The 113816-nt window shown below is 63.4% G+C and carries 93 protein-coding genes and 13 pseudogenes; 38 read left to right on the top strand and 68 right to left on the bottom strand.

Features of this window, described 5'->3' with window-relative positions; genetic code table 11:
- Window positions 1-203: 203 nt before the first annotated feature.
- Window positions 204-2624 carry an endopeptidase La gene (lon, locus tag BTN82_RS23480; protein WP_075121473.1) on the bottom strand — a complete coding sequence of 807 codons (2421 nt, stop codon included), beginning with the start codon at window positions 2622-2624 and terminating at the stop codon, window positions 204-206.
- Between the two features lie 403 nt (window positions 2625-3027).
- On the opposite strand from lon, the gene BTN82_RS23475 reads away from it, so the two are divergent.
- Window positions 3028-5370, top strand: coding sequence for a putative bifunctional diguanylate cyclase/phosphodiesterase (locus BTN82_RS23475; protein ID WP_075121472.1), 2343 nt, complete (start codon window positions 3028-3030; stop codon window positions 5368-5370).
- A 69-nt stretch (window positions 5371-5439) separates the two neighbouring features.
- Here BTN82_RS23475 and BTN82_RS23470 read toward each other — a convergent pair whose 3' ends face one another.
- From BTN82_RS23470 to BTN82_RS23445, 6 genes and pseudogenes are all read right to left on the bottom strand, one after another.
- Window positions 5440-5742 (bottom strand): hypothetical protein, encoded by a 303-nt coding sequence (locus BTN82_RS23470; RefSeq protein ID WP_075121471.1) that lies wholly within the window; start codon window positions 5740-5742, stop codon window positions 5440-5442.
- Between the two features lie 119 nt (window positions 5743-5861).
- Window positions 5862-6155: a hypothetical protein gene (locus BTN82_RS23465; RefSeq protein ID WP_075121470.1), complete on the bottom strand. Its 294-nt coding sequence runs from the start codon at window positions 6153-6155 to the stop codon at window positions 5862-5864.
- A gap of 229 nt (window positions 6156-6384) precedes the next feature.
- Entirely contained in the window at window positions 6385-6705 is a 321-nt protein-coding gene (locus BTN82_RS23460) for a hypothetical protein (protein WP_075121469.1), read from the bottom strand.
- Between the two features lie 642 nt (window positions 6706-7347).
- Window positions 7348-9768: a glucose/quinate/shikimate family membrane-bound PQQ-dependent dehydrogenase gene (locus BTN82_RS23455; RefSeq protein ID WP_075121468.1), complete on the bottom strand. Its 2421-nt coding sequence runs from the start codon at window positions 9766-9768 to the stop codon at window positions 7348-7350.
- A 140-nt stretch (window positions 9769-9908) separates the two neighbouring features.
- On the bottom strand, window positions 9909-11282 hold the full coding sequence (locus tag BTN82_RS23450; protein WP_075121467.1) for a carbohydrate porin: 1374 nt from the start codon (window positions 11280-11282) through the stop codon (window positions 9909-9911).
- Window positions 11283-11566: 284 nt separating this feature from the next.
- A pseudogene (locus BTN82_RS23445) lies at window positions 11567-13605 on the bottom strand (TonB-dependent receptor).
- 327 nt (window positions 13606-13932) lie between these two features.
- Between BTN82_RS23445 and BTN82_RS23440 the strand changes: the two are divergent.
- Both BTN82_RS23440 and BTN82_RS23435 read left to right on the top strand, forming a co-directional pair.
- Window positions 13933-14163: a VF530 family DNA-binding protein gene (locus BTN82_RS23440; RefSeq protein WP_053280713.1), complete on the top strand. Its 231-nt coding sequence runs from the start codon at window positions 13933-13935 to the stop codon at window positions 14161-14163.
- A gap of 9 nt (window positions 14164-14172) precedes the next feature.
- Window positions 14173-14841, top strand: a complete 669-nt coding sequence (locus BTN82_RS23435; RefSeq protein ID WP_075121466.1) for a Pr6Pr family membrane protein — start codon at window positions 14173-14175, stop codon at window positions 14839-14841.
- Window positions 14842-14914: 73 nt separating this feature from the next.
- On the opposite strand, the gene BTN82_RS23430 is transcribed toward BTN82_RS23435, so the two are convergent.
- The 3 genes and pseudogenes from BTN82_RS23430 to BTN82_RS23420 form a co-directional block, all read right to left on the bottom strand.
- Complete coding sequence (locus BTN82_RS23430) at window positions 14915-15697, bottom strand: siderophore-interacting protein (RefSeq protein WP_075121465.1); 783 nt, start codon at window positions 15695-15697, stop codon at window positions 14915-14917.
- A pseudogene (locus BTN82_RS23425) lies at window positions 15694-16268 on the bottom strand (PadR family transcriptional regulator). The gene BTN82_RS23430 and the pseudogene BTN82_RS23425 overlap by 4 nt, the downstream one beginning before the upstream one ends.
- A 255-nt stretch (window positions 16269-16523) precedes the next feature.
- Window positions 16524-19631 (bottom strand): transglycosylase domain-containing protein, encoded by a 3108-nt coding sequence (locus BTN82_RS23420; RefSeq protein WP_075121464.1) that lies wholly within the window; start codon window positions 19629-19631, stop codon window positions 16524-16526.
- Window positions 19632-20212: 581 nt separating this feature from the next.
- On the opposite strand from BTN82_RS23420, the pseudogene BTN82_RS23415 reads away from it, so the two are divergent.
- Window positions 20213-21621: pseudogene (locus tag BTN82_RS23415) on the top strand (amino acid permease); the annotation flags it as partial.
- Between the two features lie 94 nt (window positions 21622-21715).
- Here BTN82_RS23415 and BTN82_RS23410 read toward each other — a convergent pair.
- Entirely contained in the window at window positions 21716-22315 is a 600-nt protein-coding gene (locus BTN82_RS23410; protein ID WP_075121462.1) for a hypothetical protein, read from the bottom strand.
- 8 nt (window positions 22316-22323) lie between these two features.
- Window positions 22324-22806, bottom strand: a complete 483-nt coding sequence (locus BTN82_RS23405; protein ID WP_261793015.1) for a papain-like cysteine protease family protein — start codon at window positions 22804-22806, stop codon at window positions 22324-22326.
- Here BTN82_RS23405 and BTN82_RS31650 point away from each other — a divergent pair.
- On the top strand, window positions 22795-22932 hold the full coding sequence (locus BTN82_RS31650) for a hypothetical protein (RefSeq protein ID WP_261793014.1): 138 nt from the start codon (window positions 22795-22797) through the stop codon (window positions 22930-22932). The two genes, BTN82_RS23405 and BTN82_RS31650, sit on opposite strands and share 12 nt — an antisense overlap.
- A gap of 232 nt (window positions 22933-23164) precedes the next feature.
- Here the strand turns inward: BTN82_RS31650 and BTN82_RS23400 are convergent, their stop codons facing one another.
- From BTN82_RS23400 to BTN82_RS23380, 5 genes and pseudogenes are all read right to left on the bottom strand, one after another.
- The gene (locus BTN82_RS23400) at window positions 23165-24007 is read right to left on the bottom strand and encodes an alpha/beta fold hydrolase (protein WP_075121460.1); all 843 of its coding nucleotides are present in this window, start codon (window positions 24005-24007) and stop codon (window positions 23165-23167) included.
- Between the two features lie 69 nt (window positions 24008-24076).
- Entirely contained in the window at window positions 24077-24385 is a 309-nt protein-coding gene (locus BTN82_RS23395) for a cupin domain-containing protein (RefSeq protein WP_075121459.1), read from the bottom strand.
- A gap of 76 nt (window positions 24386-24461) precedes the next feature.
- Complete coding sequence (locus BTN82_RS23390; RefSeq protein WP_075121458.1) at window positions 24462-24746, bottom strand: putative quinol monooxygenase; 285 nt, start codon at window positions 24744-24746, stop codon at window positions 24462-24464.
- A 67-nt stretch (window positions 24747-24813) separates the two neighbouring features.
- Window positions 24814-26433 carry an FMN-binding glutamate synthase family protein gene (locus BTN82_RS23385; protein ID WP_075121457.1) on the bottom strand — a complete coding sequence of 540 codons (1620 nt, stop codon included), beginning with the start codon at window positions 26431-26433 and terminating at the stop codon, window positions 24814-24816.
- Window positions 26434-26563: 130 nt separating this feature from the next.
- A pseudogene (locus BTN82_RS23380) lies at window positions 26564-27360 on the bottom strand (response regulator transcription factor).
- A 226-nt stretch (window positions 27361-27586) separates the two neighbouring features.
- On the opposite strand from BTN82_RS23380, the gene BTN82_RS23375 reads away from it, so the two are divergent.
- The 6 genes and pseudogenes from BTN82_RS23375 (at window position 27587) to BTN82_RS23350 (ending at window position 31469) form a co-directional block, all read left to right on the top strand.
- The gene (locus BTN82_RS23375) at window positions 27587-27847 is read left to right on the top strand and encodes a type B 50S ribosomal protein L31 (protein WP_075121456.1); all 261 of its coding nucleotides are present in this window, start codon (window positions 27587-27589) and stop codon (window positions 27845-27847) included.
- A 199-nt stretch (window positions 27848-28046) separates the two neighbouring features.
- Entirely contained in the window at window positions 28047-29414 is a 1368-nt protein-coding gene (locus BTN82_RS23370; protein WP_075121455.1) for an HD domain-containing phosphohydrolase, read from the top strand.
- Window positions 29415-29472: 58 nt separating this feature from the next.
- A complete protein-coding gene (locus BTN82_RS23365; RefSeq protein ID WP_075121454.1) occupies window positions 29473-29907 on the top strand; it encodes an NUDIX hydrolase in 435 nt (144 codons plus the stop codon).
- Window positions 29908-29929: 22 nt separating this feature from the next.
- Window positions 29930-30567: pseudogene (locus BTN82_RS23360) on the top strand (LysE family translocator).
- A 15-nt stretch (window positions 30568-30582) separates the two neighbouring features.
- A complete protein-coding gene (locus BTN82_RS23355; protein WP_075121453.1) occupies window positions 30583-30948 on the top strand; it encodes a nuclear transport factor 2 family protein in 366 nt (121 codons plus the stop codon).
- A gap of 2 nt (window positions 30949-30950) precedes the next feature.
- The gene (locus BTN82_RS23350; RefSeq protein ID WP_075121452.1) at window positions 30951-31469 is read left to right on the top strand and encodes a GNAT family N-acetyltransferase; all 519 of its coding nucleotides are present in this window, start codon (window positions 30951-30953) and stop codon (window positions 31467-31469) included.
- Between the two features lie 20 nt (window positions 31470-31489).
- On the opposite strand, the gene metR is transcribed toward BTN82_RS23350, so the two are convergent.
- A complete protein-coding gene (metR, locus tag BTN82_RS23345) occupies window positions 31490-32407 on the bottom strand; it encodes a transcriptional regulator MetR (protein ID WP_075122007.1) in 918 nt (305 codons plus the stop codon).
- Between the two features lie 108 nt (window positions 32408-32515).
- Between metR and metE the strand changes: the two genes are divergently transcribed.
- Window positions 32516-34828, top strand: coding sequence for a 5-methyltetrahydropteroyltriglutamate--homocysteine S-methyltransferase (gene metE, locus BTN82_RS23340; protein ID WP_075121451.1), 2313 nt, complete (start codon window positions 32516-32518; stop codon window positions 34826-34828).
- Window positions 34829-35066: 238 nt separating this feature from the next.
- Window positions 35067-36101, top strand: coding sequence for an alpha/beta fold hydrolase (locus BTN82_RS23335; protein ID WP_075121450.1), 1035 nt, complete (start codon window positions 35067-35069; stop codon window positions 36099-36101).
- A 33-nt stretch (window positions 36102-36134) separates the two neighbouring features.
- Here the strand turns inward: BTN82_RS23335 and BTN82_RS23330 are convergent.
- The 6 genes and pseudogenes from BTN82_RS23330 to BTN82_RS23305 form a co-directional block, all read right to left on the bottom strand.
- Window positions 36135-37528, bottom strand: a pseudogene (locus BTN82_RS23330) (sigma-54-dependent transcriptional regulator).
- Complete coding sequence (locus BTN82_RS23325) at window positions 37518-39299, bottom strand: sensor histidine kinase (RefSeq protein ID WP_075121449.1); 1782 nt, start codon at window positions 39297-39299, stop codon at window positions 37518-37520. Before BTN82_RS23325 ends, BTN82_RS23330 begins: the two are co-directional and overlap by 11 nt.
- The gene (locus BTN82_RS23320; protein WP_075121448.1) at window positions 39296-40423 is read right to left on the bottom strand and encodes a GNAT family N-acetyltransferase; all 1128 of its coding nucleotides are present in this window, start codon (window positions 40421-40423) and stop codon (window positions 39296-39298) included. Before BTN82_RS23320 ends, BTN82_RS23325 begins: the two co-directional genes overlap by 4 nt.
- Before the next feature lie 14 nt (window positions 40424-40437).
- On the bottom strand, window positions 40438-41322 hold the full coding sequence (locus BTN82_RS23315) for an alpha/beta hydrolase (RefSeq protein ID WP_075121447.1): 885 nt from the start codon (window positions 41320-41322) through the stop codon (window positions 40438-40440).
- Window positions 41319-42713, bottom strand: coding sequence for an aspartate aminotransferase family protein (locus tag BTN82_RS23310; protein WP_075121446.1), 1395 nt, complete (start codon window positions 42711-42713; stop codon window positions 41319-41321). The genes BTN82_RS23315 and BTN82_RS23310 overlap by 4 nt, the downstream gene beginning before the upstream one ends.
- Window positions 42706-43399 (bottom strand): annotated as a pseudogene (locus BTN82_RS23305) (MtnX-like HAD-IB family phosphatase). The gene BTN82_RS23310 and the pseudogene BTN82_RS23305 overlap by 8 nt, the downstream one beginning before the upstream one ends.
- 213 nt (window positions 43400-43612) lie before the next feature.
- Between BTN82_RS23305 and BTN82_RS23300 the strand changes: the two are divergent.
- Together BTN82_RS23300 and BTN82_RS23295 are read left to right on the top strand one after the other, a co-directional pair.
- Complete coding sequence (locus BTN82_RS23300; protein ID WP_075121445.1) at window positions 43613-44395, top strand: MipA/OmpV family protein; 783 nt, start codon at window positions 43613-43615, stop codon at window positions 44393-44395.
- 167 nt (window positions 44396-44562) lie between these two features.
- Window positions 44563-45429: a fatty acid desaturase family protein gene (locus BTN82_RS23295; RefSeq protein WP_075121444.1), complete on the top strand. Its 867-nt coding sequence runs from the start codon at window positions 44563-44565 to the stop codon at window positions 45427-45429.
- A gap of 145 nt (window positions 45430-45574) precedes the next feature.
- On the opposite strand, the gene BTN82_RS23290 is transcribed toward BTN82_RS23295, so the two are convergent.
- The 14 genes from BTN82_RS23290 to BTN82_RS23225 all read right to left on the bottom strand — a co-directional run bounded on the left by BTN82_RS23290 (window position 45575) and on the right by BTN82_RS23225 (window position 60098).
- A complete protein-coding gene (locus tag BTN82_RS23290) occupies window positions 45575-45973 on the bottom strand; it encodes an EamA family transporter (RefSeq protein ID WP_075121443.1) in 399 nt (132 codons plus the stop codon).
- Window positions 45974-46004: 31 nt separating this feature from the next.
- Window positions 46005-46379, bottom strand: a complete 375-nt coding sequence (locus BTN82_RS23285) for an EamA family transporter (RefSeq protein ID WP_075121442.1) — start codon at window positions 46377-46379, stop codon at window positions 46005-46007.
- A complete protein-coding gene (locus tag BTN82_RS23280; RefSeq protein WP_075121441.1) occupies window positions 46376-47296 on the bottom strand; it encodes an arginase in 921 nt (306 codons plus the stop codon). Before BTN82_RS23280 ends, BTN82_RS23285 begins: the two co-directional genes overlap by 4 nt.
- 234 nt (window positions 47297-47530) lie before the next feature.
- A complete protein-coding gene (locus BTN82_RS23275) occupies window positions 47531-47860 on the bottom strand; it encodes a GlpM family protein (RefSeq protein ID WP_186828450.1) in 330 nt (109 codons plus the stop codon).
- Window positions 47861-47892: 32 nt separating this feature from the next.
- Window positions 47893-49218, bottom strand: coding sequence for a sigma-54-dependent transcriptional regulator (locus tag BTN82_RS23270; RefSeq protein ID WP_075121439.1), 1326 nt, complete (start codon window positions 49216-49218; stop codon window positions 47893-47895).
- The gene (locus tag BTN82_RS23265; protein ID WP_075121438.1) at window positions 49215-51116 is read right to left on the bottom strand and encodes a sensor histidine kinase; all 1902 of its coding nucleotides are present in this window, start codon (window positions 51114-51116) and stop codon (window positions 49215-49217) included. Before BTN82_RS23265 ends, BTN82_RS23270 begins: the two co-directional genes overlap by 4 nt.
- Window positions 51117-51273: 157 nt before the next feature.
- Window positions 51274-52008 (bottom strand): amino acid ABC transporter ATP-binding protein, encoded by a 735-nt coding sequence (locus BTN82_RS23260; RefSeq protein WP_075121437.1) that lies wholly within the window; start codon window positions 52006-52008, stop codon window positions 51274-51276.
- Window positions 52005-52676 carry an amino acid ABC transporter permease gene (locus BTN82_RS23255; protein WP_075121436.1) on the bottom strand — a complete coding sequence of 224 codons (672 nt, stop codon included), beginning with the start codon at window positions 52674-52676 and terminating at the stop codon, window positions 52005-52007. The genes BTN82_RS23260 and BTN82_RS23255 overlap by 4 nt, the downstream gene beginning before the upstream one ends.
- The gene (locus BTN82_RS23250) at window positions 52676-53422 is read right to left on the bottom strand and encodes an amino acid ABC transporter permease (protein ID WP_075121435.1); all 747 of its coding nucleotides are present in this window, start codon (window positions 53420-53422) and stop codon (window positions 52676-52678) included. The genes BTN82_RS23255 and BTN82_RS23250 overlap by 1 nt, the downstream gene beginning before the upstream one ends.
- A gap of 188 nt (window positions 53423-53610) precedes the next feature.
- Window positions 53611-54525, bottom strand: a complete 915-nt coding sequence (locus BTN82_RS23245; protein WP_075121434.1) for a glutamate/aspartate ABC transporter substrate-binding protein — start codon at window positions 54523-54525, stop codon at window positions 53611-53613.
- Window positions 54526-54963: 438 nt separating this feature from the next.
- Window positions 54964-56502 (bottom strand): glycerol-3-phosphate dehydrogenase, encoded by a 1539-nt coding sequence (gene glpD, locus BTN82_RS23240; RefSeq protein ID WP_075121433.1) that lies wholly within the window; start codon window positions 56500-56502, stop codon window positions 54964-54966.
- Between the two features lie 309 nt (window positions 56503-56811).
- Entirely contained in the window at window positions 56812-57567 is a 756-nt protein-coding gene (locus tag BTN82_RS23235; protein WP_075121432.1) for a DeoR/GlpR family transcriptional regulator, read from the bottom strand.
- Window positions 57568-57662: 95 nt separating this feature from the next.
- A complete protein-coding gene (glpK, locus tag BTN82_RS23230; RefSeq protein WP_075121431.1) occupies window positions 57663-59168 on the bottom strand; it encodes a glycerol kinase GlpK in 1506 nt (501 codons plus the stop codon).
- A 78-nt stretch (window positions 59169-59246) separates the two neighbouring features.
- The gene (locus BTN82_RS23225; protein WP_075121430.1) at window positions 59247-60098 is read right to left on the bottom strand and encodes an MIP/aquaporin family protein; all 852 of its coding nucleotides are present in this window, start codon (window positions 60096-60098) and stop codon (window positions 59247-59249) included.
- A 381-nt stretch (window positions 60099-60479) separates the two neighbouring features.
- On the opposite strand from BTN82_RS23225, the gene ybaK reads away from it, so the two are divergent.
- Window positions 60480-60950 (top strand): Cys-tRNA(Pro) deacylase, encoded by a 471-nt coding sequence (ybaK, locus tag BTN82_RS23220; protein ID WP_075121429.1) that lies wholly within the window; start codon window positions 60480-60482, stop codon window positions 60948-60950.
- Window positions 60951-61014: 64 nt separating this feature from the next.
- Here ybaK and BTN82_RS23215 read toward each other — a convergent pair whose 3' ends face one another.
- Complete coding sequence (locus BTN82_RS23215; protein WP_075121428.1) at window positions 61015-62124, bottom strand: ABC transporter ATP-binding protein; 1110 nt, start codon at window positions 62122-62124, stop codon at window positions 61015-61017.
- A complete protein-coding gene (argF, locus tag BTN82_RS23210) occupies window positions 62121-63041 on the bottom strand; it encodes an ornithine carbamoyltransferase (RefSeq protein WP_075121427.1) in 921 nt (306 codons plus the stop codon). Before argF ends, BTN82_RS23215 begins: the two co-directional genes overlap by 4 nt.
- A gap of 477 nt (window positions 63042-63518) precedes the next feature.
- Between argF and BTN82_RS23205 the strand changes: the two genes are divergently transcribed.
- The 3 genes and pseudogenes from BTN82_RS23205 (at window position 63519) to grxD (ending at window position 66481) form a co-directional block, all read left to right on the top strand.
- Window positions 63519-63812 (top strand): hypothetical protein, encoded by a 294-nt coding sequence (locus BTN82_RS23205; RefSeq protein ID WP_075121426.1) that lies wholly within the window; start codon window positions 63519-63521, stop codon window positions 63810-63812.
- Between the two features lie 126 nt (window positions 63813-63938).
- A pseudogene (locus tag BTN82_RS23200) lies at window positions 63939-66046 on the top strand (molybdopterin oxidoreductase family protein).
- Between the two features lie 96 nt (window positions 66047-66142).
- Entirely contained in the window at window positions 66143-66481 is a 339-nt protein-coding gene (gene grxD / locus BTN82_RS23195) for a Grx4 family monothiol glutaredoxin (protein ID WP_075121425.1), read from the top strand.
- Between the two features lie 187 nt (window positions 66482-66668).
- Here the strand turns inward: grxD and bfr are convergent, their stop codons facing one another.
- A complete protein-coding gene (gene bfr / locus BTN82_RS23190) occupies window positions 66669-67142 on the bottom strand; it encodes a bacterioferritin (RefSeq protein WP_009050554.1) in 474 nt (157 codons plus the stop codon).
- Window positions 67143-67343: 201 nt separating this feature from the next.
- Window positions 67344-67562, bottom strand: a complete 219-nt coding sequence (locus BTN82_RS23185; protein ID WP_075121424.1) for a bacterioferritin-associated ferredoxin — start codon at window positions 67560-67562, stop codon at window positions 67344-67346.
- A 327-nt stretch (window positions 67563-67889) separates the two neighbouring features.
- Between BTN82_RS23185 and BTN82_RS23180 the strand changes: the two genes are divergently transcribed.
- Window positions 67890-68492, top strand: coding sequence for a peroxiredoxin (locus tag BTN82_RS23180; protein WP_007922432.1), 603 nt, complete (start codon window positions 67890-67892; stop codon window positions 68490-68492).
- A 70-nt stretch (window positions 68493-68562) separates the two neighbouring features.
- Here the strand turns inward: BTN82_RS23180 and rnt are convergent, their stop codons facing one another.
- Together rnt and pyrC are read right to left on the bottom strand one after the other, a co-directional pair.
- Window positions 68563-69234, bottom strand: coding sequence for a ribonuclease T (gene rnt / locus BTN82_RS23175; protein ID WP_075121423.1), 672 nt, complete (start codon window positions 69232-69234; stop codon window positions 68563-68565).
- A pseudogene (gene pyrC, locus BTN82_RS23170) lies at window positions 69231-70275 on the bottom strand (dihydroorotase). The gene rnt and the pseudogene pyrC overlap by 4 nt, the downstream one beginning before the upstream one ends.
- 156 nt (window positions 70276-70431) lie before the next feature.
- Between pyrC and BTN82_RS23165 the strand changes: the two are divergent.
- The 3 genes from BTN82_RS23165 (at window position 70432) to BTN82_RS23155 (ending at window position 73660) form a co-directional block, all read left to right on the top strand.
- Window positions 70432-71340 carry a flagellar protein MotY gene (locus BTN82_RS23165; protein WP_075122006.1) on the top strand — a complete coding sequence of 303 codons (909 nt, stop codon included), beginning with the start codon at window positions 70432-70434 and terminating at the stop codon, window positions 71338-71340.
- Window positions 71341-71466: 126 nt separating this feature from the next.
- Complete coding sequence (locus tag BTN82_RS23160) at window positions 71467-72684, top strand: argininosuccinate synthase (protein WP_075121422.1); 1218 nt, start codon at window positions 71467-71469, stop codon at window positions 72682-72684.
- A gap of 349 nt (window positions 72685-73033) precedes the next feature.
- Window positions 73034-73660 carry a response regulator transcription factor gene (locus BTN82_RS23155; protein ID WP_075121421.1) on the top strand — a complete coding sequence of 209 codons (627 nt, stop codon included), beginning with the start codon at window positions 73034-73036 and terminating at the stop codon, window positions 73658-73660.
- Window positions 73661-73823: 163 nt separating this feature from the next.
- Here BTN82_RS23155 and BTN82_RS23150 read toward each other — a convergent pair whose 3' ends face one another.
- The 8 genes from BTN82_RS23150 to metG all read right to left on the bottom strand — a co-directional run bounded on the left by BTN82_RS23150 (window position 73824) and on the right by metG (window position 80893).
- Window positions 73824-74003, bottom strand: coding sequence for a PA3496 family putative envelope integrity protein (locus BTN82_RS23150; protein WP_075121420.1), 180 nt, complete (start codon window positions 74001-74003; stop codon window positions 73824-73826).
- A gap of 107 nt (window positions 74004-74110) precedes the next feature.
- Complete coding sequence (gene nth / locus BTN82_RS23145) at window positions 74111-74749, bottom strand: endonuclease III (RefSeq protein WP_075121419.1); 639 nt, start codon at window positions 74747-74749, stop codon at window positions 74111-74113.
- Window positions 74750-74756: 7 nt separating this feature from the next.
- On the bottom strand, window positions 74757-75356 hold the full coding sequence (locus BTN82_RS23140) for an Rnf-Nqr domain containing protein (RefSeq protein ID WP_075121418.1): 600 nt from the start codon (window positions 75354-75356) through the stop codon (window positions 74757-74759).
- Window positions 75349-75960, bottom strand: a complete 612-nt coding sequence (locus BTN82_RS23135; RefSeq protein ID WP_075121417.1) for an RnfABCDGE type electron transport complex subunit G — start codon at window positions 75958-75960, stop codon at window positions 75349-75351. The genes BTN82_RS23140 and BTN82_RS23135 overlap by 8 nt, the downstream gene beginning before the upstream one ends.
- On the bottom strand, window positions 75957-76940 hold the full coding sequence (locus BTN82_RS23130) for an RnfABCDGE type electron transport complex subunit D (protein ID WP_075121416.1): 984 nt from the start codon (window positions 76938-76940) through the stop codon (window positions 75957-75959). The genes BTN82_RS23135 and BTN82_RS23130 overlap by 4 nt, the downstream gene beginning before the upstream one ends.
- The gene (rsxB, locus tag BTN82_RS23125) at window positions 76927-78135 is read right to left on the bottom strand and encodes an electron transport complex subunit RsxB (RefSeq protein WP_075121415.1); all 1209 of its coding nucleotides are present in this window, start codon (window positions 78133-78135) and stop codon (window positions 76927-76929) included. Before rsxB ends, BTN82_RS23130 begins: the two co-directional genes overlap by 14 nt.
- Window positions 78132-78716 carry an Rnf-Nqr domain containing protein gene (locus BTN82_RS23120; protein WP_075121414.1) on the bottom strand — a complete coding sequence of 195 codons (585 nt, stop codon included), beginning with the start codon at window positions 78714-78716 and terminating at the stop codon, window positions 78132-78134. The genes rsxB and BTN82_RS23120 overlap by 4 nt, the downstream gene beginning before the upstream one ends.
- A gap of 131 nt (window positions 78717-78847) precedes the next feature.
- A complete protein-coding gene (metG, locus tag BTN82_RS23115; RefSeq protein WP_075121413.1) occupies window positions 78848-80893 on the bottom strand; it encodes a methionine--tRNA ligase in 2046 nt (681 codons plus the stop codon).
- A gap of 190 nt (window positions 80894-81083) precedes the next feature.
- Here metG and apbC point away from each other — a divergent pair, with 190 nt between their 5' ends.
- Window positions 81084-82178: an iron-sulfur cluster carrier protein ApbC gene (apbC, locus tag BTN82_RS23110; protein ID WP_075121412.1), complete on the top strand. Its 1095-nt coding sequence runs from the start codon at window positions 81084-81086 to the stop codon at window positions 82176-82178.
- Window positions 82179-82250: 72 nt separating this feature from the next.
- Here the strand turns inward: apbC and BTN82_RS23105 are convergent, their stop codons facing one another.
- Window positions 82251-83009, bottom strand: a complete 759-nt coding sequence (locus BTN82_RS23105) for an SDR family oxidoreductase (RefSeq protein WP_075121411.1) — start codon at window positions 83007-83009, stop codon at window positions 82251-82253.
- A gap of 159 nt (window positions 83010-83168) precedes the next feature.
- Between BTN82_RS23105 and BTN82_RS23100 the strand changes: the two genes are divergently transcribed.
- The 4 genes from BTN82_RS23100 to groL all read left to right on the top strand — a co-directional run bounded on the left by BTN82_RS23100 (window position 83169) and on the right by groL (window position 86686).
- Window positions 83169-83900 carry a HugZ family protein gene (locus BTN82_RS23100; RefSeq protein WP_075121410.1) on the top strand — a complete coding sequence of 244 codons (732 nt, stop codon included), beginning with the start codon at window positions 83169-83171 and terminating at the stop codon, window positions 83898-83900.
- A 66-nt stretch (window positions 83901-83966) separates the two neighbouring features.
- Window positions 83967-84443 (top strand): FxsA family protein, encoded by a 477-nt coding sequence (locus tag BTN82_RS23095; RefSeq protein ID WP_075121409.1) that lies wholly within the window; start codon window positions 83967-83969, stop codon window positions 84441-84443.
- Window positions 84444-84696: 253 nt separating this feature from the next.
- Window positions 84697-84990: a co-chaperone GroES gene (locus tag BTN82_RS23090; RefSeq protein ID WP_007932704.1), complete on the top strand. Its 294-nt coding sequence runs from the start codon at window positions 84697-84699 to the stop codon at window positions 84988-84990.
- Between the two features lie 49 nt (window positions 84991-85039).
- Window positions 85040-86686, top strand: a complete 1647-nt coding sequence (gene groL / locus BTN82_RS23085; protein ID WP_075121408.1) for a chaperonin GroEL — start codon at window positions 85040-85042, stop codon at window positions 86684-86686.
- 156 nt (window positions 86687-86842) lie between these two features.
- Here the strand turns inward: groL and BTN82_RS23080 are convergent, their stop codons facing one another.
- Complete coding sequence (locus BTN82_RS23080; protein ID WP_075121407.1) at window positions 86843-87586, bottom strand: phosphatase PAP2 family protein; 744 nt, start codon at window positions 87584-87586, stop codon at window positions 86843-86845.
- Window positions 87587-87804: 218 nt separating this feature from the next.
- Between BTN82_RS23080 and colR the strand changes: the two genes are divergently transcribed.
- The 5 genes from colR to BTN82_RS23055 all read left to right on the top strand — a co-directional run bounded on the left by colR (window position 87805) and on the right by BTN82_RS23055 (window position 91588).
- Window positions 87805-88488 carry a two-component system response regulator ColR gene (gene colR, locus BTN82_RS23075; protein WP_075121406.1) on the top strand — a complete coding sequence of 228 codons (684 nt, stop codon included), beginning with the start codon at window positions 87805-87807 and terminating at the stop codon, window positions 88486-88488.
- On the top strand, window positions 88478-89758 hold the full coding sequence (locus BTN82_RS23070) for a sensor histidine kinase (RefSeq protein ID WP_075121405.1): 1281 nt from the start codon (window positions 88478-88480) through the stop codon (window positions 89756-89758). The genes colR and BTN82_RS23070 overlap by 11 nt, the downstream gene beginning before the upstream one ends.
- A gap of 192 nt (window positions 89759-89950) precedes the next feature.
- On the top strand, window positions 89951-90631 hold the full coding sequence (locus BTN82_RS23065; RefSeq protein WP_075121404.1) for a class I SAM-dependent methyltransferase: 681 nt from the start codon (window positions 89951-89953) through the stop codon (window positions 90629-90631).
- A 4-nt stretch (window positions 90632-90635) separates the two neighbouring features.
- Window positions 90636-91349 (top strand): lipopolysaccharide kinase InaA family protein, encoded by a 714-nt coding sequence (locus BTN82_RS23060; RefSeq protein ID WP_075121403.1) that lies wholly within the window; start codon window positions 90636-90638, stop codon window positions 91347-91349.
- 2 nt (window positions 91350-91351) lie between these two features.
- A complete protein-coding gene (locus BTN82_RS23055) occupies window positions 91352-91588 on the top strand; it encodes a hypothetical protein (protein WP_075121402.1) in 237 nt (78 codons plus the stop codon).
- Between the two features lie 57 nt (window positions 91589-91645).
- Here BTN82_RS23055 and BTN82_RS31645 read toward each other — a convergent pair whose 3' ends face one another.
- From BTN82_RS31645 to BTN82_RS23005, 11 genes and pseudogenes are all read right to left on the bottom strand, one after another.
- On the bottom strand, window positions 91646-92737 hold the full coding sequence (locus BTN82_RS31645) for an efflux RND transporter permease subunit (RefSeq protein WP_261793024.1): 1092 nt from the start codon (window positions 92735-92737) through the stop codon (window positions 91646-91648).
- A 35-nt stretch (window positions 92738-92772) separates the two neighbouring features.
- Window positions 92773-94667 (bottom strand): annotated as a pseudogene (locus tag BTN82_RS31640) (efflux RND transporter permease subunit).
- A 13-nt stretch (window positions 94668-94680) separates the two neighbouring features.
- Entirely contained in the window at window positions 94681-95832 is a 1152-nt protein-coding gene (locus tag BTN82_RS23045; protein WP_075121401.1) for an efflux RND transporter periplasmic adaptor subunit, read from the bottom strand.
- Window positions 95833-95967: 135 nt separating this feature from the next.
- The gene (locus BTN82_RS23040; RefSeq protein ID WP_075121400.1) at window positions 95968-97065 is read right to left on the bottom strand and encodes a DUF1513 domain-containing protein; all 1098 of its coding nucleotides are present in this window, start codon (window positions 97063-97065) and stop codon (window positions 95968-95970) included.
- Between the two features lie 2 nt (window positions 97066-97067).
- Complete coding sequence (locus BTN82_RS23035; protein ID WP_075121399.1) at window positions 97068-98132, bottom strand: imelysin family protein; 1065 nt, start codon at window positions 98130-98132, stop codon at window positions 97068-97070.
- A 30-nt stretch (window positions 98133-98162) separates the two neighbouring features.
- Entirely contained in the window at window positions 98163-99590 is a 1428-nt protein-coding gene (locus BTN82_RS23030) for a di-heme oxidoredictase family protein (protein ID WP_075121398.1), read from the bottom strand.
- A gap of 175 nt (window positions 99591-99765) precedes the next feature.
- Window positions 99766-101106, bottom strand: a complete 1341-nt coding sequence (locus tag BTN82_RS23025) for an imelysin family protein (protein ID WP_075121397.1) — start codon at window positions 101104-101106, stop codon at window positions 99766-99768.
- A gap of 162 nt (window positions 101107-101268) precedes the next feature.
- The gene (locus BTN82_RS23020; RefSeq protein ID WP_075121396.1) at window positions 101269-103320 is read right to left on the bottom strand and encodes a putative bifunctional diguanylate cyclase/phosphodiesterase; all 2052 of its coding nucleotides are present in this window, start codon (window positions 103318-103320) and stop codon (window positions 101269-101271) included.
- A 302-nt stretch (window positions 103321-103622) separates the two neighbouring features.
- The gene (locus tag BTN82_RS23015; RefSeq protein WP_075121395.1) at window positions 103623-104219 is read right to left on the bottom strand and encodes a superoxide dismutase; all 597 of its coding nucleotides are present in this window, start codon (window positions 104217-104219) and stop codon (window positions 103623-103625) included.
- Between the two features lie 176 nt (window positions 104220-104395).
- A complete protein-coding gene (locus BTN82_RS23010; RefSeq protein ID WP_075121394.1) occupies window positions 104396-105001 on the bottom strand; it encodes a LysE/ArgO family amino acid transporter in 606 nt (201 codons plus the stop codon).
- 5 nt (window positions 105002-105006) lie between these two features.
- Window positions 105007-105408 carry an ACT domain-containing protein gene (locus BTN82_RS23005; RefSeq protein ID WP_075121393.1) on the bottom strand — a complete coding sequence of 134 codons (402 nt, stop codon included), beginning with the start codon at window positions 105406-105408 and terminating at the stop codon, window positions 105007-105009.
- Window positions 105409-105504: 96 nt separating this feature from the next.
- Here BTN82_RS23005 and BTN82_RS23000 point away from each other — a divergent pair, with 96 nt between their 5' ends.
- The 4 genes from BTN82_RS23000 to BTN82_RS22985 all read left to right on the top strand — a co-directional run bounded on the left by BTN82_RS23000 (window position 105505) and on the right by BTN82_RS22985 (window position 109400).
- Window positions 105505-106398: a LysR family transcriptional regulator ArgP gene (locus BTN82_RS23000; protein WP_075121392.1), complete on the top strand. Its 894-nt coding sequence runs from the start codon at window positions 105505-105507 to the stop codon at window positions 106396-106398.
- A 96-nt stretch (window positions 106399-106494) separates the two neighbouring features.
- Window positions 106495-107487, top strand: coding sequence for an NAD-dependent epimerase/dehydratase family protein (locus BTN82_RS22995; RefSeq protein WP_075121391.1), 993 nt, complete (start codon window positions 106495-106497; stop codon window positions 107485-107487).
- A gap of 95 nt (window positions 107488-107582) precedes the next feature.
- On the top strand, window positions 107583-108419 hold the full coding sequence (locus BTN82_RS22990) for an ATPase (RefSeq protein WP_075121390.1): 837 nt from the start codon (window positions 107583-107585) through the stop codon (window positions 108417-108419).
- Window positions 108420-108554: 135 nt separating this feature from the next.
- Complete coding sequence (locus BTN82_RS22985) at window positions 108555-109400, top strand: cache domain-containing protein (RefSeq protein WP_075121389.1); 846 nt, start codon at window positions 108555-108557, stop codon at window positions 109398-109400.
- A 72-nt stretch (window positions 109401-109472) separates the two neighbouring features.
- Here the strand turns inward: BTN82_RS22985 and BTN82_RS22980 are convergent, their stop codons facing one another.
- Together BTN82_RS22980 and pobA are read right to left on the bottom strand one after the other, a co-directional pair.
- Window positions 109473-110999, bottom strand: a complete 1527-nt coding sequence (locus tag BTN82_RS22980) for an MDR family MFS transporter (RefSeq protein WP_075121388.1) — start codon at window positions 110997-110999, stop codon at window positions 109473-109475.
- A 77-nt stretch (window positions 111000-111076) separates the two neighbouring features.
- A pseudogene (gene pobA, locus BTN82_RS22975) lies at window positions 111077-112250 on the bottom strand (4-hydroxybenzoate 3-monooxygenase).
- Window positions 112251-112436: 186 nt separating this feature from the next.
- Between pobA and BTN82_RS22970 the strand changes: the two are divergent.
- Window positions 112437-113308, top strand: a pseudogene (locus BTN82_RS22970) (helix-turn-helix domain-containing protein); the annotation flags it as partial.
- 350 nt (window positions 113309-113658) lie between these two features.
- Here BTN82_RS22970 and BTN82_RS31215 read toward each other — a convergent pair.
- Window positions 113659-113816, bottom strand: a pseudogene (locus BTN82_RS31215) (LysR family transcriptional regulator); the annotation flags it as partial.

The following is a 113816-nucleotide window of genomic DNA, read 5'->3' as shown; positions in this document are numbered from 1 at the left end:
AAGCTCCGGTCATGGCAAACGCCGAGCATAACCGAAGATGGGGGAATGTGTGGCGGGGCAGAACCCCCGAATCTTTGACCTGTAGGAGCGAAGCTTGCTCGCGATAGCCGCGAAGCGGCGGTGTATCCGTCGCACCGCGTTATCGTTGGAGGCTTATCGCGAGCAATCGAGCGTCGACCGGCTGCTCCTACAAGGGCCAGCGGTTAGAACAGCACTTTGGCCACATCGGCGAAACGCTTGGCGAAGTGCACGGTAATGCCTTCCTTGAGGTAGTCCGGCAGTTCCTCGAAATGCCCGCGGTTGGCTTCCGGCAGGATCAGCTCGAAAAGCTTCTGCCGGCGCGCCGCGATGACTTTCTCGCGGACCCCGCCGATGGGCAGGACATGCCCGGTCAGGGTCAGTTCGCCGGTCATGGCCACGCCCTTCTTCGGCGCCTGGCTACGGGCCAGGGACAGCAACGCGCTGGCCATGGTCACCCCGGCGCTCGGGCCGTCCTTCGGCGTGGCGCCTTCCGGCACGTGCAGGTGGACGAACGCCTCGTCGAAGAACTTGGGATCGCCGCCGAACTGCTTGAGGTGCGAGCTGACGTAGCTGTAGGCGATCTCCGCCGACTCCTTCATCACATCCCCCAGTTGCCCGGTGAGCTTGAAGCCACGGTTGTGGGTATGGATTCGCGTGGCTTCGATCGGCAGCGTGGCGCCGCCCATGCTGGTCCAGGCCAGGCCGGTGATCACCCCGGTGCCGCTGAGCACCTGCTCGTTGCGGAACACCGGCATGCCGAGGGAGGCTTCCAGGTCTTTCGGGCCGAGCTTGATCACCGCGTCCGGCTCTTCCAGCAGCCGCACCACGGCCTTGCGCACCAGTTTGCCCAGCTGTTTCTCCAGCTGGCGCACGCCGGCCTCGCGGGCATAACCGTCGATGACCGTGCGCAGGGCCGCATCGCTGATGCTCAGGCTGGCCTTGGACACGCCGGCCTTCTCCAGCTGCTTGGGCCACAGGTGGCGTTTGGCGATGGCCAGTTTTTCCTCGGTGATGTAGCCCGACAGGCGAATCACTTCCATGCGGTCCAGCAACGGCCCGGGGATCGAATCCAGGGTGTTGGCGGTGCAGACGAACAGCACTTTCGACAGGTCCAGGCGCAGGTCCAGGTAGTGGTCGAGGAATTCCACGTTCTGTTCCGGGTCGAGGGTTTCCAGGAGCGCCGAAGCCGGGTCGCCCTGGTAGCTCTGGCCCATCTTGTCGATCTCGTCGAGCATGATCACCGGGTTCATCACCTCGACCTCTTTCAGCGCCTGCACCAGCTTGCCCGGCAGGGCGCCGATGTAGGTGCGGCGGTGGCCCTTGATCTCGGCCTCGTCGCGCATGCCGCCGACGCTGAAGCGGTAGAACGGCCGGCCCAGGGATTCGGCGATGGATTTGCCGACGCTGGTCTTGCCCACGCCGGGCGGGCCCACCAGCAGCACGATGGAGCCGCTGATCTCGCCCTTGTAGGCGCCGACTGCGAGGAATTCGAGAATCCGGCTCTTGATGTCGTCGAGCCCGGCGTGGTGCTGGTCCAGCACCTTGCGTGCATGCTTGAGGTCGAGCTTGTCGTCGCCGTATACGCCCCAGGGCACCGCGGTGGCCCATTCCAGATAGTTGCGGGTGACCGCGTACTCCGGCGAGCCGGTTTCGAGGATCGACAGTTTGTTCATCTCCTCCTCGATGCGTTTCTGCGCCTGGGGCGGCAGGACCTTGCCTTGCAGGCGCTGCTCGAACTGCTCGACGTCGGCGCTGCGGTCGTCCTTGGTCAGGCCCAGCTCCTGCTGGATGACCTTGAGCTGTTCCTTGAGGAAGAATTCGCGCTGGTGTTCGCCGATCTTGCGGTTGACCTCGGCGGAAATCTCTTTCTGCAGGCGCGCGACCTCGACTTCCTTGCGCAGCATCGGCAGGACTTTCTCCATGCGCTTGAGCATCGGCACGCAGTCGAGCACTTCCTGCAGTTCGTTGCCGGTGGCCGAGGTCAGCGCGGCGGCGAAGTCGGTCAGCGGCGATGGGTCATTGGGGCTGAAGCGGTTGAGGTAGTTCTTCAGTTCTTCGCTGTACAGCGGGTTGAGCGGCAGCAGTTCCTTGATCGCGTTGATCAGCGCCATGCCGTAGGCCTTGACCTCGTCGGTCGGCTCGCTCGGCTGGTGCGGGTATTCGACCTCCACCAGGTACGGCGGGCGATGGTGCTTGAGCCAGGTGCGGATACGCACGCGAGTCAGGCCCTGGGCCACGAATTGCAGCTTGCCGTTCTCGCGGCTGGCGTGGTGGACCTTGACCAGGGTGCCATACAGCGGCAGGGAGGAAGTGTCGAAATGCCGGGGATCTTCCGGCGGCGTGTCCATGTAGAACAGCGCCAGGGAATGGTGTTCGGACTTGCTCACCAGCTCCAGGGTTTCGGCCCAGGGTTCTTCGTTGACGATGACCGGCAGCACTTGCGCGGGGAAGAACGGCCGATTGTGGATCGGGATGATGTAGACCTTGTCCGGCAGATTCTGCCCGGGCAGCGCCAGGCCCGTACCGGAGGAGGGGTGCAGTTCGGCGTTTTCCGGGTCGGCGTATTCACTCAGGGTGTCAGGAAGTTCTTGCTGGTCGCTCATGGGGCACCTGCGCAATGGGGTATGGAAGTTAGATGGGGCAGGTGACGGACGGTTTCAATGGGCGGTGGGGCGGATCAATTATTTCAGTCCATGTCGCCGCAACGCGGTGCCGTTTTTGAAACGCTGATGGGCAGGCTGTCATTTCTGCGTGGAAACGCTAGTAAATTGGCGGCGACAGAAAAATGACATTATGAACCCCCTGATTTTATTGCGTGATCTTCTTCTCGCGGCGGTCTAATCTGGACCGATTAAATGCCGCTAAGGAAATGGCATTTATTTGACGCATCTTCAGCCGCCCAGAGGGACGCGTAATGATCAAGGGACTTTTCAGCGGGGAGCGGCGTGTGTCGCCGTGGGTGCTCAGGGTGGACGACAGCGGGGTCGCGGTGGCGAGATCCGACTCATGAAGTGGCGCCATACATTCCAGGTGAGGATCACCGGGGTACTGGCGTTATTGCTGTTGATCGTGATCGGCGTGGTGTATTTCGCCGTCAAGGCCGCGACCAATCATGCGGTGGAAAACCAGGCGCAAGTGCAACTGCAGACCGGCACCCGGGTGTTCGAGCGTCTGCTCGAACTGCGCGGCCGGCGTTTGCGCTACGGCGTTGACTGGCTGGTGGTGGACGCCGAGTTCCGCGAGGCGGTGATCAACGGCAATTCCCGGGAGATTCTCGAGACGCTGCGCCAGCACGGTACTGGCATCCGCGGCAGCGAGCTGTTCGTGCTCGGCGCCGGTGGGGCGGTCATTACCAGTACCCTGGCGGCGATCGCCGAGGGCGAGCACTTTCCTTACGACCGGGCCTTGCGCACAGCCCTGCGACAGAACAAAAGCATGCTGATCGTCGCGCTCAAGGGCCAGCCTTACCTGCTGGTCCAGGGGCAGGTGCTGACGCCGTCGCACATGAACCGGGTGGTCATGGCGTTTCGCATGGACGATCTGTTCGCCAGCGAGCTGCGTTCCATGAGCAACCTGGAGGTGTCGTTCCTCTCCTTGCAGGACGGGCGTGCGGGCGAGCTGTTCAGCACTCAGCCGGATATCTTCTGGGCGAGCATCATCACCACCCTGCGCGATTCGTCCTGGCGTTTGCGACCGCAGTTGAGCGATGCCCACGGCAAGCGTTTCCTCAATCAGGCCCTGCAACTGGCCAACACCGACGACCCCGACGACCCCAAGGTCGTGGCGCTGCTGCAAAGCCCCCTGGATCACGCCTTGCAGGCCTTCGCGCCGCTGGACCGGGAGTTTCTGGTCATTGCCGTGGTGGCGCTGGTGGTGTCGCTGGTCGGTGCCTTGTTCATGGCGCGGCGGGTATCGCGGCCGCTGACGGTGCTGGCCGAGGCGGCCCGGCGCATCGGCGAGGGCAACTACCAGGCGCCGGTGCAGCTCAAGCGCAACGACGAGTTCGGCCTGCTGGCCGAGGCGATCAACGCCATGCAGAGCGGGATTGCCAGCCGCGAACTGCAACTGGCGCACAACGCCCTGCATGATCCCCTGACCGGCCTGCCCAACCGGGCACTGGCGATGGAGCGCCTGGGCAGCGCCATCAGCGCCGGGCGCAACGTGGTGCTGCTGTACGTGGGCATCGAGGACTATCGGGCGATCAACGAAGGCCTGGGCCCGGAGGGCGTCGAGCAAATGATGCGCGAAGTCAGCCGGCGGCTGTCGGAGACGGTGTCCGCCGGGGATACCGCCGCGCGCATCACCGCCAACGAGTTCCTGTTGCTGCTGGAAAACACCGAGATCGATGGCGCGGTGGCCATGGCCGAGCGCCTGCACGCCTTGCTGAGCCGGCCGCAAACCCTCCATGGCGATGAAGTACAGCGCCAGGTGTGCATTGGCGTGGCGGTCTACCCCACCGACGGGCAATCGGCGGAAGAACTGGTCAGCCGTGCGGCCATCGCCCGTCACGACGCGGCGGCCCAGCCTGGATTCCTGCAGATCTACCAGCAGGACCGCGACCTGGCCCACCAGCGCCAGGTCGGCCTGATCCGCGACCTGCGCCGGGCGGCGGCGGAGGGCGAGCTGTTCCTGCAATACCAGCCCAAGCTGGACCTGCGTCATGGCCATGTGCACCAGGCCGAGGCCTTGCTGCGCTGGCAGCATCCGGAGTTCGGCATGGTCTCGCCGGCGGAATTCATCCCCCTGGCCGAGCGTACCGGCAGCATGAACAGCCTGACCCTGTGGGTGATCGAGGAGGGCATGCGGCAACTGGCCGAATGGAACATGCGTGGGCTGCACCTGCAGCTGTCGTTGAATATCTCGGTGGACGATTTGCATGGCAACGACCTGGCGGCGCGGGTCAGCGTGTTGCTGCAGCGTTATCGGCTGTCCGCCGAACAACTGATTTTCGAGATCACCGAAAGCGCCATCATGCGTCATCCGGAGCAGGCGCTGGAGGTGTTGCAGAGCCTGCGCAACTGCGGCATCAGCCTGTCGGTGGATGACTTCGGCACTGGCTACTCGTCGCTGGCGCAATTGCAGCGGCTGCCGGTGCAGGAATTGAAGATCGACCAGTCGTTTATCCGCAACCTCGACGAAACCAGCGGCGACGCGGTGATCGTGCGCTCCACCATCGAGATGAGCCACAACCTGGGGCTCAAGGTGGTGGCTGAAGGGGTGGAACAGGAGCGCAGCCTGCGCCTGCTGGAGCGCTGGCATTGCGACACGGCCCAGGGCTACCTGATCAGCCGCCCGCTGGGCGCCGCCGAATTTGAACATTGGCTGCTCAAGTCGCGCATGGCGACCTGAGGGCGCACGAGTATGGCGCCGATACCGCCACCGCCCCGGCCTGGCTGGCGCGGGGCTGGGGCGCCGAGGTTATTTCGTGCAGGTAATCCGCGAATAGCTCGGAGGGTCGAGCAGAATGCCCGGGGTCATGAAGGTCGAGCAGTTGAACACGCGACCCTTGGCGGTGGTGGCTTTGTAGGTCAGTTCCGAGCCGCCCAGAAAGTCCTCTTTGCCTTTGGTGACAGGGCCCATGGTGAGTTCGTCCGTGGAGGCCAGGCCAATCGCTTCGGCGGTGACCTTGTGCATCTGCAGGACGTTGGGGTTGGTTGAGCAACCGGCCAGTGCGCTCGCGAGGAGCAGGACGGCGGGGGCCAATAGATGAGCTTTTTTCATGACGTATCTTCCTTGGTGTTTCCCAGAAGCGCTCTGCGATTGCAGCAGGAGCGCTTGAGCCGCGCTGAGTCGAGGCGTTGCAAGCCGATTCCTCGGCGCCGCGAGAGCGAGCCCGACCTTTATTGCTTGGTGCATTCGGCGGGGAGCGCTACCACTCCGCCCATGGAGGCGAAGGCGACCATGCCGCCGCTGGGCAATACACAGTTGTATTCGCCGTTGCCGGTGCTGGCGGTGAAGTAGGTCTGCGAGGCGTCGCTACGCACATTGGAGACGCTGGTCACGGGCTTGCCGAGGGTGGTCTGGGCGCGGTTCTTGAGGTCGTCGTTGCTGGGTTTGGCGATGGCGCAACCGCCCAGGGCGAGTGCCAGGATGCCGAGCAGGGTGAGGGTGCGGGTAGTGGGTTGGAGTTTCATGATGACGCTTCCTTGGTGTTGTTGTGTTTCTACGACGCAGCCGCTCCCGACACCGTGGGGCGGCGGTGTTGGGGGAGCGACTGGTTGAAGGGCACTATATCGGCGCGTCGGAGGAGGGTCGATTAGCACAAATGGGCTAGTGTCGTTTTGCGATGACGGACGCTTGCGCAGAGGCCGGGAGGTGTTCTCAGGAGCGATCGGGGCGGCCGGTCCAGGTTCTGCTCGGGGCTCAGCCCAGCAGCGGCGCTTGCAAGCGCCGGCCCAGCACATCCAGCAGGTCGCAGCCGTCGCGCAGGGGGATGACGCAGAGCTGGGCGAAATCCTGGAGCAACGCCGGATTGCCGAGGAGCTGGTCGTCGCCGGCGATGTTCTCCAGTAACTGCGCCACGGCGCGGATGCGATGGGCGGCGGCTTCGTGCAGCACATCCAGCGGCGCCTCGGTGTCGATCAGCAAGCTGGGGATGGTGCAGTCGTTGCTGGTGAGGGCCATGTAGCGGCGGGAGGCGTTGTCGTCGAGGTGGGTGGGTGGATTTGGCGTGAGTTTTTTCATTGGTCTGTTCCTAACGTATGAGTCGGAGTCGCCAGAAATCACTTCCACGTAATCAGGTGGCGGCTGTACGCGGGTGTGGAAGACCGGGACGTTAGGCACCCGGCGCACTCGAAGTGCCCCGCGCACAGCCACCATAAGTGCAGGCAAAAAAAGCCCGACCCACGTTGCTTTGCGCGCCTAACGATATAAGGGCTTCCACACCCCTGTCACTGAGTTTGCAGCGACCGACAAACCATAAAGTCCATGGCCCGTCAGGACAAGGTGATGGGGTTCGACACGTGCTGTAGGAATTTTCGCTGCTGTCCTCCCGCGCCACCAGCGCTCCTACATCGATCGTGGTTGGGTGCCACCACCGCTCCTGGATCGGCATTGGCCTGTAGCCGCTGCCGAGCCCTGGCGAGGCTGTGAACGGCCGCGAAGCGGACGCCAAACCGGGCGACCCGGTGTATCAGGCAAATGGGGATACCGCCATTGCGTCCGCTGCGCAGACGTTCGCAGCCTCGCGGGCTCGGCAGCGGCTACATGGATCGCCATGGGCCTTGAGATCGTTGTGGGCGCCAGGCCTGGCAACCCAGGATTCACAGGGACAAAAAAAGGCGGCTACCCGCAGGTAGCCGCCTTTTCATTCACCGTCGGTAAGGCTTATTCCGACAGTTTGTAGGCGATGATGTAGTCGCCCATCTTGGTGCCCAGCGAGCCGTGGCCGCCGACGACCACCAGCACGTACTGCTTGCCGTCCTTGCCGGTGTAGCTCATCGGCGTGGCTTGGCCGCCGGCGGGCAGGCGGGATTTCCACAGTTCCTTGCCGTTGTTCACGTCATAGGCGCGGATGTACTGGTCCAGGGTGCCGCTGAGGAAGCCGACGCCACCGGCGGTGACCATCGAACCGCCCATGCTCGGTACACCGATGGGCAAGCCGATCGGGACCGGCGAGCTGTCGCGGCTGGTGCCGTTCTTGTGCTTCCACACCACCTTGTTGGTGGTCAGGTCGATACCGGCCACGTAGCCCCAGGCCGGGGCCTGGCAGGGCACGCCGAACGGCGACATGAACGGATGCATGATCACCGCGTAAGGCGCGCCGGTGTTCGGCTGCACGCCGGAGGTTTCGCTTTCGCGCTTGCTGCCGGCGGCCACTTCGGCGCGCGGCACCAGCTTGGAGACGAAGGCCATGTAGTTCGGGCTGGTGAACAGCAGGTGGCGGACCGGATCGATCGACACGCTGCCCCAGTTGAACACACCGACGTTACCCGGGTAGATCAGGCTGCCCTGGACCGACGGCGGGGTGTACTGGCCTTCGTAGCGCAGTTCCTTGAACTGGATGCGGCACAGCATCTGGTCGAACGGCGTGGCGCCCCACATGCCTTTTTCTTCCAGTGGCGGCGGCAGCAGGTTCAGGTCCGAACGGGCCTGGGTCGGTGCGGTGTGGTCGCCTTCGACCGCGCCGGTCGGCGCCGGTACTTCCTGGATCGGCACGATCGGGGTGCCGTCGCGGCGGTCCAGCACATACAGGCTGCCTTGCTTGGTCGGCTGGATCAGCGCGGGCTTGATGCCGTCCGCGGTCTTCATGTCCACCAGGGTCGGCTGGCTGCCGACGTCCATGTCCCACAGGTCGTGGTGGGTGAACTGGTAGTTCCAGCGCAGCTTGCCGGTGTCGATGTCCAGGGCCACGGTGCCGGCGCTGAATTTCTCGGCGCCCGCGGTGCGGTTGCCGCCCCACTGGTCAGGCATCTGGTTGCCCAGCGGCAGGTAGACCAGGCCCAGCTTCTCGTCGACGCTGGCCAGGGACCACATGTTCGGCGAGTTGCGAGTGTAGGTCTGGCCTTCCGGTAGCGGCGCGGTTTCGTCGGGGTTGCCGGCGTCCCAGTTCCACACCAGGTGGCCGTCGTGCACGTCGAAGGCGCGGATCACGCCGGACGGCTCGTTGGTCGACTCGTTGTCGGTCACGTGGCCGCCGATGATCACCAGGTTACGGGTGATGGCGGCAGGCGATGTCGAGTAGTAGCCGCCCGGGGTGAACGGGCCGATACCGGCTTTCAGGTCCACCGCGCCTTTATTGCCGAAGTCTTCGCAGACCTTGCCGGTGTCGGCGTTGATCGCGATCAGGCGCGCGTCGGCGGTTGGCAGGAACAGGCGGCGCGGGCAACTGGCGGCAATCGCCTGGCCGGCGGCGGAAAGGCTGGCCGGGGTGCTGATGGCGTCGCTCTTGGTGAAGCTGGCTTCGTCGTAGTACGACACGCCACGGCAGGTCATGTGCGCCCAGCCGCGGAAGTCGTCACCGTTCGGACCCTGGATCTTCGGGTCGAAACGCCAGATTTCCTTGCCGGTGTCCGGGTCCAGCGCCAGCACCTGGCTGTGGGCGGTACAGGCGTAGAGCTTGCCGTTGACCTTCAGCGGGGTGTTCTGGTTGGTGATCTCCACCGGGTCCTTGGCGGTCGGCATGTCGCCGGTGCGGATGCGCCAGGCTTCCTGCAACTTGCCGATGTTGGCCGGGGTGATCTGCTTCAGCGGCGAGTAGCGGTCGCCGAATTCGGTGCGGCCATAGGCCTGCCAGTCGCCTTCGGGCATGGTCGGCGCGGCGCTGGTGGTGTCGGCGGTTTCACGGCCCAGTTCGCCCGAGATCTCGCCCGGGTTGGTGAACTGGCTGCCGATCGCGGCGCCACCGGCCAGGACCACGGCCACGCCCAGTACCGCGGTACCCAGCGGCGCCGGGCCGTTGCGCAGCAGCGGACGACGGAACCACGGCAACAGCAGAACCACACCCAGGGCGAAGAACAGCGACAGACGCGGCACCAGTTGCCACCAGTCCAGGCCGACTTCCCACAGTGCCCAGATGGAGCTTAAGAACAGCACCACCCCGTACACCAGCAATGCAGCGCTACGGCCTGCCAGCAGCAGCACGCCGCTGATGACCAGGCCGATACCGGCCAGCAGGTAGTACAGCGAGCCGCCGAGCATGCTCAGCTTGATCCCCCCGGCCAGCAAGGCCAGGCCCATTAGCAGCAGCACGATACCGAGCAGGCTCGGCAGCAGGCGGCTCGGACTTGAAGCACCCTCTGTGCTCATAGTGTGGTTCTCCGTGATGTTTAAGGTATTCCCGCGCTTGTTCACTGTAGATGACGATCAAGCGCGGGTATGGTTCAGCGGTGTTTGGGAAAACGTTTCGAGAAAACAGTTTTATTCAGATTGAACGGCTCCAGGGCCGGTCAGAACGAGCTCTGGATCTTGATCCCGCCGATCAGCGCGTCGTCGACCTGATCCACGCCGCCCGGGTGGCGGATGTATTGCAGGTTCGGGCGCACGGTCAGCCAGTTGGTCACATGCACGCCGTAGTACAGCTCGGCGCTGTATTCGGTGTCCTGGGGCGGCAGGTAGTCCGGGTTGTCGTAGTCGTAGACGACCTTGGCCTGGTTCTGCGCCTCGGCATTCTTGCGGTACGCCGGGTTGACGTGGACCCGGGCCATGGCGAAACCGATGTCGTCCTTGGCGCGCGCATCGAACAGGCCCTTGTAGACCAGACCGGCCTGGACATAGTTGTCGATGGCGTTGGTCTTCTTGTCGTGCATCGTCGCGTTGGCGAACAGGCTCAGGCCCCGCGAGTGGTCGCTGGCCAGGCTGGTGATCTGCTGTTGCGCACCGAGCCACAGGCCGTGCTTGCTCGAACTGCTGCGGTAGGCGTCGCCGCTCAGCGCGGCCGGCTGGCCGTTGCTGTCCTTGTAGACGTCGGTGGCCTTGGCGCTGCTGTAGTAGTAACCGGCGCGGTATTCGCCCGGCAGCCCGCCCGGCTTCGGCGACCACACCAGCTCCACCGGCAGCAGGGTGCCCTGGGTGCCGCTGCCGCTGAGCTTGAAGCCGTTGTTGCGCTCGAGGTTGGAGGGGTTCTGCTCGTAGGCGCCGACCTGGGCGTAGAGCTCAGGCGTCAGGTGATATTTGACCCGCAGCGCCCACTGGCTGACCGGCCAGTTGTACCAGACGCTGCCGGCCCAGTTGCCGACCTGGGAGCCGCAGAACGCCAGGTTCTGGAAGTCGCAGGGAAAGCTGTTGAAGTCTTCGCCCTGGCCGAAGCGGCCGACCTTGATGTCGAGGGCCTGGTCGAGGAATTTCTGCTGGTACCACATCTGTGTCAGGCGCCAGGTCTGGCCGCGGCCCCAGACTTCCTGGGCCGAGGTGAAGCCGCCGACCCGCGGGTCGTTGATGCGGTCGTTGCTGATGTTGTCGCCGTCACGCTTGGTGATGGTCAGTTGGAATTCGGCATCGTTCCAGCCCAGGATCTTGTCCAGGTCCAGGTGGCTGCCGAAGGCGAACTGGTCGCTGAAGCGCGCGGTGCGGTCGTGGTCGTAGCCGCCGTGCAGGTTGGAACCCATTTCGCCGACAAAGTCGACCTTGAAGTCGTAGCCTTTTTTCGCCAGTTCGCTGCGGGTGCCGTTCCAGTCGCCGAGCATCCAGGGCGACTCGCTGTCGAAGGCCGGCGCGGCCTGGGCGCAGGTGGCCAGGCCGAGGGCGCTGAGCAGGGTCAGGGTCTTGGGCAGAATTGCAGGGTGAGAGACAGCGCTGTCTTTAAAGGTTTTAGCGTCAGGCATACAGTGAAATCTTGGTCTTGTTCAAGGAAGTGGGCAGGCAAGCAAAGGCTCGCGTCACTCGGTTCGCATCGGCGCGAGCACGCAGGCATCAGCTGAGGCAAAAGGCAGGATTAAAGGTTTCAGCTTGAGCCGCGCGAAGGATAAAACAGCCCGCTAGGCCAGAGAAAGGGCTTTTGTTGACATGGATCATTTCGGATCCGGTAACAGTGCGCGCTCCCGGCGCGTTGTGCGCCGGGAAATCCTTGGCGTGCGACGGCCCGTTGCAGGCCGCCGCGGGTGTTGTCTTAGAACGTGGTCCGCAAGCCGAATTCGACGCTGCGGCCCTGGGCCGGGGCGATGTCGCGCAGGATCGAGCTGGCGTAGCGCACGGTCTGGTTGGTCAGGTTCTCGCCCTTGACGAAAGCCAGCCACTGGCTGCTGCCGATATCGAAGTGGTAGCCGGCGCTGGCGCCCAGGGTGGTGTAGCCGTCGGTGCCGCTTTCGTTGTCGGGCACGCGACCCTGGCTGGCGGCGTGTTCGACGTCGATGCGCGCCTGCCAGCGGTCCAGTTCCCACAGCAGGCCGCTGTTCAGGCGCAGCGGGGCGATGCGCGGCAGGGCCTGGCCGTTGTCCAGGTTCTTGGCGCGGGTGTAGTCGCCGGACAGTTCCAGGGCGAATTTGCCGTAGGCGCTTTCGCCGAGTTTCCAGTGGTCCTGGGCCTCGATGCCGGCAAAGCGCGCGCGCACGCCGGAGTAGCGGTATTCAGGCATGCCGCCGGCGTCTTCCTCGCCCTCGTCGTTCAGGGTGCGACCGCTGCCGAGCAGCCCGATATAGTTGGAGAAGTGGCTGTAGAACACCCCGACGCTGCCTTTGTGGGTGCCGTTGTCAAAGCGCAGGGCCAGGTCGCTGGACACGGCTTTTTCCTTCGACAGGTTGGCGTCGCCGACTTCATAGGTGCCGGTGGCCACGTGGGCGCCGTTGGCGTACAGCTCGTAGAAGGTCGGGGCGCGTTCGGTGTAGCCCAGGGTCGCGGCCAGGGACCAGATCGGCGTCAGGGTATAGACCGCGCCGGACGACAGGCTGCCGGCGGTGAAACTGCTGGAACTGTCGGCCTGGCTGAAGCGCTCGTTGCCTTTGCTGTCGGGGTCGACGCGGGTGTGTTCCAGGCGCCCGCCGAGGCTGAGTGTCAGGCGGTCGGTGGCCTGCAGCTCTTCGAGGATAAACAGCGCGGCGCTGTCGGTGTCGGTCTGCGGTACGAAGGCTTCTTCGCCGAGGGCGGAAAATTCGCTGCGGGTGACTTGTGCGCCGACCACGCCATTGAGCGGGCCCAGGGGCAGGTGACGGGCTTCGACGCGGGCTTCGTAGCCCTTGTTCTTGAAGGTGGTGCCGGTTTCCCCGCCTTCGATTTCGCGGTGCTCGTAATCGGTGTAGCCGGCGTCGAATTTCAACGAGCTGAACGGGCCGTCGAGGTTGCGCAGTTCCGAAGCGAAAGCGTAGTGGTCCTGCTTCATGCGGATGCGCACGTCGTCTTCGGCCGGCGATCCGTAGTTGGCGTCGTAGTTGCTGTAGGACAGCCCGGCGTAACCGTCGTCCCAGGTATAGGAACCGCCGACGGCGCCGCCGTCCTGGCGGCCGTCGCTGTTGCCCAGGCGGCCTTTCTTGCCGTCGCCGTCTTCACTGGCCGGGGCGTGGCGGCTGCGGGCGTAGCCGGGGATCTTCAGGTCGTTGAACTGCCGCGAGTTGGCGTCCAGGTGCAGGGCGAAGGTGCCGTTGCCGGCTTCCAGCTTGCCGGCGCTGCTGCGGGTGGTGTCGGCGCCGCCGTAACGCAGTTCGCCGGCACCGTGGATGCCTTCGATGGCCTCGGTGGGATGCGGTTGTCGAAGGTGTTGACCACGCCGCCGATGGCGTTGCCGCCGTACAGCAGGGCGGCCGGGCCGCGGACGATCTCGATGCGGTCGACGTTGACCGGGTCCAGCGGCACCGCGTGGTCGTAGGACAGCGACGAGGCGTCGAGGGCGCCGACGCCGTTGCGCAGCAGGCGGATGCGGTCGCCGTCCAGGCCGCGAATGATCGGCCGGCTGGCGCCCGGGCCGAAGTACGACGAAGACACGCCGGGCTGCTTATTCAAGGTTTCACCGAGGCTGCCTTGTTGTTGCAGGGTCAGGGCGTCGCCTTCGAGCACTGTGCTCGGCGCCGCGGTTTGCTGGCTACCCAGTGGGTTGGCGGTGATGACCTGCGGTTGCAGCTCCAGGGCGTGGGCTTGGGAGCCAAGCAGCAAGGCGGCGGACAACGGCGTCAGGCGCCAGAACAAAGAGCGAGAAGGGCGGGAGGCGGAGAGGGACATCGGTCATTCCTTGGCAAGCGTAGCGCTGGGCGCTTTGAGGCAAAAGAGAACAGGGGTGACACGGCGAGGTGTCTGGATCGGGGTTTGTTTTGTGTTGATACAATATAACATCTCTTTTTATTCAAAAAGAAAGGAACTTTTTTCAACGCGCCTGAGAGGGGCTCCAATGTCGCCGCTGCCGCAGGTTGCGAGCGCGCGGTGATCTCATGGGTATCAACGCCTGCGCCAGCGGCTACAGTTGATTCAGCGTGCGCGTTCGCCTCTTCCACCTGACCGGGTGCTCGGCTAAGGTGCGCGACTTTCCTTTCTCTCGCTCGAAGGCCCGGCATGACCGCAACCAACAACGACCCGCTGCACGGCGTCACCCTGGAACAGATCCTCAAGGCGCTGGTGGAGCATTACGAGTGGCGGGGGTTGGCCGAGCGCATCGATATCCGTTGCTTCAAGAGCGACCCGAGCATCAAGTCGAGCCTGACTTTCCTGCGCAAGACGCCTTGGGCGCGGGAGAAGGTCGAGCAGCTGTACGTGAAATTGCAGCGCACCAAACGCCCGCTCTAAGGACATCCGATGGCGGTCGAGGCGGTTTTTCCTTCAGGCGGCAAACGGTTGTTCAGCGCGCTGGCGGCGTTGCTCGGCTGGACGGGGCTGACGATCCAGTTGTACCTGATCCTCCACCTGCGCTGGACGGTGGAAGCCAGCCTGCTGGGCGGACTGATCAACTTCTTCAGCTTTTTCACCGTGCTCAGCAACACCCTGGTGGCGGTGGTGCTGACGTGCGCGCTGAACCTGCGCAGCTCGCGCGGGCAGCGGTTTTTCCTGCAACCCTGGGTCATTGGCGGTATCGCGACCAGCATCCTGGTGGTGGGGCTGGCCTACAGCCTGCTGCTGCGTCACCTGTGGCACCCGCAGGGCTGGCAGCTGGTGGCGGACGAGTTGCTGCACGACGTGATGCCGCTGCTGTTCCTGGCCTGGTGGTGGTGCTGTGTGCCCAAGGGCTGCCTGAGGGCGCGGCATGTCGCCGGGTGGGTGCTCTACCCGCTGCTGTATTTCGCTTATGTGCTGCTGCGCGGGCATGTGTTGGGGCTGTATCCCTATCCGTTCGTCGACGTGGACAAGCTGGGCTACGCGCAGGTGTTCATGAATGCGCTGGGCATTCTGGCGGGGTTCGTGCTGGTGGCGCTGTTACTGGTGGGGATTGATCGGTGGCGGGGTAGTGGTTCGGTGGCGTCTGGCTGAAGGGCATCGCGAGCAAGCTCGCTCCTACAGGTCCATGGGGTCGTGTAGGAGCGAGCTTGCTCGCGATAGGTTTCTATTCTTCCTCGCTGCCGTCCAGGCGCCAGTAACCGGCGGCCTTGACGAATTCGTCATTCAATTGGTGCTCGTCCAGCAGCACCCGGCGAACCTGCCGCGAGACTTTGCTTTCCGTGGCCACCCAGGCGTACAGCTTGCCGCCGGGGACTTGCAGCCCGCGCACGGTGTCGAGCAGGTCCTGGTTGCGGTCGCGCTCGACCCAGATCACGTCCACCTGCGCCGCGCTTTCCAGCGCTTGCCGCTCGGCTGCGTCCTGCACCTCGATCACCGCCAGCACTTGGCGTCCGGCCGGCAGTTCTTCCAGGCGGCGGGCGATGGCGGGGATCGCGGTCTCGTCGCCGATCAGCAAGTAGCTGTCGAATATATCCGGCACGATCATCGAGCCCCGCGGTCCGCCGATATGCAGGAACTGGCCGGGCGTGGCCTGTTCGGCCCAGGTGGCGGCGGGGCCGTCGCCGTGCAGGACGAAGTCGATGTCCAGCTCGCCGATATCCAGGTCGTAGCGCCGCGGGGTGTAGTCGCGCATGGCCGGCATCGCGCCGTTGTCCTTGCCCGGGCCGAGCACCAGGGTGTCTAGCGCAGCCTGCTGTTCGGCGTTCTGCGGGAACAGCAGCTTTATATGGTCGTCGCTGCCCAGGCTGATGAAGCCGGCCAGTTCCGGCCCGCCCAGGGTGATGCGGCGCATGCGCGGGGTCAGGTCGACCACTCGCAGCACCTCCAGGCGGCGGCGTTTGATCTCGTGGCTGACTCGATGAATGGTGTTCGAATTATCGGCGGTCATTCAGCTGACTCCTGTATGGAAGGGGTGGCCGGGCCGTCGACGATGGCGCGGGCGGTGTTGTTCAGCAGGTCGCGGACCCGCACGATTTCCTGTGGGTTCCAGCGGCCGTGGTGCATCTGCAGGGCATGGCGCAGGTTGTGCACGGCTTCGTGGATTTCCGCCGGCCGATCGTGGCCGCGCAGCGAGCGTTTGCTGACGTCGATACGCATGCGTACGCCGTCCAGGGCAATCGCCTGGTCTTTCAATGACAGACGACCGGCGTCGGTCGCGCTGTAGCGTTTTTTCCCGCCTTCGGCGTCGCCGCTGATCAGTTCGCTCTCTTCGAGGAAGGTCAGGGTCGGGTAGATCACGCCGGGGCTCGGGCTGTAGGCGCCGTCGAACATGCCCTCGATCTGGCGGATCAGGTCGTAGCCGTGGCACGGCTGTTCGGCGATCAGCGCCAGCAACAGCAGCTTCAGGTCGCCAGGGCGAAGACCCGCGGGCCGCGACCGCCGCGTTCGCGGCCTGGGCGTTTTTCGAAACCGTCGTGGCCGTCGCCGTATTCGCGATGGGGGTGGTGGTGCTCTCTCATTTTCTCTTTCTCCTGTGCAGTTAAGACATAACTTAAGATATATCTTAAAAACTGCGCAAGCGTTTCTACGCTTACCGGACCTGCCGTTGGTCGGAGAATGAAGATTCGCCAGGAAATGGAGGGCACCTGTAGCCGCTGCCGAAGGCTGCGATCGACTCCGCGGGAGGCGCACTCTTGAGAGAGGTCCTGCGGCCCTTGGCGCAGCCTGCGGCAGCGGCTACAGGTGGCGGCGGGCCTTGTCTACGGGGGAGGGCGTCAGCGTTGCGCCACGCCGCCCAGGCACTGGGTGCTGCTGCCTGGCTGCAAGTACGGGGTGAGGATCGGCGCCATGCCCTTGAGCACCTGGACCGGCAGGGCCGAGGTGAATTTGAAGGCCTGGGCCGAGGCGCCAGGCACGTAGGCGGTGAGGGTGCCGAAGTGGTGTTCGCCGATATAGAACACGAAGGTGGCGGTGCGGTTGATCGACTTCGAGCTGAGAATCCGTCCGCCGGAGCCGATGGCTTCGATGCGGTTGTCGCCGGTGCCGGTCTTGCCGCCCATGGCCAGCGGGGTGCCGTCGGCCAGCTTGAAACTGCCGGAGACGCGCTTGGCGGTGCCGGCGTCCACCACTTGCGACAGGGCCCCGCGCAGGGCCACGGCGACTTCCAGAGGCATCACCCGCTTGCCCTCGGCCGGGTCGTTGACCAGTTTGGTTTCGTAAGGCGTGTCGGCGGCGAAATGCAGGCTGTCGATGCGCAGGGTCGGCATGCGCACGCCGTCGTTGAGGATGGTCCCGACCAGCTCGGCCAGGGCCGCGGGGCGGTCGCCGGAACTGCCGATGGCGGTCGCCAGGGAAGGCACCAGGTGGTCGAAGGGATAGCCGACTTTCTGCCAGCGCTGGTGAATGTCGAGGAACGCCTCGATCTCCAGCATGGTGCGGATGCGGCTGTCGCGCGCGCTCTTGTGCCGGCTCTTGAACAACCAGCTGTAGACCTCCTGGCGCTCGAACTCGCTGGCCTTGACGATCTGGCTGAACTTGGCGTCGGGGTTGTTCAACAGGTAGCCCAGCAGCCACAGGTCCAGCGGGTGGACCTTGGCGATATACCCCTGGTCGGGCAGGTCGTAGGCGCCGGGGCCGTAGCTGTAATACAGCTTGTCGAGGCGTTCGTCGGTGAGCTTTTCCGGCAGCTTGGCGCCCTTGAGGTGCGAGCGCACGAAGCTGTTGAAGCTCTCCTGGCTGGCTTCCGGCAACAGGTAGCGGTGCACGGCGGCGAGGCGGATCGCCGTCGGGTGCATGCTGTCCAGGAAGGTGTCCAGGCGCTCCTGGGTGTCCTTGTTGCGGTATTTCTTCCAGAACCGCAGGAGGAACGACGTGCCCTCGCGGTCGGCGAACTTGGCCAGGTATTCCTGGCGCCGCGGGTCGCCGTCGTCCTTGAGCAGGGCGGCGCTGTTGTTGGGGCCGGCGTAGGTGCTGTAGCGCACCAGGTCGCGCATCAGGCGGATGAACGGCAGGTTGATGGACTCGCGCAGGGCATCGCGCAGGGTCGGCATGCGGCCGTTGTCTTCCTTGCGGAAGTTATGAAAGGTGTGCAGCCCGCCGCCGGTGAAAAAGCTTTCGCCGGGGCTGGCCGAGTATTTGCGGTCCAGGGCCGCCTCGAGCATTTTCGGCAGGCTGCGGTCGTTGTTCTGGATCAGGTAGTCCACGGCCCAGCGGCTCAGGCGGTCCTGTTCGGCGATCTCGACTTTCTTCAGCGCCGCCGGGGTTTCGGCGCCGTAGCGATCATGCAGTTCGGCGACGATCTGCAAGTAGGTGGTGAGCACCCGCAGCTTGGCGGTGGAGCCCAGCTCCAGCTTGCTGCCTTCGTTGATGTCGAAGGGCTGGTCGGTGCTGTCGGTCTGGACCCGCACGCGCGAGCCGTCCGGCGTCAGTTCCAGCAGGGTAAAGCTGTAGCGGACCTGGGTGGTGCTGGTGGGAGTCAGCAGGCGTTCGCCGAGCAGGCCGATCTGGCCGGCGAACACCGGGTCGGCCAGGTGCTTGAGGTAGTCGGTGGCCTGGCGTTGCAGGTCGCTTTGCAAGGTGCTGGTGGCCGACAGGTCGAGGCGGTCGAGGTCGTACAGCGGCCGGTTGAGCAGGCCGGCCAGGCGGCTGCGGGCAACGCTGATGCCCTTGTTGGTCTCGATCGGCTGGATCGTCGGTTGCTGCACCCAGTCGCGGAACGTGACCTTGCTCGCCAGGGCCGCGGCCGACAGCGGCGTATCGATCACCCCGTTCTGGGTCAGCAGGCGGATATGGCTGTCGGTGAGGTCGGCCAGCTCGTCGCGGCCCTTGGACAGATAATGCGAAGGCCGGCGCTGGGCAATCATCAGCGACAGCACCTGGCGCAGGGCCAGGCCGCGCTGCGCCAGGCTCTGCGGATCACTGGCGGTGCTGGCCAGCTGTTGGTTGACCTGGGTGAAGTCGGCGCCGTACCAGACCCGCAACCCTTCGGCCATGCCGTGCACTTCGCCGTGGCCGGGCACGGCCGACAACGGCACGCTGTTGAGGTAGTCGCGGATGATCCGCCGCCGGGCCTCGAGGGTCTGCTGGCCGCCTTGGTAAGCCCGTACGCTGGCGGAAATCATCTGCCGGATCTTTTCCGCGCCGGAGACGGTCAGGCCGTCCGGCGAGTGCCGGTATTTCTCCAGCTGGGTCGCCAGGGTGCTGCCGCCGGCTGTCTGGCCGGGCAGATGCAACAGCTTGGCCACTTGCGACCAGGCGGCCTTGGCAAAGCGCGGCCAGTCCACCGCCGGGTTGGCCAGGGGCTGTTCGGGGTCGAGCAGGTCGCGGTTCTCGATGAACAGCAGGCTGTGCACCATCACCGGCGGGATGGCGGCAAAGTTTGAATAGAGCTGTTGCGGGTACTTGAATTGATAGAGCGGCGCCGCGCGGCAATCGGTGATCGACAACCCGGCCTGGATTTTCTCGGCATAGGGCACGAAAAAACCGTTTTCGCTGTAGTCCATCAACGCAGCGGAAAAGCGCGTCTGCGCCTGCACCACATAACCGCGCTTGAGCAGGCGCGACAGGAACTCGTCGAGGGCGCTGTAGCCCAGGCGCTTGTCGAAGGGCCCGGCGCCCGGGTAGACCACCGCGTCGCTGGGGCCAGGGGCCATGGAGTAGCTCAAGTCGGCGGCGAACGAGCTGAATTCGCGGGCTTGCAGCTTGGAGGTGCGGACCTCCTTGGACACGGCGAACCCCAGGGCGATCAGCGCCATGAGCAGCAACAGCCAGAACAGCCGCCACCAATGCCGGCTCGAATGGGGTTTTTCAGGGATAGGCGCTTCTTCCACGCGATCAGTTGGCACCACGGTTTTACTCGAATCGGTCTGCCACAAAGCACCCATAGTCGACTGATCCATTCACGCAGATTGATCGGACTTGTCTGAAGCTTAGACGGTGGTGGGCGATGGTGAAAAATTTGTGATTGGCCTGAAAACATTCCGTCGCCCCCTGTAGGCGCGAGCGTGCTCGCGATGGTCGTCAACGATGACGCGGTGTATCCGAGGCATCGCCGCGCCTTCGGGTTTATCGCGAGCGAGCTCGGTCCTACAGGTCTCGGGGCGAGGCGGGAGAGGCTTGAGATAGAGCCGTATTGGCCGGTAAATACGCCCTAGGTAGGGGCATGACGCTGCCCCATGGCTGTGCAATACTCGGCGCCGCTCAAAAATGACAAAAGATCAAAATCTCAGGTCATGCTCCTCCGTAAAACCGGTCGATACCGAGATTTCTTTCTGAATTTAGCTGCTTATAGAGTGAAAAAGCCTCTCGCGAGCTTTTTATACTGCACGCCCCACTGATCTTGCAGGATTTGTCCTACAAGACGCATCGGCCCACAAGGTCGATCCGCTCTGGCTGGCACGGGCTACCCGTGCGTGCCTCGCAGACTCGGTGGCTCAATCCAATAACAAGATGAGGTTGTATCCCTATGCCAGTTGGCAACCACCTGCCCCAAGGCGAGACCGCTAACGGCGGCCCGCTGAAACGCGAACTCGGCGAACGGCATATTCGCTTGATGGCGCTTGGCGCCTGTATCGGTGTCGGCCTGTTCCTCGGTTCGGCCAAGGCCATCGAAATGGCCGGCCCGGCCATCATGCTGTCCTACATCCTCGGCGGCCTGGCGATCCTGGTGATCATGCGCGCCCTCGGCGAGATGGCGGTGCACAACCCGGTCGCGGGTTCCTTCAGCCGCTACGCGCAAGACTACCTGGGCCCGCTGGCGGGCTTTCTCACCGGCTGGAACTACTGGTTCCTGTGGCTGGTGACCTGCGTCGCGGAAATCACCGCGGTGGCGGTGTACATGGGCATCTGGTTCCCCGATGTGCCGCGCTGGATCTGGGCCCTGGCGGCCCTGGTGAGCATGGGGTCGATCAACCTGATCGCGGTCAAGGCCTTCGGTGAATTCGAGTTCTGGTTCGCCCTGATCAAGATCGTCACCATCATCGCCATGGTCATCGGCGGCGTCGGTATCATCGCCTTCGGTTTCGGCAACGACGGCGTGGCCCTGGGCATCTCCAACCTGTGGACCCACGGCGGCTTCATGCCCAACGGCGTGACCGGCGTGCTGATGTCCCTGCAGATGGTGATGTTCGCCTACCTGGGCGTGGAGATGATCGGCCTGACCGCCGGCGAAGCGCGCAACCCGCAGAAGACTATTCCCAATGCCATCGGCTCGGTGTTCTGGCGCATCCTGCTGTTCTACGTGGGCGCGCTGTTCGTGATCCTGTCGATCTACCCGTGGAACGAGATCGGCACCCAGGGCAGCCCGTTCGTGATGACCTTCGAGCGCCTGGGGATCAAGACCGCCGCCGGCATTATCAACTTCGTGGTGATCACCGCGGCGCTGTCGTCGTGCAACGGCGGCATCTTCAGCACCGGGCGCATGCTCTACAGCCTGGCGCAGAACGGCCAGGCCCCGGCCGGTTTCGCCAAGACCTCGCACAACGGCGTGCCGCGTCGCGCGCTGCTGCTGTCGATCTTCGCCTTGCTGCTGGGCGTGCTGCTGAACTACCTGGTGCCGGAAAAAGTCTTCGTCTGGGTGACCTCCATCGCCACCTTCGGCGCGATCTGGACCTGGGTGATGATCCTCCTGGCCCAGCTCAAATTCCGCAAAGGCCTGAGCGCCTCGGAACGTGCCGGCCTGAAGTACCGCATGTGGCTGTACCCGGTCAGTTCCTACCTGGCCCTGGCGTTCCTGGTGCTGGTGGTGGGGCTGATGGCCTACTTCCCGGACACCCGCGTGGCGCTGTATGTCGGCCCGGCGTTCCTGGTGCTGCTGACGGTGCTGTTCTACCTGTTCAAGCTGCAACCGAGCAATGTCCAGCAGGGTCAGGCGCGTTCGCTGTCCTGACCTGCTGCGCCATGCGGCTGTGCATGGCAGGCATGAGAAATCCGGCGCCCCGCAAGGGCCGCCGGATTTTTTTTGCCCGGGTCAGCCGCCCAGGGTGCCGCTGGTATCGGCGTCGAAAATGGCCTTGGCCGTTCGCGCCGCGGGCGCCAGCAGTGTCAGCAAGGTCGTCTCGCTGTGGAGCTGATGGGCCGCCAGGGTTTTCGGCGTGGGCTCGATGGGAATCAGTACCTCTTCATCGAGCCGATGCAGCCAGACTGCCGTCACCTGCAACGCCGGAATGAACAACAACCGCAGCTCATAGCTTTTTCCCTGCAGCCGGGGGGCCTGTTCCGCCAGGTCCAGGGCGCTGACCGCGGACGCTGCCAGGGCGCCGTGGTTCAGCGCGGAGAATCCGACCTTGCCGGCCACCTCGGTCAATTGCGCATCGGCGATCGTCACTCCCGCGTCGAATACCAGGTAATGCCAATCACCGGCCCTGGCCTGGGCCAATCCCTTGTCCTGGGCCAGGTCCTCCAGGCTGAGGGTGTAGCCACGAAATGCCTGGGACAGGCTCAGGTTGCCGGCACGGGCGTTGGCAAACCCGCGGTTGATGCCGAAGCCCTGGGTCCGCAGGGCCGCCTGGAGCGCCGAACGCAGTTGCTGGACGCCATCGACGGGCGCCTTGGGGTAAGTCAGTTGCATGACGCCTCCTAGTTTTTCCGGGTGAAGTAGGTGTGGGTCCAGTTGCCGCCGCCGTTGTAGGAACCGGGGAAGCTGTTCAGGGCGCGGGTCGAGTAACCGTAGATCGAGTCCGCCACCAGGATGTAACCGCCGTCGCTGCCGTAGATCGTCAGGAAATGCGCGCCGCCGCCGTACCAGGCACAGCGCAGGCCGACCGGCCGGCCCATGCCGAGCTGGTTCTCGATCGCCGGCATCTGCACCCGGCTCTCGCGCATGCCGCCGTAGCTGCGGGTGGTCCGCAGCGCCGAGTCCAGGTAGCCGTAGACGTTGCACGGCCCGGGTTGGCTGCAGCAGGAGTTGCGGCCCAGTTCGGCGTTGGCCACCGCGCACTGGGTCCAGGAACCGGTGCCGTAATAGTTGCCGACCGAAGCGGACAGGGCCGCCCAGCACCAGTTGCTCTGGGTTTGCTGCTGCACGCTGAAATTGAGCCGGGCGGCGGCTTGGGGAGCCATTTCGGCCTGTGGATCGACGTCGCTCAATTGCGGGTCGAGCAACGTACCGGCCAGGCACTGGGGCAGGGCCTGGGGGTGCCGCTTGGGGTTGAGTTGCTACTTAACATGTTCATCCTCCATGAATGAAAACCAGCCTCCGGCTGGGTTGTCGTTGCGTAGTGGCTATTGCGAGTAGCCGGACCCGGGGAGTGGTTGCCGCGCCGTGCCAGCCTCGATGGCCTGCGCTGACCGGGTCTGAATACAACTCTAGAATAATTATGCGTAAATGCAATTTTATTATGCGTATGTGCATATTGAGGGGTGTGGATGTCCCTGATAAGGGGGGCATCCGTGGCTGGGGCCGAGAGGGGCGCCGGGGCTATTGGTCGTCGAGGAAATGTTCCAGGGCTGCGTTGAACAAGCCCGGGTCCTGGAGGAAGGCGAAGTGGCTGACGTTTGGCAGGATCAGCAGCCCGGCGCCGGGAATCGTCGCCGCCATGTATTCGGTGTGCTCGCGCTTGATGGCTTCATCATGGTCGCCATCGACGATCAGCACCGGGGTCTTGATCTTCGCCAGGTCGGCGTCGCTCCAGTTGGGCTGGCTGGCCCACATGTGGCTGATCTGCTCGACAAAAGCCTGGTACTCCTTGGGCGTCGGCGACAGGCGGGTGTATTCCTGGCCCGCGCGTTCGATATAGGCGGCGAAGGTCGGGTTGTTCTCCACGCCTTCCTTGACCCCGGACGTCCGGGTGTTGGCGGCATAGGCGAAGACCTTGCCGACCCGTTGCGGATAGCGCATGGCCAGGTCCAGGCCAAGGATCGCGCCGTCGCTCCAGCCGACGATATCGGCGCGGGGGATCTTCAACTGGTCAAGCAGGGCGATGACGTCGTCGGCCATCAGGTCGTAGCCATAGGGCCGGGCATCCCGGGTGCTGCGCCCGTGGCCGCGGCTGTCGACGCTGATCACCGTATGCCTGGCGGCCAGGGCCCGGACCTGATGCCCCCAGTAGTCGGCATTGCCCAGGCCGCCATGCAGCAGCACCACCGGCGAGCCGTGGCCGATCTTGCTGTAGTAGAGGCGGATGCCATTGACCTCGGCGGTCCCGACTTGTGCCCCGGCCACCGGGGCCGGCGTGGGCGGCAGGGTTTGCCAGCGTTCGCTGGCAAAGGCGCTGTTGAACGACATCAGTAGGGCGATCACTGCGAATAGACGACGAGGCATGGGCTTCTCCGTGCATGGGCCCGCCGGTCGGAGCGACCTTGGGGCAGGTGGTTACCGCGGTTGAGTCAATCAGGGGGCCGGCTGCACATCGATGATCACCAGGGTCCCGTGGCTGCCGGGCAGCACGCTGTGGGCCTGGCCGGCCGGCACCAGGTACATCTGGCCGGGCAGGACTTCCACGGTGGCGCCGGCAATGCCCAGGCGCAGGCAGCCCTGGGTCACCAGCAGCCCTTCGTTGAAGTCGTGGGTTTCTTCCTGATAGGGCTGCTGGTCCATGCGCAGCACCTTGATACGGGCCGGGCCCACCTGGCCCACCAGCGAGGATTGCCAGGGGGCAGGCAACTGGCGGGACAGTTGGTCGAATGACAGCAATGGCATGGCGGATCTCCGAACGGTCAGCGAGGGTTTGTTCTGCTTTCGGTGGTCCGGTCAAGCATGGGCAGGGTCGGGTGTTCTAGAACTCGTCCATCAGCAGCACGCGGCACTCGCGGCTCTGAAAGGCGTTGATCTGCGGCACCAGGCGGGTGAAGTGCTCGGTCTGGCAGTGGGCGTCGAGGGCGGCGCGGTCCGGCCACTGCTCGATAAAGATGAAGTGCCCGGGGTCTTTTTGATCGACGAACAGATCGTAGGCGATGCACAGCGGTTCCTGGCGGGTTTTCTCCACCAGTTCGGCGTACCACGGGCGTACGGTGTCGAGGTGTTCGGGCTTGATGAAGTCTTCGGCGATGACTTTGAGCACGGGGGTTGCGTCCTTTGCGGGTCGAAAAAAGCCCCGGCGCCAAGGCCGGGGCATGGCGAGTGGCGGGTCAGGCCGCGGCTTCGCTGTTGGGCTCGAAGCTGTCGGCGCGGGCCAGTTGCCACATACGCGAGTAGAACTCGCCGCTGACTGCGCCGGTGAGCAGTTCGCCGGGTTTGAGGAACACGTGTAACTGCGAAAACAGCTTGATCTCGGTGGCCGACATGCGCCGCACCAGATGCTTGGCTTCCAGTTGCGAAGGGTGGGTCAGGCCGGCGGCGGCGAGCATTTCGGCCAGGGCCTTGAGGGTGTTGCGGTGGAAGCTGAACACTCGCTGGGCCTTGTCCGGCACCACCAGGGCGCGCTGGCGCAGGTTGTCCTGGGTGGCGACACCGGTCGGGCATTTGTTGGTGTGGCAGCTTTGCGACTGGATGCAGCCGATGGCGAACATGAAGCCACGCGCCGAGTTGGCCCAGTCGGCACCGATGGCCAATACGCTGGCGATGTCGAAGGCGCTGACGATCTTGCCGCTGGCGCCGAGCTTGATCTTGTCGCGCAGGTTCAGGCCCACCAGGGTGTTGTGCACGAACAGCAGGCCTTCGCGCATCGGCACGCCGATGTGGTCGGTGAACTCCACCGGCGCGGCGCCGGTGCCGCCTTCTTTGCCGTCGACCACGATGAAGTCGGGGAGGATGCCGGTTTCCAGCATGGCCTTGGCGATGCCCATGAACTCCCACGGATGGCCGAGGCAGAACTTGAAGCCCACGGGTTTGCCGCCCGACAGCTCACGCAGTTGCTGGATGAAATGCATCATCTCGATCGGTGTGGAAAAGGCGCTGTGGCTCGAGGGCGAGATGCAGTCCTCGCCCATGCGGATACCGCGGGTGTCAGCGATTTCCTGGGTCACCTTGTGCTTGGGCAGGATGCCGCCGTGGCCGGGCTTGGCGCCCTGGCTCATCTTGATTTCGATCATCCGCACCTGCGGGCTCTGCGCTTGTGCGGCGAAACGCTCGGGGTCGAAGCGGCCGTCGCTGGTGCGGCAGCCGAAGTAGCCGCTGCCCAGTTCCCAGGTCAGGTCGCCGCCGTTTTCCCGGTGGTAGGGGCTGATGCTGCCTTCGCCGGTGTCATGGGCGAAGTTGCCAAGCTTGGCGCCCTGGTTGAGGGCGCGGATGGCGTTGGCGCTGAGGGAGCCGAAGCTCATGGCCGAGATATTGAACACCGAGGCCGAGTAGGGCTGGGTGCATTGCGGGCCGCCGACCGTGACCCGGAAGCTGCCGGGGTCGCTCAGCGGCGCCGGGCGCATGGAGTGGCCGATGAACTCGAAGCCCGACTGGTAGACATCGACCAGGGTGCCGAACGGCTTGTCGGCGCTTTCGTTCTTGGCCCGCGAATAGACCAGCGAGCGCTGGGCCCGGGAGAAGGGCAGGGCGTCGCTGTCGGATTCCAGCAGGTACTGGCGGATCTCCGGGCGAATGCCTTCCACCAGGTAGCGGATATTGCCCAGGATCGGGTAGTTGCGGCGTACCGCGTGGGGGCTTTGCAGCAGGTCGAAAATGCCCAGCAGGCTGAGCAGGGCGGTGACCAGGGTGATTGGCCAGAGCCAGTCGTGTTCGAGGAAAGGGAGGCTGGCGAGGGTGAAAATCACGCAGGCAGCAAAGAAGGCGTAGCGGCTCAGGAGGGACAGGCTCATACGGTTTCCTTGGTTCGGACTCTATAGATTTCGTTTTTTACGACTCATTCTTCTTGTGTGGCCAACGATCTTGTTGTTGTAGGGGACGGCCGTGGCGCAGCGCAATGCGCGCTCACCGCGGCTCCAGGCATCAGGCATGCTGCGCCTGGAGAAAAATCGAAAACAGCTCGGACTGGGACTTGATGCCCAGCTTGCCGTAGATGTGCTTTTTATGGACTTTCACGGTTTCGGCAGAGATTTGCAGCTTACGAGCGATCTCCTTGCCGGAGCAACCGCTGAGCATCAGGTGGCCGATCTCCCGTTCGCGAGCGGTCAGTTGCGCGCCCTTGAACCGTTGCAGCGAGTTTTCCAGGCGGTTGCGCCAGTTGCCATCCGGGTGGGGCGCGGCCTCCGGCTGTGGGCTTCGCTCGTGGGCCAGGCGCTGGCGCAGCAGGCTCAGCACCCAGGGCTGGATCAGCGACAACAGGGCCAGTTGCTGCGGCGTGAAGCGCTGCCGGGCGCCCAATGACAGGCACAGGGTACGTTCGTCGTCGAGCTGGCAATTGAAGTGGATCTCGTCGGCCACCAGGTTCAGGCGAAAGTAACGCTGGTAGTACTCGGTGCGCTCGAAGTCCTCGGGGGCCACCTCGGCCAGGCGATAGAGGCCGCTCTGCGGTTGTTCGCGGCTGGCGAGGTAGAAGGGGTCGAGCAGGTACAGGCCGGCGAGGTAATCCTGGAACAGCGAGTCGGGGTTGCCGTCCCGCCCGGGGATTCGGCGAACACCCGCGGCGCCTGGTCGTTGCTGAAAAGCAGCGCGACCCAGCTGTCGAAGTCCAGGTACTGCTCCAGTTGGCGCACCAGGAGGGTCCAGAAGTTCACCCGGTCGAGCGCGTCGATCAGTTGGCCGACGTTGCGGTGCCAGGCGATGTCGTCCAGCGAGAGGGTCATGGATTCTGCCTTTTTCGGTTCCCCCGGCCCCCGACAAGCGGCCGATTGCTGTTGCGCATACTGGCGCCGGCCCCGCCGCGGGCAAGCCCACAGACCCGATGGCAGGCGTTTTCAGGAGGCGATAGAGGATTTGCCAAGCTTCTTATTGCAATTGGTTCTCGTTTGAATTGATTTGTGATGTTATTGTATAACTAATCAAGTCCTTACCCTTGTCCCGGAGACAGCCATGAAAGCCAATATCCACCCCGCCTACCGCACCGTGCTGTTTCACGACACCGCCGCGGACGTGTACTTCCTGATCGGTTCCACCGTGGACACCGACCGCACCCAGCGCCACAGCGATGGCAACACTTACCCTTATGTCGCCCTGGACGTCTCCAGCGCCTCGCACCCGGTCTACACCGGCCAGCAGCGCAAGACCCAGTCCGAAGGCCGGATCGCCGGCTTCAACAAGCGTTTTGCCTCGTTCGGCTCAGCCAAGGCCTGACCCGGCGGCGGGCGTTATCGCGAGCAAGTTCGCTCCTGCAGGGCCTTCGTCCTCTTCTGCGGGAGCGAGTGTGCTCGGACGAATGGCATTAAATGGCCATCATTGTTTGCGTAAAAACTTCTACGCTTGAATCAACGGACAAGGACAGCTACTGCCACCGACAAGGAGTATGTGCACCGACGTTGCCCCGAGGTTTGCCATGGGCGAGCCAAGCGTTGCCGATTCCACGCGCCTGTCCGGCGTATTACTGGTCGATGAACAACCTGGCGTGCTCGAGCGCCTGCGCCATCTGCTGCGCGACGAACCCTATGCCCTGCACCTGGCCTCCAGCGCCGCCGAGGCCTTGCAGATCATGGCCGGCGAGCCGATCGATCTGTTAATGAGCAGCGCCCACCTGCCGCAGATGGACGGGGCGACGCTGTTGGCCCGGGCCCACCGCGACTACCCGCACATCACCCGCATCCTGCTGACCGGCGAGCCCGACCTGGCGCAGATCGCCAAGGCGATCAACGAAGGCCAGGTCTACCGCTACCTGAACAAACCGTGGAACGACGACGAGATGCTGCTGACACTGCGCCAGGCGCTGGCCCATCAGCATTCCGAGCGCGAACGGCTGCGCCTGGAGGACCTTACCCGGCAGCAGAACGGCGAACTCAAGGCCCTCAACGCGGCGCTGGAAAAACGCGTCGAGGCGCGCACCGCCGAGTTGCAGCAGACCGCCGACATGCTCGACCTGGCCTATGAGGAGCTCAAGCACAGTTACGCCACCAGCACCGAGCTGTTTTCCCTGCTGGTCAATCAGCGCCTGCCGCTTTCCCGGCAGACCAACCGGCAGATCATCGAACTGGTGCGTGCCTACTGCAAGATCCATGGGGTCGACGAGGGCACCAGCCGCGACCTGGGCATGGCGGCGGCGCTCTACAACATCGGCAAGCTGGGCTGGAGCGACAGCATGATGATCGCCCCGGCGGACCTGCTGCACCATCCGGAGCGCGAGCGTTATCGCAGTTACCCGAAGCAGAGCGAGTCGCTGCTGATGACCCTGGAGCCGATGCAGGACGCCGCGCGGCTGATCCTGCACCACCAGGAGCACTGGGACGGCAGCGGGTTTCCCGACCACCTCAAGGGCGAGGCGATCCCCCTGGGATCGCGCCTGCTGAAACTGGCGGTGGACTTCATCGAACTGCAGCGCGGCCTGATCCTGGAGCGCCACATGAACAGCGACGAGGCCCTGGTGCACATCCGCAAATACGCCGGGCGCCTGTACGACCCGCAACTGGTGGAAGATTTCATCCTGGTCTGCGCGGCCTACCTGCGCGACGTGACCCTGGGCGATCCGTCGGTCACGGTCCTGGGCTCGCGCGAGTTGCAGGAAGGCATGGTACTGGCACGCAACCTCAACGCCGACAACGGCATGCTGCTGCTCAACGCCGGCAAGGTGCTGAACGGCCCGCTGGTGGACAAGCTGATTGCCTACGAAGCCATGGAGGGTGCGCGCTACAGCATCTTCGTCAAGTTGCCCGAGGCGCCAGGTGTATCGAAAAAACAGCCGCCGACTGTGTCGTGACGACGCCTTGCCAGTCGTGGGATCCTTGCCGCCCTCGCGTTCCCGATCCAGGTTTTTCATGACTTTCGCCAATACTGCATCCCCCCTTATCCGCATCGCCGCGGCCCTGTTGATGGGCCCGGACGGCCGTACCCTGCTGGTGCGCAAGCGCGGCACCCAGGCCTTCATGCAGGCGGGCGGCAAGATCGAACCCAGCGAATCGCCGGTCCAGGCCCTGGTTCGCGAACTGCAAGAGGAACTCGGGTTGCGCGTCGATCCGAGCGCCGCGCAGTACCTCGGGCAATTCTCTGCCCCGGCGGCCAACGAGCCGGGTTTCGTGGTCGAAGCCGAACTGTTTCGCATCGACCTGGACGCTTTCCAGGTACAGCCCGCCGCCGAAATCGAGGAGGTGTGCTGGGTCGATCCGGCGAGTGCCGACACGCTGACTTTGGCAGCATTGACACGCGACCTGATCTTGCCGTTCTATCGCGCCTCGCAACGGGCTTCGGCCTGATTTCCAAGGACAAGGATTGCCCATGATTCCCACTCACGACCTGTTGATCTTCATCGCCGCCGCCCTGCTGATGGTGCTGACCCCCGGGCCGAACATGATCTACCTGATCTCCCGTTCGATCTGCCAGGGCCGCGCGCGGGGCGTGACCTCGCTGGTCGGCGTGTCGCCGGTTTCTTCGTCCACCTGTTCGCCGCGGCGATCGGCCTGACCGCGGTGTTCATGGCCGTGCCGCTGGCCTACGAAGTGCTCAAATGGGTCGGCGCCCTGTACCTCATGTGGCTGGCCTGGCAGGCATTGAAGCCGGGGGCGCGTTCGCCGTTCGAGGCGCAGCAGCTGCCGCCGGACTCTTCGCGCAAGCTGATCCTGATGGGCTTTCTGACCAGCGCGCTGAACCCGAAGATCGCGGTGTTCTACCTCTCGGTCTTTCCCCAGTTCATCAACCCGGAGCACGGTTCGGTATTCACCCAGAGCCTGATCCTCGGCCTGACCCAGATCAGCGTGAGCTTCAGCGTCAACCTGCTGATCGCGCTGTTCGCCTCGGGTATCGCCGCCTGGTTCGTGCACAATCCGCTGTGGCTGGTCACCCAGCGTTATGTCATGGGCTTCGTGCTGGCCGGGCTGGCGGTGCGCTTGCTGCTGGATCAACGGCAGACGGTCTGATCAGGAGATTGCCCGATGAATGATGATTTTTCCGCGCAGGCGGTGGTCCAGCGCCAACTCGACGCCTACAACCGGCGGGACCTGGACGCCTGGCTCGCGACCTATGCCGAAGACGCCTGCCAGTACGCCCATCCGGCGACCCTGCTGGCCAGCGGTCACGCCCAGATCCGCGCCCGGGCGGCCTTGCGTTTCCAGGAACCGAACCTGCATGCGCGGCTGCTCTCGCGTGCGGTGATGGGTAATGTGGTGATCGATCATGAAATCGTCACCCGGACCTTTGCCGAAGGCACAGGAACCCTGGAGACCGTGGCGATCTATGAAGTCGAGGCGGGCCGGATCAAGAGTGCCTCGTTCACCAGCGGGCCACAGACCCTAGACTGATGATGTCGATCCAACGCCTCGATGCCGCTCACGCCAGCGCCTACCGCGCGCTGATGCTCGAGGCGTACGAGCGCCATCCCCAGGCATTCACCTCCAGCGTCGGCGAACGGGCGGCGATGCCCCTGAGTTGGTGGGAGTCGCGCCTGAGCAGCCCGCTGGATCTGCTCCTGGGCGTGTTCGTGGACGGCGAACTGGTGGGGATCGGCGGATTGGCGTTCGACCCCAGGGAAAAGGCCCGGCACAAGGCCACGCTGTTCGGCCTGTATGTCGCGGCGCCTCGGCGCAACAGCGGCCTGGGTCGGCAACTGGTCCAGGCGCTGCTCCTGGAAGCGCGCCAACGCCAGGGCGTGCGGCTGGTGCAACTGACTGTCACGGCCGGCAACGACTCCGCGCTGGCGTTGTACCAGCGCTGCGGCTTCGTCCAGTTCGGCCTGGAGCCGCTGGCGGTACGGGTCGGCGTCGAGTACTTCGACAAGCTGCACCTGTGGCGCGAAGTCACGAGCGCAGCGGATGCCCTGTAGGTTCGGGTGAGTGCCGGGTTTCAACGCACCGCGCTGACCCCGTCCAGGGTCGAGAACGAGGTGTCCTTGGCGGTCAGCAGGAAGTCGCGCATGTAGGGCGCATCCAGCATATCGGCGCGGATCGCCGCGTACAGCGTGGCGAACAGGCCTTTTTCCCCCAGGCGCTTGGCTTTCACATACCCCCGCGAGCTGTACTCATGCAGCGCCCAATGGGGCATGCCGCACACGCCGCGGCCGCTGGCCACCAGTTGCATCATCATCACCGTCAGCTCCGAGGTACGGACCTGGGCCGGCTCGACGTCGGCCGGTTCCAGGAAGCGCGTGAAGATATCCAGCCGGTCGCGTTCCACCGGGTAGGTGATCAGGGTTTCGCTGAGCAAGTCTTCCGGCAGGATGTAGGGCTTGCTCGCCAGCCGATGCTGGTTGGCCACCGCGAGCATGGCTTCGTAGGTGAACAGCGGCACGTAGGTGATGCCCACCAGTTCCAGCGGGTCGGAGGTCACCACCAGGTCCAGGTCGCCGCGGGCCAGGGCCGGCAGCGGGGCGAAGGAGAAACCCGAGGCCAGGTCCAGCTCGACTTCCGGCCAGGCGTCGCGGAACTGGTCGATGGTCGGCATCAGCCACTGGAAGCAGCTGTGGCATTCGATGGCCATGTGCAGGCGGCCCGCGGTGCCGCCGGCCAGGCGCGAGATGTCCCGTTCGGCGGCGCGCAGCAGCGGCAGGGTGGCGTCCGCCAGTTGCAGCAGGCGCAGGCCGGCGCTGGTGAAACGCACCGGCTTGGTCTTGCGCACGAACAGCGGCATGCCCATGCGCTCCTCCAGTTCCTTGAACTGGTGGGACAAGGCGGACTGGGTCAGGTGCAGGCGTTCGGCGGCTTCGACCAGGCTGTCGGCTTCGCGCAGGGCGTGCAGGGTCTTCAGGTGACGGATTTCGAGCACCAGGGTCTCCATGAGTAAATTTTATGATCAACACGAAAAGGTTGAGTTTGTCTCATGTTTGGTTGGCTGTCGACAATGGCGCCATCTTTTACAGGGAGGAACCACATCATGGCCTTGGCCCACACTCTTGGTTTTCCGCGTATCGGTGCCGACCGCGAACTGAAAAAAGCCCTCGAATCCTACTGGAAGGGCGACCTCGACCAGCCGGCGCTGGAACATGTCGGACGCCAACTGCGGGCCCGCCACTGGCAACTGCAGAAAGACGCCGGCATCGACCTGCTGCCCGTGGGCGACTTCGCCTGGTACGACCAGGTGCTGACCCACTCGCTGACCTTCGGCGTGGTTCCCGAGCGCTTCGCCGGCAGCCAGGACGCCCAGGGCCGGCCGACCCTCGACACCCTGTTCGCCATGGCCCGCGGGGCTTCGGCGGTCTGCTGCGACGGCGACCACGCCAAGACCCAGTACGCCCAGGAACTGACCAAGTGGTTCGACACCAACTACCACTACCTGGTCCCGGAGTTCACCGCCGACCAGCCGTTCCAGCTGAGCTGGGAACAGCTGTTCGACGAGGTCGACGAAGCCCAGGCCCTGGGGCACAAGGTCAAGCCGGTGCTGATCGGCCCGCTGACCTACCTGTGGCTGGGCAAGGCCAAGGGCAACGAGTTCGACAAGCTCGGCCTGCTGGAGCGCCTGCTGCCGGTCTACGGCGAGATCCTCAACCGTCTCAAGGCCCAGGGTGTGGAATGGGTGCAGATCGACGAGCCGATCCTGACCCTCGACCTGCCGCAGGCCTGGAAGAGCGCCTTCGAGCGGGCTTACCACATCCTCCAGTACTCGCCGCTGAAAAAGCTGGTGGCGACTTACTTCAGCGGCCTGCAAGACAACCTCGGGCTGGCCGTCGGCTTGCCGGTGGATGGCCTGCACATCGACGCGGTGCGCGCGCCGGAACAACTGACCCAGGTGCTCGACCGCCTGCCGACCTACAAGATTCTCTCCGTGGGCCTGGTCAACGGCCGCAACGTCTGGCGCTGCGAGCTGGAACAGGCGCTGGAGCAGTTGCAAGTGGCCCAGGAGCGCTTCGGCGACAACCTATGGGTCAGCAGTTCCTGTTCGCTGCTGCACAGCCCGGTGGACCTGTCGCGGGAAGACCAGCTGGATGCCGAACTGAAAAGCTGGTTGGCCTTCGCCGTACAGAAGTGCGGCGAGATCTCGGTGCTGCGCGATGCGCTGAACGATCCCCAGGCCCCGGCGGTGCAGGCGGCCCTGGCCGCAAGCCGCAGCGTGCAGGCCAGCCGCGCACGGTCGCCGCGGATTCACAAGGCCGAGGTCCAGGCGCGGCTCAAGGCGGTCGGCGCGGCCGACAGCCAGCGCCATGCGCCGTTCGCCAAGCGCATCGCGCTGCAACATGCGCGGTTGAAGCTGCCGGTGTTCCCGACCACCACCATCGGCTCGTTCCCGCAGACCGCGTCGATCCGCCTGGCTCGCCAGGCGTTCAAGCAGGGCAAGCTGTCGAACAACGACTACACCGATGCCATGCGCTGCGAGATCCGCCACGCGGTGCAGGTCCAGGAGCGCCTGGGGCTGGACGTGCTGGTGCACGGCGAGGCCGAGCGCAACGACATGGTCGAGTACTTCGCCGAGCAACTGGACGGCTACCTGTTCACCCGCTTCGGCTGGGTGCAGAGCTACGGTTCGCGCTGCGTGAAACCGGCGGTGATCTACGGCGACCTGAGCCGCCCGCAGGCCATGACCGTGGACTGGATCACCTACGCCCAGAGCCTGACCGACAAGGTCATGAAAGGCATGCTCACCGGGCCTGTGACCATGCTGATGTGGTCCTTCCCCCGCGAGGATGTGCCGCGCGAAGTGCAGGCCCGGCAACTGGCGTTGGCCCTGCGCGACGAGGTGGTGGACCTGGAGAAGGCCGGGATCAAGATCGTGCAGATCGACGAGGCGGCCTTTCGCGAGGGCCTGCCGCTGCGCAAGGCGGACTGGCAGGCGTACCTGGACTGGGCGGTGGAGGCGTTCCGCCTGACCGCCTGCGGAGTGCGCGACGAAACCCAGATCCATACCCACATGTGCTACAGCGAGTTCAACGACGTGATCGAGGCCATCGCGGCCATGGATGCCGACGTGATCACCATCGAGACGTCGCGTTCGGACATGGAACTGCTGGAGGCGTTCGAGGCCTTCGACTACCCGAACGATATCGGCCCGGGGGTCTACGACATCCACTCGCCGCGGGTGCCGGACACCGCCGAGATGGTCAAGCTGATGAGCAAGGCGGTCAAGCGCATCCCGGCCGAGCGGCTGTGGGTCAACCCCGACTGCGGCCTGAAGACCCGAGCCTGGCCGGAAACCGAAGCGGCCCTGGTGAACATGGTCGCCGCCGCCCGCCAGCTGCGTAACCAGCAAGCCTGAGCCTGCGCCATCCTGTAGCCGCTGCCGCAGGCTGCGATCGGCCCGCAGGGCCGCAGCGATCTTGAGTTCGCTGAAGGCCCTTCGGTCCTTAACGCAGCCTTCGGCAGCGGCTACAGGTAACCCCCACAAACGACCGCTGGGCAATCTTCATCAAACTGTCACGCAACTGTGGCAGCGCGCTCGATCAAAGTTCATCAGACTCGCGCTCTACTGGGGTTCTGCGTTTCGGTGTTTTTTCATGTGGGCAAGATTTTTCTCAACGACTGTTTTCCTGGCCGCACTGTTGTGCGGCTTGCCGTCTCAGGCGGCGTCTCGCTGCGATGTCAACGTACCGACCCAACGGGTCGAACTGGAGCAGGTCAGCCTGGCCTACCAGAGCATTGGCCGTGCCTCCGATCCGGCCCTGCTGCTGGTCATGGGCCTGGGCGGGCAACTGATCCACTGGCCCGACGAAGTGGTCGTCGCCCTGTGCCAGCAGGGGTTCCGGGTGATCCGTTATGACAACCGCGACGTTGGCCTGTCCACCTGGCGCCAGGCGCCGGCCAGCGCCAACCTGACCTTCGAGGTGCTGCGCTACAAGCTCGGCCTGCCGGTGGCCGCGCCCTACAGCCTGACCGACATGGCCGACGATGCCCTGGGCCTGATGGATGCGTTGCAGGTCGAGCAATTCCACGTCCTGGGCGCGAGCATGGGCGGCATGATCGCCCAGCACCTGGCGGCCATGGCGCCGCAACGGGTGGAAAGCCTGACGCTGATCATGACCAGTTCCGGGGCCGAAGGCCTGCCGGCGCCGAATGCGGCGCTGGTGCAATTGCTCTCGCGGCGCGGCGCGCCGAATCGCGAGGTGGCGCTGGAGCAACAGGCCGACCTGCTGGCTGCGCTGGGCAGCCCGCAGGTCACCGACGATCGCCAGGCGCTGCTGCACCAGGCGGCGGTGGCTTACGACCGCGCCTTCAACCCGGAAGGGGTGAAGCGCCAGATCATGGCGATCCTTGCCGAACCGAGCCGGGTGGCCCTGCTCAATCAGCTGCGGGTGCCGACCCTGGTGGTGCACGGCACCGCCGATCCGTTGCTGCCGGTGATGCACGGGGTGCATTTGGCCGCGCATATCCAGGGCAGCCAGCTGAAGCTGATCCCGGGCCTGGCCCATCGTTTCCAGGACGCCTTCAAGGCGCCGTTGCTGGCGGCGGTGCTGCCGTACCTGCAAAGCCATCGCGCGGACACCTCGCACTGGGCGCAGATCGATCCGATGCCCGCGCCGAATCTGCTCTGACCCTGCTCCTACACAAGCGCGCCAAAGCGCGCTTCAGCGGACGATCTTGTCGACCTGGATGCCGAGTTTCTTCAGGCGGTACCAGAAGCTGCGTTCGGAGATGCCGATCAGTTGCGCGGCCGCGGCCTGCACGCCGTTGCTCTGTTGCAGGGCGGCGAGGATGTAGGCTTTTTCCACTTCGGCCAGGGCCGCGTCCAGGTCGCTGGGCACGCTGAAGCTGTCGCCCGACAGCGGGCTGCTGCCCGCGTCCGTGGCTTGCGAGAACAGATAGCCGGGCAGGTCGGCCTCCTCGATCACCGCGCCGGCGGCGACGATGGTCGCTCGTTCGACGCAGTTCTGCAGCTCGCGGATATTGCCCGGCCAGGCGTAGTTGGCCATGGCCTGCAAGGCCTGCGGGCTGAAACCGGTGATGCGCTTGCCGGCGGTGGCGCCCAGGCTGTGGGCGAAATGCCGGGCCAGCGGCGCGATGTCCTCGACCCGCTCGCGCAGGGCGGGCAGGGGATCGGGAAAACGTTGAGGCGGTAGTACAAGTCTTCGCGAAACTCCTTGTTGGCCACCGCTTCGAGCAGGTTCTTGTTGGTGGCGGCGATCACCCGCACATCGACCTTGCGTTCGCGCGGGTCACCCACCGGCTCGATCACCCGCTCCTGCAAGGCGCGCAAAATCTTCGCCTGCAAGGCCAGGGGCATGTCGCCGACCTCGTCGAGAAACAGCGTGCCCTTGTCCGCTTGCTGAAAACGCCCGACCCGGTCCGCCACGGCGCCGGTGAAGGCGCCCTTGCGGTGGCCGAACATTTCACTTTCCAGCAGGCCTTCGGGAATCGCCGCGCAGTTGACCGCGACAAAGGGCTTGCTGGCGCGGTTGCCGTGCAGGTGGATGGCCCGGGCGACCATCTCCTTGCCGGTGCCGCTTTCGCCGGTGAGCAGGATGGTGGCGTTGCTTTCGCGCACCGAGTCCACCGCCTGCAAGACCTGGCGGAAGGCCGGGCTGTCGCCCACCAGGCTGTCGAACTGGCGCTGCTCGTCGAGCTCGGCGCGCATGCGCTGGTTGTCCTTGAGGATGTCGCGAAACTGCAGGGCCTTGCTGACGGTGATGTCCAGCTCGTCGATGTCGAAGGGCTTGGCGATGTAGTCGTAGGCGCCGTTGCGCATCGATTGCACGGCGTTCTTCACCGTGCTGTAGGCGGTCATGACGATCACCGGGACTTGCGGGTAGCGCTGCTTGATTTCGGCCAGCAGTTGCGGGCCATCCATGCCGGGCATGCGCCAGTCGCTGATCACCAGGTCGATCTCTTCCTGCTCCAGGACCTTGAGCGCGTGCAGGCCGTTGCCAGCGGTGAACACCTGGATGCCGTCCTGGCTCAGCGCCGAGGACAGCAGGTCGCAGAGCTTGGGCTCGTCGTCGACCACCAGCAGGTTATGGGTCATCGCGGGTTCCTTCATCGTCTTCGTCGTCTTCGCCTTTGGCCGGAATGTACAGGCTGAAGGTGGCGCCGGCATCTATTTCGCTGCTGCATTCGATGTGCCCGTCATGGTTTTCCATGATCGAGAACACCTTGGCCAGGCCCAAGCCGGTGCCGGAGGCCTTGGTGGTGACGAAGGGGGTGAAGATGCGTTCGAGCATGTCCGGCTCGATGCCCTGGCCGGTGTCGCCGACGCGCAGGATGGTGTGCTCGGCGTCCCGGGCGATGCCCAGGGTCAGGCGGCCGCCCTCGGGCATGGCGTCGATGGCGTTGAGGATCAGGTTCAGGCAGGCCTGCTTGAGCTGGCGCGAGTCGGCGTACAGGGTCGCGCCCGGCGCCTGGTCGTCGATCTGCGCGTCGATCTTGTGGCTGGCCAGTTCCGGTTCGCAGAAACCGATCAACTCTTCCACCAGCGGCCGCGCCGGCAGGGTCGCGCGGATCGGCGCGCTGGGCTTGGCGAAGTCGAGGAAATCGGTGATCAGGTCGTTGATCCGGCTGACCTCGCTGATCACGTATTCCAGGTGGCGCTTGTCGCCTTCGGGCAGGTTCGCCCGGCGGTGCAGCAACTGGGTGGCGGTCTTGATGATGCCCAGCGGGTTGCGGATTTCGTGGGCCAGGCCCATGGCTACTTCGCCCAGGGCGTGCAGGCGGTCGCGGCGGCGCAACTGGGCTTCCAGGTGCTGCAACTCGCCCAGGCGCTCGCTCATGTGGTTGAAGGTGTTGCTCAGTTCCGCCAGTTCGTCGCCGCCGATCACCGGTACCCGTTGCCGGTAGTCGCCGGCGGTCACCGCCTGGACCCCCTTGGACAAGCCGCGCAGGGGCATGGTCAGGCGTTTCGACACCAGCCAGCCGACGACCAGGGAGGCCGCGGAACTGAGCAGGAAGATCAGGATGAACAGGTTGCTCTGGTTGACCAGCCCCGCCAGGCTGCTATGGCGCAGCAGGCCACTGAAAATCACCCCTACCAGGTCGCCGTTGTCGTTGAAGATCGGCCGGTACAAGCCGCTGTAGCGGCTGGTGAACTGCTCCGTGGGCTGGCGGGTGTCGCGCAGGATGCTCTCGATGCGTTCCGGCACGTGGGTCGGGTGGTCCTCGAAGCGCTGGGTGGCGAAGATCTCGGCGAAGTCGTTGGCCTTGGCCAGGTACAGGCGCAGGTCGAGGGAATGCACATCGGCCACGCTGGTGAGGAAGCTGGCGTCCAGATAGGTGGCGATCAGCAGTTGGTAGTCGATGCCGTCGAGGGTGGTCTGGAAAGTCGAGACCACCGCGCCGGTGGCCACGCCTCCGACCTGCAGGGTCTGCAACACGGCGTTGTGGGCCAGGCTGATCTGCCCGACGATATCGTCGGCGGCAGTGCTGAACACCACCTTCTGGTCGCTCTTGCGGATCAGCGCCACCACATCGATGCCCATGGAATCGGCGATGTCGGCGGTGAGCTTGTCATGCTTGGCCGCGTTGCGGTCGTTGGGCGGCCGGGTATAACGCAGGAACAGCTGGGCGATACGCGCGTTGTCGCGCAGGGTCTCGGTGATTTCGTCCTCGACGATCTTGGTCGACTCCTGCAGCCAGATGCGCACGTTGCTGTCGAAGATCTGCGACAGGGTGGTGGCCGCGAGCTCCGCGGCGATCATCGTCGGAATCACACTGACCATCCAGAATGCCAGGACCAGCTTGCGCTGCAGGCTCCAACGGGAGATGGCGAACGGACGAGGGGCGCGGCGGTCTTTTCTGGTCATGAACTTTCGCTTATTGCAGCAGCCATGGCGGGGTCGGAGCGATCCGGTCGGAGGAAATATTTCAGCCCTTTGAGCAAGGTGTCCAGGAGCCGGTTGCGATGCTGGAAGAACAGGCTGTTGCCGGTGAAGGTACAGCCCAGGCGCAGCTTGCTGGCGTAACCGGCCTGGCCGCATTCGTACAGCGCGATCCGGTGCTGGATACAGTAGTCGACATTGGCCATCCAGCTACGGAAATACAGGTTGTGCTCCCGGGTGTCGTCGAGGTCATGGGCGAAGAATTTGTCGATCAGCCGGTGCTCGTCGAGCAGCACCAGGTTGAAGGCCACCAGTTGTTCGTCGACCCAGTACAGCACGCAGGCCGCGCGTTCGTGCAAGTGCTGGAGGATACCGGTGAAATAGGCGGCGGGTAAGCGCTCGAATTGCAGATCGCTGCGTTGCAGGGTGGCTTCGTACAGCCGCATGACCTGCGGCAGCACGTCGTCGATGTTGTGCCGCCATTCGATCCGTGGCCCGGGGCCGCGCAGTTTGCGGCGCAGGTCCTTGCGCGTGGATTTGCCCAGCGTGCCCAGGTAGGCATCGAGCGAACCGAAGGGCACCGGCAGCAGCGCACTGGGCAGGCTGGGCATGGTTTGCAGGCCGAAGGCCAGGCAGCTGGCGCTCCATTGCCGGTCCTGGCTGGCGGCATCCTTGACCGCCAGCAGGCCGATGCCCTGGGCGTCGGCGTCGCGCCGGGCCAGGTGCAGCAGCTGCTCCAGCAGGGCCGGGCGGCGCGTCGCGGGAATATGGCTGGCAGTGCCGGCGTGGCACTGTTCGGCCACCGGCGAGCCGAGGGCGTACAGGCGCAGTTGCAACAAGCCCGGCCACCGGCGTTGCAGGCGTTCGGTCAGGCGCTTGGCCGGGCCCGAGACGGTGGTGTCCAGGCGGTAACAGGTGGTGAAGGCCGGGGCGACGGCCACCAGCGCCCCGTCTTCGTACACCGCCAGATAGCGCCAGGCGAAGTCCTCGATGCCGGCCTGTTCCGCCGCCAGGTAGTAGTCCCAATTCTCCAGCGCGCCGGGAAAACAGTCGTTCCAGGCACTGCGCTCGATGGCCTGGATGCTCGAAAAGGCTTGGCTGGTGATCACGTAAGGTTCCTGAGTCAGGCGAGCTGGCGAAGTTCTTCGTGCACCGCGGGCCGCAGGCCGGCCTGGCGTTCGATGAAGTCCGCGCTCAACTCCACCACGCGTCGGTATTGCAGGTCGACGGTGATCATGTGGTAGCAATTGTCGAGCAGCACCTTGACCACCGGGCCGCCGAGCTTGCGCTCGACATAGTCGGCGTTCCAGCGGCTGGTGATGTCGTCCTCGATGGAATGCAGGACCAGGGCCGGGGTGGTGATCGACGGCATGCGCTTCTTCACCACCGCGTTCATCCGGTGCAGCTCGCGCACCGTCACCCCTTCCATGGTCAAGAGCCCCGCGCTGCTGCTTTCGCCGGCCTTCATCTGCCGCTCGACCACCGCCCGCAGGCGCTCGTTCTTGATGCCATACGGCGGCTTCTCCTCGAAGCTGCAGATGTGCACGCCGAACGGGATCTTCATCAGCAGCGGGGTGAGGAACGCCAGTTTGTTGATGCTCCAGCCGTCGTACTTGAGGGTGGTCGAATACATCAGCAGGCCGGCGACCTGCCCCGGGTGTTCCGAGGCCAGGTACATGGACATGACGGCGCCCATCGACAGGCCGCCGACGAACACCTGGCGGTGCCGGCGGCGAACGCCGACGAAGGTGCGGCGCACCCCCTCGTACCAGTCCTGCCAACCGGTGGCTTGCAGGTCGGCGTTGTTGCCGCAGTGCCCGGCCAGGGTCGGCACGTACACCGTGCAACCGGCCTTGGCCAGGCCGACCGCCACCCGACGCAGTTCCGTCGGGGTGCCGGTGAGACCGTGGATCAACAACACCGCGACCGGGCCGTCGCCGAGCACGAAGCCGGCGTCGCCTTCGCCCAGGTCGATGCGGTCGACCAGGCTGAGCGCTTGCCCTGTCATCGCTTCATCGCCCGGTCCAGCAGGCGGTCGAGCAGGGCGATGCCGAGGTCGATTTCCGCGTAGCTGATTTCCAGCGACGGGGCCAGGGTGATGACGTTCTTGTAGTAGCCGCCCACGTCGAGGATCAGCCCCAGGCGCTGGCCATTGATCTCGATGTCACCCTTCATGCCTTCCTCGACCATGTAGTCCAGGGTCGCCTTGTCCGGGGTGAAGCCGTCGGTGGTGCAGATCTCGCAGCGCAGGGCCAGGCCCAGGCCGTCGACGTCGCCGATGATCGGGTAGCGTTTCTGCAGGTCCTGCAAACCGGCCAGGAAGTACTTGCCCTTTTCCATGACCATCGCGCCGTAGTCGATCTCGCTGGTCATCTTGAACATTTCCAGGCCCACGGCGGTGCCCAGCGGGTTGGAGGCGAAGGTGGAGTGGGTCGAGCCTGGCGGGAACACGCCCGGGTTGATCAGCTCTTCACGGGCCCAGATGCCGCCCAGCGGGTTGAGGCCGTTGGTCAGGGCCTTGCCGAAGACGATCACGTCGGGTTTGACGTCGAAGTGCTCGATCGACCACAGCTTGCCGGTGCGGTAGAAGCCCATCTGGATTTCGTCGACCACCAGCAGGATGCCGTGCTGGTCGAGCACATGCTTGAGCTCGCTGTAGAAGTTCATCGGCGGGATCACGTAGCCGCCGGTGCCCTGGATCGGCTCGACGTAGAAGGCGGCGTATTCGCTCTGGCCGACTTTCGGGTCCCAGACGCCGTTGTATTCGGTCTCGAACAGGCGGGCGAACTGCTGCACGCAGTGGCTGCCGTATTCTTCCTTGGTCATGCCCTTGGGGCCGCGGAAGTGGTACGGGAACGGGATGAACTGCGCGCGTTCGCCGAAGTGACCGTAGCGGCGACGGTAGCGGTAGCTGGAGGTGATCGACGAGGCGCCCAGGGTACGACCGTGGTAGCCGCCCTCGAAGGCGAACATCAGGCTCTTGCCGTTGGTGGCGTTACGCACCACTTTCAACGAGTCCTCCACCGACTGCGAGCCGCCGACGTTGAAGTGCACGCGACCGTCGAGGCCGAATTTCTTCTTGGCGTCCACCGCGATCATTTCCGACAGCTCGATCTTGCCCTTGTGCAGGTACTGGCTGGCGATCTGCGGCAGGGTGTCGATCTGTTGCTTGAGGGCGTTGTTCAGGCGCGGGTTGGCGTAGCCGAAGTTCACCGCTGAGTACCACATCTGCAGGTCGAGGTAGGCCTGGTCGCTGGTGTCCCAGACGTAGGAGCCTTCGCAGCGGCTAAAAATGCGCGGCGGTTCGATGTAGTGGACGGTATCGCCGTAGGAGCAGTACTTGGCTTCTTTTTCCAGAAGGATCTGGTCTTCTGCGGTAGCGATGCGGATATCAGACATGGTGGAAGAGTTCCTGGGTTTCAAGGGAGAAGTTGGTCGCGTTGGCGGCGTTGTTCGGCAGTTTTGCCAACAGCGCCGGCAGTTCGGCGAAGGTGTCGAACCGCGCATGGGGGATCTTGTTGCGCTCGCAGTAGTCGGCCAGGCGATCCTTGGCGAAGACGAAGTCAGCGGTGGAGGCCACGCACATGTCCGACTGGCCGTCGCCGATCACCAGCACGCGCTTGCCCCGCGGGTGGATTTGCACTTGCAGTTGCCGGAGGCGGCGCGGCAGGCGTCGCTGGCGTGGGGAAAGTCGATGCGCCAGCTGTTGTGGTCGACCTGGCGCAGGCGGTTGGCGAGGATCGGCAGCAGGGTCACGTAGTGGCGTGCCAGGATGCGGGCGATGCCTTGCTCGATGCCGTCGCTGACCACTTCGATGGAAGCGCCCAGGCCGATCACGTGATCGACGAAGTCGGGGAAGTCGGGATCGATCTCGACGCTGTCGAAGTAGGCCAGCAGTTCGCTGGGCGAAGCCTTGACCAGGGCCAGTTGGCGACTGAGGCATTCCCGCGAACCGATAGCGCCGTCCAGCCATTGCTGCTCGATGCCTTCCCAGCTCGGGTCGGCGAAGCGTTGGAGAACGTTATCGATCACGTCGGCGCGGAGATGGTCCCGTCGAAGTCACATACGATATGCCAGTGCATCATCTGCAAATACCTGTTGGAGAGGAGCGCACTTTGCGCATGCCAGGCACTGGAGCAGGGACTGCAACTCGCCGAGGCCCAGGCGGGAGAAGGGTGCGATTTTCGGGGGATTGCAGCTACAAAAATTTGTAGCTCGCTACAAACAACATCAGTGCTTGCAGGGAGGGGCGGTGATGGGGATTGATGCGCGCATCTTCACTCCAGGAAACCCGCGCCATGTTCAGTTCCACACGTTCCGCCCTGCTTGCCGGCCTGCTGTCGTTGGGGGCTGCCTGCACGGCTTGCGCCGGGAATTGGCTCCCTGAAGGATTGGGCGGCGAGGTGGGCCTGGGCCTCGGTTACCAGCCCCACGACCCCAGCGGCAGCCGCCATGACACGGTGCCCTTGCCCTATGTCGACCTGGAGTGGGGCGATGTCAGCCTCGACACCGACGACGGCCTGACCTGGGACGCCTTCAAGGCCAATGGCTTCAGCGCCGGGCCCTACATCAATTACCTGCCGGGGCGTAACGCCAACGGCTCGCTGCGCGGCCTGCGGGACGTGCCGAACATGGCCGATGTCGGCGGCTACATCCAGTACGCGCCGGACGATTTCTGGCGCCTGTTCGCCTCCCTTGGCAGCGCGGTGGCCGGGGGCTCCGGCCAGGGCGGCCTGCTGGGCAAGGTCGGCGGCGAAATCGGTTATCCGCTGGGCCTGGGCATCATCGGCAGCAATAGCCTCACCGCGCATTTCGCCGACGCGCGCCAGACCCAGACGTTCTTCGGCGTCAGCGACGCGGAATCCCTGTCCTCGGGCATCGACCGCTACAACGCTGGCGGTGGCCTGCAGAACCTGACCCTGACCCAGAACCTGCAAGTGCCCCTGGGTGGCAACTGGTCGTGGATGACCAGCGCCAGCTGGATCCACCTGACCGGCTCGGCCGCCGACAGCACCCTGGTGCGCGAGCGCGGCGAGGTCAACCAGGGCCAGGTGCAGACGGCCCTCAGCTACCATTTCTGAGCCCTGTAGGAGCGAGGCTTGCCCGCGATGCAGACGACGCATGGTGTCTGAAACACCGCGTTATCGTTCATCGCGGGCAAGCCTCGCTCCTACCAAAAGCCGAAAAAGCCAGGCTGGTCCGGCCTTTGCAGTAGCCGTCCTGAATCCATTTTTTCAGGTAGTCCCGCATGGCTCGTCCCGCTTATCGCCTGCTCGCCCATTCGCTGTGGGACCTTGTCCCGATCGCGATGGCCGTGGCGCATTTATCCTTTGTCCTGTGGCTGGTGCTGGCCTTCCACAGCCTGTCCTGGTGGGTGATCCTGCCGGCCGCGACGCTGTATGCGATCAGCCTGTCGTGGAGCATCAACAGCATTTCCCACAACCAGATCCACAACGCCTATTTCAGTATTCCCAGGCTGAACCGCGGCTTCGATCTGCTGCTGTCGGTGACCATCGGCTTTTCCCAGACCCTGTACCGCGACATCCATAACCGCCATCACCGCGGCAACTCGGACCGGCCCGGGGCGGATGGCAACACGATCGACCCGCTGTCGATCTACCTGCATGGCCACGACGGCCAGCCGGACAATGTCTGGGCCTATACCTTCCTGAGTTTTTTCCGCGACGACCCCAAGGCCATCTACCAGGAAATGCAGCGCAAGCGCCCGGCGGACGCGCGTTGGGTCAAGGTGGAAATCGGCGTGACGCTGCTGGGGTATGCGGCGCTGGCGCTCTACGACTGGCACGCGGTGCTGGCGCTGCTGCCGTTCTGGTACCTGGGGCAGTGCCTGTCGTCGCTCAACGGCTACTACGAGCACCTGGGCGGCAACCCCGACCTGCCGATCGCCTGGGGCGTGAGCAGCTACAGCCCGCTCTACAACCTGATCTGGATGAACAACGGCTATCACGCCGAACACCACTACCGGCCGAAGATGCACTGGACCCGGGTCAAGGCCTTCCACCGCGAGATCCGCGAGCAGCAGCGCGCGGCAGGGGTCAAGGTGATCCCGGTGTCCCACGGCCTGGGGTTTCTGCTGAAACACTCAAAGCGCTGACGCCCGCATACCTGTAGCCGCTGCCGCAGGCTGCGATAAGGTCCGAAGGACCTTCCTAGGCCTTCAAGAGCAACGCCTGCTGCGTCGGAGTGCCGCCCAAGTCGATCGCAGCCTGCGGCAGCGGCTACATAAGGCAGCGCATTTCCTAGGCTTCCTCGCCCTCGGCCAGCAGGGCGATGCCGCCGATGATCACGAAGACCCCGACCCAGTGCAGCAGGCTGATCTGCTCGCCCAGGCCCAGCCAGGAGCCGAGCAGCACCACCACGAACACCAGCGAGCTCAGGGGGAACGCCAGGGACAGGCTGCTGCGCCGCAGGATCAGCATCCACACGAAGAACGCGCCGATGTAGCAGGCGATGGCCAGCAGCACGCCCGGGTTGGCGGCTACCGCGGCCAGCCATTGCAGGTTGAAATCCATCTGGCCCAATTGATCGCCGCCGACCTTGGTGGCGATCTGGCCGGCGCTTTCGAAGCCGATCAGCAAGGCCCAGAGCACGATCGTGCCGAAGCGCCCGTGAAGCCAGTCGTGAGTCTGTGCAGTCATGGAAAATATCCTTGTGAATCGTCGATAGGGTTCAAGCGCTGGCGACGCACACCAGCATCACGCCGAGGGTGATGACCAGGGTGCCGAGCCAGCGCCGGCGGCTGACGCTTTCGCCGAGGATCACCTTGCCGGCCAGCACCACCCCGCAATAGGCCAGGGCCGCCGCCGGGAACAGCAGGCTCAGCGGTGCGCGAGACAGGGCCTCGAGCCAGACGAAAAACTCGATCACATAGGCGCCGATCCCGCACCACAGCAACGGCGCGTTGAACACCTGGCCCCAGAAGGCATTGAGCCGGAAGCCGCCTTCGAGCTCCGGCAGGCGGTCCAGGCCGAGCTTGAAACAGAGCTGGCCGATCACGTCCAGGACGATGGAGAAAGCCACGAGCAAAATGACGGTCAGGGTCACGGGAACAGCTCCTCGAACAGCGCCATCAGGGCTTCGTTGGTGGTCGAGTTGCGCAGCAGGTCGGCTTCATTCCAGCGTTCGGCCGGCGGCTGGTCGGAGCGCGCCTCCCAGCGTTTGAAGGCGTTGCTGAAGGCCGGCGCGGCGAACTCGCCGCAGACGTCGATGCCGAGGATGCGCTTGCGCAGCGCCAGGTTGCGCAGGGCCAGCAGCAGGTGGCTCAGGCGCATGTTGCCCTGGTCCCAGTTGGTGGCGGCGTCGGCGCTGGCCAGCACGTCCTTGTCGATGGTGATCCAGACCGCCGTGGTGGGCAGGTTGTCGATCATCTGGTCGAGGAACGTCTGCCAGTCGAGTTCGGCCAGGTTGCGCCAGTACAAGTGGTTTTCCTGCTGCCGGTGCCCGGCGCCGTCGCCGACCCGGCCCCAGACCTTGGAAGGCTCGTGTTGCCAGGGGAACAGCTGCAGCTTGCCGTGGCGCAGTGCGCCGAGGTTGCCGCCGCGCAGCTGCGGATTGTGCAGGTCGTCGCTGCATGGCCCGAGGGTGATGATGCGCTGGATCTGCGGCAGTTGTAGCGCCCGGTTGACCCAGGAACCGCAGTGCCGGCGCGGCGCGAAGCGCACCCAGTCGGGGTGGTTGTCGAAGTGGATCAGGCTGACCGGCTCTTGCAGGCCGGCGAGAAAAGCCGGGGTCAGGTGGTGGTAGTCGCCGGAGCCGACGAAGAAGATTTCCGGCTGCGGGCCGCTGTGGGCGGGCCGCTGGCGCAGGCGTTCGGCGAACGTGCGGTAGGTGCGTTCCGTGCTCCAGAGGCGCAGTTTCGGGCCCAGGTCCAAAAGGTCCAGGCGGCGTGCCTGGCCACTACGCAGCCGGCGCATGACGGGCTCCTGGACGGTCAGGCTGTGGTCGAGATCGAGAATATTCAAAACAGGCTTTACCCATGGCAGCGCCCCTCGAAAAAACCGGCGTCGCAGGTCGCGAACGCAGGCAGAGCGGGCTTTACGGGGTAAATGCAAGGGCCGGGCCAGGGATGTGGCAGGCCGGTCGGACGCTATCGCGAGCAAGCTCGCTCCTACAGGTGGACAGCGTCCGGGTTAACGCACGTGCTCCCTGTGTAGGAGCGAGCTTGCTCGCGAAAGGGCGTCAAGGCGCCGCGAATCTCAGGCGTGCACCCGCACCCAGACGCTGACCAGCACGGTCGCGGCCATCAGCCAGGCCACCGCGGCCACCGCCAGCGAGGCTTCCAGGCGCAAGCGGTCGACCATTACGTAGAGGGTCGCCAGGTACACGAAATAGGGAATGATCGACCACATGCCGAAGACGATGGTGGTCTTCAGGTCGTCGACGGAGCGGCCCTTGCCGACGATGTAGTGGGCGATCAGGGCGAAGGTCGGGAACAGCGGCACCAGGCCGGCGATGTAGTAGTTCCGGGTCTTGGCCAGGGCGGCGAGGATCACCACCACGGCGGCGCCCAGGGCGGCTTTGAGCAATAGATCCACGGTCGTTTCTCTCGGGTTTCGGGTTAGTGGCTCAGGCCGTATTTCTTGACCTTGTCGAACAGCGTGGTCTTGGCCATCCCCAGTTCCTGGCTGGCCTGGGTCAGGTTGCCGCCGCTGCGCTGCAAGGCATCGCCCAGCAGGTTGCGCTCGAAGGCCTCGACCGCCTCGGCGAACCCCAGGCCCTGCGCCGCGTTGCCGCTGGACTTCTTGAACGCCGGCAGCCCCAGGGCAAAACGTTCGGCGACGTTGCGCAACTCGCGCACGTTGCCCGGCCAGTCGTGGCTCATCAGGTGCGACAGGGTCTGGTTGTCCAGCTCCGGCGCGGCGCGGTCGAAACGCAGGGACGACTGCTGCAGGAAGTGCTCGAACAGTTGCAGGATGTCTTCGCGGCGCTCGCGCAGCGGCGGCAACTCCAGGGTCACCACGTTCAGGCGGTAATACAGGTCGCTGCGAAACTGATTGGCCCGTCCCAGCTCGTCGAGGTCGGACTTGGTCGCCGCGATCACCCGGCAATCCACCGCCACGCTCTGGTTCGAACCCAGGCGCTCCAGGGTGCGCTCCTGCAACACCCGCAGCAGCTTGATCTGCAGGTTCATCGGCATGCTTTCCACTTCGTCTAGGAACAGCGTGCCTTCGTGGGCATGCTCGATCTTGCCGATGCGCCGTTTGCCGGCGCCGGTGAAGGCGTTGGCCTCGTGGCCGAAGATCTCGCTTTCGAACAGGTTCTCCGGCAGGCCGCCGCAGTTCAGGGCGACGAACTGGTGGGTGTGGCGGCGGCTGAAGTCGTGCAGGCAGCGGGCGACCAGTTCCTTGCCGGTACCGGTCTCGCCTTCGATCAGTACGTTGGCCGAGGTGTCGGCGACGTTGGCGATCAGCTCCCGCAGGTGCTGCATGGCCGGCGAGCGGCCGATAATCCGCCCTTCGAGGGAGTCGCGCTCGGCCAGCTGGCGGCGCAGCGACGACACTTCCCGGGCCAGTCCGCGCTGCTCCAGGGCGCGGCGGGCGACGTCCACCAGGCGCTCGGGGGAAAAGGGTTTTTCCATGAAGTCATAGGCGCCTTTCTGCATCGCGCCGACGGCCATGGAGATATCGCCGTGGCCGGTGATCAGCACCACCGGCAGGCTGCGGTCGCGGGCCTTGAGGCGGGTCAGCAGCTCCAGGCCGTCGATGCCCGGCAGGCGGATGTCGCTGATGACGATGCCGGCGAAGTTGTCGCCGACCCGCTCCAGGGCTTCCTCGGCGCTGCCCACGCCGAGGCAGGGAATGTCTTCCAGGGCCAGGGCCTGCTGGCAACCGAGCAGGACATGGGGGTCGTCTTCGACGATCAGGACGGTTAGCTCATTGTTCATAGCGGCTCGGCTTGTGTAGGGCTGACCAGGGGCAGGTTCAGGACGAAGACGGTACCGCCGTCGGCCGGGTCCTCGACACCCAGGTTGCCACCCGTGGCGGCGGCCAGGCTGGCGGACAGGGTCAGGCCGAGGCCCAGACCCTGCTCGCCGGGTTTGGTAGTGAAGAAGGGCTCGAACAGGTGCTTGCGCGCCTCGGCGTCGATGCCGTGGCCGTTGTCGCGGACCCGCAGGCGGTATTTGCCGTCGACGCTTTCGCCTTCCAGCCACAGCTGCGGCCGCGGCTGCGCCTGCATGGCGTCCAAAGCGTTGCCGATCAGGTTGACCAGGATCTGCTCCAGGCGGGTCTGGTCGATCTGCAACTGGACCTCGCTGAAGTCGCGGTGCAGCTGCAGCGGCAGGTTTTCCAGGCGTGCGTTGAGCACTTGCAGGGCGGCGTCCACCGCCTTGCCCAGGCTGGCCTGGCCCTGGTCTTCGCCGCGTCGGGCGAAGGAGCGCAGGCTGGCGGTGATGCGACCCATGCGGTCGATCAGTTCATTGATGGTCTTGAGGTTGGTGCTGGCGGTGTCCAGGGCGCCGCGTTCGAGGAAGCGCACGGTGTTGCCGGACAGGGTACGCAGGGCGGCCAGCGGCTGGTTCAGTTCATGGGCGATGCTGGTGGACATTTGGCCGATGGCGGCCAGCTTACCCGCCTGGACCAGTTCGTCCTGGGCGCGGCGCAGGGTTTCCTCGGCCTGGCGCCGCTCGCGGATCTGGCCCTTGAGTCGTTCGTTGCTGGCGCGCAGGTCGCTGGTGCGTTCGGCGATCTTGCGCTCCAGCTGGTTGTTGGCTTCTTGCAGGGCCTCGCGGGCAGCGAGGCGGGTGGCGAGCACCTTGCGCCGTTCGTTCCAGGCAATCAGCAGGAAGGCCACCAGGGCGAAGGCCACGGCCACCAGGATGCCCTGGTTGATAGCTTCGCGGCGCAGGTCCTTGAGCGGGGTCAGCAGGGTGAAGTTCCAGGGTGTGTCGCTCAGGGGCCGGGTTTGCGACAGGTAGCTGATTTCCTTGTCGTCGGACACCAGTTCGGTGTTGGCCGGGAAGGTCAGCTTTTCCACGCCTTCGGCCAGGCGTTCGCGGGCCAGGGGCTCCAGTTCGTTGAGGGTGAACCAGTAATATTGCAGGCTGCGTGCCAGGCGCTCCTTGGTGTCGTCGCTCAGCGGCCGTACCGACCTGAGGCGCCGGGCCGGGTCGCTGGAGAGGATGATGATGCCGTTCTCGTCGCTGACGAAGGCCTCTAGGCGGGCGCGCTGCCAGCGTTCTTCGAGGGCTTCCAGGCGCACCTTGACCACCGCCACGCCGATGATATTGCCCTGTTCTTCCAGGCCGTGGGCCAGGTAATAGCCGGGCTCGCCGCTGGTGCTGCCGATGCCGTAGAAGCGCCCGGGCTGGCCGCGCACGGCATTCTGGAAATAGGCGCGGAACGACAGGTCTTCGCCCAGGTAACTGTCGACGTCGCGCCAGTTACTGGTGGCCAGTACGCGGCCGCTGGTGTCCATGACGTAGATGGCCCGACTGCGGCTGCGCCGGTTCAGGCCTTCGAGGTAATTGTTGACCGTCTGCCGGTGCTCCGGCGTCGGTTCGTTGAGCAGCAGCGAAACGCTGGATTCGAGTTCCAGCAGGCTGGGCAGGTAGGTGTATTTGCTGATCTCGCTCTCGACGGCGCGGGCATGCAGTTCCAGCTGGCGTTCGCCGTTTTCGCTGAGGCTACGGATGCCGTAGTGCTCGCTGATCCAGAAGCCGATATAACCCAGGCCAATCATCAGCGCGATGACCAGCGGCGGCAGGAACAGATGACGGATCAGGCGGGGTTTCACGGCAAGTGATGGCGGCGCGGCGCGAAAGAGGGTGGGGTCGCATTTCATCACAGATGCCTTGGGTCAACCAGCGCTCGCCCGCTTCCTGTGGGAGCGAGCTTGCTCGCGAAGAACTCAAGGACAACGCGTTATCCAGGATGCACGCGTTATCGTTAACGACCATCGCGAGCAAGCTCGCTCCTACAGGGGGCGAGCCGCATCGTTTTTAGTGCTGCAGGATTTTCTCGAGGAAATGCTGCGCACGTTCGGAACGGGCGCTGATGTCGCCGAAGAACTCCTCTTTCGGGCAGTCTTCGATGATCTTGCCGGCGTCCATGAAGATCACGCGGTCGGCCACTTTGCGGGCGAAGCCCATTTCGTGGGTCACGCACATCATGGTCATGCCTTCGTGAGCCAGTTGCACCATCACGTCCAGCACTTCGTTGACCATTTCCGGGTCGAGGGCGGAGGTCGGTTCGTCGAACAGCATGACGATCGGGTCCATGGCCAGGGCGCGGGCAATCGCCACGCGTTGTTGCTGGCCGCCGGACAGCTGGCCCGGGTGCTTGTGGGCGTGTGCCGCCAGGCCTACACGCTCAAGCAGTTGCAGGCCCTTCTTGGTGGCTTCTTCCTTGCTACGGCCCAGCACCTTGATCTGCGCGATGGTCAGGTTTTCGGTGATGGTCAGGTGCGGGAACAGCTCGAAGTGCTGGAACACCATGCCCACGCGCGAACGCAGTTTCGGCAGGTTGGTCTTCGGGTCGGCGATGGACGTGCCGTCGACCACGATGTCGCCCTTCTGGAACGGCTCCAGCGCGTTGACGCACTTGATCAGGGTGGATTTGCCCGAGCCCGACGGCCCGCACACCACGATCACTTCGCCTTTTTTAACCTCGGTGCTGCAATCGGTCAGCACCTGGAAGTCGCCATACCACTTGTTGATGTTCTTGATAGAGATCATACGGCAAACCTTTTTTGCAGACGCTTGACCAGCAGCGAGGCGGCAAAGCTGATTGTGAAATACACCAGACCGGCAACGATCAGGAACTCATTGGAGCGGCCGATGATGTCGCCGCCGGAGCGCGAAGCATTGAGGAAGTCCACCAGGCCCACGGTGTACACCAGCGAGGTGTCCTGGAACAGGATGATGCTCTGTTGCAGCAGCAGCGGGGTCATCTTGCGGAACGCCTGGGGCAGGATGATCAGGCGCATCATCTGGCCGTAGGTCATGCCCAGCGCCTGGGCGGCGCCCATCTGGCCCTTGGGAATCGACTGCACGCCAGCGCGGACGATTTCGCAGAAGTACGCTGCCTCGAACATCATGAAGGCCACGATGCACGAGCCGAACGCGCCGATCGGCGTGTCTTCGCCGGTGATCCAGCGCAGTACGAACGGTACCGCCAGGTAGAACCAGGTGATCACCAGCAGCAGCGGGATGGAGCGGAAATAGTTGACGTAGACGCCGGCGATATTCGCCAGCAGTTTGCTGTGGGACAAGCGCATCAGCGCCAGGATGGTGCCGAGGATAATCCCGCCGACCACGCCCAGCGCCATCAGCTTGAGGGTCATCAGCATGCCGTTCCACAGGCCGGGAATGGCCGGGACGATGCCTGAGAAATCGAATTCCATTATTTGCCCCCCACGGAGATCAGGCCGGGCACTGCGACTTTCTTCTCGACCAGGCGCATCAGCAACATCAGGCTCATGTTCAGGGTGAAGTAGATCAGCGTGGCCAGGGTGAAGGCTTCAAACAGGTTGGCCGAGAACTCGGCGGTCTGCTTGGTCTGCGCCAGCAGCTCCATCAGGCCGATCAGCGAGGCCACGGAGGAGTTCTTGAAGACGTTGAGGAATTCCGAGGTCAGCGGCGGAATGATGATCCGGTAGGCCTGGGGCAGCAGCACGTTCCAGTAGATTTGCGGCAGCGAAAAGCCCATGGCGCGGGCTGCCGATTCCTGGCCGCGCGGCAGCGCCTGGATACCGGTACGCACTTGTTCGCAGACCCGGGCGGCGGTGAACAGGCCCAGGCACACGACGACGCTCAGGTAAGCCGAGGTGGTCGGGTTGAGGTCCTGCTTGTACCACTCCTGGAGGTTCTCCGGCAGCAGGTCGGGCACCAGGAAGTACCACATGAACAGCTGCACCAGCAGCGGCACGTTACGGAAGATTTCCACGTAGACCGTGGCGATGCCCGACACCAGGCGGTTCGGCACGGTACGCATGACGCCCAGGATCGAGCCGAGCGCCAGCGCGACGATCCAGGCCACCACGGCGATGGCGATGGTCCAGCCCAAGCCCGAGATGAACCAGTCGAGATAGGTCTCGCTGCCCACGCCGGTGGACTTGAAGAACACGCTCCAGTCCCAGTTGTAATTCATTAGGGTCTCCCCCTGATCGATCGATGTACAAGCACCCGCTTGGGGAAATCCATTCCCGCCCGGATGACAGCCAGGCACACGCGATCGGCTCGACAACCACCGGTTCGAGTGTTTCCAAAAAATGCCAGCAGGTAGTGACAGACTCCCGAAAGGGCCGAGCCCTTTCAGGAGATAAGGTTAGTCAGGAATCAGGACTTTTTGTCGTCAGCCGCTTTGTCGGTCGGATTGGCGATCAGGGCCTTGAGCTCGTCGCTCATCGGGAACATCAGGTTCAGGCCTTTTGGCGGAATCGGCGACTGGAACCATTTGTCGTAGATCTTGTTGATCTCGCCCGACTTGTAGGTGGCGACGATGGCGTCGTCCACGGCTTTCTTGAACGGGGCATCGTCCTTGCGCACCATGCAGCCGTAGATTTCGTAGGACTGCGGGGTACCGGTCACGGCCCAGTTGCTCGGCGTGCGAGCCTTGGCCATTTCACCGGCCAGCAGCGCGTCGTCCATCATGAAGGCAACGGCGCGGCCGCCTTCGAGCATCTGGAAGGATTCGCCGTGGTCCTTGGCCGAGATCACGTTCATGCCCATCTGCTTGTCGGCGTTCATCGCCTTGAGGATGCGCTCGGACGTGGTGCCGGCGGTGGTCACGACGTTCTTGCCCTTGAGGTCGGCGAAGTCCTTGTAGATGGAGTCTTTCTTCGACAGCAGGCGGGTGCCGATCTCGAAGATGCCCACGGAGAAGTCGACCTGTTGCTGGCGCTCGACGTTGTTGGTGGTGGAACCGCACTCGACGTCCACGGTGCCGTTCTGCACCAGCGGGATACGGGTCTGGGAGGTGACCAGGTTGTATTTGACCTTGAGGTCCGGCATGTCGAGGTCTTTTTTCAGGGCTTCGACGATTTTCAGCTGGATATCGTGGGAGTAGCCGACTGGAACGCCGGATGCATCCGCGATGTAGGAGAACGGGATGGAAGCGTCGCGATGTCCGAGGGTGATGGTGCCGGACTCTTTGATTTTCTTCAGCGTGCCGGTGAGTTCGGCGGCAACGACTGGAGTGCTAATCAGAGCAGCAGCAATGGCTGCGCCCAACAGATGGGGAACGATGCGCATCAATATTTCCTCGACATTTGTTTTTTTTATGAAGCCAGTTCGACGGCTCTTTTATACAGCGAATGCCTTGACGGCTCCTGATGGGTGTTGGCGCATCAGGCATTCGTCGAAGAGTGTAGAGCATGAGTCGTGCCAGGCCAGCTGATCCGCATCAATGCCTTGATTTGAAAGGTTATTAAATATTTATGGCGGATATTTCCGGCGCGTTTCATCCGGTTATCCGAATCGACCCGAAAGTCGCGTTCGGAAAACCGAATGCAGGCTTGGCCCCTGTAGGAGCGAGCTTGCTCGCGATGGTCGTCAACGATAACGCGGGCATCCTGGATAACGCCTTGTCCCTGGGTTCTTCGCGAGCACGCTCGCTCCTACAAGAAATGCTCCGGGCATGAAAAAGCCCCCGGGCCTTGCGGCGCGGGGGCTTCTTTATAGGAAGGGCAATCAGGCGGCTTCGATCTTCGCCCGGTTCTGCTCGACCTTGTGCAGGTAGTGCTGCAGCTTTTCCTGTTCGGCCGCGGTGGTGAACAGCCCCAGCTTGCTGCGCCGCCACAGGACGTCCTGGGCGTTGATCGCCCATTCCTCGCTGCACAGGTAATCGACTTCGCGGGTATAGAGGCCGCCACCCAGGTGTTCGCCCATGTCGTCCAGGCCCTGTACGCCTTCCAGCAGGCGCCAGGTACGGCTGCCGTAGCTGGTGGCCCAACGGCGGGCGATTTCGCTGGGCACCCAGTCGAACTTCTGGCGGATCGCCTCGGCCAGCGCCTGCGGCGTGCTCATGTCTTCGCCGCCGGGCAGGGTCGAGTGGGCGGTCCAGCTTGGCTTGATGTCCTTGAAGAACGGCGTCAGTTGGGCCATGGCCGACTCGGCCAGCTTGCGGTAGGTGGTCAACTTGCCGCCGAACACCGACAGCAGCGGCGCTTCGTCGGCGTTACCGGACAGCGCCAGGGTGTAGTCGCGGGTCACGGCCGAGGGGTTGTCGGACTCGTCGTTGCACAGCGGACGCACGCCGGAATAGGTGTGGACGATGTCCTGGCGGCTCAGCTGCTTCTTGAAGTGGGCATTGACCACTTTCAGGATGTAGTCGGTTTCGCCTTCGGTAATCGCCACTTTCGCCGGATCGCCGGTGTATTCGCGGTCGGTGGTGCCGATCAGGGTGAAATGGTTCAGGTACGGGATGGTGAAGACGATGCGCTGGTCTTCGTTCTGCAGGATGTGCGCATGTTCGCCTTCGTACAACTTCGGCACGATCAGGTGGCTGCCCTGGATCAGACGGATACCGTACGGCGAATCCAGCTTCAGATCGTCCTTGATGAATTTGGCGACCCACGGGCCGGCGGCGTTCACCAGGGCCTTGGCCTGGATCGAGAACAGGCTGCCGTCGGCGCGTTCCAGGTGCAGGTGCCACAGGCCCTTGCTGCGTCGGGCGCTGACGCAGCGGGTCTGGGTGTGCACATGGGCGCCTTTCTCCCGGGCGGCCATGGCGTTCAGTACCACCAGGCGGGCATCGTCGACCCAGCAATCGGAATACTCGAAGCCTTTGCTGATCTCGGCTTTCAACGGGCTGTCGGCGCCGAATTTAAGACTCTTGGAGCCGGCGAGTTTTTCCCGCTTGCCCAGGTGGTCGTAAAGGAACAGGCCGGCACGGATCATCCACGCCGGGCGCAGGTGCGGGCGGTGCGGCAGGACGAAACGCATGGGCTTGACGATATGCGGGGCCTTGGCCAGCAGCACTTCGCGCTCGGCCAGGGCTTCGCGTACCAGGCGGAATTCGTAATGTTCGAGGTAGCGCAGGCCGCCGTGGATCAGCTTGCTGCTGGCCGAGGACGTATGGCTGGCCAGGTCGTCTTTTTCGCAAAGGAACACCGATAGGCCACGCCCGGCTGCATCGGCGGCGATGCCGACGCCATTGATCCCACCGCCGATCACGGCAATGTCATAAATCTCGGCGAGCGGGGGCACAGGCAAGGTGGAAGTGGGCATCGGCGGGCCTCGTGTTCTTTTGATATTTGAAATCGAACATGAATGTTCATTTGCGAAAATGGTAGCGCAGAAACAAGCCGACAGCCAGTCGACTTCGATTGAAAAAACTCATTGAAGGGCGGGGAAAGGAAAATTTACGAACATTGTCGGACGTAAGGTAGCGAAGCCTTGCGCATAAGGCCTGCCGCAGGGAATACCTGTAGCCGCTGCCGAAGGCTGCGCAAGGTCCGAAGGACCTCGGCGGATTCAGAACCTATGCGCCCCTTCGGGTCGTACGCAGCCTGTGGCAGTGGCTACAGGGGGGAGGGGCTAAACGACTTCCAGGCGAATCTTGTGCTGGCTCAGCAGCTGCGTCAGTGCCGGGACCGGCTGCTGGTCGGTCACCAGGCAGTCGATCAGGCTGATGGGGCCGAGACGGATCATGGCGTTGCGCCCGAATTTGCTGGAGTCGGCGGCCAGGATCACCTGCCGGGCATTGGCGATGATCGCCTGGGAAACCCGTACTTCCTGGTAGTCGAAGTCCAGCAGGCTACCGTCTTCGTCGATGCCGCTGATGCCGACCAGGGCGAAGTCGACCTTGAACTGGTTGATGAAGTCGACGCTGGCCTGGCCGACCACGCCACCGTCGCGGCGCACGTTGCCGCCGGTCAGCAGCACGTCGAAATCGTCCTTGGCGCTGAGCATCGAGGCTACATGCAGGTTGTTGGTGATGATCTTCAGATGGCTGTGGTTGAGCAGCGCCCGCGCAATGGATTCGGTGGTGGTACCGATATTGATGAACAGCGAGGCGTGATCGGGAATCTGCGCGGCGATGGCTTCGCCGATGCGTTGTTTCTCATCGCGCATCTGGTCGGCGCGCATGGCGTAGGCGGTGTTTTCGACGCTGGAGTCGTAGGCTGCGCCGCCATGGTAGCGACGCAGCAGGTTCGCTTCCGCCAACTGGTTGATATCGCGGCGAATGGTCTGCGGGGTAACGACGAACAGCTGGGCCATTTCCTCGATGCTGACATAGCCGCGTTCACGGACCAGTTCGAGGATTTGCTGCTGACGGGGAGGCAGATTCATGGGGCTTCCTTTGGGCTGCCGTGCAAAATTTGCCCATGATGCCGTACGAATCTGCTCCCTACCAGTTACAAACCGATACGAATCCGCGACTTGGCTTATTCAGCGCCTTCGTGCGGTTCCCAGTCGCGGGTGCGGCTGACGGCTTTTTTCCAGCCGGCGTAGAGTTTTTCCTTCTCGGCTTCGCCCAGTTGCGGCTCGAACTCGCGTTCGATCAGCGCCTTGCCGCGCAGTTCCTCCAGGCTGCCCCAGAAACCGCAGGCCAGGCCGGCCAGGTAGGCCGCGCCCAGCGCCGTGGTTTCGCGCATTTGCGGGCGTTCGACCTGGGTGCCGAGGATATCGGCCTGGAACTGCATGAGGAAGTTGTTGGCGACCGCGCCGCCATCCACGCGCAGGGCCTTGAGGCGTTCGCCCGAATCCTGCTGCATGGCGTCGAGGACGTCGCGGGTCTGGTAGGCGATCGACTCCAGCGCGGCGCGGATGATGTGGTCCACGCGCACGCCGCGGGTCAGGCCGAACAGCGCGCCACGGGCGTAAGGGTCCCAGTAGGGCGCGCCCAGGCCGGTGAAGGCCGGGACCAGGTACACGCCGTTGCTGTCCTTGACCTTGCCGGCGAAGTATTCGGTGTCGTGGGCGTCGTTGATGATTTTCAGCTCGTCGCGCAGCCACTGCACGGTGGAGCCGCCGTTGAACACCGCGCCTTCCAGGGCGTAGGCCACTTCGCCGCGCGGGCCGCAGGCGATGGTGGTGAGCATGCCGTGCTTGGACTTGACCGCCTTGTCACCGGTGTTCATCAGCAGGAAGCAGCCGGTGCCGTAGGTGTTTTTCGCCTGGCCCGGCTCGACGCACATCTGGCCGAACAGCGCGGCCTGCTGGTCGCCGGCGATGCCGCCGATGGCGATACCGCTCTTGGTGCGGCCGTAGATCTCCGAGGACGACTTCACCTCCGGGAGCATTTCCCGCGGGATATCCAGCACCTCGAGCATCTTCGCGTCCCACTCCAGGGTGTGGATGTTGAAGAGCATGGTGCGCGAGGCGTTGGTGTAGTCGGTGACGTGGGTCTTGCCGCCGGTGAATTTCCAAATCAGCCAGCTGTCGACGGTGCCGAACAGCAGTTCGCCGTTGCGCGCGCGCTCGCGGCTGCCTTCGACGTTATCGAGGATCCACTTCAGCTTGGTGCCGGAGAAGTACGGGTCGGTGACCAGGCCGGTGGTGTCGCGGATGTACTCTTCCAGGCCGTCGCGCTTGAGCTGCTGGCAGATCTCGGTGCTGCGGCGGCACTGCCAGACGATGGCGTTATAGATCGGCCGGCCGGTGGTCTTGTCCCAGACCACGGTGGTTTCGCGCTGGTTGGTGATGCCGATGGCGGCGACCTGGTCATGGTGCAGGCCGGCTTGTGCCAGGGCCTCGACCATCACTGCGCTCTGGGTGGCGAAGATTTCCATCGGGTCGTGCTCGACCCAGCCGGCTTGCGGGTAATGCTGGGCGAATTCACGCTGGGCGGTGCACACGACATTGGCGTCGCGGTCGAAAATGATCGCGCGCGAGCTGGTCGTACCCTGATCGAGGGCAATGATGTAGTTCTTATTCTGAAGGTCGGTCATGTCGATTGCCTTGGACGAAAATAAGGAAGTGGGCAGGGGCGCGGGGTCGGGATTGGGCAGGACCTCGCGCCGCCGGGTTCAAGAAGTTCTTACTTTGCCGTCAATGGCTTGTTCGGTATCCGTGGTAGCAGGGGCGGCGCTGGGCAGGTGGCGGGCAATCAGCCCGCGATAGGCCACGGCGCCGAGGCAGGCACCGATGATCGGCGCAAAAATCGGCACTAGGAAGTACGGAATATCGCGGCCGCCAGTAAAGGAAATCTCGCCCCAGCCCATGAAGAATGTCATCAGTTTAGGGCCAAAATCCCGCGCCGGGTTCATCGCGAAGCCCGTCAGTGGGCCCATGGCGCTGCCGATCACGGCAATCAGCAGACCGATCAGCAGCGGCGCCATAGGGCCGCGCGGCAAACCGTTGTTGTCGTCGGTCAGCGACATGATCACGCCCATCAGGATCGCGGTGATCACTACTTCGACCAGGAACGCCTGGGCCGTGGACAGCGCCGGGTTCGGGTAAGTGGAAAACACCGACGCCAGTTCAAGGCTGGCCTGGGAGCCGCGGACCATCTGGTGGGCTTGTTCGTAATCGAAGAACAGGTTGCTGTAGAGGGTGTAGACCAGCAGCGCCGCGCAAAAGGCGCCGGCGATCTGGGCGAGGATGTAGAACGGCAGTTTGCGCTTCTCGAAGTCGGTGAAGATGCACAACGCGATGCTGACCGCGGGGTTGAGGTGCGCGCCGGAAACGCCGGCGGTGAGGTAGATCGCCATGCTCACGCCGATCCCCCAGATGATGCTGATTTCCCACAGGCCAAAGCTGGCGCCCGCGACCTTGAGCGCGGCGACGCAACCGGTGCCGAAGAAGATCAACAGGGCTGTACCCAGGAACTCGGCCATGCATTGGCCGGAAAGCGACGGTTGTTGTAACGCAGTTGTCATGGAAACCTCGGTTTTTGTTGTTGTCTGGCGCCGGCCTTGCAGGCTCTGGGCGCGAATTTCACCGGTGGCAGGATCCCCATCCTGGGTCGCGGCTTACTGCTGGGTACGGCATTGGATACGGCGCATGATATTCGCAAACGAAAAAATATAGACAAGAAAGATTGCTGTCAAAGGTCGAAAGTGAACCATTGGTCACTTTATAACTATCAGTTGTGTGAATGATCTTGCGGAGAGCCCGGCGGTTTTTCGACAAAGGCACGGCCGGCCTGGTGTTTGCCGCTATAGAGGCTGGGGCATGGGGGCTGGAATAGAGCCTTTTGCCGGTGGATATCCTAGAATCGCCGGCACGGTCCCTATTCGTTTCCTGCCTATGGAGTTGCCATGACCCCTGCACTGGATCTGCTGAAGAAAGTTCGCGCCGAACATCGGGTGCACAGTTATGAACACGACCCCAAGGCTGCTTCCTATGGTCTGGAGGCAGCGGAAAAGCTCGGCCTAGATCCTGCGCAGGTGTTCAAGACGCTGTTGGCCAGCAGTGAAAAGGGCGAGTTGCTGGTGGCGGTGGTGCCGGTCGTCGGAAGCCTCGATCTCAAGGCCCTGGCCCACGCGGCCGGGGTGAAAAAAGCCGAGATGGCCGACCCGGCCGCGGCGCAACGGGCCACCGGTTATCTGTTGGGCGGGATCAGTCCGCTGGGGCAGAAGAAGCGTTTGCGGACCTTTATCGACAACAGCGCGCAACCCTTTGCCAGCGTCTTCGTCAGTGCCGGTCGGCGGGGGCTGGAGGTCGAGCTTTCTGCTGCTGTATTGGCCGAGCACACCCAGGCGACATTCGCCGATATCGGCCGCGACTGATCAGGCCTGCGCTGGCGGGGAGACTGAGCGGGTGCGGGAGCCGGCGTGCCGGCTCCCGTGGGGGTCAAGGGGCGCTGCTGTAGCGGCGAACGCCCGATTCGGCCTGTGGCAACTGCGCGGCGGTGCTGCCGGATGCCTGGAACAAGACCAGGTGTTCGGCGGCTACGCGGATGCCCACGTCGCTGCCCACCTGATGATCGGCATGGCTCGGGAAGATCGATTCCAGCTGGCTGCCGGTTGGCAGTTGCAGGCGGTACAGGGTCGAGGCGCCCTGGAAACTCTTGCCGACGATCCGTGCCTTGAGCGCGCTGTCCGGCGCATAGACGATGTCGTCAGGCCGTAGTAGTACATCCACCGCGCCGCCAGCCGGCCAGGTGTAGGCCCGGTTGCCGCGCAATACGCCCAGTTCGGTCTGCACCGATTCCGGGGTGTCCAGTTGGCCGCGGATGAAATAGCCCTGGCCGATAAAGCTCGCCACGAACGGCGTCAACGGTTCGTGATAGAGGTTGTACGGCGTGTCCCATTGCTCCAGTCGACCTTCCTTGAACACCCCGACATGGTCGCTGACGGCGAAGGCTTCTTCCTGGTCGTGAGTCACCAGGATCGCGCTGGTGCCGCGGGCCTTGAGAATGTCGCGCACCTCGTGGCTGAGCTTGCGACGCAGCTCGCCGTCGAGGTTGGAGAACGGTTCGTCGAGCAGCAGCAACTGCGGCTCCGGCGCCAGCGCGCGGGCCAGGGCGACGCGCTGTTGCTGGCCGCCGGACAGCTCGTGGGGGAAACGCTTGCCGAGGTTCTTCAGGTTGACCAGTTCCAGCAGCTCCTCGACCACCCGGTTTTTCTGCGGATGCTTGCGGATGCCGAAGGCAATGTTGTCCGCCACGCTCAGGTGCGGGAACAGCGCGTAGTCCTGGAATACCATGCCGATCCGCCGGCGCTCGGGCGCCAGGGTGAAACCGGCGCTGGAAATGGTTTCGCCGGCTAGCTGGATTTCGCCTTCGTGCACCGGCTCGAAACCGGCGATCGCCCGCAGGGTGGTGGTCTTGCCGCAGCCGGAGGAGCCGAGCAGGCAGCCGATGTCGCCCGCGTTGAGGTGCAGGTTGAGGTTCTGCACGACGCGTTGGTCCTGGTAGCCGCAGGCGAGATTGCGCAGGTTAAGCAGTAATGGTTGGCTCATGCGTGGTGGTACGCCGGCTCGACGAGAAACTCGAGCAGGGCCTTTTGTGCGTGGAGACGGTTTTCTGCCTGGTCCCACGCCACGGAGCGCGGGTCGTCCAGCAGGTCGAGGCTGATTTCTTCGCCGCGGTGAGCGGGCAGGCAGTGCATGAACAGCACCTCCTCAGCGGCCAGATCGAGCAGCGCACGATTGACCTGGAACGGCGCGAACAGCTTCAGGCGCTCGGCGGTTTCTTCTTCCTGGCCCATGGAGGTCCAGACGTCGGTGCTCACCAGGTGGGCGCCGATGACCGCGTCTTGCGGAGTGCGCACGATGGTCACCCGATCGCCGGCCCGGGCCACGAACTCAGGGTTCGGGTCGTAGCCTTCGGGGCAGGCGATGCGCAGTTGGAAGTCGAACTGGATCGCTGCTTCTATATAGCTGTTGCACATGTTGTTGCCGTCGCCGATCCAGGCCACGGTCTTGCCCTGGATCGAACCGCGGTGTTCGAGGAAGGTTTGCATGTCGGCCAGCAATTGGCAGGGATGCAGGTCGTCGGACAGGCCGTTGATCACCGGTACGCGGGAGTTGGCCGCGAACTCGGTCAGGGTGCGGTGGGCAAAGGTACGGATCATCACCGCGTCGAGCATGCGCGACATGACGATGGCGCAGTCGCTGATCGGCTCGCCGCGACCCAGTTGGGTATCGCGCGGGGACAGGAAGATTGCCTGGCCGCCGAGCTGGATCATGCCGGCTTCGAAAGACAGGCGGGTACGGGTAGACGACTTCTCGAAAATCATCCCGAGAACGCGGTTTTTCAGGGGCTCGAAGAGTACGCCGCGGTTACGCAGGTCCTTCAGCTCGATGCCTCGACGAATCACGCTGACCAGCTCTTCGGGCGTGCAATCCATCAGGGAGAGAAAGTGCCTTGCGCTCATCATTAACTACCTTTTTGCAACAGACCGCAGATACTCAAAGCCTTGTCTTATCGAGAAACGGGCGAGACCTGCGGCGAAAGCCGCACGGGGCGACGAAATAGGGGAAGGCGCGATCTTATAATTAAATGTCGCGTCTTACCAATAGGGGGCTTGGTTTCTAGGTTTTCATCCTGTTTCGGCGATGACGATTTACGTCGGAGTTGCTCCGTCGGGAAGCGCTCGCAGAGCCTCTTTGTACACTGCGCCTCGCCCGCTTTGCAACGAACCCGGGTGGGCATGCCGTTATCAGGCATATGGCTGGCGCGAGCTGGATTTTCCCGGTGCCGGCTGTTGGTTACCTTAGGGCGATCGGCAATGTACAGGTTGCGCTGGCGCGCCTGCGGCCAGGCAGGTCGCTCGGGGGCTCGGTGGGAAATATTTCCTCGGGCAAAGGGCTGAGGTTATAAAGGGCGCACCGGCAACAGGGAAGTGCTTGGAATGGAATCGAAAGAGCAGCAACTACAGAAACTGCTGGGGTTGACGACACGAACCCTGACTGACTTGACGGCATCGATCACCTCGATGTCCTTCGAGCTGTTGCGCAGCGAAGACAGCGTCACCCGCAATGCCGCGCGCCAGATGATCGACCGCATGATGACCATCAGCGGCACGCTGGACGAACACTGGCGGTTGCTGGCCGAATTCAGCGGTGTGCAAGCCGGCGAGGCGCCGGTGGAGGGCGTGACCTCGATTGCCCGGCAGGACGATCCCCCCAGGCTGCCCTCCAACTGAGCCATCGGCAGGCCTGATGCTGGCCGATTCACAAGACGAACGTCTCTGGCGCCGGCGCCGGTCTGGCACCATAGTTTTGTTCCCGCGGCCTGACGCTGGCCGCCCAGAACAAAACAGAGACTGGCCATGACCAAGACTCTCCACCACCGTGCCTGCCACCTGTGTGAAGCCATTTGCGGCTTGACCATCGAAACCACCGAAGTCGAGGGCGCCGGCCTGCAGATCAGCTCGATCAAGGGCGATGCGCAGGACAGTTTCAGCCGCGGCCATATCTGCCCCAAGGCGGTGGCGCTGCAAGACATCCAGAACGACCCGGACCGGCTGCGCCAGCCCATGCTCAGGGTCGGCAGCGAATGGCAGGCAATCGAATGGGACGAGGCTTTCAAGCTCGTGGCCGAACGCCTGGCGGCGATCCAGGAGCGCCACGGTCACAATGCGGTGGCGGTCTATCAGGGCAACCCCAGCGTGCACAATTATGGGTTGATGACCCATAGCAACTATTTCCTCGGCCTGCTGCAGACCCGCAACCGCTTTTCCGCGACCTCGGTGGATCAGTTGCCGCAACACCTGAGCAGCTACCTGATGTACGGCCATGGGCTGCTGCTGCCGATCCCGGATATCGATCACACCGATTTCATGCTGATCCTGGGGGGCAACCCGTTGGCGTCCAACGGCAGCATCATGACGGTGCCAGACGTGGAGAAACGCCTGAAAGCCATCCAGGCCCGCGGCGGCAAAGTGGTGGTGGTCGACCCTCGGCGCAGCGAGACGGCGGCCATGGCCGACCAGCATGTGTTCGTGCGCCCGGGAGGCGATGTCGCGCTGCTGTTCGGCATGCTGCATACGATCTTCGAGGAAGGGGCGATGCGCGACAGCCATCTGCCGGTGGATGGCCTGGATGCGGTGCGTCAGGCCGTTTCCGGTTTCAGCGCCGACGCGATGAGCCCTTTGTGTTCGGTGCCGGCGTCGCAGATCCGCCAGTTGGCGCGTGACTTCGCCGCGGCGGACAAGGCTGTGTGTTATGGCCGCATGGGGTTTCCACCCAGTCGTTCGGGACCCTCTGTCACTGGCTGGTGCAACTGCTCAACCTGGTCACCGGCAACCTGGATCGGGTCGGCGGTGCGCTTTGTACCGAGCCGGCGGTGGATCTGGTGGCGGCGACGTCGGGCGGGCATTTCAATGTCTGGCAAAGCCGGGTTTCCGGACGCCCCGAATATGGCGGCGAACTGCCGGTGTCGGCCCTGGCCGAAGAGATGCTGACTGAAGGGGAGGGGCAGGTGCGGGCCTTGGTCACCGTGGCGGGCAACCCGGTGCTGTCCACGCCCAACGGGCGGCAATTGGAACAGGCGCTGGATGGCCTGGAGTTCATGGTCAGCATCGATCTGTACATCAACGAGACCACCCGCTATGCGGATCTGATCCTGCCGTCGACCTCAGCGCTGGAGAACGATCACTACGACACCACCTTCAATATGTTCGCGGTGCGCAATGTCAGCCGGTTCAACCGGGCGATCTTGCCCAAGCCGGAAGGCGCGCTGCATGACTGGGAAATTTTCGTCGGCCTGGCCAGGGCCTTCGCCGAGTGCACTGGCAAGGAACTCAAACCGACGGTAGCGCCGGCGCAGATGATCGACAGAGGGCTGCGGGCGGGGTCGTATGGCGAGGCGTCCGCGCTCAAACTGTCTGTGGCAACGTTGGCCGACCATCCTCATGGGATCGATTTGGGGCCGCTCAGGCCTAATCTGGCGGCGCGCCTGAAAACCGAGAACCGCCGGGTGCAGGCCGCTCCCGCGGCGATCATGGCTGACCTCGAGCGTTTTGCCGCGTTGCAGGCGCCAGCGGCCGGTGAGCTGGTGATGATCGGCCGGCGCCATGTACGCAGCAATAACTCCTGGATGCACAACTATCATCGGTTGGTGAAGGGCAAGCCACGGCACCAGTTGCTGATGCATCCCGATGATCTGAGCCAACGTGGGTTGAGCGACGGGCAGCGGGTGCGGGTCAGCTCGCGGGTCGGGGCGATCGAGGTGGAAGTCCTGGCCAGCAGCGAGATGATGCCCGGCGTGGTCAGCCTGCCCCATGGTTGGGGGCATGGCCGGCCAGGTGTGCAGATGAGCATCGCCACGGCGCAGCCCGGCTCGAGTGCCAACGACCTGACCGATGAGCGTCAGCTGGACGAGCTATCGGGCAATGCCGCGCTCAATGGCGTGCCGGTGAAGGTGGAAGCGGCCTGATGAGTCTGTCGGAGAGGCCGAGCATGGTGCTCGGCTTTCCGTTACAATGCGCCACCGTGTCGACAACAGAGTCGGAAAGTTCAGCCGAGGTGCTCCATGGATATCATCGAAACTATTAAAGAGCAGATTGCCAACAACACCATTCTGCTTTACATGAAAGGCTCGCCGAATGCCCCGCAGTGCGGCTTCTCCGCGAAAGCCGCTCAGGCCGTGATGGGGTGTGGTGAGAAGTTCGCTTACGTGGACATCCTGCAGAACCCGGAAATTCGCGCCAACCTGCCTAAATACGCCAACTGGCCTACTTTCCCGCAGCTGTGGGTAGCCGGTGAACTGGTCGGCGGCAGCGACATCATGGCCGAGATGTTCGCCAATGGTGAGTTGCAGACCCTGATCAAGGACGCTGCCGAAAAGGCTGCTGCCAAGACCGAAGCCTGACTCATCCCCTGTAGGAGCGAGCTTGCTCGCGATGGCGTATTTACCGTCGACGTAATCGTTGATTTTGATAACGCTGATCGCGAGCAAGTTCGCTCCTACGGATTGCGTGGATTTACCCATGCAATAAAAAGCCCCGCCCTCGTAAGAGAGGCGGGGCTTTTTTATGGGAGAGAAAACTCGTAGGGAGTTACTCGTCGCCCATCTGCGATTGCAGGTAGTTCTCGAGACCGACTTTATCGATCAGGCCCAGTTGGGTTTCCAGCCAGTCGATATGTTCTTCTTCCGACTCCAGGATGTCTTCCAGCAGTTCGCGGCTACCGAAGTCGCCGACGGATTCGCAATGGGCGATGGCGGCTTTCAGGTCGGCGTGGCCGGTGCGCTCGATACGCAGGTCGCACTCGAGCATTTCCTTGGTGTGTTCGCCGATATGCAGCTTGCCCAAGTCCTGGACGTTCGGCAGGCCTTCGAGGAAGAGGATGCGCTTGATCAGCTTGTCCGCATGCTTCATCTCGTCGATGGACTCGTGGTATTCGTGCTTGCCCAGCTTGTTCAGGCCCCAATCTTCGTACATGCGTGCATGCAGGAAGTACTGATTGATCGCGACCAGCTCATTGGCAAGGATCTTGTTGAGATGCTGGATGACTGTGATGTCGCCTTTCATGATGGGGTCCTGCCCTGTAAATAGCGGTGTATAGGGCAGAGTCTGAGCCGCGCAATGATTAGTGTCAAACCTAAGTTATTGAATAATATATGAAAATTAATCGGAATAAGAATGTTTGTGTTCCGCGTTTTGACGCTAAGCGCTTGAATTACAGACATAAAAAAGCCGGACATGAAGTCCGGCTGTTTTAAATGGCGTTAATTACGCAACATTAAATTCTACTGGGTAAGGAATTGCTGGCTGGCTGTTTTGCAGATCGGCGAGGGTTTCGCGTACCACCTGCTTGGCCAGGCAGGCACATTTTCCACATTGACTGGCAACGCCGGTGGCTTGGCGTACTTCACGATAGCTGCAGCAACCGTCATAGATTGCATCGCGGATTTGTCCGTCGGTGACGCCAGTGCAGAGGCAGACATACATAAGGTGAGAACCGTCGCTGTGGTTATGGCTCAATGCGATGGATCTTAATGTTAACGAGAATGATTGTCAAAGTGGTTTCCCGAGGCTTTATGTCGGGCTCGTGTCTGGCTGACGAACGGTTTTTCTATCCGGTTAACCGCGGCTTCGAGAGAGGCGGCTTTTTCAGGACGATGGCCGGCGGGATGGAAAAACCACTAAGGACAGCTGAAAAACACGGTGTATGATGGCCGGTCCTTATGAAGCGGGATCGAGTCATAGCGCTGTCGCTTAGCGGCGTCACACTGGGCTGGATCTCATTCTTCTTTCGATCACACCAGGAGATATCCAATGAGCGTACTCGTAGGCAAACAAGCCCCTGACTTCACCGTTCCGGCCGTTCTCGGCAATGGCGAAATCGTCGACAGCTTCACCCTGTCCTCGGCCATCAAAGGCAAATACGGCCTGGTGTTCTTCTACCCACTGGACTTCACCTTCGTGTGCCCGTCCGAGCTGATCGCTCTGGACCACCGCATGGCTGACTTCAAGGCACGTAACGTTGAAGTGATTGCTGTGTCCATCGACTCGCACTTCACTCACAACGCCTGGCGTAACACCCCGATCAATGCCGGCGGCATCGGTCAGGTCCAGTACATCATGGCTGCCGACATGAAGCACGACATCGCCAAGGCCTACGATGTTGAGTCCGAAGGCGGCGTGGCTTTCCGTGGCGCGTTCCTGATCGACGACAAAGGCGTCGTGCGTTCGCAGATCGTCAACGACCTGCCGCTGGGTCGCAACATGGAAGAGCTGATCCGTCTGGTCGACGCTCTGCAATTCCACGAAGAGCACGGCGAAGTCTGCCCAGCCAACTGGAAGAAAGGCGACAAGGGCATGACCGCTTCGCCAGAAGGCGTTGCTGCTTACCTGAGCGAGAACGCCGGCAAGCTGTAAGCCGCGCTTCACGTATAAAAAAACCGGCCTTTGGCCGGTTTTTTTATGCACGGGTCGAACGGCGACGACATCAGTCGTTGAAGTCTTCCCAGCCACCCATTTCCTTCCAGCGATTGACGATGCCGCAGAACAGGTCGGCAGTCTTCTCGGTGTCGTAGCGAGCCGAATGCGCCTCGCGGCCATCGAAGTCGATGTCGGCTGCCTGGCACGCCTTGGCCAGCACGGTTTGACCGTAAGCCAGGCCGGCGAGCGTCGCGGTGTCGAAGCTGGAGAACGGATGAAACGGGTTGCGCTTCATGTCCATCCGCGCGACGGCGGCGTTGAGGAACCCCAGGTCGAAGCTGCTGTTATGCCCGACTAGGATCGCCCGCTTGCAGCCGTTGGCCTTGAGGGCCTTGCGCACGCTGCGGAAGATATCGTTCAGGGCGGTTTCCTCGCTGACCGCCATGCGCAATGGATGGTCGAGCTTGATCCCGGTGAATTCCAGCGCCGCGGCTTCGATGTTGGCGCCCTCGAAAGGCTCCACGCGGAAGAACAGGGTGTGCTCGGGGAACACGAAACCTTTTTCGTCCATGCCAATGATGGTCGCGGCGATTTCCAGCAAAGCGTCGGTAGCCGAGTTGAAACCGCCGGTCTCAACGTCGACGACTACCGGCAGGTAACCGCGAAAGCGTGCCGCCATTGGATGACGCGAGCCGCCGCCGTGACCTTCCTGTTCGTCGTCGAAATGCTCTTCACTCACGCGTGTTCCTCCAGCAGGCGCCAGCGCAGTTTTTCACCGGCGCGCAGCGGGATAACGGTCAGCTCGCCGAACGGCAGGCTGGCAGGGGCGGTCCATTCTTCGCGGACCAGGGTGATGCGATCGGTGTTGGGGGCAAGCCATAGAAGCGCGGGCCGTTGAGGCTGGCGAAGGCTTCCAGCTTGTCCAGCGCGTTGCGCTGCTCGAAGGCTTCGGCATACAACTCGATCGCGGCATAGGCGGTGTAGCAGCCGGCGCAACCGCAGGCGGCTTCCTTGGCATGCTGGGCGTGGGGCGCGGAGTCGGTTCCGAGGAAGAACTTCTGGCTGCCGCTCGTGGCGGCATCGAGCAGGGCTTCCTGGTGCACGTTGCGCTTGAGAATCGGCAGGCAATAGAAGTGCGGACGAATCCCGCCGACCAGCATGTGGTTACGGTTGTACAGCAGGTGATGGGCGGTGATGGTCGCGCCGACGTTGGCCGAAGCCTCGTTGACGAACTGCACGGCTTCACGGGTGGTGATGTGCTCGAACACCACTTTGAGCGTTGGAAAGCGCTCGACGACGCGGCGCATGTGCTCGTCGATGAACAGTTTCTCGCGTCGAACACATCGACCTCGCCATGGGTCACTTCGCCGTGGATCAGCAGTGGCAGGCCGACTTCGGCCATGGCTTCCAGCGCCGGGAAGATCTTGTCGATGCTGGTGACGCCCGAGTCCGAGTTGGTGGTCGCGCCGGCCGGATAGAGCTTGGCGGCATGGACGAAACCACTGGCCTTGGCCGCGCGAACTTCTTCGGGCTGGGTGCGATCGGTCAGGTAGAGCACCATCAACGGTTCGAAGCGGCTGCCGGCCGGCCGTGCAGCGAGGATGCGCTGGCGATAGGCGTCGGCTTCAGCGGCGTTGCGCACCGGAGGTACCAGGTTAGGCATGATGATGGCGCGGCCAAAGGTGCGCGCGACATCCGCGACAGTATTGGTCAACACGGCACCATCGCGAAGATGAATATGCCAGTCGTCGGGACGCAGCAGGGTCAGGCGGTCGGACATTGGGGGTTCCAGGCGGGTCAAACTCCAGGGAATGCTACCGGAAAAGACTCTTCCAGGCACTCGCTATCAAGTTTTGCGTGAAGCTTCCGATATCCCGAAGGTATGCCGTAAACAGGCATGTCGATTTTCGTGATGTACAAGTCAGTGGAGCCTCCCGTGCGCCAGCGTTATCTAGCCTTGCTCAGTGTGTTTGTCAGTTTTCCTGCGATGGCGCTGACTTTCCAGACCCGTCTGGAGAGCATTGAGTGGACGGTCGAAGGCGACAAGTTCGAGTGCCGTCTGAGCCAGCCGATCACCGACTTCGGCTCCGGAGAATTCGTGCGCCGCGCCGGCGAGCAGGCGACGTTTCGCCTCAAGGCCTACAACCCGATGCTCACGGGCGGCTCGGCGACGCTGCTTGCGGCCGCCGCGCCGTGGCAGCCAGGGCGCGGCGACATCAACCTGGGGTCGGTGCGTCTCGGCAGCGGCGATGTGCTGTTCAACAGTTCGCAACTGCAGGCCGGACGGCTGATCGGTGGGTTGATGGATGGCCGCAGCCCGGTGGTTCGCCACTATTCCCGCGAGGGCGGGGTGTCCGAGGTGCGTTTGTTGCCGGTCAAGTTCAGCAAGGCGTACGGCGACTATCAAGGGTGTGTCGCCAAGCTGTTGCCGATGAATTTCGATCAGGTCAGGCAATCCGAAGTGGGTTTTCCAGGCGGCGGTATCGACCTGGATGCCAAGGCTAAGGCCAAGCTGCAAGTGATGGTCGAGTTCCTCAAGGCCGATCCGACGGTCAATCACATCCAGCTCGATGGTCACTCGGACAACAGCGGTAACCGCTTGACCAACCGTGACCTGTCACGGCGCCGGGCGCTGGCGGTGATGGAGTTCTTCAAGGCCAACGGCATTCCCGAGTCGCAGATCGAAATGCGTTTCCACGGCGAGCGCTACCCGTTGGCGGCCAATACCAATGCCGCGAACCGGGCGAAGAATCGCCGGGTCAATGTCCAGTTGGAGCGGGTTCCCGTTCCTGAAAAACCGGCCCCGCAAGCCACGACCCCCGCCAGCGCCGCAACGACTTCCTGAAACGGCTGTCGTCGCGGGCTCGACATAATCTGTCGCTTCGTCGTCATAAGCTGTCGCCCCTCTGTAAATTATCCGCGTTGATCGGTAGACTTGACGGCTTTCCGTAGAACCCCGTGGAGTGATGGCATGGCGGACGTAAACAAGGTCGTTCTGGCGTATTCCGGCGGCCTGGACACTTCGGTGATCCTCAAGTGGCTGCAGGATACTTATAACTGTGAAGTGGTGACGTTCACCGCTGACCTGGGTCAGGGCGAAGAGGTCGAACCTGCACGTGCCAAGGCGCAAGCCATGGGCGTGAAAGAGATCTATATCGACGATTTGCGCGAAGAGTTCGTTCGCGATTTCGTCTTCCCGATGTTCCGCGCCAACACCGTCTATGAAGGTGAGTACCTGCTGGGTACCTCCATCGCTCGTCCGCTGATTGCCAAGCGCCTGATCGAAATCGCCAACGAAACCGGCGCCGATGCCATTTCCCATGGCGCCACCGGCAAGGGCAACGACCAGGTTCGTTTCGAACTGGGTGCCTATGCCTTGAAGCCGGGCGTGAAAGTGATCGCCCCCTGGCGTGAGTGGGACCTGCTGTCCCGCGAGAAACTGATGGACTACGCCGAGAAGCACGCGATCCCGATCGAGCGCCACGGCAAGAAGAAATCCCCGTACTCCATGGATGCCAACCTGCTGCACATCTCCTATGAAGGCGGCGTGCTGGAGGACACCTGGACCGAGCACGAAGAAGACATGTGGCGCTGGACCGTCTCCCCGGAGAAGGCTCCCGACACCCCGACCTACCTCGAGCTGACCTACCGCAACGGCGATATCGTGGCGATCGACGGCGTCGATATGACCCCGGCCACCGTGTTGGCGACCCTGAACCGCATCGGCGGTGAAAACGGTATCGGCCGCCTGGACATCGTGGAAAACCGCTATGTCGGCATGAAATCCCGCGGCTGCTACGAAACCCCTGGCGGCACCATCATGCTGCGCGCTCACCGGGCGATCGAGTCGATCACCCTGGACCGCGAAGTGGCGCACCTGAAAGACGAGCTAATGCCCAAGTACGCCAGCCTGATCTACACCGGCTACTGGTGGAGCCCTGAGCGTCTGATGCTGCAACAGATGATCGACGCTTCCCAGGTTCACGTGAACGGCGTGGTTCGCCTGAAACTCTACAAGGGCAACGTGATCGTCACCGGTCGCAAGTCCGATGAGTCGTTGTTCGACGCCAACATCGCGACCTTTGAAGAAGACGGCGGCGCCTACAACCAGGCGGACGCGGCTGGCTTCATCAAGCTCAATGCCCTGCGCATGCGTATTGCGGCCAACAAGGGTCGGACATTGTCCTGATGCCTTGAGTCGTTTAAAAGAGCCCCGCCATGAGCGGGGCTTTTTTATGCCTGATGATTAATGAAGTCTTGGGCGTGTCCGAAAAATCGCAACTAAGGTTGTTTGCACGGAAATTTTCTTAAGCGGTCTTGAGCATCTTTCTGCCTGTTATTTTCAATACGAAGTGTAGGAGGTGCAGCGGTTTTTAATATGCCGCGATCGACTTTCAAAATTCCTTGTAGGGCAAATCCGTATTGTTTGTAAGGAACTTCTCCGGGCGCTGCTGGCTCCGGGCGGGGCCATGCCATTGGCCAAATGACTGGGTTATGGTGCTTGCTTTAAAAACCAATAGCGAACTCTGGACTTACCCATGAAGAAAGTTTTGATCGTAGATGATCATCCCGTCACGCGTCTGGCTGTGCGTATGTTGATGGAACGCCACGGCTTTGAAGTTGTTGCTGAGACGGACAATGGCATGGATGCCCTGAAACTGTCTTATGAACATGTTCCGGACATTCTTATTCTTGATATTGGTATCCCCAAACTCGATGGCCTGGAAGTTATCGCCAGACTTGCATCAAAAGCCATGTCGACCAAAGTGTTGGTATTGAGCCTGCAAGTACCGGGTCCTTTCTCCATGCGTTGCATGCAAGCCGGCGCGGCGGGTTATGTCTGCAAGGAACAGGACATTACCGAGTTGATCAGCGCTGTCAGGGCTGTCCTGGCTGGCTACAGTTATTTTCCCAACGAAGCGCTGCATACCCTTCGGTCGAGCCTGGGTATCGCCAGCGAGGAGGGGATGCTGTCTAGTTTGTCCGGTCGGGAACTGATGGTGCTCAAGCAGCTCGCCGGAGGGCAGACCAACAAGGAAATCGCCGAGGGCCTGTGCTTGAGCAGTAAAACGGTGAGCACTTACAAAAGGCGGCTGTTGGGGAAACTCAATGCGCGCTCTCTGGTGGATCTGATCGAGTTTGCCAAGCGCCATCAGCTGGCGTGAGGGGCCCGGGCGCAGGGGTAGCAGATAAGCCTTTGCAAGGCGCCATACCGCTGCGTCGTCGTTGTAGGCTGTTCGCCTGTGTATTGCCCGGTTTGAAGCCTGGCATGAGGAGTGGATTTTCGATGCAACAAAAAAGCCTCCGAGAAAGGAGGCTTTTTTGTTGCTAAAGATCAAAGTCGTAATCGGCCAATTGCTTTTGCAAGCGCCGCTCTTCCAGAAGGTTGTCAATGGTTCGACGTTTGCTCAAGTTGGTTTTGGCCACCTCGACCACAGGCTCCGTCTCTTCTGTTTCAACTGCCACGAAGTCTTCTTCCACATCCAGTTGTTCTTTGCCAGTACTCATAAGGTTAACTCCAGGCTAAGAATGCCGTTGGCGCTCCTTATATCGATATTCTCAGGATGGGTAAAAAAGATTTTTTCAATCGACCTATCATCAAAATCAATGATTGCTCAATCGTCGGAGGTCTTTTGCTTGTATTCGCACAGGTCTTCGATCCGACAGCTTCCGCAGCGCGGCTTGCGTGCCAGACACACGTAGCGGCCATGGAGGATCAGCCAGTGATGGGAGTCGAGCAGAAACTCCTTGGGGACGAATTTCATCAGTTTCTGTTCGACCTCCACCACATTTTTTCCGGGGGCCAGGCCGGTCCGGTTGCTGACCCGGAAGATATGCGTATCGACAGCCATGGTCAGTTGGCGGAAAGCCGTATTGAGAACCACGTTGGCGGTCTTGCGGCCGACACCCGGCAGGGCCTCGAGCTCCTCGCGAGTCTGCGGGACTTCGCTGTTATGTCGCTCCACCAGCAGGCGGCAGGTTTCGATGACGTTTTTTGCCTTGCTGTTGTACAGGCCGATGGTCTTGATGTACTCGGACAGGCCTTCGACGCCAAGGGCATGGATCGCGGCGGGGGTATTGGCCACCGGGAACAGCTTGGCCGTGGCCTTGTTGACCCCGACATCGGTGGACTGGGCCGAGAGAATCACCGCGATCAGTAGCTCGAAGGGCGACGAGTAGGCCAGTTCGGTTTTCGGTTCCGGATTGTCTTCGTGGAGCCTGCGGAAAATTTCCAGGCGTTTTGCGGCATTCATGGGTGAGTCATTTCCTTGAAGGCGGTCGGTGTGAAGTCGAAGAAGCAGCCCAGGCTTGCCTCGCGGCCAGCAGCAGGCCCAGCAGGATAAAACCGCCCGGTGCGAGCGTCAGCAGGTGCAAGCCGCCCGAGGCGCTCAGCACCCAGCCCGGCCAGTCGCGGTCGGTGATTCCCAGCAGCCACTGCAGATGGCTGCCGATCGAGCCGCTGCCGAGCGCTTCGCGCAAAGCCCCCAGGCTGATCAACAGCAGGCAGAACAGGCCAGTGAAGCGTAACCGCCCGGGCTGCCGGAAAAAATCCTGGTGCTCCAGTACCAGGCATTGCACGGCGATCAGGCTCAGGTAGAGCGCCAGTTGCTGGTGCAGCTCGAATGCCCAGGCCTGGGTGATCAGCATTGTGCAACTGGTGAGCGCGGCGCTGAGCAGGATACTGGCGCCCAGCCGGCCTTGACCAGCCAGCCGTGAACGCAGGGCGTTCATGCCCACGCCAAACAGGGTACTGATCCAGAGGAACGCCAGGGCCAGGCCCAGGGCCTTGACCAGGGAGTCGGTGGCGCCGATCAGCGGTGCCAGCATCAGGGCGTTCCGCAGGTTCGATGGTTTATTCATGGGCGGGGCTTCCCAGCAGTTGCTGACGATGCTCATCGAAGTAACGCAGGCTGTCGTGAATGCCCTCGATGACCGCTCGCGAGGTGATGGTGGCCCCGGCCATCTGGTCGAATTGACCGTGGTCTTTTTTCAGTCCCCAGCCGGCGTCGCCCGGGTCGCCCAGCGATTTACCGATGAAACCCTGCAACCAGGCATTGGGCCGTTCGGCGATGCGCGCGCCCAGCCCGGGCGTTTCCGCGTGCGCAAGGGCCTTGCTGCCCAGCAGCTTGCCGTTGGCGGAGATGACGATCAGCAGTTCGATCGGGCCGCCATAACCGCTGACCTCGCTGCGCAGGAGCACGGCGCTGGGCTGGCCGCCGTGGGTCGCCCGGTAGCCGCCGAGCAAGATGCTGTGGCTCAGTTGGGCGTGCTCCAGGGGCAGGGGCTGGTCCAGTGGCTGATTGTCGTAACTGGCGGCGGGCAGGATATCCAGCAGCGTGCGCGCCGCCAGGGCGCGCTGTTCGTGCTTGATGCGCGGCGCTGTCGCCTGGTGGACGAAAAACGTGGCGGCGACGCCGACAACGGCCAGCAAGGACAGCACGCCCAGACTCGTTGCCCGGTTCATGGCTGGGAGACCTCGCGCGGCGTAGCAGCCAGGCGCTCCAGGGCGGGGACGGCGAGGTTCATCAGCAACACCGCGAAGGCGACGCCGTCCGGGTAGCCGCCCCAGGTCCGGATCAGGTAAGTCAGCAGGCCGACGCCGGCACCGAACAACAAGCGGGCTTTTGCGCTCCGGGGGCCGGAGACCGGTTCGGTCACAATGAAAAACGCGCCGAGCATGGTCGCGCCCGTCAGCAGGTGGAAAAATGGCGAACCGTGGGAGTCGGACCCGGAACCGTTCCAGCACAGCAGGCTGATGATGAACAGGCTGCCGAGCATGCCCGCCGGGGCGTGCCAGCTGAATACGCGTTGTTGCAGCAGGAAGGCCCCACCAGCGAGAAAGGCCAGGTTGACCCACTCCACGCCCTTGCCGCCGAAATGGCCGAAAGCGGCATTGCCGGCGAACAGCTCGTCGACGGTCAGGCTCTTGTTGATGCGCAAGCTGTCGAGCGCCGTGGCCTGGGCCCAGGCGTCGGGCGCGGACAGGCCGAAGATCTGTTGCAGGCCGCCGAGCAGGTCCAGGCCATGGGAAGCGGGCCAGTGCGTCATCTGCTGTGGAAATGACACCAGCGCCAAGGCATAACCGAGCATCGCCGGGTTGAACGGATTCTTGCCGACGCCGCCATACAGATGCTTGCCGAACAGCAAGGCGCTGGCCGCCGCGCTGACCGTCAGCCACCACGGACAGTAGGGCGGCAAGGCCAGGGCCAGCAGGGTGGCGCTGACCAGCGCGCTGCCGTCGCCAAGGAAGGGCCGTAGCGGCCAGCGGCGCAGCGTGAGCACCGCGGCCTCGACGGCCAAGGCGGTAGCGCCGGCCAACAGCAGGTTGACCAGGACTCCCCAGCCGAACCACCAGAACAGCGCCAGCAACCCGGGAAGGGTCGCCAGCAGCACACGCTTCATGGCGTGTTGCAGGCGCTCGTCCGGTTGCTCAAGGGGCGTCATGGGCTTGTACCTGGCGCTCTGCTTCCGTCAACCGTTCGCGGGCCTCGGCGAGTAGGTGCGCCGGGGTTTCGCTGTGGCGTTCCAGCTTGCTGACTTCGGCCCGGGCGTAGGCCAGCGCGGTTTTCAACTGCCGCAGGCCGGCATCGATCGGGCGTTTCTCGACCCGCACCAGATCGGGCGCCGGTTGCCCGCTGGCGGCTTCGGCCGCGTGCAGGGCCTGCTCCGCATCCTTCAACGCCTGGGCCAGGCTGGCCAATTGCTCGGCGCAGGCCTGGCCGTCCTGGGCCTTTTTCAGCTCCGCGCGGCGCATCGCCAGCTGGATCTTGGCGCGCTTGAGGTCGGCATCCTTGGCCGGGGGCGGCGCGGCTGGCGTTTCGGCGCTGCTTTCCAGTTGCGCCAGGGCCTGCTCGGCGGTCTCGAACTGGCGCTGCAGGACGATCAATTGCGATTGCTGCTCGAAGGTCGGGGGATGACCGAAGGCTTTCAGCGATTTGTTCAGCTGGGCGCGGCTCATCGCCAGCTCGATCTTGGCTTTTTTCAGCGCGGCGTCGGCCGCGGCGGCCTTTTGCGCCCGCACCCGTTCGATCGCGGCTTGTACCGGGTTCGGGTCGCTTTCGTTGGGTTGTGCGGCGCGTTGCGCACGGGCGGCGCGTTCGGCCTGTCGTTGCTGCTCTTCGCCTTCCAACCGGGCATTGCGGCGCTCGAAGCGCTGGCGCGCGTGATCGCGCTTGGCGGTCCGCGCGCGCTGCTCTTCGAGGCTGGCGGCCAGGCCGCCGACGATCGGCAGGATGCGGTTCCGGGGCAAGGGCAGCATGTCGATGCAGTCCACCGGGCACGGTGCCACACACAGGTCGCAGCCGGTGCACTCGTCGACCAGCACGGTGTGCATCTGCTTGGCCGCGCCGACGATGGCGTCCACCGGGCAGGCCTGGATGCACTTGGTGCAGCCGATGCATTCGGCCTCGCGGATAAATGCCACCTGGGCCGGCGCCGGGCCGCGGCTGATGTCCAGCTCCATGACCGGGACATTCAGCAGCCTGGCCAGCCCGGCGATGGTTTCATCGCCACCGGGCGGGCACTTGTTGATCGCTTCGCCGTTGGCGATGCCTTCGGCGTAGGGCTTGCATCCGCAGTGGCCGCACTTGCCGCATTGGGTCTGCGGCAGCAGGGCGTCGATGCGTTGAATCAGACTCATGTCTTGAGCAATCCGTTGAAGCCGAGAAATGCCACGGCCATCAGTCCGGCGCTGATCAGGTCGATCGGCAGGCCGCGAAAGGGCAGGGGCACATCGTTGTTGAGAAGGCGTTGGCGCAGGTCGCTGAACAGGCTCAGCACCAGCCAGAAACCGAGGCCCGCACCAAGACCCAGGGCCAGGCTATGGCCCAGCCCCCGGTTGTCCTGCACCGCCAGCAGCACTGCGCCGAGCACGCCAGCGTTGCCCAGCAGCAGCGGCCAGAGACCGTCGAACGCCAGCCCGGGCAACACCCGGGCCAGCAACGTGAGCAGCGGGCCGATCGACAGCACGGCCAGCGGCAGGAACACGAACAATTGCAGCGAGGTCAGGCCCAGTGGCACCAGCAGCACCTGATAAAGCCCATGACCCAGTGCGCTGCACAGCAGCATCAGGCAAGCGGTAGCAATCCCGAGGGCATGGATACGGCGCCGGGGAAGCTGCGTGGCGTCGGCCTGCAACAACGGATCGACGCCCAGCGGCCACTGCAACACGATGTTGTTGATCAGGGCGGCGCTGATGAGCGTAAGGACAATCTCGGTCATGTTCGTGGCCGGTGAAGGCGGGCGTGTACCTGAAGACTAGGCATTATCCGGCAAGGGCGCAGGCCCATCCAGATATGAAAATCCCCCCGTCACGCACCAGCGCGACGGGGGGATCGATCCAGCCAACGGGCTTACTTGATCCGCTGGCCCGGCTTGGCGCCGCTGTCCGGGCTCAGCAGGTAGATCTCTTCGCCGCCGGGGCCGGCTGCCATCACCATGCCTTCGGAGATGCCGAATTTCATTTTCCGTGGCTTGAGGTTGGCGATCATCATGGTCAGGCGACCGTCGAGCTTGGACGGGTCCGGGTAAGCGCTCTTGATGCCGGAGAACACGTTGCGCTGCTCATCGCCGATATCCAGGGTCAGGCGCAGCAGCTTGTCGGCGCCTTCCACATGCTCGGCCTTGAGGATCAGGGCCACGCGCAGGTCGATGGCGGCGAAAGCGTCGAAGTCGATTTCCGGCGACAGCGGGTCCTTGGCCAGTTCGCCGTTACCTTTGGGGGCACCGGTGTCGGTCTGGCTGGCGGTCAGGTCTTCCTTCGAGGCGTCGGTCATGGCTTGTACTTTTACCGGGTCGATCCGCGTCATCAGCGGTTTGAATTCGTTGAGCGGGTGATTGCTCAGCACGCTCTGGTGGTCGTTCCAGGTCAACGGGGCGACGTTGAGGAACGCCTCGGCATCGGCGGCCAGCAGCGGCAGCACCGGCTTGAGGAAGATCACCAACTGGCGGAACAGGTTGACGCCGGTGGCGCAGATCGCCTGGACCTCGTCCTGCTTGCCTTCCTGCTTGTTCAGCGACCACGGCGCCTTGTCGGCGATCCAGGCGTTGGCGCGGTCGGCCAGGGCCATGATCTCGCGCATGGCGCGGGCGAAGTCGCGGGCTTCATAAGCGTCGGCGATGCTTGGCGCGGCCGCGAGGAAAGCCTCGGTCAGCTCCGGCGCGGCGTTCTTGTCCACCAGCACGCCGGCGTTGCCTTTGTGGATGAAACCGGCGCAACGGCTGGCGATGTTCACCACCTTGCCCACCAGGTCGGAGTTGACCTTCTGCACGAAGTCTTCGAGGTTCAGGTCCAGGTCGTCGACGCCGCGGCCGAGCTTGGCCGCGTAGTAGTAACGCAGGTATTCCGGCGACAGGTGGTCGAGGTAGGTCCGGGCCTTGATGAAGGTGCCGCGGGACTTGGACATTTTCTGACCGTTGACGGTCAGGTAGCCGTGCACGTTGATCCCGGTCGGCTTGCGGTAGCCGGCGCCTTCGAGCATGGCGGGCCAGAACAGCGCGTGGAAGTTGACGATGTCCTTGCCGATGAAGTGGTACAGCTCGGCGGTCGAATCCTTGCCCCAGAACGCGTCGAAGTCCAGCTCCGGGGTACGGTTGCAGAGGTTCTTGAAGCTGGCCATGTAGCCGATCGGCGCGTCCAGCCAGACGTAGAAGTACTTGCCTGGCTCGTCCGGGATCTCGAAGCCAAAATACGGCGCGTCGCGGGAGATGTCCCACTGTTGCAGGCCGACGTCCAACCATTCGGCGATCTTGTTCGCCACGGCGTCCTGCAGGGTGCCGCTGCGGGTCCATTCCTGCAGCATCTGCTGGAAGTCCGGCAGCTTGAAGAAGAAGTGCTGGGAATCCTTGAGCACCGGAGTGGCGCCGGAGATCGCCGACTTCGGATCCTTCAGGTCGGTCGGCGCGTAGGTGGCGCCGCATTTTTCGCAGTTGTCGCCGTACTGGTCTTCGGTGCCGCATTTCGGGCAGGTGCCCTTGATGAAGCGGTCGGCCAGGAACATCTGCTTTTCCGGGTCGAAATACTGGGTGATCGAGCGCGTGGCGATATGCCCGGCGTCGCGCAGCTTCAGGTAGATCTGGCTCGACAGCTCGCGGTTTTCCTCGGCGTGGGTCGAGTGGAAGTTGTCGAAGTCCACCAGGAAGTCGGCAAAGTCGGCGCTGTGTTCGGCCTGGACGTTGGCGATCAGTTGTTCCGGAGTGATGCCTTCCTTTTCCGCGCGCAGCATGATGGCCGAGCCGTGAGCGTCGTCCGCGCAGACATAGATGCATTGGTTGCCGCGATGCTTCTGGAAGCGCACCCACATGTCGGTCTGGATGTACTCGAGCATGTGGCCAAGGTGGATGGAACCATTGGCATAGGGCAGGGCGCTGGTGACGAGGATCTTGCGTGGCTCGGACATGGGGCTCGGCTACTTGATGAAACGGAGGTCGGCCACTATAAAGCGCCGGCGCATATTTTTCACCCTTCAGACCGGTTTCCGGAGCGGCCAGGCGCTGGGATTTATCGCGAGGCGGCTGCTCCCTCGCCACGAATCCGTGTCCGGCGTAGGATAGCCGCCTGATTTTCCAGTCTTGTTATCGGAGTTGCCCATGAGCGCCGTCAATCGCGCAGCGGTGGAAGCCGTTCTTCGCCAATACACCGACCCTTACCTGAACCAGGACCCGGTCAGCGCCGGTTGTGTCCGCGCCATCGAGGTCCAGGGCGATCGGGTAACGGTCCAGCTCGAGCTGGGTTATGCCGCCGGCCTGTTCAAGAGCGGCTGGGCGCAGATGCTGCAACTGGCCATCGAAGGCCTGGACTGCGTGAGTTCGGCCAAGGTCGAAGTCACCAGCCTGATCGCCGCGCACAAGGCCCAGGCGCAGGTTCCCGGCCTGGCCAATGTGAAGAACGTGGTGGCGGTGGCGTCCGGCAAGGGCGGCGTGGGCAAGTCCACCACCGCGGCCAACCTGGCCCTGGCGTTGGCCCGGGAAGGCGCCAAGGTGGGGATTCTCGACGCCGACATCTATGGCCCGAGCCAGGGCATCATGTTCGGCATTGCCGAGGGCACCCGGCCGCAGGTCAAGGACCAGAAATGGTTCGTGCCGATCAAGTCCCACGGGGTCGAGGTCATGTCCATGGCCTTCCTCACCGACGACAACACGCCGATGGTCTGGCGCGGGCCCATGGTCTCCGGCGCCCTGCTGCAACTGGTGACCCAGACCGCCTGGGGCGACCTGGACTACCTGGTGATCGACATGCCGCCAGGCACCGGCGACATCCAGCTGACCCTGGCGCAGAAGGTCCCGGTGGCCGGAGCGGTCATCGTCACCACCCCGCAGGACCTGGCGTTGCTCGATGCGCGCAAGGGCGTGGAGATGTTCCGCAAGGTCAACATCCCGGTGCTGGGCGTGGTGGAAAACATGGCGGTGCACATCTGCTCCAACTGCGGCCATGCCGAGCACCTGTTCGGTGAAGGCGGCGGCGAGAAGCTGGCGACCCAGTACGGCGTCGAGCTGCTGGCTTCGCTGCCGCTGTCGATGCTCATCCGCGAGCAGGCCGACGGCGGCAAGCCGACCGTGATCGCCGAGCCGGAAAGCCAGATCGCCATGGTCTATCAGGAGCTGGCTCGGCATGTCGGCGCGCGCATCGTGTTGCAGGAAGCCGCGGCGCCGGCGATGCCGAACATCACCGTCAGCGACGACTGAGCCGATTAGGCCAACAAAAAGCCCGGTGCAGTGCGCCGGGCTTTTTCATGGGCAGCGGTGCATGGCCGGGGCTCAGACCCGCAAGCCGCCGTCCAGCTCCAGAGTCCGCCCGGTGTAGTAGTCGTTCTCGAAAATGTAGGCGGCCGAATGGGCAATCTCTTCCGGCTTGCCCATGCGCTTGAGCGGGATGCCGGAGGTCATTTTTTCCAGGGCTTCGGGTTTCATGCCCAGGGTCATTTCCGTTTCGATAAAGCCCGGGGCGATACCGGCCACGCGGATACCGTAGCGGGCCAGTTCCTTGGCCCAGGTCACGGTCGCGGCGGCGACTCCGGCCTTGGCGGCGGAGTAGTTGGTCTGGCCGATATTGCCGGCGCGGGAGATCGAGGAGATGTTGACGATCACACCGCTGGTCTTCAGTTCGACCATCTTCGCCGCGACTTCACGGGTGCAAAGGAACACGCCGGTCAGGTTGACGTCGATCACCGATTGCCACTGGGCCAGGCTCATCTTGCTCATCTGGCCGTCCTTGACCTTGAGCAGCAGGCCGTCGCGCAGGATCCCGGCATTGTTGATCAGGCCGTGGATGGCGCCGAAGTCTTCGGCGACCTGGGCGACCATGTGCTCCACCTGTTCTTCACTGGCTACGTTGCACAGGTAGGCGCGGGCTTCGACCCCGGCGGCCTGGCAGGCGGCCACGGCCTGATCGAGCTTTTCCTGGTTCAGGTCGACCAGCGCCAGCTTGGCGCCCTTGCTGGCGAAATACTCCGCCATGGAGCGGCCCAAACCCTGGCAACCGCCGGTGATAATGATTACTTTGTCATTGAGTTGCATTCGCATGCCCCGGTAGCAGGTCTGGAGTGGTGTCCTTCAAGGCGCCTCTCTTGCGCACAGGGCGTGGCCCGATTGCAGATAAGAATTGCCCGATGGCGACTGGAACATTACTCCAGGCGCCCGTCCGTTTTCGACGGATTCTATATAAGGAGTCATAAATTGAGCGTAGAAGCTGCCAAGAATGCACGAGAATTACTGCTCAAGGAATACCGTGGCGTGCTGTCGACGCACTCCAAGGCCATGCCGGGATTTCCCTTCGGCTCGGTGGTTCCTTATTGCCTGGACGAGCAAGGCCGGCCGTTGATCCTGATCAGCCGCATCGCCCAGCACACCCATAACCTGCAGAAAGATCCCAAGTGTTCGCTGCTAGTGGGCGAGCGCGAGGCCGAGGATGTGCAGGCGGTAGGGCGCCTGACCTATCTGGCCGAAGCCGAAAAACTCGAGGACGCCGCGGCGATCGAGGCGGCCGCCGAGCGTTACTACCGCTACTTCCCGGATTCGCAGAACTACCACAAGGCCCACGATTTCGACTTCTGGCTGCTCAAGCCGGTGCGTCATCGCTACATCGGCGGCTTTGGCGCGATCCACTGGATCGAGCAGGTGACCCTGGCTAACCCGTTCGCCGGCAAGGCCGAGCTGAGCATGGTCGAGCACATGAACAGCGATCACGCCAAGGCCATCGCCCATTACGTCGACCTGGCCGGCTTGCCGAAAACCGCGGCGGCGCAACTGGCCGGCATCGATACCGAAGGCATGCACCTGCGGATCGGGCAGGGGGTGTACTGGCTGCCTTTCCCAAACCCTTGTAATACGCCGACACAAGTGCGCGAGGCCTTGGTTTTCCTGGCTCACGCCGAGCAATGGCCGAAAAAAGCCGCTGCCGAGGCTTGAATTCACGAATTGCCAACGTCATCTAAGGTCTACTGGAAGGCATTCTTCCGTAGAGGAAACCATTTGATGCGCCCTTTTCTGTTGCTCTTTCTGCTGTTCCCGGTGCTAGAGCTGTTCGTCTTCGTCAAGGTCAGCGGTGCGATCGGGTTTTTCCCGGCGCTGCTGCTGATCATCCTGGGCTCGATGCTCGGTGTGCTGGTCCTGCGCGTCGCGGGGCTGGCCACGGCATTGCGCGCCCGTGAAAGCCTGAACCGCGGCGAGCTGCCGGCCCAGACCATGCTCGAAGGCCTGATGCTGGCCCTGGCGGGCGGCCTGTTGATCCTGCCGGGTTTCATCAGCGACGTGTTCGGCCTGCTCATGCTGTTGCCGCTCACCCGTCGCCTGCTGGCCAACAAGATGCGCCAGCGCGCCGAAGAACAGGCGATCCGCCAGCGCGCCTTTGCCGACGACATGCAGGCCGCCCGCGGCGGGCCGGTGCCGCAACGCCCTGTGGGGCGCGAGCCGAATGTGATCGAAGGCGAGTTCGAGCACCGCGATTCGTAAGCCCCTCGACGATCGACACGGCACCTTAGGGTGCCGTGTTTGTTTTACCTGACTGAAAATCTGAAAAATTTCACTGGGCAGCCCTTGTAATAAGGTTATGCGCCCTCATGTATCGGTCACCGCAAGGTTTCTGGTGGCGACACCAGACAGACTTCCGCGTCTCGCTCGTCGAGCCGCAACCGGCCACGCCGGATTTGTTAACCCGCCGGTAACGACACCGGCCGCTGAAAACCATAATTAGGAGAGATCGACAATGAAGCTTCGTCCTCTGCATGACCGCGTCGTTATCCGTCGCAGCGAAGAAGAGAAGAAAACCGCTGGCGGTATCGTTCTGCCAGGTTCGGCTGCTGAAAAAGCCAACACCGGTGAAGTTCTTGCTGTAGGTCCAGGCCGCGCTCTGGAAAACGGTGAAGTACGTGCGCTGGCCGTGAAAGTGGGTGACAAGGTTGTGTTCGGCCCTTACTCCGGCAGCAACACTGTGAAGGTAGACGGCGAAGACCTGCTGGTAATGGCCGAGAACGAAATTCTCGCCGTTATCGAAGGCTGATTACCCGCTCATTTTCCCGTTACTACAAAGTATTTAAGGAATATCGATCATGGCTGCTAAAGAAGTTAAATTCGGCGACTCCGCCCGCAAGAAAATGCTCACTGGCGTCAACGTCCTGGCTGACGCGGTAAAAGCGACCCTGGGCCCGAAAGGCCGTAACGTGATCATCGAGAAGAGCTTCGGCGCTCCGACCATCACCAAGGACGGCGTTTCCGTCGCCAAGGAAATCGAACTCGAAGACCGTTTCGAAAACATGGGCGCGCAGCTGGTCAAAGACGTTGCCTCCCGTGCCAACGATGACGCAGGCGACGGTACCACCACCGCTACCGTTCTGGCTCAGTCGATCGTCAACGAAGGCCTGAAAGCCGTCGCTGCCGGCATGAACCCGATGGACCTGAAGCGCGGCATCGACAAGGCGACCATCGCCATCGTCAAGGAACTGAAAAACCTGTCCAAGCCATGCGCCGACACCAAGGCCATCGCTCAGGTAGGCACCATCTCCGCCAACTCCGACAACTCCATCGGCGACATCATTGCCGAAGCCATGGAAAAAGTCGGTAAAGAAGGCGTAATCACCGTTGAAGAAGGCTCGGGCCTGGAAAACGAACTGTCGGTTGTAGAAGGCATGCAGTTCGACCGCGGCTACCTGTCCCCGTACTTCGTCAACAAGCCGGACACCATGGTCGCCGAACTCGACGGCCCGCTGATCCTGCTGGTGGACAAGAAGATCTCCAACATCCGCGAAATGCTGCCAGTGCTGGAAGCCGTTGCCAAAGCCGGCCGCCCACTGCTGATCGTGGCTGAAGACGTTGAAGGCGAAGCCCTGGCGACCCTGGTCGTGAACAACATGCGCGGCATCGTCAAGGTTGCAGCCGTCAAGGCTCCAGGCTTCGGCGACCGTCGCAAGGCCATGCTGCAGGACATCGCCGTTCTGACCGGCGGTACCGTTATCTCCGAAGAGATCGGCCTGAGCCTGGAAAGCACCACCCTGGAGCACCTGGGTAGCGCCAAGCGCGTGACCCTGTCCAAGGAAAACACCATCATCGTCGACGGTGCTGGCGTTCAAGGCGACATCGAAGCACGCATCGCCCAGATCCGTGCCCAGGTTGCCGACACTTCCTCGGACTACGACCGTGAAAAACTGCAAGAGCGCCTGGCCAAGCTGTCTGGCGGCGTAGCAGTGATCAAGGTTGGCGCTGGCTCCGAAGTTGAAATGAAAGAGAAGAAAGCCCGCGTTGAAGACGCCCTGCACGCAACCCGCGCAGCCGTCGAAGAAGGCGTGGTACCTGGCGGCGGCGTTGCGCTGATCCGTGCTCTGGAAGCCCTGAGCGGCCTGAAAGGCGACAACTCCGATCAGGACGTTGGTATCTCTGTTCTGCGCCGCGCTGTTGAAGCACCACTGCGCCAGATCGCTGCCAACTCCGGCGACGAGCCAAGCGTTGTGGTCAACGAAGTCAAGAACGGCAAGGGTAACTACGGTTACAACGCTGCGACTGGCGTGTACGGCGACATGATCGAAATGGGCATCCTGGACCCAACCAAGGTGACTCGTTCCGCTCTGCAGGCAGCATCCTCCATCGGCGGTCTGATCCTGACCACCGAGGCTGCGATTGCCGACGCACCGAAGAAAGACGCTCCAGCTGGCGGCGGTATGCCAGACATGGGCGGTATGGGCGGCATGGGCGGCATGATGTAAGCCAGCCTTACCCCGTACGAAAAAGCCCCGCCTGCGCAAGCAGGCGGGGCTTTTTTATGGGCAGAGGTTCTTGCCTGGGCCGTCGTCATCGCGAGCAAGCTCGCTCCCGCAGAACCCTGCATTCCTTGTAGGAGCGAGCTTGCTCGCGAAAGGACCTCAGGCGTTGACCGGTTCCGCCTCCGCCAGCGGATCGACCTTGCCGGCCGGCCGATAGAGAATGAAGTAGTACGCCCCGAGGCAAATCAGCCAACAGAAAATCGCGGTCCAGACGTTGTGGGAAAAGAAGTGCGCGCCCTGCAGCATGCGGCCGACCGAGAACACCGTGCCGAGGGCAAAGGCAAAGATCAGGGCCTTGCGCGCCAGGCGCGGACGGCGGTCGCGCAGGACAAAAAACAGCGCGAACAAGGTAAAGCCGGTGGCGGCGTGGCCACCGGGCCAGCAACGGCCGGGCTTGTTGGTTTCCGGGCGCGGGCTGAGCAGTTCGCTGTAGGTTTCCTTGCCGCCAAACTCCTTCAGGCTCCACGGGCATTGCACAGCGGTAACCGCCTTGACCGGGGTGACGAATGCGGTGGCCAGGCCCAGCGACAGCACCAGGCAGCCCAGCTCGCGCTTGAAGGGTTTGAGGCGCTGGACGAAGAAGGAGCCGAGGAAACCGACAATGGCCAGCACCGAAAAGACGATGACCAGTTGCTTGGCGCGGTCGTGCAGGATGTCTTCCAGGAAATAACTGTGGCTGCCGATGAAGTCGCCAGCGATGGGGTCGTAGAAGCGCCGGGCCAGGTCCATGTCCAGGGAAGTCAGTTCGAGCAGCAGCAGAATCACGGCTGCCAGGGCGGGAATGCCCAGGCAGATCCACCCGTTCAGAGCTCTGGAGGCGGGGCGGGCAAGGGTCGAGGGCATGGAAAATCCTATGGGGCAAGCGTTGCGGTCGCGGGTTCCCGCGGAGTTTGCAGCCAGGGTTGTCGCGAGCATGTGAACCGTTGGTGAAAAACTCGTCAAGGCTTGAAACCCGCTGGCAGCCTCTGCCGGGGCCGATTGAACTACCCTAGCCGTCAGCCACGCTTGGCCTTAAGCTGCGCGAGCCTAGATGGCCGTAACCCTGTACGGAGAAAGTGCCCATGCGAATTCTACTGGTTGAAGACAACCGCGATATCCTGGCCAACCTGGCTGACTACCTGGGGCTCAAAGGCTATACCGTGGACTGTGCCCAGGACGGTTTGTCCGGCCTGCACCTGGCCGCTACCGAACATTACGACCTGATTGTGCTCGACATCATGCTGCCGGGTATCGACGGCTACACCCTGTGCAAGCGCCTGCGCGAAGATGCCCGTCGCGATACGCCGGTGATCATGCTCACCGCGCGCGATCAACTGGACGATCGCCTGCAAGGCTTCAAGTCCGGGGCCGACGATTACCTGGTCAAGCCTTTCGCCCTGTCCGAGTTGGCGGCGCGTGTCGAGGCGGTCATGCGCCGTACCCAGGGCGGCGGCCGGCGGGCCCTGCAAGTCGGCGACCTGAGTTACGACCTCGATACCCTGGAGGTCACCCGCGAAGGGCGCCTGCTCAAGCTCAACCCGGTAGGGCTGAAGCTGCTGGCGGTGCTGATGCAGAAAAGCCCCCATGTGTTGCGCCGCGAAATCCTCGAAGAAGCGCTGTGGGGCGACGATTGCCCGGACAGCGACAGCCTGCGCAGCCACGTTCATCAACTGCGCCAGGTGATCGACAAGCCGTTCGCCAAGCCGCTGCTGCAAACCGTGCACGGTGTCGGTTACCGCCTGGCCGAGGGTCGTGATGGAGTTTAAGCAAAGCCTTTCCCAGCGGATCATCATCGCCTTTGCGCTGATGAGCGCGCTGGTCGCGGGGGCCTTCGCCCTGGGGATCGTGGCGACGGTGCACCTGGTGGAGGAGAAGCTGATTTCCGCGGGCCTTGGGGGCGACCTTCAGCGCCTGTTGTTGATGGATAACGTTGCCGACTGGAGCCACCGTCCCGAGCCGGACCAGCTGTTTTACTTCAGCGGCGGGCGCGGCGACTTCGAGCTGCCCAAGGACCTGCGGCACCTGGCCCCGGGCTTTCATGAAGTCTTTCGCGAACAGCTGTCGTATCACGCCATGGTCGAGGTGGTCGACGGTCGGCGCTATGTGCTGTTGCAGGATCAGAGTGACTTCGAGGAACGCGAGCGGGTGCTCTTCGCCGTGGTCCTGGTGGGCTTCGTCCTGAGCCTGGCACTGGCGGTGTTTCTGGGCTGGGTGCTGGCGCGCCGGGTCATGGCGCCAGTGGTCCGGCTGGCGCGGCAGGTGCGTCATCGCGATCAATTGCTGGGGTTGGCGCCGCCATTGGCGCCGGACTATGCCGCCGACGAAGTGGGAGAGTTGGCGGTGGCCTTTGACGCCACCTTGGGCCGCTTGCGTCAGGCCTTGAACCGCGAGCGCCTGTTTACCAGCGATGTCAGCCACGAGCTGCGCACGCCGTTGATGGTGCTGGCCAGCTCCTGCGAGCTGCTGCTGGAAAACCCGGCGATCGATCAGCGCGGTCGGGCCCAGGTCGAGCGGATCGCTCGGGCGTGCGGCGAGATGCGCGAACTGGTGCAGACTTTCCTGATGCTCGCCCGCGCCCAGCGCGAAGACGCGAGCATGTCGCCCCGAGCGACCTTGAGCCAGGTGGCCGAGGACTTGATGGGCTTGTGGGGCGAGCCCATCAGGCAAAAGGGCCTCGAGCTGATCTTCGATCCCGGCCAGCCGCTGGATACCCGCTACAACGCCACCTTCCTGCACGCGGTGATGGGCAACCTGTTGCGCAACGCCCTGCATTACACCGAGCACGGTTTCATTCGCCTGAGCCTTGAACCCAGTGGCTTTGTGGTCGAAGACAGTGGCGTGGGCATCCCCGAGGAAAAACGCGAGGCGATGTTCGAGCCCTTCGTGCGGGGCAACGAGCAGCGTGGCGAGGGCCTGGGCCTGGGCTTGTCGCTGGTGCAGCGGATCTGCGAGGACCAGGGCTGGAACGTCACTCTCAGCACCATGGAGCCCAATGGTTGCCGCTTTCATGTCGAGTTGAACCGTCACTCGGCATGAGGTGTCTGTAATTTCTGCGCCGGGGCTGCGCTGCCGGGAATCTTCCTGGTTGATGGCCCCGGGCCACTTGTTAAAGTCTGTAAAACCCTGAAATATTTGCGCTCTGGACCGGACGAAGTTTTCACAAAGACATGACCTGACGCTGACAAGCCGCTGCCTAAGGTGGGGCCATCAGATTCAGGAGACTGTGTGATGGCGACCCCGATCAAGCTGGAATTTTCCGAGAAGTACGACGAACAACATGCGCAGGAGTATCTGCTCAAGCATCAGGACGGCGTATCCCGCCGTTTGTCCCACAAGCGTGACGAGCAATTGGCGCGTGCCGCGCTGGCCATGGCCGGCGAGCCGGGCCTGGTGCTCGACCTGCCCTGTGGGGCCGGGCGTTTCTGGCCATTGCTGGCGGAAAAACCCAACCGCGTGATTATCGGTGCGGACAACTCCGCGGCGATGTTGAAGATTGCCACGGTGGCGCAACCGGCCGAAGTGGTGAAACGGGTACAACCCTTGCAGACGTCTGCATTCGACATCGACCTGCCGGATAACGCCGTCGACAGTATTTTCTGCATGCGGCTGTTGCACCACATTGGCGAATCGGCCCATCGGCTGGCTCTGCTGCAGGAGTTTCAGCGGGTTACCCGGGACAGCGTGATCGTTTCGTTGTGGGTCGATGGCAACTTCAAGGCCTGGAAACGCAAGCGCATGGAAGCTCGGCGCACGCAGGAGTCCGGGCAGGAAGGTTACCAGAACCGTTTTGTGTTACCGGCTGCTACGGTTGAAGAAGAATTCAAGCAGGCGGGTTTTCGCGTCCAGGATCACCTGGACTTTTTTCCGCTCTACGCCATGTGGCGAGTCTACGTATTACGCAAGAGGTAACAGGATGGCCGTTGATTGTGCACCGGAAATGGAAGTCGCCGCCGCAGACCGTTTCGATCACTTCTGGAGTCGCCAGGGCGAGTGGGTCGAAGAGCCCAACCGGCGTCGTGGCGGAGAAAGTGGCGTTCAACGTATTCCGGGCACCGATGGGCGCGTGCTGTATGCCAAGCGCCAGACCGGCCATATCTATCGCAGTTGGTTGCACCCCTTCGGCCGCCCCACGGTGCTGCGCGAGCAGGATGCGCTCAAGGGCCTGAGCCGGCTCAACGTGAATGTGCCGCACCTGGTATTCTGCGGTGCCCAGCGGGATGCACAGGGCCAGTGGCGTGCCTTGCTGGTGACCGAGGCGCTGGACGGTTTCGTGGAGATCGACCACTGGTACGCCGCCGGCGAGCGTGAACGTCATGGCGAGGTGCTGCACGACCGAGTGCTCAAGGAATTGGCGGCCACCTTGGCGCGGATGCACCAGGGTCGCTGGCAGCATGGCTGCCTGTATATCAAGCACGTTTTCGTGCGGGTCAGCGGTGAAGGAGACGCAGCAGAGGTGGCTATCGCCCTGCTGGATTTCGAGAAATGCCGCCAGCGCCTGAGCGCTAAACGGGCCGCGGCCCACGACATGAAACAATTGCGTCGCCACTCGTCGTGGAACGCCACGGACTGGGACAAACTCTACTATTTTTATAAGACGGCGTTTGGCAGCGCTATCAAAGGTTTATAGCGATGAAGCTAGAAATTGCTCGAGGTATTTTTTTAGTAGGAGCCTTGGCAGTTGCCTCCTTGGCGGTGGCGGCTTGGGAGCAGCCGCGCACGGAGGTTTTAAGCAGTACGCAGGCAGGGGCGCATTGTCCTTTGCCACGGGTCGCCAAAGTGCCCAAGACAACCGCGGCGGCCAGACCCGATCAGGATCTTTTGTTGTTCATGTTCGGCCTGACTCAGGCAATGAAGCCACAGAGTTGAAGACACTCGAACCCGGATAAAAGGCCTCGCATCGCGAGGCCTTTTTGTTGGCGGCGATCATCGCTCTGTCTTGGCCAGCAGGGTGTAGATGCAGGGCAGCACGAACAGGGTGAACAGGGTGCCGATCGACATCCCCGTGGCGATCACCGTACCGATGTCGAACCGGCTGACCGCGCCGGCTCCGGTGGCGAGGATCAGCGGCACCATGCCGAAGACCATCGCCGCGGTGGTCATCAGTACCGGCCGCAGGCGAATGGCGGCCGCCGCCTCCACGGCCTCGCGCGGGGTCAGCCCCTGGTCCTTGCGCAGCTGGTTGGCGAACTCGACGATCAGGATCCCGTGCTTGCTGATCAGGCCGATCAGCGTCACCAGCCCGACCTGGGTATAGATATTCATGCTCGACCAGCCGAGAAACAGTGGGATCAAGGCGCCGCAGATCGACAGCGGCACCGTCACCAGGATCACCACCGGATCGCGGAAACTCTCGAACTGCGCCGCCAGCACCAGGAAAATGATTGCCAGCGCCAGGCCGAACGTCACCCACAGCGCGCTGCCTTCCTGGACGAATTGACGCGAAGCGCCGGCATAGTCGAAGGCGTAGCCGGGCGGCGCTTCTTCCTCGGCAATCCGGCGCACCGTCTCGATCGCCTCGCCCATGCTGACGATCGGGAAACCGGAAATGGTCGCGGCGTTGAGTTGCTGGAACTGGTTGAGTTGCCGCGGGCGGGCGCGATCGCTGACGGTGATCAGGGTCGACAGCGGCAGCGCCTCGCCCTTGGTGTTCTTCACGTAGTAGTTGCTCAGCCACTCGGGGTTGTCGCGATAGGCCCGCTCGACTTGGGCAATGACCTTGTAGCTGCGCCCGTCGATGGTGAAACGGTTGATTTCCGCCTCGCCGAGCAAGGTCGCCAGGGTGCCGCCCAGGTCCTGCATCGAGACGCCCATCTGCGCCGCCTTGGCCCGGTCGATGTCGACCACCACCTCCGGCTTGTCGAACGCCAGGTCGATATCGACGAAGGCGAATTTGCCTGACTCCATGGCGCGCTTCTTCACCCGCTCAGACAGCTCGAGCAGCGATTCGTAATCGTTGGCGCTGTTGATGATGAACGCGAACGGCAGCCCTTCGCCGGTGCCGGGCAGGGACGGCAGGTTGAAGCCGAAGACCTGCAGCCCGGCGATGCTCGTCAGCTTGCCCTGGACTTCGGGAGGATCTGCATCTGCGTGCGCTTGCGTTCGTTCCAGGGCTTGAGCAGGAAACCGCCGATACCCGATTGCACGCCGTTGAAGCCGTTGATCTGGAACGACGAGTAGTACTCGGGAAACGCCTTGAAGATTTCCAGGAACTCGTCGGTATAGGCGTTGAGGTAATCCAGGTTGGTCGGCTGGGGCGCGGTGGCCATCATGAAAATGATGCCCTGGTCTTCGTCCGGAGCCAGCTCCGACTTGGTGAATTTGAGCAAGACCGGGATCAGGCACAGCACGATCAGGGCGAACACCAGCACCACTGGCCGTGTGTCGAGGGTGCCGTGCAGCAGGCGTTGGTAGCGCCGCTTGAGGCCCTCGAAGATCAGGTCCAGGCGATAGGCCAGGCCGCTGGGGTTCTGTTCGTGGCGCAGCAGCAGGGCGCACATCATCGGCGACAGGGTCAGGGCGACGATGCCGGAAATCACCACGGCGCCGGCCAGGGTCAGGGCGAACTCCTTGAACAGCGCGCCGGTGAGCCCCTGTAAAAAACCGATCGGGGCATAGACCGCGGCCAGGGTGATGGTCATCGACACCACCGGCATGGCGATTTCCCGGGCGCCTTCCAGGGCCGCGTCCAGCGGCGTCTTGCCTTCCTCCATGTGCCGGTGGATGTTTTCCACCACCACGATCGCGTCGTCCACCACCAGGCCGATGGCGAGCACCATCGCCAGCAGGGTCAGCAGGTTGATCGAGTAGCCCATCAGTTGCATGAAGAACATCACGCCGATCATCGACAGGGGAATGGTGACCACCGGGATCACCACCGAACGCAGCGCGCCAAGGAACAGGAACACCACCACGATCACGATCAGCACGGCTTCGAACAGGGTCTTCAGCACTTCGTTGATCGAGGCCTGGATGAACAGCGTGGCGTCGTAGGCAATCTCGGACTTGAGGTTGGGCGGCAGCTGGGCCTCAAGCTCGGGCATGATCTTGCGCACTTCCTTGATCACTTCCAGCGGGTTGGCACCGGGCGTCGCCTTGATGCCGATGTACACCGAGGGGATGCCGCCGAAGGAGCTGATGGCGTTGTAGTTCTCCGCGCCCATCTCCACCCGGGCCACGTCGCTGAGCAGTACCCGGCTGTCGCCCGCGGTCCTTAAGGGATGGCGGCGAAGGCTTCGGCGGATTTCAGCTCGGTGTTGGCATTGATGCTGGTGACCACGTACTCGCCCTTGACCTCGCCGGCCGCGGACAGGAAGTTGTACTGGCGCACCGCGTTGCTCACGTCGCTGGCGCTCAGGCCGTAGCCGGCGAGCTTGACCGGGTCCAGCCACAGGCGCATGGCGAATACCTGGTTGCCGAGGATCTCGGCCTCGGCCATGCCCGGCAGGGTCGCCAGCTTCGGCTGGATCACCCGCGACAAGTAGTCGGTGATCTGCGGGTTGTTCAATTCCTGGCTGAAGAAACTGATGTACATCAGCGCCGAGGCGTCGGCGGCCTCCTTGCGCAGCACCGGGTCCTCGGCGTCCTGGGGCAGCTTGTTCTTCACCTCGTTGGCCTTGGCCAGCAGGTCGGTGGTCAGGCGGTCGCTGTTGGAGCCGATGCGGGCATAGATCGAAATCACCGAAAAGTTCTGGCGGCTGACCGAGGTCATGTAGTCGATGCCCTCGGCGCTGGCCAGGCTCTGTTGCATCGGCTGGGTGATGTAGCCCTGGATGGTCTCGGCGTTGGCCCCGGGATAGGCGGTGGTTACCGTGATCAGGGCGTTTTCCATTTGCGGGTACTGGCGCAGCGGCAGTTTGCTCCAGGCCTGCAAGCCCAGCAGCACGATCAGCAGGCTGACCACGGTGGCCAGTACCGGACGGCGGATGAACGGATCGGTAAAGGCCATGGGGGTTCCTCGATCAGTTCGCGCGTGGCGGGCGGTTCTGCTCGGCGGGCAGCATTTTGTCCGGGGTGATGGCGATGTGGACGCCATGGTCCAGCTTGATCTGCCCGGCGCTCACCACCTGTTCGCCGTCGCTCAGGCCCTTGTTGATCAGCACCAGGCCGTTGCGCCGTTCGCCGGTCTCGATGAAGCGCCGTTCGGCGATCAGTACCGGCTGACCCTTGGCGTCCTTTTCCGTGCTGCCGTCGGCGGCCTTTTTCTCGCTCACCACGTACAGCGAGTTGCCGTACAGGGTGTAGGTAATGGCGCTTTCCGGCACCACCACCCGAGGCCGCGGATCGGGCAGCAGCACCTGCAGGTTGGCGAACATCCCCGGCAGCAACTTGCCGTCGGGGTTGGCCAGGGTGGCGCGGACCTGCACATTGCGCGTGCTGTCCTCGACCTTGGGGTTGATGGCGCTGATGGTGGCGTCGAAGCGTTCCGCCGGATAGGCCGAGACCGTCACCTCGACCGGCTGGCCCAGGGCGATTTTCGGCACGGCCTGTTCCGGGACGAAGAAGTCCACGTACAGGCTGCTGAGGTCCTGCAGGGTGGCGATCACCGTGCCGCTGGCCAGGTAGTCGCCGACATCCACCTGGCGGATGCCGACGGTGCCGCTGAAGGGCGCGAGCATGCGTTTTTTCGCCAGCGCGGCCTTGAGCTGGTTGACCGTGGCCTTGTTCTTTTGCAATTGCGCCGACAAGCGATCGTATTCGCCGCGGGAAATCGCCTGGCTGCCCACCAATTGGCTACCGCGGCCGAAGTCCAGCTGGGATAGGCCCAGGTCGGCCTGGGCGGTTTCCAGCAGGGCGCTTTCCACGGCGCTGTCGAGTTGCAGCAGCGCTTGCCCGGCCTTGACCTTCTGCCCGGACTCGAATTGCAGTTCCTTGACGGTTCCGGCCACTTCCAGGCGCAGGTCGACCCCCTGCAGGGCCTTGAGGGTACCGACCGTGGGCAGGCGGTTTTGCCAGGGTTGTTCGCGAGCCGTGGCCACGGCCACGCTGATCGGCGGCTTGGGCGCCGAGAACAGCTGGATCTGCCGATAGATGGAGAGGGCCTTGTAGCCCGCCAGCAACAGCACGATCAGCAGGACGACACCCAACATGATGAGCAGGCGGCGACGCAGCATATTCCGGTTCCTTGGAAAACGACGCGGGGAAAACGAAGCAGATAGCCGGGGACATTACTCCGACTTTCCGGGGGCTTCCAGATGACAATCCGGTTATCTGGAGTCCCTTTTTCCGATCTTGTACGGGGGCGAAAACTAGACCAGGTGCAAATGGTTGTCCCAGAGCCCTGCCGGTAGATCCAGGGGTTTTGCCACCAGTTGTTTCTGCCGGCAGTCGTAGAAGCGGCAACGCCCCTGGCCCGAGGTCACGACAAAACCGTCCGCCACCGCGCCCACGCCGGCACAGTCCGGCAGGGGAGCGTCCAGGCGCACTTCGGCGCTGTCCAGGTCCCAGATGAAAAAGCGGTTGCCGCGCGGCGCGGTGAGGGCCACCAGGCGCAGGTCGCTGTGTACGGCCACGCTCGCCGTGTAGTGCCCCATCGCCTGCAACTGGTGTTCGGCCACCGGGAACGCCTGGAACGGCTGTCCCGGCCGCTTGATCGCCAGCAGTTGCGACGACTCGTGGGCATCGCCCATGAACTGTTGGCCGGTGACGATGGTGCCATCGCCGGCAATCCCCATGTGGCGCACGCTGTTCATCTGCTGGGCCAGGGTTTCCTTGCTCAGCAGGGTGCCGTCGCGCTGCATCAGTACCAGGCTCGGCTCCATGGCGTTGAGGTTCATTTCCACGCGGCTTTCGGCCTCGGTGCGAATACCGCCGTTGGCCACCACCAGGGTCTCGCCGTCCGGCAGCCACGACACCTGGTGCGGGCCGATGCCGTGGGTCGGGATCTCGCCGCTGTGCACCAGGCGCTCACCCTCGAAACGGTACACGCCGAGCAGGCCACGGCCGGGGTCGCGGGTATCGTTCTCGGTGGCGTACAGCCAGTCGCCGCTCTTGTGGATCACCGCGTGGCCGTAGAAGTGCCGGTTCGGCTGCGAGACCAGGGTTTGCAGCAAGGCGCCGTCGCGCAGGTCGATCAGGTAGCTTTCGGTGCCCGGGCGTCGGGCGACGAACAAGGCGATCGGCAATGTCGGGTGGTTGATGATGTCATGGCAGCGTTGGCCGACCTGGGTGGCGAACACTGGCTTGCCGTCCAGGCGATAGCCGACCGCGTAGTGCTTGCCGTCGCCGTCATCGCGCGCCGAGAGCAGTAGCGGGCCTTGGTCCTTGTGCTTGAACAGGGTCCAGCCACCCAGCGTGACGGCGCTCAGCAGCAGGCTGCCGAGTGCCAAAGCCTGACGTCGCAGCATGATCAGTCACCGTCGTTGGCGTTGAAGCCCAGTTGGATGCCCAGCGCCTTGGCCAGCTCGCCTTCGTGCAGGCGGTGGACGACGTTGAGGCTGTCGTAGATGTCGTTCAGTTGCTGGCGGCCGGCGTCGTCGGCCAGCAGTTCGGTCAGCGAGCGTTGGGTGCTGGCGAAGAGTTTCAGCGAGGCGGCGTAGGCGGCGTCGATCTTGTCAGCCAGCGGCTTTTGCTCGGCCGGCAGCAGGCCGCGCAGGCCCTTGTTGTCGACCCCGGCCCAGACGGTCTGGGCCGCAGCGAGGCTGGCTTCCAGGCTCTGCATGGACGACTGGCTGCGCCAGGCATCGGCCTGGAACGGCTGTGGAATGCCCTTGCTCTGACGGCCCATTGGCGTGCCGAGTTTTTTCTTCAGGGTGTCCAGCGCGGTGACCTGGACCCGCAGCAGGTCGGCGATGGCCTCATGGGAGTCGGCGTAACGCTGGTTGGGGAACTTGCTCATCTGCGCGAGCATGCCGTCGTTGCTGTTCCAGCGCGACAGGATCTCTTCGGCCAGTTGCTTCTGGCGTTCGCCGATCGCGGTCAGCAGCGGGCAGTAGCGGGCTTTCTGCTCGCTGTTGGCCATGTCGATCTTGCTGTCGAAGAGGATGTACTCGTAGGCCGACAGGCCCTGCACCACGACGCTGGACTTGGCCAGGGCGGCGGCATCGATCTGCGGCGTAGCGGTGACCAGTTGCTCGACCTGACGGCCGACCAGGTTCTTCTTGTCCGGCCAGAACTGCACCTGCCAGGAGCGGTTGCCCTCGGCCAGCGGGCCAATCAGCAGCGGTTGCAGCTCGGCCCAGGCTTTCTGCGCGTGCAGGAAGTCGGCGCGGGCGGTGTCCAGGTTTTGCTTGCCTTCACAGAAGGCCAGGGCGCTGATCGCCAGTTGGCGGTCGGCGTCGACCCAGCGGCTGTAGGTCGGCAGGATCACCTGTTTGGCGATGGCCGCCGAGGTCACGGCTTGTGGGTCCTGCGGCGAGCAGGCGCCCAGGGCGAGTGCGGCAAGGCTGGTGAACAACAGCTTGGGACGGAACATGGTCGGGCTCCCGTTTCTTGTAAGAAGGCGTTAAAGAGAATTCAGGAATGCCAGCAGCGCGGCGCGCTGCTCGGCGTTGAAGGATAGAACCTGTTGCTGCGCCGCCTGGGCTTCGCCGCCGTGCCAGAGCACGGCTTCGAGCAGGTTGCGGGCGCGACCGTCATGCAGGAACTGGGTGTGGCCGCTGACCGTCTGCGTCAGGCCGATGCCCCACAGCGGCGGCGTACGCCAGTCGCGGCCGCCGGCCTGGAATTCACTGCGGTTGTCGGCCAGGCCGTCGCCCATGTCGTGCAGCAGCAGGTCGCTGTAGGGGCGGATCACTTGATTGGCCAACTCGGGTTCCGCGGCGTCGGCGGCGGTGGTGAATTGCGGCGTATGGCAAGACTGGCAGCCCGCCTGGTGGAACAGGTTCTTGCCGGCCAGGACCTGTGGCGAGTCGACGTCGCGCCGCGCCGGCACCCCCAGGTTGCGGCTGTAGAACAGCACCAGGCGCAGGATGTTGTCGCTGACTTCCGGTTCGCCGTCCGGGCCGTTGCCGTTAGGGGCTTGCTTGCAGGCGGTCTGGGCGTCGGTGCAGTCATCGAAGGGTCTCAGGGAGGTGGTCAGGCCCATATCACCAGAGAACGCGTGAACATTTTGTTGATTGAGGTTGGGTTGCCCGGCTTTCCAGCCAAAACGTCCGAGCACGGTCTTCTGTTGCGCGTCGTCCCAGACCCGGTTCGGTCGCCCGGCGATGCCGTTGCCGGCCTTGGCCTGGGCTTGGGCATTGGCCAGGATCGCTGCCTCGGGAATGGCCTCGAGCAGGCCCAGGCCGATCATCGGCGGCGCCACGCGCGCCGAGAAGCGGGTGTCGGGATGCATCGGGCCGTAGCCGAGCTGGGTGATCTGCAACTTGGGCCTGCGCAGTTCGACTTCGCTGCCGTCCTTGAAGCGTACGGTCTGCGGTTCGTACTCGACCCGGACCTTGCCTTCCGGGGCGACGCCGGGCACCGCCATGTCCTGGAACTGTCCGCCGTACACCGGCTCGGGCACGACGCCCAGCTGCTCGATGACCTTGGCATAGGCCGGTTCATTGGGGATCGACAGGCGCACCAGCATCGACACGGCATTGTCCGAGTCGGGCGTGGGCGGGTGGCCACGGCCGTCCTTGATATGGCAGTTCTGGCAGCCGTTGGTGTTGAACAGCGGACCCAGGCCGTCGCGGGCGGTGGTGGTCGACGGCGCGATCACCCAGGGGCTGCGGAAGAAACTGTTGCCAACGCTGAAGTCCAGGCGGCGGGTCGGCGACAGGTTGGCCGACGGCATGGAAAAGGCGTTCTGGTCGCTCTTGCGCACGGTCGCCGCACCGCCGGAACGCGCTTCGCCCGGCTCGGCCTTGGTAAAGCGCGGGGCGTCGTCGCAGGCACTCAGGCTCAAGGCCATGAGCAGCACTGACCAGCGAAGCAGCGACGGGGGCATCGGATATCCTGCGAGACGGGCAAACAAAGGCGCAAAGTCTAACAGGGCGGGGGAGTTTGAATAAGAGGAATTATCGTTCCGCTTGACGTGGGACAACCTGGGCGAAAGCCACAGGGAATGTAGGCGGCACAAAAAAGGCGACCCGAAGGTCGCCTTTTCATGGGAGCAGCGGCGATCAGAATTCGTGATCGGCGTTGTCCGGGTTCAGGTCGCTGATGCCCAGCTTGCCCGCGGCCTGTTCGATCGAGCCGGTCTGCTTGACCAGCGCGGCGATGGCGTCACGCACGATCTGGTTGCCCGCGTCGTTGCCGGCGGCGATCAGCTGGTCGTAGTGCTCGCCCTTGTTGGCGTGGTCGACCATGACCTGGATCTTGGCTTCGGTAGCGGCCAGATCGTTTTTCAGCGCGGTGTCGGCGGCCGGGTCGACTTTCGCCACCAGCGACGACAGGCTGGCACCGGTCAGCTTGGTGCCGTCGACGCGGGTGTACTCGCCCAGGTAGACGTTGCGGATGCCCTTGGCGTCGTAGAAATGCGAGTTGTGGGTGTTGTCGCTGAAGCAGTCCTGCTCGTCTTCAGGGGAGTTGGCTTCCAGGGAAACCTTCATGCGCTCGCCCGCCAGTTCGCCCAGGGACAGGCTGCCCATGCCGAACAGCATCTTGCGCAGGCCGCTTTCAGCCGGTTCCGCTTCCAGGGTGGCGCGGTAGTTGTCGGCCACGTTCGGCTTCCAGTTGCCGACCATTTCTTCCAGGTCGCTGACCAGCAGTTGGGTCACGGCCTTCAGGTAGGCGCGACGACGCTCGTTGTGGCCGCCGGTGGCGCCGGCGCCTTCCAGGTAGTCGGAGGCCGGACGGTTGCCGGCGCCAGGGCCGGTGCCGTTCAGGTCCTGGCCCCAGAGCAGGAATTCGATGGCGTGGTAGCCGGTGGCGACGTTGGCCTCGGAACCGCCCAGCTCGTTGAGGCTGGCGAGTTTTTCCGGGGTGATGTCTTTCACGTCGACCTTGTCTTCGCCGACCTGGACTTCAGTGTTGGCGATGATGTTGGCGGTGGCGCCCGGGTTGCCCAGCGCATGCTCGTAGGACTTGTCGACGTAGTCGATCAGGCCTTCGTCCAGCGGCCAGGAGTTCACCTGGCCTTCCCAGTCGTCGACGATGGTGTTGCCGAAACGGAACACTTCGCTCTGCAGGTAAGGCACGCGAGCGGCAACCCAGGCAGCCTTGGCGGCTTTCAGGGTGTCGGCGTTGGGTTTGGCGAGGAACGCGTCGATCGCGGTCTGCAGGGTCTTCGCGGTGGATTCGGCATCGCTGTAGACGGCGAAGACCATGTCGGCGTAATGCGCGACGACAGCCTTGGCAGCCGCTTCATCGACCTTGCCGGCGGCAGGCGCGGCGGGGGCTGCGGTGCTGGAGGCCGGGGTAGCGGCTTGTGGCGCGGCAGCCTTGTCTTTGCCTTCGCCGCAACCGGCGAGGGAAATAGCGATGGCCAACAGACTGGCGGTAGCCAGAGGCATACGAATCATGGCGAACATCCTGCTTCGAGAGAGGGGTGGACTGGCGCGGGGGCGCGCAAAACTGCGACATAATGCGAAAGATTTGCATTATGTGTAAAGAGTTGTACCTGGAAATATTTCCCATTCAACCAGCGATTGCGCTGGATCAAGCCTATGCGCGGAATCAGTGCTTCAGAGGATGGCCGCGTTGCTGCGCTGGGCCTGTTTCAGGTAGGCGCTCAACTCCCGTGCCGGCAGGGGTTTGCTGTAGTGATAACCCTGACCTTCGTGGCAGCCCTCGGAGATGATGTAGGCCTCCTGCTCGGCGGTTTCCACGCCTTCGGCGATCACCTGCATGCCCAGGCTTTTGCCCAGCTGGATGATGGCCCGGACGATGGTCGCGTCGTCATCGTCGTCCAGCAGGTCCTGGACGAAGCTCTTGTCGATCTTGATCTTGTCCAGCGGCAGGCTCTTGAGGTAACTCAGGGACGAGTAACCGGTGCCGAAGTCGTCGATGGCGATCAGCGCGCCGGAGCGACGCAGGCTGAGCAGGTGCTGGGCGGCGGTGCTGATGTCTTCCATCAGGCCGGTTTCGGTGACTTCCAGCTCCAGGCTGCGCGGCGGCAGGCGGTAGATCTGCAGCAGGTTGTTGACCACCCGCGGCAGCTCGGCGTGGTGCAGTTGCACGGTAGACAGGTTGACCGCCATGCGCAGGTCGCTGAAGCCCAGGTCATGCCATTCGCGCAGTTGGCGGCATGCCTGGTCCAGCACCCATTCGCCGATGGCGATGATGGTGCCGTTCTGCTCGGCCAGGGGAATGAACAGGTCCGGCGGGACGAACCCGTGTTCCGGGTGCTGCCAGCGAATCAGCGCCTCGACCCCGACCACCCGATGATCGCGATAGCTGATCTGCGGCTGGTAGACCAGGTGGAACTGTTCGCGGGTCAGGGCTTCGCGCAGGTCTTTTTCCAGCTCGCGGCGCCGGCGCATCTCGCTGTCGACGCTGGCGATGTAGAACTGATAGCGGTTGCGCGACCGGCTCTTGGCCAGGGTCATGGTCTGTTCGGCTTTCTGCAGCAGTTTCTCGGTGCTGTCGCCGTCTTCCGGGAACAGGGTGATGCCGATGGTGGCGCGCAGGCGGATTTCCTGATGGTCGAGGGCGAACGGCGCTTCCAGGTCGTCGAGAATGCTCTGGGCCAGCTCCGCCGCTTCGTAGGGTTGTTCGATATCGGCCTGGACCAGGGCGAACTGGTCGCCGCCGAGACGGGCGAGGGCGCCGAGACGGCCGCTGTGGCCCCGCAGGCGATCGGCCAGGGCCAGCAGCAATTGGTCGCCGGTCTGGTAGCTGAATTGCTCGTTGATGCCCTTGAAGTCGTCGAGGCCAACGCAGAGCACCGCGACCCGGCGTTGCAAGCGGCCGGCGTCGACCAGGATCTTGTCCAGTTGCTGTTGCAACTGTTGGCGGTTGGGCAGACCGGTGAGGAAGTCGTATTGGGCCATGCGCAGCAGGCTGTTTTCCGCTTCATGGCGCAGGTGGGTGTTGCGTTCGATCGAGGCCAGCAACTGGTTGGCGGTGTTGATCCAGATCCCCAGTTCGTTTCGCTCGTGGCCCTTGAGCAAGGGAATCTGGTGCTCGCTGGGACGGTCCGGATTGATGGTGGTCAGGTGTTCGATGATGCGCGACAGCGGCTTGGTCAGCAGCCAGTGGTAAACCAGGTACAGCACCAGGCCCATGGCCAGGGCGCGTAGTACGCCGGAAACGAAAATGATCACCGAGCTGACGATGAACCCCTGGCCATAGGTGGCCGTGTCGAGGGTGATGCTCAGGTCGCCGTAGTATTCGCTGTAGGGGCCACGACCGACCAGTTGGGTGGTGAAGGTGCGCTCCTGGCCGAGGATCAGGTCGGTCAGCCAGCGGCTGGGGGATTTCTGCAGGTCGCGGGTTTTTTCCGCGAGCATGGTTTCGTTGGGGTGGCCAATAGAGGCCATACGCACGGCGTCGTCCTGGAACAGGCCTTCGATGACTTGCATGCCCATTTCCCGATCCAGGCTGTAGACCGCTTGGGTCGATGGGTCGCGAAACATGTCGAGAATGCGCTGGGCATCGTTAGCGACCGCCTGCCGAGTCTTGTAGGCATCGAAGACGATCTGTGCGCAGCTCAAGACCACGCCCACTATCAGTGCCGACAACAGCACAACCCGGAGCAACTTCACCGACAAGCTGTTTTTGAGTTCCAGCTTCAAAGGGTTATTCCTTGTTCCGTGCGTGTAGCGTCAAGTTGCCATGAGTATTGGCAATCCCGTGGTGGCAGTCAAAGGGACAATCATGCCCAGGATATTTCAGCTTCAGGCTTGGCTGGAATACCAGGATTCAGCCTATCTGCGCTTATCGGTTATATGTCGGTAGCGAGGCCTTGCAACTTGAGGGGTGGACGGTACTTTATACCTGAATACAGGTGAGCGCGCTGAGCCGATGCGGTCAGTTCGACCTTTGCCCATAACGAAAAAAACCCGGCAATGCCGGGTTTTTCTGACTGCAAACGGGCTTAGGCGACGAAGGTCTTGCCTTCGAATTGCTCGGCCACGAATTTCCAGTTGACCAGGTTCCAGAACGCTTCGACGTACTTCGGACGAACGTTGCGGTAGTCGATGTAGTAGGCGTGTTCCCAGACGTCGCAGGTCAGCAGCGGGGTGTCGCCGCTGGTCAGCGGGTTACCGGCGCCGATGGTGCTGGCCAGGGCCAGGGAACCGTCAGCCTTTTTCACCAGCCAGCCCCAACCGGAACCGAAGGTGCCGACGGAAGTCTTGGTGAACTCTTCCTTGAACTTGTCGAACGAACCGAACGCTGCGTTGATGGCTTCCGCCAGGGCGCCGGTTGGTTGGCCGCCGGCGTTTGGCGCCAGGCAGTTCCAGTAGAAGGTGTGGTTCCAGACCTGAGCGGCGTTGTTGAAGATACCGCCCGAGGAAGACTTGACGATCTCTTCCAGGGTTTTGCCTTCGAACTCGGTGCCTGGCACCAGGTTGTTCAGGTTCACGACATAGGTGTTGTGGTGCTTGTCGTGGTGGTATTCCAGGGTTTCCTTGGAAATGTGCGGCTGCAGGGCATCGTGTGCGTAAGGCAGCGGCGGCAATTCGAAAGCCATGATGATTCTCCTAATCAGGTCAGTTGCGGTGAGCGCAAGGCCGATCACGGGCGGCCAGACAAGCGCCGGGGAGTTTGTACTCTTTGCGGCGCAGGGTTCGGATCATAGCACCGGGGGTGCGGCTTAACCACGCAACAACTGTGTGGGATAGAGGTTCCAGAGCCTTTTGGAGTCAATCATGCGGCAGAGGAGACGAGTTGAAACGCCACGCTGAACATCATCACCGCCACCAGCAGATCGAGAATGCGCCAGGTGCTTGGGCGGGCCAGCCAGGGAGCCAGCCAGGCGGCGCCCAGGGCCAGGGTGAAGAACCACAGCAACGAGGCGCTGGCCGCCCCGACCACGTAGGCGCCGGGTTCGGTCTGCTGGGCGCCCAGCGAGCCGATCAGCAGCACCGTGTCCAGGTACACGTGAGGGTTGAGCAGGGTCACCGCCAGGGCACTGAGCAGTACCGCACGCAGCGAACGCACGGTCTGGTTTTCGCCCTGTTGCAGGCTCTGTCTCGAACAGGCGCGACGCAGCGCCAGGCTGCCGTACCAGATCAGGAACGCGGCGCCGCCCCAGCGGGCAATCGCCAGCAGTGTCGGGTTCTGCGCCAGCACGGTGGCCAGGCCGAAGACCCCGGCCGCCACCAGCAAGGCATCGCAGGTCACGCACAGCACCGCCACCGGCAGATGGTGTTCGCGCCGCAGGCTCTGGGCCAGGACAAAAGCGTTCTGGCTGCCGATGGCCATGATCAGCCCGGCCGCTACCAGCAGCCCGTTAACGTAGCTTTGCCACATGTCGTTTACTCCTCGCCCGCCGCCAATTGCCGCAACACGTCCATGGCGCGTTCGGCATCGGCTTTTCCTACAAACAGGTGATCGTGGTAGTAACCGGCGATCACGTTGCAACTGATCCCGGCTTTGCCCAGGGCACTGGCGAAGGCGGCGGTCAGGCCGACGGCTTCCAGGGCCGAATGCACGTTGAGGGTGATCCAGGCCGCGACGTAGTCGAAACCCAGCCCCAGCCGTTCGGCTTGCTGGCGCTCGAGGATCACCGTGAGTCCTTCCTGTTCGCGAAAGCTGCCCAGGACTTCGCAGTCGTCAAGCAGCGCGCGGTCGGCGATGGAGCAGAACACGTAGTCGCCGCGGTTGAGCTGCGGGCTCATGCTGCGCAGCAGGGTATCGAGGGCGGTTTCGCCAGCCATGAAAAAGGTCCTTGAAGGAGAAAGCATGCTGGCTATTCTCCGGTCGCAGGCTGTATAAGAAAAACCAATATTACTGATCGCTCATTAGGAAAACTGATGTTCGACTACAAGTTGCTTTCCGCCCTGGCCGCGGTGATCGAGCAGGCCGGGTTCGAGCGCGCGGCGCAGGTGCTGGGGCTATCGCAATCGGCCATCTCCCAGCGGATCAAGTTACTCGAGGCGCGGGTCGGCCAGCCGGTGCTGGTGCGAGTCACGCCGCCGGCGCCGACGGACATCGGCCGGCGCCTGCTCAACCATGTGCAGCAGGTACGCCTGCTCGAGCGCGACCTGCAGAGCCAGGTGCCGGCGTTGGACGAAGAAGGCGTGCCGGAGCGTTTGCGCATAGCCCTCAACGCCGACAGCCTGGCGACCTGGTGGGCCGATGCGGTGGGCGACTTCTGTGCCGAGCAGCAGGTACTCATGGACCTGGTGGTCGAAGACCAGACCGTGGGCCTCAAGCGCATGCGTGCCGGGGAAGTGGCCGCTTGTGTTTGTGCCAGCGAGCGGCCGGTGGCGGGGGCCCGCAGTGTGTTGCTCGGCGCTATGCGCTACCGCGCCCTGGCCAGCCCGGCGTTCCTGGCGCGGCATTTTCCTCAAGGCGTGAAAGCCGAGCGGCTGGCGCGCACGCCGGCCCTGGTGTTCGGTCCGGACGATTTTCTGCAGCATCGCTATCTGGCGGCGTTGGGCGTCGACGGCGGTTTCGAGCATCACCTGTGCCCCTCGTCCGAAGGCTTTATCCGCTTGACCGAGGCCGGACTGGGCTGGGGCCTGGTGCCCGAGCTGCAGGTGCGCGACCAGTTGGAGCGGGGTGTGCTGGTGGAGTTGTTGCCTGATAAGCCGATCGATGTGCCGCTGTACTGGCATCATTGGCGCAATGGTGGCCAACTGCTGGGCCTGCTCACCGAGCGCCTGGTACGTTCTTCAGCGCAATGGCTGGTGCCGTTGGCCTGACGGGAGGCGTCAAGGCATCAGGCAATACCCTCACGCAATACTTCCCGCGGTACAGGGCGCGGCAGGTATGAAACACGAAAGCAATCGGAGCACGTCATGAAAATTCTGGTCACCGGCGCAAGCGGCTTCATTGGCGGACGCTTCGCGCGTTTTGCCCTTGAACAGGGCCTCGATGTGCGGGTCAACGGACGCCGGGCCGAAGGTGTCGAACATCTGGTGCGGCGCGGGGCCGAGTTCGTCCAGGGTGACTTGAGCGATGCGGACCTGGTGCGCGACCTGTGCCGTGATGTCGACGCGGTGGTGCACTGCGCGGGCGCCGTAGGGCTCTGGGGGCGTTACCAGGACTTCCACCAGGGCAACGTGCAGGTCACGGAAAACGTCGTCGAGGCCTGCCTAAAGCGCAATGTCCGGCGCCTGGTGCACCTGTCGTCGCCGTCGATCTATTTCGACGGTCGCGATCACCTGGGGCTGACCGAGGAACAGGTGCCCAAGCGCTTCAAGCACCCGTATGCAGCGACCAAATACCTGGCGGAGCAGAAGGTGTTCGGCGCCCAGGAGTTCGGCCTGGAAGTGCTGGCGCTGCGCCCGCGTTTTGTCACCGGCGCCGGCGACATGAGCATTTTTCCGCGCCTGTTGAGGATGCAGCGCAAGGGTCGCCTGGCGATCATTGGCAACGGCCTGAACAAGGTCGACTTCACCAGCGTGCAGAACCTCAACGAAGCCTTGCTCAGCAGCCTGCTGGCCAGCGGCTCGGCCCTGGGCAAGGCCTACAACATCAGCAACGGTGCACCGGTGCCGCTGTGGGACGTGGTGAACTACGTGATGCGCCAGATGAATGTGCCGCAGGTCACGCGCCACCGTTCCTTTGGCCTGGCCTACAGCGTGGCGGCCCTCAACGAAGGCTTCTGCAAACTCTGGCCGGGCCGTCCGGAGCCGACCCTGTCGCGCCTGGGCATGCAGGTCATGAACAAGAATTTCACCCTGGATATCAGCCGCGCCCGGCATTATCTGGACTACGAGCCAAAGGTCAGCCTGTGGGCGGCCCTGGATGAGTTTTGCAATTGGTGGAAGGCTCAGGACATAGGCTGAAAACAAACACTGAACCGAGTGCGGGGTTCAGGGTCAATCCAGCGGTTTATACTCGCCGCATTCAGCGATTACTGCAGTTTTAGAAAGGTTGCCCCATGCGTAACGATGCCAACGACGACTTCGACGATGTTCCAAGCCTGCGTGCCGATACCCTCGACGATGATTTTCCGACCACGGCGGCGGCGCGCGAGCGCACTTCGGTGCACTCGTGCAGCGCGCCCGCGGCCAAGGTCAAGGCACCGAGCGCCGGGCCGTTGTGGGCGCTGGTCGGAGCCTTGTTCTTCGCCTTCATCGGCCTGGCCTGGTGGAGCTTCCAGCAGATCTCGCTGATGGAGCAGCAACTGGTTGCGACCCAGGAAAGTTTTGCCCGGATCAGCGAGGAAGCGGCGGGGCGCCTGCAGGATATTTCCGGCAAGGTGGTGGCCAGCCAGTCCAGCGTCAACAGCGACAGCGAGGCCTTGAAGCTGCAACTCAAGCAACTGGAAACCCGCCTGCAGGACCAGAACAAGCAGCAGCAAGGCGTGGCCGGGCAGGCCACGGACCTGGACAAGCGCCTGGCCCAGATGAACACCCTGGCCACCGAACAGCAGGCGGCCAACAGCCAGTTGCAGGCGCAGGTGAAAACCTTGAACGCCGAACTGACCGCGCTGAAAAGCGCACCGGCCGACACCAGCAAGGTCGATGCTCAGTTCAAGAGCTTGAACACCGAGATCGCCGCCTTGAAGAAACAGGGCAACCCGAGCGCCGCCATCGAACGTCTGGAGCAGGACATGATCGTGCTCAAGAGCCAGCAGGACAACCGTCCCGCTACCGCCCAGGGCGCTACCAACACCGCCGAGTTCGACGCGTTCCGCGGCCAGGTCACCCGCAACATCAATACCCTGCAGAGCCAGATCCAGAACCTGCAACAGCAGCTCAATACCCGTCCCTGACCTAGGCGGCCTTCCCACTTCTCGCGTGGGAAGGCCGCGGGTTTCGTTTCACCTCCCCCTGCGTGGCCTGAATACTCGACCATATCCCGTAGCCGTCTACGCTCTTGAAACACCAACAAGAACGGGGGATGTGCAATGAGGGTATTGCTGAAGACCATTGGGTGGGGCTGGCTGCTGATGTTGTGTTTCAGCCAGGCGCAGGCGGCGACGGCGGCGGACGATGCCACGGCGGCCAAGGCCCTGCTGGAGAAGGCCCTGGCTTACTACCACGATCAGGGAGACAAGGCGTTCGCCGCGTTCAGCCGGCAGGGCGAGTTCGTCGACAAGGACCGTTATGTGTTCGTGGTCGACACCCAGGGCGTGATGCTCGCCAGTGGCGGGCCGTCATCGGCGCTGATCGGCCGCGATGTGTCCGAAGTCCTCGGCCCGGACCTGCAAAAGGCGTTCAAGGATGCCTTGAAGATTCCCGAGGGCAATGGCATCCAGCAAGCCGAATACCGCTGGCAGAACTGGGCCGACGGCAAGGTCGAGCGCAAGCATGTGTATTTCCAGCGCATTGGCCAGCGGATTCTCGCGGTCGGCTATTACCTGCCACGGGCTTCCGCCGAGCAGGCCAAGGCCTTGCTGGACAAGGCCGCGAGTGAGTTGGTCAAGGACGAGAAGGGCACGCTGACGGCGATCAACTCGCTCAAGGGCGGCTTCCTGCAAGACGACCTGTATGTGTTCGTGGTCGACCTGGACAACCAGCGCTACGTGGCCCACGGCACCAACTTGCGGCTGATCAATACCGACTTCGGCAAGGTCAAGGACCCGGACGGTAAACCGGTGGGCGAACCGATCCTGGCGTTGATGGCCAAGCAGGATCAGGGCGAATACGAATACCGCTGGAAGAACCCGGTGACGTCCAGGGTCGAAGACAAGCATGCCTACCTGCGCAAGGCCGGACACTTCCTGGTGGCGGTGGGGTATTACAGCCCTTGAGGACCGATCGCGAGCACGCTCGCTCCTGCAAACGCACGATTTTCTGTAGGAGCGAGCGTGCCCGCGATAGCGTCAACCGCGGGCCTGCCTGACCTTCTCTTCGCGCCCGCGCAGCACGGCGTTGGGCATTGCCAGCGCCGCCGCCAGCCCCAACAGCGACACTGCCGCGCTGACCATCAGCAAGTGCTGGAAGGTCAGCAGCAGTTCTGCGCGCAAGGCTTGCTGCTCCGAACCCGGCGCGGCGTTCAGGCCGTCTAGCAGTACACTGCCCGAGCCTTCGCCGATCAGCGTCGAACCGCTCAACTGGGCGAAGCTGGAGTCCTGTAACAGCGCCAGCAACAGTGCCGACATCAGGGCCACGCCCACTGCGCCGCCGAGGGAGCGGAACAGGTTGGTGGTGCTGGTGGCGACGCCGATGTCCCGTTGTTCCACCGAGTTCTGGCTGCCCACCAGGGACGTCGGGAACTGCATGCCGGAAGCAATCCCGCTGAGCAGCATGAACAGGCTGCTCAGCAGCACCGCCTGGGGCGGGCTGAAGGCCATGCCGAGAATGCTCAGCGGCATCAGCAGGGCACCGCCAAGGATCATCGGTTTGTAGCGCCCGGTCACTGAAGTCATGCGCCCGGCGCAGTAGGCGCCGATTGGCAGGCCGATGGCCAGGGGCAGCAGGTGCAACGCCGCGCTGTCGGCGCCGGCGCCGGTGACGCTCTGGAAGCGCAGTGGCATCAACACCACCAGCGAGATGGACTGGAAACTGGTGAAGAACACGGTGCACCAGCACAGCATGGCGTTGCGGTTGCTGAACAGGTGCATGGGCAGCAGCGGTTCCACGGTGCGTCGTTCGTGCCAGGCGAACAGGGCCAGGACGATCACGGCGCCGACCAGCAGGCCTGCTACTTCGCGACTGCGCCAGGCGTGGCCCTGGCCGAAGTGAGTGATCGCCAGCAGCAGGGCGGTCAGGCCGACGATCATCAGCAGCGTGCCGAGGTAGTCGATGATCGGTTTGCGTTGCGGAATCGGCAGCCCCAGCAGGTTGCGCCGGGCAATCAGCCAGGCGCCCAGGCCCAGGGGCAGGTTGATCAGGAACACCCAGCGCCAGGACAGGTACTCGGTCATGTAGCCGCCGAGCACCGGGCCGGCGACGCTGGCCGCCGCGTACATACTGCTGAAGTAACCCTGGTAACGCCCGCGCTCGCGAGGCGGGACGATGTCGCCGATGATCGCCTGGCTCACCGAGATCATTCCGCCGGCGCCGATGCCCTGGAAGATCCGCGCCAGCACCAGCTGCTCCATGCTTTGGGCCATGCCGCAGAACAACGACGCCAAGGTGAACAGGCCCATGCCGAACAGCATCAGCTTGCGTCGCCCATAGAGATCGCCGAGCTTGCCGTAGATCGGCACAGCCACGGTCATGGCCACCATGTAGCCGGAGATCACCCAGGCCAGCAGGCTGACGTCCTTGAATTGCGCGGAGATCGCGGGCATGGAGACGGCGACGATGGTCTGGTCCAGGGCGCCGAGAAAGATCGCCAGCATCAGCGCGATCAGGACGCTGCGCAGGGCCGGTTTGGGCTGGCCAGGCTGATTGGGATGAGTCACGACAGAACCTGCGGGCAGTGATTGACCCGCGGGGAGCAAGGCGAGCGGGAATGCTCGCCAGTGTACTCGATAGGCTCCTATTCGATAGCCTCGTAAGGAAGCCCGACGTAATTTTCTGCAATGGTTTTGCGCCCGGCTTCGGAGTCGACGAAGTAGTCCAGTTCCGATTCGGCGATACGTTGGCTGAAGTCGTCGGCATCGGGGAAACGATGCAACATCGCGGTCATCCACCAGGAGAAGCGCTCGGCTTTCCAGATCCGCCGCAGGCAGATCTGCGAGTACTTCTCCAACAGGTCGATGCGTTGTTCGCGGTAGACCTTGAGCAGGATGTTGAACAGGGTGCTGACGTCGCTGGCGGCCAGATTCAGGCCCTTGGCTCCGGTGGGCGGCACGATGTGGGCGGCGTCGCCGACCAGGAACAGCCGTCCGTATTGCATCGGCTCGACCACGAAGCTGCGCAGCGGCGCGATGCTTTTCTCGATCGAAGGACCGGTCACCAGGCGCTCGGCCAGCGCCTCGGGCAGGCGCGTCTTGAGCTCGTCCCAGAAACGCTGATCGGACCAGTCCGCGACGTTCTCATCCGCCGGCACCTGCAGGTAGTAGCGAGTGCGGGTGGTCGACCGCATGCTGCACAGGGCAAAGCCGCGTTCGTGGCGGGCATAGACCAGTTCGTCGTGCACCGGCGGGGTGTCGGCGAGAATGCCCAGCCAGCCGAACGGATAGACCCGTTCGAACACCTTGAGCTTCTCGGCCGGGATCGCTTGCCGGGCGACGCCATGGAACCCATCGCAGCCGGCAATGTAGTCGCACTCCAGGCGATGGGGTTCGCCCTGGTAGTCGAAGGTCAGGTAGGGCTGCTCGCCGTGCAGGTTGTGGGGCTGCACCTTGTCGGCCTGGTACAGGGTGCGGGCGCCGATGGCTTGCCGGGCGTGCATCAGGTCGCGGGTGACTTCGGTCTGGCCGTAGATCATCACGCTCTTGCCGCCGGTGAGGGCATGCAGGTCGATGGCCACCCGACGGCCGTCCAGGGCCAGCTCGAAACCGCCGTGCACCAGGCCCTCGCGTCCATGACCCCGGCCTGGCGCAGAAGGTCGACCATGCCTTGTTCCAGGACCCGGCGCGGATGCGTCCGAGTACGTAATCCGGGGTTTGGCGTTCAACGATCAGGGTGTCGATACCGGCCTTGTGCAGCAGTTGGCCGAGCAGCAGTCCGGAGGGACCAGCGCCAATGATGGCGACTTGAGTTTTCAGGGTTTTCATTGTTTTTATGGCTCGCAAGCGTCACGCGAACAGGTTCGCTGAGTGATTTTTATGTTTCGAGTGCCTGCATTTTTCACTTGTGATGCTGTCAGTTGAAGGTGAAAACTGAGCCGATGTCTGTTCATTTCACCAATCGGTGCGATTATCGCCCGTCACCCAGCGTCCTGGATTGCAGTTATGAATAAGCCAGCCCTGCCTTCAATTCCGGTGTTCAAGCTCTATGGGGAAAGCCTGGACTGGCCGACGCCGGACCTGCTGCATTGCGAAACCATTTCCCAGCGCAGCCGCGAGCATCAATGGGAAATCAAGCCGCACCGGCATGCCGATCTCTGCCAGTTACTGTTTGTGCACCGCGGGCAGGCCGAGCTCGAGGTCGAAGGCCAGCGCACGTTGCTGGGGGAGTCGGCGTTGCAGATCCTGCCGCCCTTGTCGGTACACGGCTTTCGTTTTTCCGCGGACATCGACGGTTATGTGGTGACGCTGGCGGCGCCATGATGGCCCATCTGCAATCCCAATTGGGCCACTCGGTGAACGCCCTGGCCACGGCCGAGAGTTACCCGGCCGGCGCCGATGGCGATTACCTGAACGGCCTGTTTGCCCAGCTCCAGGGCGAATACCTGGGGCGCGAACCGGCGCGCGACATGCTCATGCATTCGCTGGTCAGCGTGATCATGGTGTGGGTCGGCCGCCAGGCGATCCGTCGCCGCAGCGCCAGCCAGCGACCGCAGCGGGCACGGGAGTATTTCAATGGGTACATCCAGCTGGTGGAAACCCACTACCGCGAGCATGTGAAGGTCGAGGACCTGGCGCACAAGCTGGGGATTTCCGTTTCCCACCTCAACGGCACTTGCCGCGAACTGGCAGGCCAGCCGGCCTTGCAGATCATGCATGAGCGCCAGCTGCTGGAAGCCAAGCGGCTGCTGACCTACACCAGCATGACGATCTACGAGATTTCCGACGTCCTGGGCTTTTCCGACCCCACCAACTTCACCCGGCTGTTCCGCCGCCGGGTCGGGATCTCGCCCAAGGCCTTCCGCGACCGCTTGAAAGAGCGATCACGAGGGCTGAAGGCCGCGCACCTGGATCATTTCAGGGCGTTGAGGGTCGCGTTATGCGGGATGCATTGGTCGACGTTGCAGCTGGCGTAGATACGTGGCTGCTGGCGGGCCTGCTCGACGCGATAGGCCGCGGTTCCGTAGAGCGCCAGGGTCGCGGTGCAGGTGACGAAAATGGCCAGGTATCTTCTTGTTTCTGATGTTCATGGCAAGCACCTCTGAACGAATACCCGCGCGCATGCGAAGGTACTGTTATCAGCATAGATCAGCCACCTGGATCAGCCATGGCCACTTACCCGTTCGCGGCCAGGGTGTTGCCTGGGTATTCAGCCGTCTTATCGGGGTCAGAGGCCCTTGTCCCAGGCCGGCTCTTCGGGGAAGCGCAGCACCAGGAAGTCGAGCATGCTGCGCAGGGCCGCCGGCATGTGTTTGCGTGATGCGTAGACCGCGTACATGTTCATTTGCCGGGGTTCGGCATGCGCCAGCAGGCGCACCAGTTCGC

It is taken from the genome of Pseudomonas chlororaphis, assembly GCF_001921865.1.
In the GTDB taxonomy this organism is placed as follows: Bacteria; Pseudomonadota; Gammaproteobacteria; order Pseudomonadales; family Pseudomonadaceae; genus Aquipseudomonas; species Aquipseudomonas chlororaphis_D.
Note: the sequence above shows the minus strand (reverse complement) of the source record. Positions and strands in the feature narration are given on the sequence as shown.

Excerpts from the sequence above, each read along its gene's own strand:
- lon (WP_075121473.1), bottom strand. The coding sequence starts at position 2,624 with ATGAGCGACCAGCAAGAACTTCCTGACACCCTGAGTGAATACGCCGAC.
- BTN82_RS23475 (WP_075121472.1), top strand. The coding sequence starts at position 3,028 with ATGAAGTGGCGCCATACATTCCAGGTGAGGATCACCGGGGTACTGGCG.
- BTN82_RS23470 (WP_075121471.1), bottom strand. The coding sequence starts at position 5,742 with ATGAAAAAAGCTCATCTATTGGCCCCCGCCGTCCTGCTCCTCGCGAGC.
- BTN82_RS23465 (WP_075121470.1), bottom strand. The coding sequence starts at position 6,155 with ATGAAACTCCAACCCACTACCCGCACCCTCACCCTGCTCGGCATCCTG.
- BTN82_RS23460 (WP_075121469.1), bottom strand. The coding sequence starts at position 6,705 with ATGAAAAAACTCACGCCAAATCCACCCACCCACCTCGACGACAACGCC.
- BTN82_RS23455 (WP_075121468.1), bottom strand. The coding sequence starts at position 9,768 with ATGAGCACAGAGGGTGCTTCAAGTCCGAGCCGCCTGCTGCCGAGCCTG.
- BTN82_RS23450 (WP_075121467.1), bottom strand. The coding sequence starts at position 11,282 with ATGCCTGACGCTAAAACCTTTAAAGACAGCGCTGTCTCTCACCCTGCA.
- BTN82_RS23440 (WP_053280713.1), top strand. The coding sequence starts at position 13,933 with ATGACCGCAACCAACAACGACCCGCTGCACGGCGTCACCCTGGAACAG.
- BTN82_RS23435 (WP_075121466.1), top strand. The coding sequence starts at position 14,173 with ATGGCGGTCGAGGCGGTTTTTCCTTCAGGCGGCAAACGGTTGTTCAGC.
- BTN82_RS23430 (WP_075121465.1), bottom strand. The coding sequence starts at position 15,697 with ATGACCGCCGATAATTCGAACACCATTCATCGAGTCAGCCACGAGATC.
- BTN82_RS23420 (WP_075121464.1), bottom strand. The coding sequence starts at position 19,631 with ATGGGTGCTTTGTGGCAGACCGATTCGAGTAAAACCGTGGTGCCAACT.
- BTN82_RS23410 (WP_075121462.1), bottom strand. The coding sequence starts at position 22,315 with ATGCAACTGACTTACCCCAAGGCGCCCGTCGATGGCGTCCAGCAACTG.
- BTN82_RS23405 (WP_261793015.1), bottom strand. The coding sequence starts at position 22,806 with ATGGCTCCCCAAGCCGCCGCCCGGCTCAATTTCAGCGTGCAGCAGCAA.
- BTN82_RS23400 (WP_075121460.1), bottom strand. The coding sequence starts at position 24,007 with ATGCCTCGTCGTCTATTCGCAGTGATCGCCCTACTGATGTCGTTCAAC.
- BTN82_RS23395 (WP_075121459.1), bottom strand. The coding sequence starts at position 24,385 with ATGCCATTGCTGTCATTCGACCAACTGTCCCGCCAGTTGCCTGCCCCC.
- BTN82_RS23385 (WP_075121457.1), bottom strand. The coding sequence starts at position 26,433 with ATGAGCCTGTCCCTCCTGAGCCGCTACGCCTTCTTTGCTGCCTGCGTG.
- BTN82_RS23375 (WP_075121456.1), top strand. The coding sequence starts at position 27,587 with ATGAAAGCCAATATCCACCCCGCCTACCGCACCGTGCTGTTTCACGAC.
- BTN82_RS23370 (WP_075121455.1), top strand. The coding sequence starts at position 28,047 with ATGGGCGAGCCAAGCGTTGCCGATTCCACGCGCCTGTCCGGCGTATTA.
- BTN82_RS23365 (WP_075121454.1), top strand. The coding sequence starts at position 29,473 with ATGACTTTCGCCAATACTGCATCCCCCCTTATCCGCATCGCCGCGGCC.
- BTN82_RS23355 (WP_075121453.1), top strand. The coding sequence starts at position 30,583 with ATGAATGATGATTTTTCCGCGCAGGCGGTGGTCCAGCGCCAACTCGAC.
- BTN82_RS23350 (WP_075121452.1), top strand. The coding sequence starts at position 30,951 with ATGTCGATCCAACGCCTCGATGCCGCTCACGCCAGCGCCTACCGCGCG.
- metE (WP_075121451.1), top strand. The coding sequence starts at position 32,516 with ATGGCCTTGGCCCACACTCTTGGTTTTCCGCGTATCGGTGCCGACCGC.
- BTN82_RS23335 (WP_075121450.1), top strand. The coding sequence starts at position 35,067 with ATGTGGGCAAGATTTTTCTCAACGACTGTTTTCCTGGCCGCACTGTTG.
- BTN82_RS23325 (WP_075121449.1), bottom strand. The coding sequence starts at position 39,299 with ATGACCAGAAAAGACCGCCGCGCCCCTCGTCCGTTCGCCATCTCCCGT.
- BTN82_RS23315 (WP_075121447.1), bottom strand. The coding sequence starts at position 41,322 with ATGACAGGGCAAGCGCTCAGCCTGGTCGACCGCATCGACCTGGGCGAA.
- BTN82_RS23310 (WP_075121446.1), bottom strand. The coding sequence starts at position 42,713 with ATGTCTGATATCCGCATCGCTACCGCAGAAGACCAGATCCTTCTGGAA.
- BTN82_RS23300 (WP_075121445.1), top strand. The coding sequence starts at position 43,613 with ATGTTCAGTTCCACACGTTCCGCCCTGCTTGCCGGCCTGCTGTCGTTG.
- BTN82_RS23295 (WP_075121444.1), top strand. The coding sequence starts at position 44,563 with ATGGCTCGTCCCGCTTATCGCCTGCTCGCCCATTCGCTGTGGGACCTT.
- BTN82_RS23290 (WP_075121443.1), bottom strand. The coding sequence starts at position 45,973 with ATGACTGCACAGACTCACGACTGGCTTCACGGGCGCTTCGGCACGATC.
- BTN82_RS23270 (WP_075121439.1), bottom strand. The coding sequence starts at position 49,218 with ATGAACAATGAGCTAACCGTCCTGATCGTCGAAGACGACCCCCATGTC.
- BTN82_RS23265 (WP_075121438.1), bottom strand. The coding sequence starts at position 51,116 with ATGAAATGCGACCCCACCCTCTTTCGCGCCGCGCCGCCATCACTTGCC.
- BTN82_RS23260 (WP_075121437.1), bottom strand. The coding sequence starts at position 52,008 with ATGATCTCTATCAAGAACATCAACAAGTGGTATGGCGACTTCCAGGTG.
- BTN82_RS23255 (WP_075121436.1), bottom strand. The coding sequence starts at position 52,676 with ATGGAATTCGATTTCTCAGGCATCGTCCCGGCCATTCCCGGCCTGTGG.
- BTN82_RS23250 (WP_075121435.1), bottom strand. The coding sequence starts at position 53,422 with ATGAATTACAACTGGGACTGGAGCGTGTTCTTCAAGTCCACCGGCGTG.
- BTN82_RS23245 (WP_075121434.1), bottom strand. The coding sequence starts at position 54,525 with ATGCGCATCGTTCCCCATCTGTTGGGCGCAGCCATTGCTGCTGCTCTG.
- glpD (WP_075121433.1), bottom strand. The coding sequence starts at position 56,502 with ATGCCCACTTCCACCTTGCCTGTGCCCCCGCTCGCCGAGATTTATGAC.
- BTN82_RS23235 (WP_075121432.1), bottom strand. The coding sequence starts at position 57,567 with ATGAATCTGCCTCCCCGTCAGCAGCAAATCCTCGAACTGGTCCGTGAA.
- glpK (WP_075121431.1), bottom strand. The coding sequence starts at position 59,168 with ATGACCGACCTTCAGAATAAGAACTACATCATTGCCCTCGATCAGGGT.
- BTN82_RS23225 (WP_075121430.1), bottom strand. The coding sequence starts at position 60,098 with ATGACAACTGCGTTACAACAACCGTCGCTTTCCGGCCAATGCATGGCC.
- ybaK (WP_075121429.1), top strand. The coding sequence starts at position 60,480 with ATGACCCCTGCACTGGATCTGCTGAAGAAAGTTCGCGCCGAACATCGG.
- BTN82_RS23215 (WP_075121428.1), bottom strand. The coding sequence starts at position 62,124 with ATGAGCCAACCATTACTGCTTAACCTGCGCAATCTCGCCTGCGGCTAC.
- argF (WP_075121427.1), bottom strand. The coding sequence starts at position 63,041 with ATGAGCGCAAGGCACTTTCTCTCCCTGATGGATTGCACGCCCGAAGAG.
- BTN82_RS23205 (WP_075121426.1), top strand. The coding sequence starts at position 63,519 with ATGGAATCGAAAGAGCAGCAACTACAGAAACTGCTGGGGTTGACGACA.
- grxD (WP_075121425.1), top strand. The coding sequence starts at position 66,143 with ATGGATATCATCGAAACTATTAAAGAGCAGATTGCCAACAACACCATT.
- bfr (WP_009050554.1), bottom strand. The coding sequence starts at position 67,142 with ATGAAAGGCGACATCACAGTCATCCAGCATCTCAACAAGATCCTTGCC.
- BTN82_RS23185 (WP_075121424.1), bottom strand. The coding sequence starts at position 67,562 with ATGTATGTCTGCCTCTGCACTGGCGTCACCGACGGACAAATCCGCGAT.
- BTN82_RS23180 (WP_007922432.1), top strand. The coding sequence starts at position 67,890 with ATGAGCGTACTCGTAGGCAAACAAGCCCCTGACTTCACCGTTCCGGCC.
- BTN82_RS23160 (WP_075121422.1), top strand. The coding sequence starts at position 71,467 with ATGGCGGACGTAAACAAGGTCGTTCTGGCGTATTCCGGCGGCCTGGAC.
- BTN82_RS23155 (WP_075121421.1), top strand. The coding sequence starts at position 73,034 with ATGAAGAAAGTTTTGATCGTAGATGATCATCCCGTCACGCGTCTGGCT.
- BTN82_RS23150 (WP_075121420.1), bottom strand. The coding sequence starts at position 74,003 with ATGAGTACTGGCAAAGAACAACTGGATGTGGAAGAAGACTTCGTGGCA.
- nth (WP_075121419.1), bottom strand. The coding sequence starts at position 74,749 with ATGAATGCCGCAAAACGCCTGGAAATTTTCCGCAGGCTCCACGAAGAC.
- BTN82_RS23140 (WP_075121418.1), bottom strand. The coding sequence starts at position 75,356 with ATGAATAAACCATCGAACCTGCGGAACGCCCTGATGCTGGCACCGCTG.
- BTN82_RS23135 (WP_075121417.1), bottom strand. The coding sequence starts at position 75,960 with ATGAACCGGGCAACGAGTCTGGGCGTGCTGTCCTTGCTGGCCGTTGTC.
- BTN82_RS23130 (WP_075121416.1), bottom strand. The coding sequence starts at position 76,940 with ATGACGCCCCTTGAGCAACCGGACGAGCGCCTGCAACACGCCATGAAG.
- rsxB (WP_075121415.1), bottom strand. The coding sequence starts at position 78,135 with ATGAGTCTGATTCAACGCATCGACGCCCTGCTGCCGCAGACCCAATGC.
- BTN82_RS23120 (WP_075121414.1), bottom strand. The coding sequence starts at position 78,716 with ATGACCGAGATTGTCCTTACGCTCATCAGCGCCGCCCTGATCAACAAC.
- metG (WP_075121413.1), bottom strand. The coding sequence starts at position 80,893 with ATGTCCGAGCCACGCAAGATCCTCGTCACCAGCGCCCTGCCCTATGCC.
- apbC (WP_075121412.1), top strand. The coding sequence starts at position 81,084 with ATGAGCGCCGTCAATCGCGCAGCGGTGGAAGCCGTTCTTCGCCAATAC.
- BTN82_RS23105 (WP_075121411.1), bottom strand. The coding sequence starts at position 83,009 with ATGCAACTCAATGACAAAGTAATCATTATCACCGGCGGTTGCCAGGGT.
- BTN82_RS23095 (WP_075121409.1), top strand. The coding sequence starts at position 83,967 with ATGCGCCCTTTTCTGTTGCTCTTTCTGCTGTTCCCGGTGCTAGAGCTG.
- BTN82_RS23090 (WP_007932704.1), top strand. The coding sequence starts at position 84,697 with ATGAAGCTTCGTCCTCTGCATGACCGCGTCGTTATCCGTCGCAGCGAA.
- groL (WP_075121408.1), top strand. The coding sequence starts at position 85,040 with ATGGCTGCTAAAGAAGTTAAATTCGGCGACTCCGCCCGCAAGAAAATG.
- BTN82_RS23080 (WP_075121407.1), bottom strand. The coding sequence starts at position 87,586 with ATGCCCTCGACCCTTGCCCGCCCCGCCTCCAGAGCTCTGAACGGGTGG.
- colR (WP_075121406.1), top strand. The coding sequence starts at position 87,805 with ATGCGAATTCTACTGGTTGAAGACAACCGCGATATCCTGGCCAACCTG.
- BTN82_RS23070 (WP_075121405.1), top strand. The coding sequence starts at position 88,478 with ATGGAGTTTAAGCAAAGCCTTTCCCAGCGGATCATCATCGCCTTTGCG.
- BTN82_RS23065 (WP_075121404.1), top strand. The coding sequence starts at position 89,951 with ATGGCGACCCCGATCAAGCTGGAATTTTCCGAGAAGTACGACGAACAA.
- BTN82_RS23060 (WP_075121403.1), top strand. The coding sequence starts at position 90,636 with ATGGCCGTTGATTGTGCACCGGAAATGGAAGTCGCCGCCGCAGACCGT.
- BTN82_RS23055 (WP_075121402.1), top strand. The coding sequence starts at position 91,352 with ATGAAGCTAGAAATTGCTCGAGGTATTTTTTTAGTAGGAGCCTTGGCA.
- BTN82_RS23045 (WP_075121401.1), bottom strand. The coding sequence starts at position 95,832 with ATGCTGCGTCGCCGCCTGCTCATCATGTTGGGTGTCGTCCTGCTGATC.
- BTN82_RS23040 (WP_075121400.1), bottom strand. The coding sequence starts at position 97,065 with ATGCTGCGACGTCAGGCTTTGGCACTCGGCAGCCTGCTGCTGAGCGCC.
- BTN82_RS23035 (WP_075121399.1), bottom strand. The coding sequence starts at position 98,132 with ATGTTCCGTCCCAAGCTGTTGTTCACCAGCCTTGCCGCACTCGCCCTG.
- BTN82_RS23030 (WP_075121398.1), bottom strand. The coding sequence starts at position 99,590 with ATGCCCCCGTCGCTGCTTCGCTGGTCAGTGCTGCTCATGGCCTTGAGC.
- BTN82_RS23025 (WP_075121397.1), bottom strand. The coding sequence starts at position 101,106 with ATGATTCGTATGCCTCTGGCTACCGCCAGTCTGTTGGCCATCGCTATT.
- BTN82_RS23015 (WP_075121395.1), bottom strand. The coding sequence starts at position 104,219 with ATGGCTTTCGAATTGCCGCCGCTGCCTTACGCACACGATGCCCTGCAG.
- BTN82_RS23010 (WP_075121394.1), bottom strand. The coding sequence starts at position 105,001 with ATGTGGCAAAGCTACGTTAACGGGCTGCTGGTAGCGGCCGGGCTGATC.
- BTN82_RS23005 (WP_075121393.1), bottom strand. The coding sequence starts at position 105,408 with ATGGCTGGCGAAACCGCCCTCGATACCCTGCTGCGCAGCATGAGCCCG.
- BTN82_RS23000 (WP_075121392.1), top strand. The coding sequence starts at position 105,505 with ATGTTCGACTACAAGTTGCTTTCCGCCCTGGCCGCGGTGATCGAGCAG.
- BTN82_RS22995 (WP_075121391.1), top strand. The coding sequence starts at position 106,495 with ATGAAAATTCTGGTCACCGGCGCAAGCGGCTTCATTGGCGGACGCTTC.
- BTN82_RS22990 (WP_075121390.1), top strand. The coding sequence starts at position 107,583 with ATGCGTAACGATGCCAACGACGACTTCGACGATGTTCCAAGCCTGCGT.
- BTN82_RS22985 (WP_075121389.1), top strand. The coding sequence starts at position 108,555 with ATGAGGGTATTGCTGAAGACCATTGGGTGGGGCTGGCTGCTGATGTTG.